The 99,550-nt window shown below is 47.5% G+C and carries 86 protein-coding genes and 2 pseudogenes (1 of these 88 cut by a window edge); 47 read left to right on the top strand and 41 right to left on the bottom strand.

The genetic code is table 11. The features are described from left to right. Window positions 1-383: 383 nt before the first annotated feature. From rpmH to mnmG, 10 genes are all read left to right on the top strand, one after another. Window positions 384-518, top strand: coding sequence for a 50S ribosomal protein L34 (gene rpmH / locus MJO57_RS32630; RefSeq protein WP_081622094.1), 135 nt, complete (start codon window positions 384-386; stop codon window positions 516-518). Between the two features lie 61 nt (window positions 519-579). Beyond that, on the top strand, window positions 580-951 hold the full coding sequence (gene rnpA / locus MJO57_RS32625; RefSeq protein ID WP_252021884.1) for a ribonuclease P protein component: 372 nt from the start codon (window positions 580-582) through the stop codon (window positions 949-951). 240 nt (window positions 952-1,191) lie between these two features. Then, window positions 1,192-1,524, top strand: a complete 333-nt coding sequence (yidD, locus tag MJO57_RS32620; protein WP_371924735.1) for a membrane protein insertion efficiency factor YidD — start codon at window positions 1,192-1,194, stop codon at window positions 1,522-1,524. Beyond that, window positions 1,482-3,164 (top strand): membrane protein insertase YidC, encoded by a 1,683-nt coding sequence (yidC, locus tag MJO57_RS32615; protein ID WP_371924733.1) that lies wholly within the window; start codon window positions 1,482-1,484, stop codon window positions 3,162-3,164. The genes yidD and yidC overlap by 43 nt, the downstream gene beginning before the upstream one ends. 218 nt (window positions 3,165-3,382) lie before the next feature. Further along, the gene (locus tag MJO57_RS32610; RefSeq protein WP_252021880.1) at window positions 3,383-6,172 is read left to right on the top strand and encodes a LysM peptidoglycan-binding domain-containing protein; all 2,790 of its coding nucleotides are present in this window, start codon (window positions 3,383-3,385) and stop codon (window positions 6,170-6,172) included. A 66-nt stretch (window positions 6,173-6,238) separates the two neighbouring features. Continuing rightward, window positions 6,239-7,627 carry a tRNA uridine-5-carboxymethylaminomethyl(34) synthesis GTPase MnmE gene (gene mnmE / locus MJO57_RS32605; RefSeq protein WP_252021878.1) on the top strand — a complete coding sequence of 463 codons (1,389 nt, stop codon included), beginning with the start codon at window positions 6,239-6,241 and terminating at the stop codon, window positions 7,625-7,627. A 98-nt stretch (window positions 7,628-7,725) separates the two neighbouring features. Then, complete coding sequence (locus MJO57_RS32600; protein WP_371924732.1) at window positions 7,726-9,282, top strand: F-box protein; 1,557 nt, start codon at window positions 7,726-7,728, stop codon at window positions 9,280-9,282. A gap of 216 nt (window positions 9,283-9,498) precedes the next feature. Then, window positions 9,499-11,043: an F-box/WD40 repeat-containing protein gene (locus MJO57_RS32595; RefSeq protein ID WP_252021867.1), complete on the top strand. Its 1,545-nt coding sequence runs from the start codon at window positions 9,499-9,501 to the stop codon at window positions 11,041-11,043. 513 nt (window positions 11,044-11,556) lie between these two features. Continuing rightward, the gene (locus MJO57_RS32590) at window positions 11,557-13,134 is read left to right on the top strand and encodes an F-box/WD40 repeat-containing protein (RefSeq protein ID WP_252021865.1); all 1,578 of its coding nucleotides are present in this window, start codon (window positions 11,557-11,559) and stop codon (window positions 13,132-13,134) included. A gap of 724 nt (window positions 13,135-13,858) precedes the next feature. Further along, window positions 13,859-15,739, top strand: a complete 1,881-nt coding sequence (mnmG, locus tag MJO57_RS32585) for a tRNA uridine-5-carboxymethylaminomethyl(34) synthesis enzyme MnmG (RefSeq protein ID WP_252021863.1) — start codon at window positions 13,859-13,861, stop codon at window positions 15,737-15,739. 55 nt (window positions 15,740-15,794) lie between these two features. On the opposite strand, the gene MJO57_RS32580 is transcribed toward mnmG, so the two are convergent. The 4 genes from MJO57_RS32580 to MJO57_RS32565 all read right to left on the bottom strand — a co-directional run bounded on the left by MJO57_RS32580 (window position 15,795) and on the right by MJO57_RS32565 (window position 17,847). Then, the gene (locus tag MJO57_RS32580) at window positions 15,795-16,088 is read right to left on the bottom strand and encodes a helix-turn-helix transcriptional regulator (protein WP_252021861.1); all 294 of its coding nucleotides are present in this window, start codon (window positions 16,086-16,088) and stop codon (window positions 15,795-15,797) included. Between the two features lie 113 nt (window positions 16,089-16,201). Beyond that, the gene (locus tag MJO57_RS32575) at window positions 16,202-16,792 is read right to left on the bottom strand and encodes a YhgN family NAAT transporter (protein WP_252021860.1); all 591 of its coding nucleotides are present in this window, start codon (window positions 16,790-16,792) and stop codon (window positions 16,202-16,204) included. 94 nt (window positions 16,793-16,886) lie between these two features. Further along, complete coding sequence (locus MJO57_RS32570) at window positions 16,887-17,117, bottom strand: hypothetical protein (RefSeq protein WP_252021857.1); 231 nt, start codon at window positions 17,115-17,117, stop codon at window positions 16,887-16,889. Between the two features lie 193 nt (window positions 17,118-17,310). Beyond that, a complete protein-coding gene (locus MJO57_RS32565) occupies window positions 17,311-17,847 on the bottom strand; it encodes a gamma carbonic anhydrase family protein (RefSeq protein WP_252021855.1) in 537 nt (178 codons plus the stop codon). 147 nt (window positions 17,848-17,994) lie between these two features. On the opposite strand from MJO57_RS32565, the gene prlC reads away from it, so the two are divergent. The 3 genes from prlC to MJO57_RS32550 all read left to right on the top strand — a co-directional run bounded on the left by prlC (window position 17,995) and on the right by MJO57_RS32550 (window position 21,362). Beyond that, a complete protein-coding gene (gene prlC / locus MJO57_RS32560) occupies window positions 17,995-20,028 on the top strand; it encodes an oligopeptidase A (protein ID WP_252021853.1) in 2,034 nt (677 codons plus the stop codon). Between the two features lie 104 nt (window positions 20,029-20,132). Beyond that, window positions 20,133-20,387 (top strand): YheV family putative zinc ribbon protein, encoded by a 255-nt coding sequence (locus MJO57_RS32555; RefSeq protein WP_252021851.1) that lies wholly within the window; start codon window positions 20,133-20,135, stop codon window positions 20,385-20,387. A gap of 435 nt (window positions 20,388-20,822) precedes the next feature. Further along, window positions 20,823-21,362 carry a hypothetical protein gene (locus MJO57_RS32550; RefSeq protein WP_252021849.1) on the top strand — a complete coding sequence of 180 codons (540 nt, stop codon included), beginning with the start codon at window positions 20,823-20,825 and terminating at the stop codon, window positions 21,360-21,362. A 30-nt stretch (window positions 21,363-21,392) separates the two neighbouring features. On the opposite strand, the gene MJO57_RS32545 is transcribed toward MJO57_RS32550, so the two are convergent. After that, window positions 21,393-22,040: a hypothetical protein gene (locus tag MJO57_RS32545; protein ID WP_252021848.1), complete on the bottom strand. Its 648-nt coding sequence runs from the start codon at window positions 22,038-22,040 to the stop codon at window positions 21,393-21,395. 587 nt (window positions 22,041-22,627) lie between these two features. On the opposite strand from MJO57_RS32545, the pseudogene MJO57_RS32540 reads away from it, so the two are divergent. Further along, window positions 22,628-23,661: pseudogene (locus MJO57_RS32540) on the top strand (transposase). A 496-nt stretch (window positions 23,662-24,157) separates the two neighbouring features. Here MJO57_RS32540 and MJO57_RS32535 read toward each other — a convergent pair. Both MJO57_RS32535 and MJO57_RS32530 read right to left on the bottom strand, forming a co-directional pair. After that, window positions 24,158-25,156 carry a transposase gene (locus tag MJO57_RS32535; protein ID WP_252021846.1) on the bottom strand — a complete coding sequence of 333 codons (999 nt, stop codon included), beginning with the start codon at window positions 25,154-25,156 and terminating at the stop codon, window positions 24,158-24,160. Window positions 25,157-25,348: 192 nt separating this feature from the next. Further along, window positions 25,349-25,717: a hypothetical protein gene (locus tag MJO57_RS32530; RefSeq protein WP_252021845.1), complete on the bottom strand. Its 369-nt coding sequence runs from the start codon at window positions 25,715-25,717 to the stop codon at window positions 25,349-25,351. A 732-nt stretch (window positions 25,718-26,449) separates the two neighbouring features. Between MJO57_RS32530 and coxB the strand changes: the two genes are divergently transcribed. The 4 genes from coxB to MJO57_RS32510 all read left to right on the top strand — a co-directional run bounded on the left by coxB (window position 26,450) and on the right by MJO57_RS32510 (window position 30,805). Beyond that, a complete protein-coding gene (gene coxB / locus MJO57_RS32525; RefSeq protein WP_371924938.1) occupies window positions 26,450-27,631 on the top strand; it encodes a cytochrome c oxidase subunit II in 1,182 nt (393 codons plus the stop codon). A gap of 11 nt (window positions 27,632-27,642) precedes the next feature. Next, entirely contained in the window at window positions 27,643-29,238 is a 1,596-nt protein-coding gene (ctaD, locus tag MJO57_RS32520; RefSeq protein WP_252021843.1) for a cytochrome c oxidase subunit I, read from the top strand. Window positions 29,239-29,253: 15 nt separating this feature from the next. Continuing rightward, on the top strand, window positions 29,254-29,820 hold the full coding sequence (locus tag MJO57_RS32515; protein WP_252021842.1) for a cytochrome c oxidase assembly protein: 567 nt from the start codon (window positions 29,254-29,256) through the stop codon (window positions 29,818-29,820). Window positions 29,821-29,914: 94 nt separating this feature from the next. Then, a complete protein-coding gene (locus MJO57_RS32510; protein WP_252021841.1) occupies window positions 29,915-30,805 on the top strand; it encodes a cytochrome c oxidase subunit 3 in 891 nt (296 codons plus the stop codon). 10 nt (window positions 30,806-30,815) lie between these two features. Here the strand turns inward: MJO57_RS32510 and MJO57_RS32505 are convergent, their stop codons facing one another. Further along, window positions 30,816-31,031 carry a DUF2909 domain-containing protein gene (locus tag MJO57_RS32505; protein WP_252021840.1) on the bottom strand — a complete coding sequence of 72 codons (216 nt, stop codon included), beginning with the start codon at window positions 31,029-31,031 and terminating at the stop codon, window positions 30,816-30,818. A gap of 123 nt (window positions 31,032-31,154) precedes the next feature. On the opposite strand from MJO57_RS32505, the gene MJO57_RS32500 reads away from it, so the two are divergent. The 5 genes from MJO57_RS32500 (at window position 31,155) to MJO57_RS32480 (ending at window position 35,246) form a co-directional block, all read left to right on the top strand. After that, window positions 31,155-31,838: an SURF1 family protein gene (locus MJO57_RS32500; protein WP_252021839.1), complete on the top strand. Its 684-nt coding sequence runs from the start codon at window positions 31,155-31,157 to the stop codon at window positions 31,836-31,838. Between the two features lie 120 nt (window positions 31,839-31,958). Beyond that, a complete protein-coding gene (locus MJO57_RS32495) occupies window positions 31,959-32,543 on the top strand; it encodes a hypothetical protein (protein ID WP_252021838.1) in 585 nt (194 codons plus the stop codon). A 73-nt stretch (window positions 32,544-32,616) separates the two neighbouring features. Beyond that, entirely contained in the window at window positions 32,617-33,678 is a 1,062-nt protein-coding gene (locus tag MJO57_RS32490; RefSeq protein ID WP_252021837.1) for a heme A synthase, read from the top strand. Beyond that, complete coding sequence (gene cyoE, locus MJO57_RS32485; RefSeq protein ID WP_252021835.1) at window positions 33,675-34,577, top strand: heme o synthase; 903 nt, start codon at window positions 33,675-33,677, stop codon at window positions 34,575-34,577. The genes MJO57_RS32490 and cyoE overlap by 4 nt, the downstream gene beginning before the upstream one ends. Window positions 34,578-34,610: 33 nt before the next feature. After that, window positions 34,611-35,246: an SCO family protein gene (locus tag MJO57_RS32480; protein WP_252021833.1), complete on the top strand. Its 636-nt coding sequence runs from the start codon at window positions 34,611-34,613 to the stop codon at window positions 35,244-35,246. 112 nt (window positions 35,247-35,358) lie between these two features. Here the strand turns inward: MJO57_RS32480 and MJO57_RS32475 are convergent, their stop codons facing one another. From MJO57_RS32475 to MJO57_RS32450, 6 genes are all read right to left on the bottom strand, one after another. Then, window positions 35,359-36,696: a transposase gene (locus MJO57_RS32475; protein WP_252017304.1), complete on the bottom strand. Its 1,338-nt coding sequence runs from the start codon at window positions 36,694-36,696 to the stop codon at window positions 35,359-35,361. Between the two features lie 132 nt (window positions 36,697-36,828). Continuing rightward, window positions 36,829-38,049, bottom strand: coding sequence for a hypothetical protein (locus MJO57_RS32470; protein WP_252021831.1), 1,221 nt, complete (start codon window positions 38,047-38,049; stop codon window positions 36,829-36,831). 162 nt (window positions 38,050-38,211) lie between these two features. Next, a complete protein-coding gene (gene znuB, locus MJO57_RS32465) occupies window positions 38,212-38,994 on the bottom strand; it encodes a zinc ABC transporter permease subunit ZnuB (RefSeq protein ID WP_252027155.1) in 783 nt (260 codons plus the stop codon). Then, window positions 38,994-39,767 carry a zinc ABC transporter ATP-binding protein ZnuC gene (gene znuC, locus MJO57_RS32460; RefSeq protein WP_252021829.1) on the bottom strand — a complete coding sequence of 258 codons (774 nt, stop codon included), beginning with the start codon at window positions 39,765-39,767 and terminating at the stop codon, window positions 38,994-38,996. The genes znuB and znuC overlap by 1 nt, the downstream gene beginning before the upstream one ends. Continuing rightward, window positions 39,764-40,261, bottom strand: a complete 498-nt coding sequence (locus MJO57_RS32455) for a Fur family transcriptional regulator (RefSeq protein WP_252021827.1) — start codon at window positions 40,259-40,261, stop codon at window positions 39,764-39,766. Before MJO57_RS32455 ends, znuC begins: the two co-directional genes overlap by 4 nt. Window positions 40,262-40,605: 344 nt before the next feature. Further along, the gene (locus tag MJO57_RS32450; protein WP_252021825.1) at window positions 40,606-40,791 is read right to left on the bottom strand and encodes a hypothetical protein; all 186 of its coding nucleotides are present in this window, start codon (window positions 40,789-40,791) and stop codon (window positions 40,606-40,608) included. A gap of 164 nt (window positions 40,792-40,955) precedes the next feature. On the opposite strand from MJO57_RS32450, the gene MJO57_RS32445 reads away from it, so the two are divergent. Together MJO57_RS32445 and MJO57_RS32440 are read left to right on the top strand one after the other, a co-directional pair. After that, window positions 40,956-42,227, top strand: coding sequence for a hypothetical protein (locus MJO57_RS32445; RefSeq protein ID WP_252021823.1), 1,272 nt, complete (start codon window positions 40,956-40,958; stop codon window positions 42,225-42,227). A gap of 41 nt (window positions 42,228-42,268) precedes the next feature. Beyond that, entirely contained in the window at window positions 42,269-42,526 is a 258-nt protein-coding gene (locus MJO57_RS32440; RefSeq protein WP_252021821.1) for a hypothetical protein, read from the top strand. Here the strand turns inward: MJO57_RS32440 and MJO57_RS32435 are convergent, their stop codons facing one another. Both MJO57_RS32435 and MJO57_RS32430 read right to left on the bottom strand, forming a co-directional pair. Then, window positions 42,527-43,516 (bottom strand): homoserine kinase, encoded by a 990-nt coding sequence (locus MJO57_RS32435; protein WP_252021820.1) that lies wholly within the window; start codon window positions 43,514-43,516, stop codon window positions 42,527-42,529. Between the two features lie 45 nt (window positions 43,517-43,561). Further along, window positions 43,562-43,987, bottom strand: coding sequence for a DUF2782 domain-containing protein (locus tag MJO57_RS32430; protein ID WP_252021818.1), 426 nt, complete (start codon window positions 43,985-43,987; stop codon window positions 43,562-43,564). A gap of 93 nt (window positions 43,988-44,080) precedes the next feature. Between MJO57_RS32430 and polA the strand changes: the two genes are divergently transcribed. The 4 genes from polA (at window position 44,081) to MJO57_RS32410 (ending at window position 49,811) form a co-directional block, all read left to right on the top strand. After that, window positions 44,081-46,825 carry a DNA polymerase I gene (gene polA / locus MJO57_RS32425; RefSeq protein WP_252021816.1) on the top strand — a complete coding sequence of 915 codons (2,745 nt, stop codon included), beginning with the start codon at window positions 44,081-44,083 and terminating at the stop codon, window positions 46,823-46,825. 71 nt (window positions 46,826-46,896) lie between these two features. Beyond that, entirely contained in the window at window positions 46,897-48,414 is a 1,518-nt protein-coding gene (locus MJO57_RS32420) for an IS1182 family transposase (RefSeq protein WP_252021814.1), read from the top strand. 246 nt (window positions 48,415-48,660) lie between these two features. Beyond that, complete coding sequence (locus MJO57_RS32415; protein WP_252021813.1) at window positions 48,661-49,314, top strand: hypothetical protein; 654 nt, start codon at window positions 48,661-48,663, stop codon at window positions 49,312-49,314. After that, entirely contained in the window at window positions 49,311-49,811 is a 501-nt protein-coding gene (locus tag MJO57_RS32410) for a hypothetical protein (RefSeq protein WP_252021811.1), read from the top strand. The genes MJO57_RS32415 and MJO57_RS32410 overlap by 4 nt, the downstream gene beginning before the upstream one ends. Here MJO57_RS32410 and MJO57_RS32405 read toward each other — a convergent pair. After that, complete coding sequence (locus MJO57_RS32405; RefSeq protein WP_252026893.1) at window positions 49,781-50,263, bottom strand: IS1595 family transposase; 483 nt, start codon at window positions 50,261-50,263, stop codon at window positions 49,781-49,783. The genes MJO57_RS32410 and MJO57_RS32405 overlap by 31 nt on opposite strands. Next, the gene (locus MJO57_RS32400) at window positions 50,232-50,720 is read right to left on the bottom strand and encodes a transposase (protein WP_252018121.1); all 489 of its coding nucleotides are present in this window, start codon (window positions 50,718-50,720) and stop codon (window positions 50,232-50,234) included. Before MJO57_RS32400 ends, MJO57_RS32405 begins: the two co-directional genes overlap by 32 nt. Window positions 50,721-50,791: 71 nt before the next feature. Here MJO57_RS32400 and MJO57_RS32395 point away from each other — a divergent pair, with 71 nt between their 5' ends. Then, entirely contained in the window at window positions 50,792-51,061 is a 270-nt protein-coding gene (locus MJO57_RS32395) for a transposase (RefSeq protein WP_252017717.1), read from the top strand. Between the two features lie 1,067 nt (window positions 51,062-52,128). Here MJO57_RS32395 and MJO57_RS32390 read toward each other — a convergent pair. Together MJO57_RS32390 and MJO57_RS32385 are read right to left on the bottom strand one after the other, a co-directional pair. Then, window positions 52,129-54,402 carry an NAD-glutamate dehydrogenase domain-containing protein gene (locus MJO57_RS32390; RefSeq protein ID WP_252021809.1) on the bottom strand — a complete coding sequence of 758 codons (2,274 nt, stop codon included), beginning with the start codon at window positions 54,400-54,402 and terminating at the stop codon, window positions 52,129-52,131. Next, on the bottom strand, window positions 54,296-56,980 hold the full coding sequence (locus MJO57_RS32385; RefSeq protein WP_252021807.1) for an NAD-glutamate dehydrogenase domain-containing protein: 2,685 nt from the start codon (window positions 56,978-56,980) through the stop codon (window positions 54,296-54,298). The genes MJO57_RS32390 and MJO57_RS32385 overlap by 107 nt, the downstream gene beginning before the upstream one ends. 420 nt (window positions 56,981-57,400) lie before the next feature. Between MJO57_RS32385 and rpmB the strand changes: the two genes are divergently transcribed. Next, window positions 57,401-57,637 carry a 50S ribosomal protein L28 gene (gene rpmB, locus MJO57_RS32380; RefSeq protein WP_252021805.1) on the top strand — a complete coding sequence of 79 codons (237 nt, stop codon included), beginning with the start codon at window positions 57,401-57,403 and terminating at the stop codon, window positions 57,635-57,637. A 57-nt stretch (window positions 57,638-57,694) separates the two neighbouring features. Next, window positions 57,695-57,862 carry a 50S ribosomal protein L33 gene (rpmG, locus tag MJO57_RS32375; RefSeq protein ID WP_034834535.1) on the top strand — a complete coding sequence of 56 codons (168 nt, stop codon included), beginning with the start codon at window positions 57,695-57,697 and terminating at the stop codon, window positions 57,860-57,862. A 241-nt stretch (window positions 57,863-58,103) separates the two neighbouring features. Here the strand turns inward: rpmG and MJO57_RS32370 are convergent, their stop codons facing one another. Beyond that, window positions 58,104-59,042, bottom strand: coding sequence for an ADP-ribosylglycohydrolase family protein (locus MJO57_RS32370; protein WP_252021803.1), 939 nt, complete (start codon window positions 59,040-59,042; stop codon window positions 58,104-58,106). Between the two features lie 1,202 nt (window positions 59,043-60,244). Between MJO57_RS32370 and yegQ the strand changes: the two genes are divergently transcribed. The 3 genes from yegQ to MJO57_RS32355 are packed head-to-tail and all read left to right on the top strand — an operon-like array spanning window position 60,245 to window position 62,461. Further along, window positions 60,245-61,366 (top strand): tRNA 5-hydroxyuridine modification protein YegQ, encoded by a 1,122-nt coding sequence (yegQ, locus tag MJO57_RS32365; RefSeq protein ID WP_371924729.1) that lies wholly within the window; start codon window positions 60,245-60,247, stop codon window positions 61,364-61,366. After that, on the top strand, window positions 61,363-61,764 hold the full coding sequence (locus MJO57_RS32360; RefSeq protein WP_252021801.1) for a U32 family peptidase C-terminal domain-containing protein: 402 nt from the start codon (window positions 61,363-61,365) through the stop codon (window positions 61,762-61,764). Before yegQ ends, MJO57_RS32360 begins: the two co-directional genes overlap by 4 nt. A 31-nt stretch (window positions 61,765-61,795) precedes the next feature. Continuing rightward, the gene (locus tag MJO57_RS32355; protein ID WP_252021799.1) at window positions 61,796-62,461 is read left to right on the top strand and encodes a hypothetical protein; all 666 of its coding nucleotides are present in this window, start codon (window positions 61,796-61,798) and stop codon (window positions 62,459-62,461) included. Between the two features lie 52 nt (window positions 62,462-62,513). On the opposite strand, the gene MJO57_RS32350 is transcribed toward MJO57_RS32355, so the two are convergent. Then, window positions 62,514-62,936 carry an H-NS family nucleoid-associated regulatory protein gene (locus MJO57_RS32350; RefSeq protein ID WP_252021798.1) on the bottom strand — a complete coding sequence of 141 codons (423 nt, stop codon included), beginning with the start codon at window positions 62,934-62,936 and terminating at the stop codon, window positions 62,514-62,516. 522 nt (window positions 62,937-63,458) lie between these two features. Here MJO57_RS32350 and MJO57_RS32345 point away from each other — a divergent pair. Beyond that, window positions 63,459-65,258, top strand: a complete 1,800-nt coding sequence (locus tag MJO57_RS32345; RefSeq protein ID WP_252021796.1) for a Na/Pi cotransporter family protein — start codon at window positions 63,459-63,461, stop codon at window positions 65,256-65,258. A 164-nt stretch (window positions 65,259-65,422) separates the two neighbouring features. Here the strand turns inward: MJO57_RS32345 and MJO57_RS32340 are convergent, their stop codons facing one another. After that, window positions 65,423-66,928 (bottom strand): Ppx/GppA phosphatase family protein, encoded by a 1,506-nt coding sequence (locus MJO57_RS32340; protein WP_252021794.1) that lies wholly within the window; start codon window positions 66,926-66,928, stop codon window positions 65,423-65,425. Between the two features lie 409 nt (window positions 66,929-67,337). Here MJO57_RS32340 and trxA point away from each other — a divergent pair, with 409 nt between their 5' ends. The 5 genes from trxA (at window position 67,338) to MJO57_RS32315 (ending at window position 72,698) form a co-directional block, all read left to right on the top strand. Then, window positions 67,338-67,661 (top strand): thioredoxin TrxA, encoded by a 324-nt coding sequence (gene trxA, locus MJO57_RS32335; protein WP_101745329.1) that lies wholly within the window; start codon window positions 67,338-67,340, stop codon window positions 67,659-67,661. Between the two features lie 329 nt (window positions 67,662-67,990). Continuing rightward, window positions 67,991-69,250 (top strand): transcription termination factor Rho, encoded by a 1,260-nt coding sequence (gene rho / locus MJO57_RS32330; protein ID WP_101745328.1) that lies wholly within the window; start codon window positions 67,991-67,993, stop codon window positions 69,248-69,250. Between the two features lie 377 nt (window positions 69,251-69,627). After that, window positions 69,628-71,097 (top strand): 4-hydroxy-3-polyprenylbenzoate decarboxylase, encoded by a 1,470-nt coding sequence (gene ubiD / locus MJO57_RS32325; protein WP_252021792.1) that lies wholly within the window; start codon window positions 69,628-69,630, stop codon window positions 71,095-71,097. A gap of 64 nt (window positions 71,098-71,161) precedes the next feature. Continuing rightward, window positions 71,162-71,890 (top strand): NAD(P)H-flavin reductase, encoded by a 729-nt coding sequence (locus MJO57_RS32320; protein ID WP_252021790.1) that lies wholly within the window; start codon window positions 71,162-71,164, stop codon window positions 71,888-71,890. A 139-nt stretch (window positions 71,891-72,029) separates the two neighbouring features. Further along, window positions 72,030-72,698 (top strand): TetR/AcrR family transcriptional regulator, encoded by a 669-nt coding sequence (locus tag MJO57_RS32315; protein ID WP_252021788.1) that lies wholly within the window; start codon window positions 72,030-72,032, stop codon window positions 72,696-72,698. An 89-nt stretch (window positions 72,699-72,787) separates the two neighbouring features. On the opposite strand, the gene parC is transcribed toward MJO57_RS32315, so the two are convergent. From parC to MJO57_RS32285, 6 genes are all read right to left on the bottom strand, one after another. Beyond that, a complete protein-coding gene (parC, locus tag MJO57_RS32310; protein WP_252021785.1) occupies window positions 72,788-75,043 on the bottom strand; it encodes a DNA topoisomerase IV subunit A in 2,256 nt (751 codons plus the stop codon). 152 nt (window positions 75,044-75,195) lie between these two features. Beyond that, complete coding sequence (locus MJO57_RS32305; protein ID WP_252021783.1) at window positions 75,196-75,903, bottom strand: endonuclease; 708 nt, start codon at window positions 75,901-75,903, stop codon at window positions 75,196-75,198. A gap of 282 nt (window positions 75,904-76,185) precedes the next feature. Continuing rightward, on the bottom strand, window positions 76,186-76,392 hold the full coding sequence (locus tag MJO57_RS32300; protein ID WP_252021781.1) for a hypothetical protein: 207 nt from the start codon (window positions 76,390-76,392) through the stop codon (window positions 76,186-76,188). A gap of 248 nt (window positions 76,393-76,640) precedes the next feature. Continuing rightward, entirely contained in the window at window positions 76,641-78,017 is a 1,377-nt protein-coding gene (locus MJO57_RS32295; protein WP_252021779.1) for an FAD-dependent monooxygenase, read from the bottom strand. Window positions 78,018-78,248: 231 nt separating this feature from the next. Continuing rightward, on the bottom strand, window positions 78,249-78,590 hold the full coding sequence (locus MJO57_RS32290) for a hypothetical protein (RefSeq protein ID WP_252021778.1): 342 nt from the start codon (window positions 78,588-78,590) through the stop codon (window positions 78,249-78,251). Next, window positions 78,583-78,885, bottom strand: a complete 303-nt coding sequence (locus tag MJO57_RS32285) for a MotA/TolQ/ExbB proton channel family protein (RefSeq protein WP_371924728.1) — start codon at window positions 78,883-78,885, stop codon at window positions 78,583-78,585. Before MJO57_RS32285 ends, MJO57_RS32290 begins: the two co-directional genes overlap by 8 nt. A gap of 18 nt (window positions 78,886-78,903) precedes the next feature. On the opposite strand from MJO57_RS32285, the gene MJO57_RS32280 reads away from it, so the two are divergent. After that, a complete protein-coding gene (locus MJO57_RS32280; protein WP_252021776.1) occupies window positions 78,904-79,086 on the top strand; it encodes a hypothetical protein in 183 nt (60 codons plus the stop codon). A gap of 55 nt (window positions 79,087-79,141) precedes the next feature. Here MJO57_RS32280 and MJO57_RS32275 read toward each other — a convergent pair whose 3' ends face one another. The 3 genes and pseudogenes from MJO57_RS32275 to MJO57_RS32265 all read right to left on the bottom strand — a co-directional run bounded on the left by MJO57_RS32275 (window position 79,142) and on the right by MJO57_RS32265 (window position 82,411). Next, on the bottom strand, window positions 79,142-81,178 hold the full coding sequence (locus MJO57_RS32275) for a hypothetical protein (RefSeq protein WP_252021774.1): 2,037 nt from the start codon (window positions 81,176-81,178) through the stop codon (window positions 79,142-79,144). Between the two features lie 618 nt (window positions 81,179-81,796). Continuing rightward, a pseudogene (locus MJO57_RS32270) lies at window positions 81,797-82,060 on the bottom strand (transposase domain-containing protein); the annotation flags it as partial. Between the two features lie 36 nt (window positions 82,061-82,096). After that, window positions 82,097-82,411: a hypothetical protein gene (locus tag MJO57_RS32265; RefSeq protein WP_252021772.1), complete on the bottom strand. Its 315-nt coding sequence runs from the start codon at window positions 82,409-82,411 to the stop codon at window positions 82,097-82,099. Between MJO57_RS32265 and MJO57_RS32260 the strand changes: the two genes are divergently transcribed. Then, window positions 82,410-83,924: an IS66 family transposase gene (locus tag MJO57_RS32260; protein ID WP_252017330.1), complete on the top strand. Its 1,515-nt coding sequence runs from the start codon at window positions 82,410-82,412 to the stop codon at window positions 83,922-83,924. The genes MJO57_RS32265 and MJO57_RS32260 overlap by 2 nt on opposite strands. Before the next feature lie 268 nt (window positions 83,925-84,192). Here MJO57_RS32260 and MJO57_RS32255 read toward each other — a convergent pair whose 3' ends face one another. Both MJO57_RS32255 and cdd read right to left on the bottom strand, forming a co-directional pair. Next, window positions 84,193-84,456 (bottom strand): hypothetical protein, encoded by a 264-nt coding sequence (locus tag MJO57_RS32255; protein WP_252021770.1) that lies wholly within the window; start codon window positions 84,454-84,456, stop codon window positions 84,193-84,195. Between the two features lie 45 nt (window positions 84,457-84,501). Continuing rightward, window positions 84,502-85,410, bottom strand: coding sequence for a cytidine deaminase (gene cdd / locus MJO57_RS32250; protein WP_252021768.1), 909 nt, complete (start codon window positions 85,408-85,410; stop codon window positions 84,502-84,504). Window positions 85,411-85,609: 199 nt separating this feature from the next. On the opposite strand from cdd, the gene murI reads away from it, so the two are divergent. After that, window positions 85,610-86,449, top strand: coding sequence for a glutamate racemase (gene murI, locus MJO57_RS32245; protein WP_252021766.1), 840 nt, complete (start codon window positions 85,610-85,612; stop codon window positions 86,447-86,449). Window positions 86,450-86,537: 88 nt separating this feature from the next. Here the strand turns inward: murI and uvrD are convergent, their stop codons facing one another. Beyond that, a complete protein-coding gene (gene uvrD, locus MJO57_RS32240; protein ID WP_252021761.1) occupies window positions 86,538-88,727 on the bottom strand; it encodes a DNA helicase II in 2,190 nt (729 codons plus the stop codon). A 148-nt stretch (window positions 88,728-88,875) separates the two neighbouring features. On the opposite strand from uvrD, the gene MJO57_RS32235 reads away from it, so the two are divergent. Continuing rightward, window positions 88,876-89,916 carry an IS1595 family transposase gene (locus tag MJO57_RS32235; protein ID WP_252017335.1) on the top strand — a complete coding sequence of 347 codons (1,041 nt, stop codon included), beginning with the start codon at window positions 88,876-88,878 and terminating at the stop codon, window positions 89,914-89,916. Between the two features lie 135 nt (window positions 89,917-90,051). Here the strand turns inward: MJO57_RS32235 and MJO57_RS32230 are convergent, their stop codons facing one another. Both MJO57_RS32230 and MJO57_RS32225 read right to left on the bottom strand, forming a co-directional pair. Further along, the gene (locus tag MJO57_RS32230) at window positions 90,052-93,204 is read right to left on the bottom strand and encodes a type I restriction endonuclease subunit R (protein WP_371924937.1); all 3,153 of its coding nucleotides are present in this window, start codon (window positions 93,202-93,204) and stop codon (window positions 90,052-90,054) included. Next, window positions 93,204-93,653 (bottom strand): DUF4917 family protein, encoded by a 450-nt coding sequence (locus MJO57_RS32225; protein ID WP_252021759.1) that lies wholly within the window; start codon window positions 93,651-93,653, stop codon window positions 93,204-93,206. Before MJO57_RS32225 ends, MJO57_RS32230 begins: the two co-directional genes overlap by 1 nt. 57 nt (window positions 93,654-93,710) lie before the next feature. Between MJO57_RS32225 and MJO57_RS32220 the strand changes: the two genes are divergently transcribed. Continuing rightward, window positions 93,711-94,769, top strand: coding sequence for a transposase (locus tag MJO57_RS32220; RefSeq protein ID WP_252017920.1), 1,059 nt, complete (start codon window positions 93,711-93,713; stop codon window positions 94,767-94,769). A gap of 2 nt (window positions 94,770-94,771) precedes the next feature. Here MJO57_RS32220 and MJO57_RS32215 read toward each other — a convergent pair whose 3' ends face one another. The 4 genes from MJO57_RS32215 to MJO57_RS32200 form a co-directional block, all read right to left on the bottom strand. Then, on the bottom strand, window positions 94,772-95,338 hold the full coding sequence (locus tag MJO57_RS32215; protein WP_252021758.1) for a DUF4917 family protein: 567 nt from the start codon (window positions 95,336-95,338) through the stop codon (window positions 94,772-94,774). Beyond that, the gene (locus MJO57_RS32210) at window positions 95,331-95,822 is read right to left on the bottom strand and encodes a restriction endonuclease subunit S (protein WP_252021757.1); all 492 of its coding nucleotides are present in this window, start codon (window positions 95,820-95,822) and stop codon (window positions 95,331-95,333) included. Before MJO57_RS32210 ends, MJO57_RS32215 begins: the two co-directional genes overlap by 8 nt. Before the next feature lie 15 nt (window positions 95,823-95,837). Beyond that, window positions 95,838-97,408 (bottom strand): IS3 family transposase gene (locus MJO57_RS32205; RefSeq protein WP_252017319.1). Its coding sequence is split into 2 segments (ribosomal slippage): window positions 95,838-96,934 and window positions 96,934-97,408, totalling 1,572 coding nucleotides; the frame shifts between segments, so codons are not numbered across the junction. A 39-nt stretch (window positions 97,409-97,447) separates the two neighbouring features. Next, window positions 97,448-98,209: a restriction endonuclease subunit S gene (locus MJO57_RS32200; protein ID WP_252021756.1), complete on the bottom strand. Its 762-nt coding sequence runs from the start codon at window positions 98,207-98,209 to the stop codon at window positions 97,448-97,450. Window positions 98,210-98,296: 87 nt separating this feature from the next. Between MJO57_RS32200 and MJO57_RS32195 the strand changes: the two genes are divergently transcribed. Beyond that, on the top strand, window positions 98,297-99,550 hold the 5' portion of the coding sequence (locus MJO57_RS32195; RefSeq protein WP_252021755.1) for a transposase. 405 nt of this gene lie beyond the right edge of the window; the window shows 1,254 of its 1,659 coding nt (coding positions 1-1,254); its start codon is at window positions 98,297-98,299; its stop codon lies off the right edge, out of view.

The raw sequence follows: 99,550 nt of genomic DNA, 5'->3' as shown, positions 1-99,550 counted from the left end.
GATAACAGCAACACTTACCCACAGGAGATCAAGATCAAAGCAACAACATACATGCGGGATGTTGACAAGAAAGTACACAGCCTGTAAGGCATGGTATTACTGGGATAGCATGAGTTATCCACAGCAAACCTCTTCCTTAATAATCATATCAATATCAAAACATCATCGCATAAAAGATAACACTTCTATTTAACTATTTATAAAGCAACGTGATTTCGATGATGTCTAAAATGACCCTTTCTTCTTATATATGGGCAATAAAGGAAAAGTAGGGGAAATAACTGGCAGTAATTCGGTGCCTCTTGACCAATGCAAATTGACGCTAACCCTGCAATTACTTAGAATGCCCGTCTTTTGTAAGTCCATTAAGACGAGTAACCACGATGAAAAGAACTTTCCAGCCAAGCAACCTGAAGCGCAAGCGTAACCACGGCTTCCGTGCGCGCATGGCTACCAAGAATGGCCGTGCGGTAATCAACCGTCGTCGAGCCAAGGGACGCAAGCGTCTGTCAGCCTGATCAACGCCTGTGGCTAAACGCCGTGGCTAATAACGCCGTAGCTAAAATAGAGAGCATCAGTGTGAGCTTATCTTTTAGTCGTGAATCACGGCTACGCTCCTCGGCTGATTTCAAACAGGTATTTGATACAACGGATATCAAGGTATCCAGCAGACCGCTTCTGATACTGGCAAAAGCCAACGAGCTTGGCCGTGCAAGACTGGGGTTGGTGGTTGCCAAAAAAAATATTCGTACTGCCGTTGGCCGAAACCGGGCCAAACGTCATATCCGGGAAACCTTTCGTCTGCAACAGGATGAAGTCGGTAACCTGGATATTGTCGTTTTAGTCCGGAAAGGTTTCAGTGATCTGAATGATCGTGATCTGAACCAGCTACTCAACCAGCAGTGGCAAAAGTTGAAACGAAGGCTGCACGAATGGGAAGCGTCGGCATAATGTTTGGCCGGGCTTGATATCCATCCAACCTGAACGAATATGCCAGAGTAATGCAACAGGAAGCCCAGCGGTTGTTCCTGTTCGGCTCCACCAGGCTCAAAAAGCTTTCTTATGCAAACAGCCACTTTTGAGCATTGACTGCCTGAGGCTGTTGCCCACAGAGGGTATTTTAATAAGCTCAAGGCTTTATAAGGCTGAAGGCTTTTCTAATGGAGCTGACGGCTTCGACAGAATGAAGGCATGTTTATGGCCAGATTAGCAAATATCCCCCGAGCATTATTGATCGGGCTGATCAAGATATATCGCTATGCGTTGAGCCCTCTGATGCCCAGCCGGTGCCGCTTTTACCCCTCTTGCTCTGCCTACGGCCTGGAAGCCTTAAATCGTCATGGTTTTCTGACTGGTAGCAAGCTTATCTTGCTCCGACTACTGAGGTGCCACCCCTGGCATCCAGGAGGATTTGACCCGGTACCGGAAAACGATTCTGGTAATCATCGGACACAATCAGACAATCATATTCACTCACCTGAATGTGTGGCCCGGAACTCATGGATTTCCAAAGAACACTCCTGATCGGCACTATTGCTGTAGTCGGTGTTTTAACACTGCAGCAATGGAATGAAGACTATCCCGGTACGCCGAAGTCGGCATCCGTCGCTCACTCCGTATCCAGCAGCCAAGCTGGCTCTGATATGCCTTCCCTTAAGGATGGCAGTTCAATACCTTCCACGGATGATGGCGCAGCGAAACCCTCTGCCCAGCTCATCAGCGTCAAGACCAATACGATTGATGCGCTGATTGATCCTGCCGGTGGTGATATCATCAGCCTGACTCTGCCTCAATACCCTGCCTGGTTGCCTGAAGATGGAGAACCAACCGTTCCTTTCCAGCTTCTGGTCAACAGCCCGGACTGTCAGGGAGAAATCACCTGTGTCTTCACCGCACAGAGTGCACTGGCCAAAACCGATGGCCCGGACGCGAATAACCTCCGCGGGGTTTACCAGGTAAAGCAGGCCAATTACACACTGGAAGATGGTGAAAACAAGCTGACGGTTGACCTCCATAAGAATATGGATGGTGTCGACATTACCAAAAGCTTTACTTTCTACCGTAACCGTTATGACGTCACGGTTAATTACACCATCGTGAATAACAGTGACAAGGTCTGGCGTGACCAGTTTTATGCGCAGCTGAAACGGGATAACTCAGAAGACCCGAGTCAGCTTAATTCAAAGGCGCCAATGAATACTTATCTGGGAGCGGCCGTTCGCTCCAATGATGAGCCTTACGCCAAGCTGCCCTTTGATGAGATTTCTGATAAGCCATTCGCTGAGCGGGTTCAGGGTGGTTATGCTGCCATGCTCCAGCACTACTTTGTCAGTGCGTGGGTGCCTGATCAGCAGAAAGCCCATCAGTATTACACCAAGCAGAACAAAGATGGCTACAACTTCGTTGGCTTCTATGACGATGCCATGGTTGTCCAGCCAGGTGAAACCATTGAGACCGGGGCAACCTTGTATGTTGGACCCAAAAACCAGGAAAACCTGAAGTCTCTGTCGGATGGCCTGGAGCTGACCGTTGACTACGGCATGCTCTGGTTCCTGGCTCAGCCACTGTTTACCATCCTGAAGTGGATTCACTCTCTGGTGGGCAACTGGGGATGGTCCATCATTCTGCTGACGGTACTGGTCAAGGCGGTATTCTATCCATTGAACGCCACCAGCTTCCGGTCCATGGCGAAAATGCGCAAACTGGGGCCAAAGCTGCAGGAGATGAAAGAGAAGTATGGCGATGATCGCCAGAAAATGTCTCAGGCCATGATGGAGCTGTACAAGAAGGAGAAGGTTAACCCGATGGGGGGCTGCCTGCCGATTCTTGTCCAGATGCCGGTATTCATTGCCCTGTACTGGACACTGCTTGAATCCGTGGAGTTGCGTCAGGCACCATGGCTTGGCTGGATTCACGACCTTTCCCAGATGGATCCGTACTTTATCCTGCCACTGATCATGGGAGCTTCGATGTTCATTCAGCAGATGCTGAATCCGACACCGCCAGATCCTGTGCAGGCTAAAGTTATGAAGATGATGCCGGTGATCTTCACCTTCTTCTTCCTGTTCTTCCCGGCGGGTCTGGTTCTGTACTGGGTGACCAACAACGTTCTGTCGATTATCCAGCAGTACATCATTACCAAAAAAATCGAAAAAGAAGGCTAAGAGCCTTCTGCGAAGCAGCTTTCTTCTTGCAAGGCTGCTTCGTTACCCTCTGCTCAATCTGTCCTCAATACATTCCTCTGCTGAAAAATACCTGCCCATCATTATTCTGATGTCGTAAACAATAGCGCCTGAATTTTCTACAGTTGCTCACGGCTGAACCGATAAACAGTTAGTAACAGAGGCTTCCCACCTTGAGCTAACTGGATAAGATCAGCAGCATGATTAAAAAACTGATAAGCACAGCCATTGTCAGCAGTGTTATCGGGAGCGCATCGGCTAATCCTGAACTGGGGTATATGACGCTTGGTACCGATCAGTACCAATTATTTAATGCAACCATTGCCATTGATGCTCTGCCGTCAGAACTTGCCAATAAGAAGCTTAAAGTAAAGCTCGGATCCATTACCGACTTCTACCGTCACAATATTGAGTATGACAAGCAGGTTGCCAGCCTGCGGTTTAAAGTGGCAAGAGATCGTGATGGGAAGCCGCTGATCACTGTTCGCTCTGTAAAGGAGATTACCTCCGGTCAGTTGAAGGCGGTTGTCAAGTTGACGGTGGGAAATCAGAAAATCTATGGGATCTATGATTTCAAGCTGACGCCCAATAACCAACAACAGGTTACATTAAACCTTCTTAACACGGATCATAAGCCTGCAGAAAAGCTGCACCTCAACCCAAAAGCTCAAGGACCATCAACATCTGTTGCCAGGATACCACCTTCCGAGGTCATGGCATTACCGTCTGAAGCCAGTAACCCCCGGTCAGTTGAAGAATATTCTAATCGTTTTTCAACAAGGTATTACCAGGTAACAACGGGTCAGAGTATCAGTCGAATAGCCATGGATTTGTTACCCTTATATCCAGAGGTTTCCAACTGGCGAACCCTGATGAAAAGGCTGGCATCCCTGAATCCAGACGCATTCATCAATGGCAATATCAATAAGCTGCGGGCTGATGCGCAGCTGAAATTACCCGGGTCTACTCAGCCAGTCACCCAGGCAGCAGCTGAAAAGTCTACTGTAAAAGCATCTGAGGCTACCCGCACAGAGACTTCAGAGAAACCAGTCATTGCACAGAATCAGAACCAGAACCAGAAAACACCTTCGAACATTCCCTACAGCAATTCCCTGAACTCAACAATCATTATCAAGGATCTTCCAAAAGAGCTTGCTGGTAAAGATAATCTGACCGTTCAGTTAGGCTCTATTACGGACTATTACCGCCAAGGCATCGATTATAATCAGCAGGTTGCAGGCCTTCGATTTGACATACTGGCTAATGGCAACCAAAAAACGGTGGTCAGGGCTCATTCGAGTCGTGACATTGATGCAAAACACTTAACAGCGGTGGTTAAGTTTTCGGCAGGAAGAAGAAAGGCCTATGGTATCTATGAAATTCATTCCGATAAAACCGGACGGCAAATTGCTTTTAATCTGTTAGATAGCAACAGTGGGAAAAAGCCACAAGTTGTCATGAATACCACCTCTTCAATGACAACGGATGACATTACCAAAAGGCAGGCTCTGGAAGCATTACGCCAAAAGTTGAAAGAGTATGAACAAGCAAAGAGTCGTGACAATAAGGTTTCTGGCAACCAACCGGCCAATAAAGGGGGCTCATCTTCTCAGATCTCTGCTGAAGTTGCCAAAAAGAAGGCATTGGAAGCATTGCGCCAGAAATTAAAAGGTTATGAGCAGGCAAGGAAAAACTATCCGGCAGAGACAGCCGATAAATCGGTTACTGAACGGATCACCCGTAAAAGTTACAGGCGCTCTTCGATGGCAGGGCAGAAAACCTATCGGGTTGCCAAAGGTGACACGATCAGCACAATAGCCATGGAGCTGAGCAAAGCTTATTCAGTCTCAACGAGCTGGAAGGGGGTAATGAAGCTGCTGGTGAAGAATAACCCTGACGCATTTATCAATGGTGATATTAACAAAATACCGGCAGGCACAGTGTTAAACCTCCCTGAAGCCGATCATTATGATCATCTTTACAGGGTCGTGGCGGGTGATAATGTCAGTTCGATTGCCTGGAGGATGCAGTATAAATACCCACAGCCTGTCGGGTGGAAAGGGATGATGGAACAAATCGTTCATATGAACCCCGAGGCTTTCATTGATGGAAATCCAAACAAGCTTCGGGCTAATGAAATTCTGATCATCCCCGATTCTGATGCATCCGGGATTGGGGCTAAAATTCAGCAAGTGTCTCAGAAGCAACCAGAAAGCAAAAAATACAACACGTATAATCACAGTAAGCCGGAAAAAAACGAGCTGACGTTTACAAAGCCAGTCAGAACGATGCTCTCTCCCACTGAAGAGCGACCAGCAGCACAGGCAGTAACTATTGATCATCACACTAAGCCGCAAAAAATGGGTCAGACGTTAGCAAAGCCTGCCCGGCAGCAGCTTTCCTCCCCGAAAAAGCAGCCTGTCCAACACAGAGCAGAAACCACTTATAAGGTCACGGAAAGTGAAAGTCTTGCGGCTATTGCACATAAACTGATACCTGATTATCCACAGTTTGACAGCTGGTATGATTTACTCCAGGAATTGGCAAAGCTGAACCCCTCACTGTTTGTGAATAATGATATTGGCGCGCTCAGAAAAGGGACGGTGTTGCAGCTGCCAGAGAAAAAAGCCAGTCAGCAGACCAGTGATAGCACCTCGATACCAGCCAAAGCTGCTGAGCGTAATGGAGGTCAACAAATTAGCGAAAGAAGATCAGAGGAAACGACGGGGATGGTAACAGCTCCTTCATACCAGAAAATCAGTAATTCGCTGTTATCCGGAATCAGTAAGACACCCGTATACAAAGTACCTGAAGGTTATACCATCAGCATGGTGGCCATTAAGCTCATCCCCCAGTTTCCGGAATACGACAACTGGACGTCATTGATGAAAGCGATCTATAAACTCAACCCCGATGCTTTTATCAACAGAGATATCAACAAGCTTCGTGATAATAGCCAATTGAAATTGCCCCGCAATATACGTTCGTGACCCTGTACTAAAACAGCCTCGACGCATAGACTATGCCCTCGTTTTAGCAGTTACCGATGGCTTGTTATGTCTGATTTCAGCAACCTTCACCAGGATACCATTGCCGCCCAGGCCACGGCCCCCGGTCGGGGTGGTGTGGGTATTATCCGGGTGTCGGGTCCTGATGCCATTCGTGTGGCAAGAGAAGTACTGAAGTTGGAGCCTAAGCCCCGGTTTGCCCACTATACCCCATTTCATGATGCTGATGGCTCGGTCCTGGATGAAGGCATAGCGCTCTACTTTCCCAATCCCAACTCCTTTACCGGTGAGGATGTGCTTGAGCTTCAGGCACATGGTGGCCCCATTATCCTTGATATGTTGCTGAAACGTATTCTTGCTCTTGGCATCCGTCAGGCAAATCCCGGGGAGTTTTCCGAGCGAGCTTTCCTAAACGATAAACTGGACCTTGCCCAGGCTGAGGCCATTGCCGACCTGATTGACAGTACTTCAGAGCAAGCAGCACGTTCAGCCTTACGCTCACTTCAGGGCGCCTTCTCTCAACGGGTCAATGCACTGGTTGAAGCTTTGATTGAGCTGAGAATCTATGTTGAAGCTGCCATTGATTTCCCGGAAGAGGAAATTGACTTTCTGAACGATGGCAAATTCACCGGTGAGCTGGAAAGCATCTCACAACAGCTTGGTGAAGTTATTCGTGAAGCAGGCCAGGGAGCGATTCTGAGAGATGGCATGACCGTAGTGATTGCCGGTCGGCCCAATGCCGGAAAATCCAGCCTGATGAATGTTTTGGCTGGCAGGGATACCGCCATTGTTACCGATATTGCCGGAACGACACGTGACGTACTGAAAGAGCATATCAATATCGATGGTATGCCTCTTCATGTGATTGATACCGCCGGTCTGCGTGAAACCAATGACCGGGTGGAGCAAATCGGTGTTGAGCGTGCTTTTAAAGCCATTGAAGAGGCTGACCGGGTGTTGCTGATGGTGGATGGATCATCAACCGACGCAACCCATGCTCATGAGATCTGGCCCGAGTTTGCCGACCGTTTGCCAGTACCGGAGAAGCTGACGATCATTCGCAATAAAATCGACCTGACGGGCGAACTGCCCGGAGCTTCAGAGGTTGATGGTGTTCCGGTTATACGTCTGTGTGCCTGTAATGATCAGAAAAATGAGCACGGTATTGATGCTCTCAGGGAGCATCTGAAAGCCTGTATGGGATTTGAAGGGGCTATGGAAAGTAGCTTTTCTGCCAGGCGCCGCCATCTGGAAGCGTTACGACAGGCTGGCGAGTACCTTGAGAATGGTCGACAGCAACTGGAGCACCTTGGCGCAGGCGAGCTGCTGGCAGAGGATCTTCGTCTTGCCCAGAAAGCCCTGGGGGAGATTACCGGCACCTTTTCCAGTGATGATCTGCTTGGTCGCATCTTTTCGTCCTTCTGTATCGGGAAGTGATCGGTAAAGCTTTTTATTATTCTATCCACTGGTCAGTATGTTTCCTGCCACAGGTGAGCAGAGTGATATAACATGAATTCAAGTAAGCTAATAAATTCATGTCCGGCAAAGAATCACACAGCTGTTTACTGGTCAGAGGTCGTATGAATGATAAGATCGCTAACAATACTGCTGCACCCGCTTACCACCGCAGGGTTATCTATCGGCCTGACAACCCGGCAGAAGGAAAAACGGCGCAAGGGATTTCAGTTGTTCCCCCAAACGAGGTGTTACCGTTACTGGCATTATCAAATGAGCTCCTGGTTCATATTGCCAACTGTCTGCCTTTCGCTGATTTAAGAAACCTGGCTTTGACAAGCAAGCGACTAATTACACTTTTAAACACCAAAGAACGACTGAAAATCCTCTGCGCACGATATTATGGTCCTGCCGCTAAAGCATATAGAAAAATAATTGAAAACAGGGATATACCTGCTGTTCCGCACAATGAGATTAATGACCCTTTATTACGGCTTGCTTATCATCGATTCGTAAGCAATAAATACCTGGCTTCTCCCGGAAGTAATGCCTGGCAAATCTGTGAGGCAAGGCTTAGAGGGCATACTGGCCGTGTGAACTTTGTCACGTCATTGGCCGATGGACGGCTGGCTTCTTGCTCTGATGACTGGATCATAAAGGTGTGGGATCTGAGGAATCCCGATGGACAGCGATGTGTGGCAACCCTGAATGGCCATACCGATTGGGTGAATGCTGTCACGATATTAGCCGATGGTCAGCTGGTTTCCTGCTCTTGTGACCGGACCGTGAAGGTATGGGATCTGAGCAGGCCCGATGGGCAGCAATGTGTAGCGACACTGGATCTGGATGTACCCCTCCCTTGGTTCTTGGTTTCATCATTGCCTGATGGGCGGCTGGTTTCCTGCTTTGACGACAGGACTGTAAAGGTGTGGGAACTGAGCAATCCCGGTGGACTGCTATGTGTGGCAACGTTGAGTGGGCATACTGATTGGGTGAATGCCGTCATGGCACTGGCCGATGGGCGGCTGGTTTCCCGTTCTTTTGACAGAAACTTAAAGGTGTGGGATCTGAACAGGCCCGACGGGCAACAATGTGTGGCGACGCTGAGTGGGCATACCGACGAAATACTCTCAGTCAAGGTATCGTCTGATGGCCGGCTGGTTTCCTGTTCCTGTGACCAGACCATAAAGGTGTGGGATCTGAGCAGGCCCGACGGGCAGCAATGCCTGGCTACGCTGTGTGGGCATACCGATTGGGTTAGATCTGCCACGGTATTACCCGATGGTCGGCTGGTTTCCTGTTCCAGTGACCAAACCATAAAGGTGTGGGATCTGAGCAGGCCTGACGGGCAGCAATGCATTGTGACGCTGAGTGGGCATACCTTCTCGGTGGAGTCTGTCACGGTTTTGGCCGATGGTCGGCTGGTTTCCTGCTCTTTTGACATGACCGTAAAATTGTGGGATCTGAACAAACCCGACGGGCAGCAATGCGTGGCGACACTGATTGGGCATAGGGACAGAGTGGAATTGGTCGAGGTATTGGCCGATGGTCGACTGATCTCCTATTCGGATGACAGGATCATAAGGGTTTGGGATTTGAGCAAGCCATGGACGCTGAATGAGATAACGACGGAATGAACTCAGCCACGCCACAAGCAGGTGGGCGGATGGATTTTAGCCCCCTTCTTAACAGTTGGTTTATTGCCATTGGATATTGGAAAGAATGGCTTTTTTGTTCTGTTTGGTCAGTGAGTGTTCTGGCGCAATTCAGATAAGCTAATCATTTCATGCTCAAAGAGGAACTATAGAACCAATTATTGGTCAAAATTGGTATGACAGATAAGATTGCTAATTATGATTGATAAGATTGCTAATAATACTACCGTTTCCACTCACTACCACAGGGTAACTAACCCGTCTGACGACCCACCAGGAAAAAAAACGCCGGTGGGGGTTTCAGTTGTTCCCATGGAAGATGTGTCACCTTTACTCGCATTGCCCAATGAGCTTCTGGTTAACATTGCTAAAAAACTGTCTTTTACTGATTTGGGCAGCCTGGCTCTAACAAGCAAACGACTTAAACTTATTTCACTTTTTATCACCGAAGGACGGCTGAAAACTCTCTCCGCTCGATATTATGGCTCTGCCTCGAAAGAATATAGAAAAATAATTGAAAACAGAGATATACCCGCAGTTCCTGGCAATGAAATTAATGACCCTTTATTACGGCTTGCTTATCATCGATACGTAAGTAATGAATACCTGACGTCTCTGGGTATTACCGTGAAAACCCCTGTGCTGACCCCGAAAGGCTTGGTGAACTCATTAGTGTCATTTTTTGATCCCCGGAAAATCCTTGTGCTGACCCTGAAGAACGGCTTGCTGCAATCATTAACGCCACTGCCCGATGGACGGCTGGTTTGTTGCTATTTTGACAGGATTGAGGTGTGGGACCTGAACAAGCCTGGCGGGCAGCAATGCGTGCTGACGTTGATTGGACATACTGACAGGTTGAACACAGTCAGGTTATTGCCCGATGGGCGTCTGGTTTCCTGCTCTCGTGACCATACCTTAAAAGTATGGGACCTGAGCAAACCCAACGGGCAGCAATGCGTTGCGACGCTGAGCGGGCATACCAACGGGGTCACGTCTGTCACGGTATTGCCTGATGGGCGGCTGGTTTCCTGTTCTTATGACTACACCATAAAGGTGTGGGATCTGAGCAAACCCGATGGAGAACAATGCGTGGCAACGCTCATTGGGCATACCGCGTTTATTAGCGAAGTCAAGGCATTGCCTGATGGGCAGCTGGTTTCCTGCTCTGCGGACCGTACCTTAAAAGTATGGGATCTGAGCAAGCCCAACGGGCAGCAATGCATGATGACGCTGATTGGGCATAAGCACTGGGTCAATTCTGTCACGGTATTGCCTGATGGGCGTCTGATTTCCTGCTCTGCGGACCGTACCTTAAAAGTATGGGATCTGAGCAAGCCCACCGGGCAGCAATGCATGATGACGCTGATTGGGCATACCCACCAGGTCAATTCTGTCACGGTATTGCCTGATGGGCGGCTGGTTTCCAGTTCTTATGACTACACCATAAAGGTGTGGGATCTGAGCAAGCCCGACGGAGAGCAATGCGTGGTGACTCTTGAGGGGCATACTGGCGAGGTGAACTGTGTTTCAATATTGCCCGATGGGCGGCTGGTTTCCTGCTCTTTTGACGGAACCATAAATGTGTGGGACCTGAGCAAGCCCGACGGGCAGGAATGCGTGGTGTCACTGCATGGGCATTCCCGGAACGTGAAGCTTGTCATGCTATTGCCCGATAGCCGGCTGGTCTCCTGCTCTGATGACGGGACCATAAAAGTGTGGGATCTGAGTAAACTTGTCGGGTAACCTCATTAACGACAATGGCCGATAGGCTTCTTGCCCTCCCCTCTTAAAAAAAGTATCTGCACGTCTTCTGTTGTTTAAAGTACCGCATCATCCATCAGATAACGATTAACCAGGACTTATCACTTGCATCTCAAATGCTGGCTGATGACCTTTTTGACATTTTTAGTTTCGACTCTGTTCCCATGAACGGAATGCTGGTTGAATCCGCGTTCAGTACCTTACATGCAGTTTTAAGACATTCACTGCCTTGACAGCATGCACATAATAGACCTCACTTCCCCTCAGTTTAAAAATAACCCAAAGCTCTGTTAAGTGCTCTGTCGTTTATATGTTCGGCTTTATACCCGGCCGGGCAGCATCCCCTGTTCTTATGGAGCATTGCTTTTAGCCGGGTTAGGAGGTCTATATTGCTTTGCTCTTATTCGGGGCAGAGTGATGTAACCGGAATTCAGGCAGACTAATTATTTCATGTTCAGGAAAGAGCCGTAGAGCTATTTACTGGTCAGAGATAGTATGAATGATAAGATCGCTAATAATGTTACTGCGTCCGCTTACCACCATAGGGTAACTAATCCGCCTGACAACCCGACAGGAAAAAAAACGGCAGTGGGTGTTTCGGTTGTTCCCCCGAAAGATCTGTCAACTTTGCTGTCATTGCCCAATGAACTTCTGGTTAAGATTGCTAACGACCTGTCTTTCACTGATTTGAGAAGCCTGGCTCTAACAAGTAAGCGACTTATTACACTTTTCAACACCGAAGAGCGGCTGAAAACGCTCTCCGTTCGATATTATGGCTCTGCCTCGAAAGAATATAGAAAAAAAATTGAACACAGAGATATACCCGCGGTTCCTGGCAATGAAATTAATGACCCTTTATTACGGCTTGCTTATCATCGATACGTAAGCAATAAATACCTGACATCGTTGGGGAGTCATACCGGGCAAACCTGCGTGGAAACGCTAAATGGGCATGTTACCGAGGTGAACTCAATCACCCCATTGCCGGATGGGCGGCTGGTTTCCCGGGCCACTGGTGACTCTTTGTGGGTGTGGGACCTGAGCAAGCCTGCCGGTCAGCGATGTGTGGCAACGCTGAATGGGCATAACGACTGGATTGTCTCAGTCAAGGCATTGGCCAATGGCCGGCTGGTTTCCTGCGGTATAGACAAGACCGTGAGGGTGTGGGATCTGAGCAAGCCCGGTGGGCAGCAATGTGTGATGACGCTGAATGGGCATACTCACTGGGTTCACTCAGTCATAGCATTGGCCGATGGGCGGTTGGTTTCCTTTTCTGCAGACCAGACCGTAAAGGTTTGGGATCTAAGCAAGCCCTGCGGGCAGCGATGCGTGGCGACGCTGAATGGGCATGCCGATTGTGTGAACTTTGTTGTGCCATTGCCCGATGGTCGGCTGGTTTCCTGCTCTGATGACAACACCATAAAAGTGTGGGATTTAAGTAAGCCCGACGGGCTGCAATGCCTGGTGACGTTGAATGGGCATACGGATTCTGTGAACTCACTCACGGTATTGGCTGACGGACAGCTGGCTTCCTGCTCTGCTGACAAGACCTTAAAAGTATGGGATTTGAGCAGGCCCGACGGGGAGCAATGCATGGTGACCCTATATGGGCACACTGGTGAGGTATACGATGTTACACAATTACCCAATGGTCAGCTGGTTTCCTGTTCTGTTGATGAAACCTTAAAAGTGTGGGACTTGAGCAAGCCCGATGGGCAGCAATGCGTAGCCACTCTGAACGGGCATATTTGCTGGGGAAAATTTATCACGGTATTGGCCGATGGTCGGCTGGCTTCATGCTGTGATGACAAGACCATAAAGGTGTGGGATCTGAGCAGGCCCGACGGGCAGCATTGCGTGGCAACACTGAGTGGGCATACCGATTGGGTGAACTTTGTTACGCAATTGCCCGATGGACGGCTGGCTTCCTGCTCTGCTGACAAGACCATAAAGGTGTGGGATCTGGGCAAGCCCGATAAAGTGAACTCAGTCACAACTTCAGTCACGACCATGGTCGATGGGCGGCAGACTTCCTGCTCTCCCCCTCTTAAAAGAAGAAAAATCGTTGCTTAATAATGCAAGGGCTTTTGGTTGAATCAAATCGGCGATTGCTTTTAATAAAGCCAACCACAGTCACTTCGGCCCAAATGTTTCTATGAATTCACTATCGCTTCATTCCATTGTGGATAAGTTCAATTACCATAAAGCCTTTGAATGCGTTGTAGCCCAGATAACAAAAGGCTCTCAGGCAAGTAAACAGAAAATTATGAAAATGTGCACATATACACAGACAAGCTATTAACAAGGCAGGGGATAACCTTTCTATAATATTCTTTTGTGGATAAAGTCTTTTTTTTCCACAGCTTTATGACAGGTTACCTAAACCTTGCCACCAAAAATGCAACAGGGTTATTAAAATTACAATTCATTGAAAATAAAAGGTTTTATCGACTTATTCACACATTTTATCAACACCAATATTAATAAATAAAATAAAAAACACTAAAAAACAGCTATTCGCTGTTATTACTGTTATCTACACGAAAAAACAGCACCACCTTCACAAGAAAGTATGAGTTTCTGAAGGGTACCTACCAACTGTGGGTAAAATTACGTGTCTTGTTGCCGCTCACGCCTATTACGAAGGTTCCGTTATTGGACCAGCATTGTGAAATTTACGAATCACGCTTATACAATTCCGGTAAAATGCGGAGTCACGACTGGGTCACAGCACCATCTAACCGGTGTATAATTCTCAGCCTTATCTTCTCTTGATGACAGGTGACAGACGTTGGCAGTGGATTTCCCAAAACAATTTGATGTGATTGTGATCGGTGGTGGTCATGCCGGTACGGAGGCCGCCCTGGCTTCAGCGCGTATGGGCGTTAAAACGCTGTTGTTGACCCATAACATCGAAACTCTGGGGATGATGTCCTGTAATCCGGCCATTGGCGGGATTGGTAAAAGTCATCTGGTCAAAGAAGTGGACGCCCTTGGCGGAGCCATGGCAAAAGCGACAGACCTTGCCGGTATCCAGTTCCGGATTCTGAATGCCAGAAAAGGCCCTGCGGTAAGGGCGACACGGGCACAGGCCGATCGGGCACTCTATAAAGCAGCCATTCGTTCAATTCTGGAAAACCAAGAGAACCTGTGGATATTCCAGCAGGCGGCGGATGACCTGGTGGTTGATGAGAACTCCAGTCAGGTTCGGGGTGTCGTGACCAGCATGGGTGTTCGTTTTCTTGCCCCGAATGTTGTGTTGACTGCTGGTACATTCCTTGGTGGTCGAATTCATATTGGCCTGGAAAACCACAGCGGTGGCCGGGCCGGTGATCCTCCATCTATTGCTCTGGCGAGCAGACTGAGAGAGCTACCCCTGGATGTTCAGCGTCTGAAAACCGGTACACCTGCCCGTATTGATGCCCGAAGTGTGGATTTTTCTGTGATGGAAGCTCAGCCCGGGGATTCACCGATGCCGGTGATGTCTTACCTTGGAACGGTAGAACAGCATCCCGAGCAGGTGTCCTGTTATATCACCCATACCAATGAGCATACTCACGAGATTATTCGGGGTGGGCTGGATCGTTCACCCATGTTTACCGGGGTTATTGAAGGGATAGGTCCAAGATATTGTCCATCCATTGAGGATAAGATCACCCGGTTTGCCGATAAGACCTCCCATCAGGTCTTTCTGGAGCCGGAAGGGTTATCCACCCATGAGCTGTATCCCAATGGCATCTCGACCAGCTTGCCCTTTGATGTGCAGATCAACCTGATTCACTCGATTCGTGGCCTGGAAAATGCACATATTACCCGTCCCGGTTATGCCATCGAGTACGATTACTTTGATCCAAGAGGGTTGAAGTACTCTCTGGAAACCAAAGCGATCGGTGGCTTGTTCTTTGCCGGCCAAATCAACGGTACCACCGGGTATGAAGAAGCTGCCGCACAGGGACTGCTGGCGGGTATGAATGCGGCGCTCAGAGCGCAGGAGAAAGAGTCCTGGTGTCCACGTCGTGATGAAGCCTATATCGGTGTGCTGGTGGATGACCTGATTACCAATGGCACCAGCGAGCCCTACCGCATGTTTACCAGCCGGGCAGAATACCGGTTAATCCTTAGGGAAGATAACGCCGATCTGCGTTTAACAGAGAAAGGAAGATCGCTCGGTCTGGTGGATGATGAACGCTGGACAGCATTCAGCGACAAGAAAGCACGCATTGAGAAGGAATCTGAACGCCTCAGAGCGACGTTTATCCATCCGGGCAGTCATGCTGCCATGACACTTGAAACCAGGCTCAGAAGGCCGATAAGCCGGGAATACAGCCTCCTGGAACTTCTGCGTCGTCCGGAACTGACCTATCGAGATGTGGCTGGATTGGTGGGAGATGCTGAAACCCATGATCAGGTAGCGGAACAGGTTGAGATTCAGACCAAATATCAGGGATATATTGATCGTCAGACCGACGAGATAGATCGCATGCGGCGCTATGAGAATACCCGTATACCTGAATCGCTTGATTACACCTTGATTGAAGGTTTGTCGAACGAGCTGAAACAAAAGCTGAGTGATGCCCGACCCGGGACTCTTGGCCGTGCTTCCCGTATTCAGGGCATGACGCCTGCTGCCGTGTCTCTGCTGCTGGTTTACATGAAAAAGCGCTCTATGGCTGCCTGATCAGTACGTCACCGGTTCCCGGGATATCAGGAGCCGGTGACCTTAACCTCCCTGATTAAGTTCGCTCATCCACACAACACTCCTCGCTGAGAAATTCCATAACCTTATTGAACGTATCAAACTGGGCAATGCAGTACAGTGTCCTGCCATCCCGCTTCTGTTGAACCAGTCCCACCGAAACCAGTGCTGAAATATGGTGAGAAAGCGTTGAGCCGGGAATTTCCAGCTCCTTTTGCAAGGTTCCGACAGGCAAACCATGATGGCCAGACCTGACAAGACGTTTGTAAATTCCCAGTCGTGAAGGGTGACCCAGCTCTTTCAGAGCCTTGGCACAATTGTCTAGATCCATGGTAGATAACTTATGCGGTAAATAGTTCGATGATAGTGGAAATATGGTGGGTTTGTACAGCAACTGCGCCCGGTTAATTGATTGTTTTCAAGGAGGTTGTCAGTAAGTGTTTACTAAGCTGAATAGTGAGCAATACCATCCATAAACATCTGCACCGAGAGCATCACCAGGATCATCCCCATCAACCGCTCAATGGCAAATATGCCCCGACTACCCAGTAATTTCATAATTTTACCAGACATCATCAAAATGGCGGCGCTCAATGCCCAGGAGATAGAAACGGCCATGGCCAGTGGCCACTGATTGCCCGGATGCTGGCTGGAGACCAGCATCAGGGTTGCCAAAATGGATGGGCCAGCAATTAGAGGAATCGCCAGGGGAACAATAAATGGTTCACCGTCTGGCGTACTGCCCATGATGCCGCCACCCCGGTTGGAAGGGAAAATCATACGAATGGCGATGATAAACAGGATAATCGCACCGGCAATACTCACCGATTCCTGCTTCAAATGCAGCGATAACAGCAGATGTTTACCGGCAAAAAGGAAGATCAGAAGAATAATCAGGGCTATCAGCAGTTCTCTGATAAGAACCTTACTACGCCTCTGTTCAGGAACCCCTTTGAGAACTGAGATAAAGACGGGCATGTTGCCCAGAGGATCCATGATCAAAAATAGCAGGATAACGGTTGAATAAATGTCCATGTTTGCAAATGCCAGCTGTGTTTATCAGGGCGCGTCTGTACCATATTCACCAGAGGCATAGATAGGCCTCCGGTGGGGTATTCAGGGCAATTAATCAGCCTATGACACTCTTACTGGCAAGGATATTAAGCAACCGGGAATCTTTGCTCCTGCCATCACCATTGCCGTCAAGATCAATGGTTTGCTGCAACTGGAGATTGGTGTGGTACTCATCGGCGGCCTTCCTGTTTGCCCTTAAATCATCTCGATCTTTGGCCGCATCGGCTAACTCGGCTTGTCTATAAATAGGGTTGTTTTCCTGGCTTACATTGTAAAGTTGGCTCATATAAAATTCCTTCTGTCAGTGGATGAAAACAGTCATAGGTTGTATTGATAATTTCAGATTAGTTACGGCCAGTCTGTGCGTCATTACTACTTAGGTCACAAGGAGGATTAAAAAATGCAGGAGGGAGGTAATTAATATTTTGCTTTTTAAGCAATATTAAGGATTGGCTAAAGGGCTGGAATGAGCCCTTGGTCTAATTTTCGAGATAGTTATTTTTCAGTTTTACATAGTTTCCAGCTGTGTATTTAAAGAAACTACGTTCTTTCTCTGATATTTCCCGGGTTTTTTGGGCGGGATTACCCTTGTAAACAAAGCCACTCTCAAGACGCTTTCCCGGCGGAACCAGGCAGCCTGCTGCGACAATGACCTCCTCCTCCACTACGGCTCCATCGAGAATAATGGCTCCAATACCAATCAGGCAGCGACTATTAATGGTGCAGCCATGCAGAACCGCTTTATGCCCTACCGTCACATCATCACCAATGGTCAATGGATAGCCACTGGGATTGAAATCACTGGCATGGGTAATGTGTAGAACAGAGCCGTCCTGGATGCTCGTTCTGGCACCAATGCAGATTGAGTGCATATCGCCACGAATAACGGCCATTGGCCATACAGAGCTGTCATCCCCGATAGTGACATCGCCCAGCACAACTGCATTTGTATCGATGTAGACCCTTTCTCCAAGAACTGGCATTTTATTATTGAAGCGTTTGATGGCTTGACTCATTGAGCAGGGCTCCTCTGGTGTTTCTGCCATAGTGGATGCAGATAGTGAGTAGTGTGCTGAGAGAATTCTGCTTGAATTCACACGGTGACGCACCCATCTATTACAAATAATTACCATGAAATTTTGAGAGTATTGGGAGCTTGTCCTATGAATAACCCGCTACTGGAACCCAGTGAACTTCCCCCTTTTTCGAAAATTCGTCCTGAACATATAAAACCGGCCATTGAATCCATTATTGCAGATAACGAAAAGGCGGTAGCGACGTTGCTGTCTTCTGGTAAAGGCTCTGATTGGACTTCTTTGCAGGAACCTCTGGATCAGTTGGATGATCGTTTAGGACAGGCCTGGTCACCCGTTGGTCATATGAACGCTGTAGTGAACAGTGAAGCACTAAGGGAGGCCTACAATGGCTGCTTGCCTCTCTTATCTGAATACGCTACACGTCTCGGACAGAATCGCCAGTTGTTTGTGGCTTACCAGTCTCTGGCAGACTCTGAAGCATTTAACCAGCTGGACAGTGCCCAGCAGAAAGTCATTAACGATAATCTCCGGGATTTCCGCTTAGCCGGGGTTGCCCTGGAAGATGATAAGAAAGCCCGTTATGGTGAGATCAAAAAGCAGTTGTCAGAACTGACCAGCAAGTTCTCTGATAACGTTCTGGATGCCACCATGGCCTGGAGCAAGCTGATTACTGATGAAACTGAGCTGACTGGACTCCCCGAGTCGGCACTGGCAGGCGCCAGGCAGCTGGCAGAATCTAAAGAGAAAGAAGGCTGGTTGTTGAATCTGGACTTTCCAAGTTACTTCCCGGTGATGACCTATTGCGATAACAGGGAACTCAGGAAAGAGGTTTACACCGCTTTCTCTACCCGTGCTTCTGACCAGGGACCTAATGCAGGGGAGTTCGATAATACGGAAAATATCCAACAGATTCTTAAACTTCGTCATGAACTGGCCCGACTACTGGGCTTTGAAAATTATGCAGAGTATTCACTGGCCACCAAGATGGCGGAGTCACCGGATAAAGTCATTGAGTTTCTGGAAGACCTGGCAGCAAAAAGCAAGCCCCAGGCGGAAAAAGAGCTGGCTGAACTGAAAGTGTTTGCCAAAGAAGCGTTCGGGGTTGAAGAACTTGAAGCCTGGGACGTTGGCTATTACGGAGAGAAGCTTCGTCAGCAGCGTTATGCCATTTCACAGGAAGAGTTGCGGCCATGGTTTCCGGCAGAGAAAACCATTTCTGGCATGTTTGCAGTGGTGAACAAACTCTATGGCATTGAGTTTCAAACGGTGGATAACGTGGATACCTGGCATAAGGATGTGCGCTTTTTCAACATCACCCGAAAGGGAGAGGTGATTGGTCGCTTCTATCTTGACCTTTATGTCAGGGAGCATAAGCGCGGTGGTGCCTGGATGGATGTCTGTCGCTCACGTTGGAAACGGGATGACAAGTTACAACTGCCGGTCGCTTATCTGACTTGTAACTTCACCCCGCCGGTTGGCGATAAGCCGGCACTGTTGACCCATGACGAAGTGGTGACCCTATTTCATGAGTTTGGTCATGGACTGCACCATATGCTGACCAAAGTGGATTATGCAGCGATTTCGGGGATTGGTGGAGTTGCCTGGGATGCCGTAGAGCTGCCCAGTCAGTTTATGGAGAACTGGTGCTGGGAGAAGGAAGGACTGGCCATTATCTCCGGTCATTTTGAAACAGGAGAGCCTTTGCCGGAAGCGATGCTGGATAAACTGTTAGCGGCGAAAAACTTTCAGTCCGCCATGATGATGGTCAGACAGCTGGAGTTTTCTCTTTTTGACTTCAAATTGCACAAGGGATATCGGGAAAACATCGATGTGCAGTCACTGCTTGATGATGTGCGAAAGCAGGTAGCTGTTGTGATGCCGCCATCTTTCAACCGTTTTCAGAACAGCTTCAGCCATATCTTTGCCGGTGGCTACGCTGCCGGATATTACAGCTACAAATGGGCCGAGGTGTTATCAGCTGATGCGTTTTCACGCTTTGAAGAAGAAGGGATTTTTAACCGGGAAACCGGTGATTCTTTTCTGCATGAGATTCTCGAGCAAGGCGGTTCTGCGGAGCCTATGGAGCTGTTTGTCAACTTCCGCGGCAGAGAGCCAGAGATCGATGCGTTACTGCGGCACAGTGGTATTAAAATGGCTTAGGCTTCATGCCAGTTTCGTGTAAATCATGAACAAATACCCGGCAGACAGTTTGACGGGCTGTTTGCTGCGTATAAGTGTCAGTTTATCAATCTGGGATAAGAGCCATGAAAACCAAGCGTTTTATTGCCGGAGCGGTATGTCCTTCCTGTGGCACAATGGATTCAGTGCGAATGTTCCGCAGTGAGACTGAACGGGATTACCGTGAATGTGTTGAGTGTGGCTTCAGCGATGAGATGGAATTAAGTCCGAGGCTGGAGGGGAGGTTACCAGATGCACGTATTGCCCGGGAAGAGCGTGTTCTGGAAGATCATACTGATATTATTCGATTTGTTGATGGCTCATCGTCAAAAAATCAGTAACGGTGTATTGATCATGGTCTACCTTGCTAACTGGGATTAGTAAATTTCACCACAAATGAAAGCTGTCTGGCAGCAATCAGGGAAACGCTAAATCTATATGTTGGCATCAATACCGGCATCAGTAAGCCCGGCAGAGGCACTATGTTTATCCGCTACCCGATGGTGTTGCAATCTTGAAAAGAAATGCTGCACTTTCAGGGGGCTTCATGTCACAAGGTTAGATAGTTCTCGTCCAAAAACTCTGCAGCCTATGCGTGCCAAGGCTTAGAGGGAAAAAATCAAGTTTTGTTTTGACGCCTTTTTCAACCAGTTTTCGGGGGCTACAGCGGAGTTGATGTGATTTTCCTGTAAATTCAGAGCACGTCAAATCTCTGTAGGCTACGTGGCCCAAGGGCTATAGTTTTTGGATGGGAACTAGATATTTTCAGAAGTTTGATGCTGATAGTAGAACATACCTCGATGGGGGCGGCTGCAGGAGGTGCTTTTGGTGTCGTTGCCGGTGGTCTTGTCGGCGTCATAACAGGCGGTATGGCAGGAGCCTTAGTCGGTATGGCAGGAGGTGCGGCAAGCGCAGTAGTTCTGAATCCGGGTCATGGGGATGTCAGATTAACGCGGGCCCTGGATGGTTTTCTGGGAGGTGCCATTGGCAGTTTCATTGGAGTTGGAGTGAATCATCTTCTGGGAGATAGCCTGGGAATAGGGGTAACTGCAAAAAGTGCAGTGGAAGGCGTTATTGCCGGAGGTTTAGTGGGTTCAACCTTAGGCATGATTTCAGGCATTGCTACTGTAAAAAATAATTTCTTTATCGGGAATAGAGTCGTACAAAGATCAGATCCGATGGTTCAGCTCTCTGCCATTGAAGAGTCTGATCAAATATCAGCACCTTCCAAGGGCAAAACGCCGATTCGCAGTGAATCAGCCCAATCAACAGTGGTCGTTATTGAAAGCGAAAGGTTTGCTGCAGATAACGTGTAGGCACTGCACCATATCATGAACATTCAAAAATCAAGCTGCTGAAGTGAATTTCAGCTCGATACCCAGGTTATTGGACAGGCAGTTCCAGCGAGACCAGATCCTGATCCATTCCTCCGCACTGCGATCCTGGACAAATTCCCTGAATGTCTTCTCATGATAGATGGCCTGGGAACGCATCATCTTATCCACCGTTTCCTCCACATTTTCATCCAGTTGATTGGCAAACTCTTCCCCCAGGATAGAGTGAACAATCAGGTTGGCCCAGGTCATATTCATCGGGATAAGTGTTGATCCTGTTTTTACAAGATATTGGTCGTTTACTTCTTCAATGAGCCGGTGGGCAAAATAGGCTTTATCCAGCAATAAATCGAGCCCGGACACTGGCTGATCTTTGGTTATGGCCATAAAGTTTTCTTCAGCAATATCAAGGAATGGTGAGATAAATCGGTGTATACCGACTTGCCGGGAGGCTTCATTAACCGCTTCCAGAAAGTCCGGGACATGATCAATATAATCCATCGTAAAGATCAGCAATGCCTCACAGGCATGTTCATCAGGCAGCTCAATCGTACGATGTAATTGTTCAATCTGATCGCTAATAAGCTGTTCGAGGTGTCTGTTTTGTGTTTCCAGATTGTTGACCCGAATGATTAAATTTCGAATTGCCTGCACATCCATATTGATCCCCTGTGTTCATCCGTTTACGTCAGCCTGAATGACTGGCAATAAGTAACTAATCATATGAAATAATATATTTCTGACTCCTTGTCCCGGCACTCTCGGCAACTGCTCCTGCGTTGCTCTAGCTCCTGCATCCATGCAGTCGTGCTTCGTTACAACACTCCGGTCACATCGCTACGGCTATGCTCCCTCCGTTGTGCCTCGCATAGTGCCAGCCCAAGTAGCCAGAAATATTCGATTCCATATGGCCAGCTACTTAGCTGCCCGGTAGATGCTTACAGAAACACAGTGTTGTTGGCAAAACAAGAGAAATTGAATATTCAATTTTTATATATTTCAATATTCTTATATATAAAAATAATATATTAAAAGCCTTATAAAATAAGGGTTTTGCCAGGTTTTGGAATCAATTGTGTAGTCAAAAAAATGGCATACAATATATGCCATGCCATCTTTTTTTTGATGCAGTTTGTAGTGAAAATAATCGATCATTTTTGGGGATTTTATTATTGGTAGGACTTACGCATTGACAACAGGCTCTAAAATTTGATAATGCCAAAAAACAGATGTCTTCAGGGATGAAAGTGAGAACTACCACTCGACCGACCACTGCACGATGCACTCTTGCAAAATACATTGGCTTTTTGATTAGTGAGCCAAAATCATCAACATGCACAAGACTGGCCGAGGTTACCGACTTTTCTCACGATAGCGCAAACCGCTTTCTTAAGCGTGAAAACTATCAGCCCAAAGATATGTACGATGAAGCAGTCAAAAGTTTAAACCCTATTGGCGGCACCCTGAGCGTTGATGACAGCGTGCTCGACAAACCTTATAGCTACTCCGTGGCACTGGTTGGCCACTTTTGGTCGGGTAAACATCACCGAGTGGTTAAGGGAGTTAACCTCATCACCCTTTATTACACCGACGTATCCGGGCGCCATATGCCGGTGAATTACAGGATATACGACAAATCGGAAGACAAGACAAAAAACGACTATTCCGTGAAATGTTGATTGAAGTGCTGGTATGGGGGCTGAAGCCAGCGTTCGTTACCGGTGACTCCTGGTACAGCTGCACGACTAACCTGAAGACGATTAAAAACCATCAGACTGGGTTTATGTTTGCCGTTGAGAAAAACAGGACAGTATCACTGGAAAAAGGTAAATGGCAGCAGGTTCAACACCTCGACATCCCCGACAATGGTCTGGATGTATGGCTCAAAGACTTCGGTAAGATCCGGTTGTTCAGGACGATGCTAAAAGACCAGCGTCGCCACTACGTGGTTTACTTGCCAGAGGAAGTCCCTTTTGAACGCAATGACTTCAAGCAGATCCATGACCAGCACTGGCAGATCGAACAGTTTCACAGGGCGATCAAGCAGGTTTGCCATATTGAGCACTTTCAGGTTCGCAGCGAACGACCCGTCAGAAACCATATATTTGCTGCAATTTTAGCTTTTGTTTATCTCCAGAAAATGCAGATAGAGCAGGAGTTTACGAATATTTATCAGCACCAACGGGGGCTGTTTAAAGAGACAATAGGCGCTTTCATTGAGAGTTTTGCAAAGGGGAAGGATCACCTCCTACCAAAATTTATCGGTGTCATCAATGCGTAAGTCCTAATTGGAAATTGCACAAGAAAGCAGTGAGTGGAAATCATACTCGCATGGCGCATTGAATCAGAACCATGCTTACAGCATCCCCCGTTAACTAGTTCTCGTCCAAAAACTCTGCAGCCTATGCGTGCCAAGGCTTAGAGGGAAAAAATCAAGTTTTGTTTTGACGCCTTTTTCAACCAGTTTTCGGGGGCTACAGCGGAGTTGATGTGATTTTCCTGTAAATTCAGAGCACGTCAAATCTCTGTAGGCTACGTGGCCCAAGGGCTATAGTTTTTGGATGGGAACTAACTAGTTCTCGTCCAAAAACGCATCAGGCAATCATAATTAGATTGTACGTTCGTTTTTATATTTCCTGAAATTCCAGAGAGCCGCAAAAACTCTTCCCTTTTTTTCTCTAATCTGGGACGGATATTGGAGAAAAACGCGAAAAGCAGGCAGAAAACATCCTCCCACCATGCTGGAAAGGTACTTTCATGTAGCGTGGAGGTGGCTATCAGGATGGTGCCGGGTGTCTGGCCAGAATCACCAGGTTGTAACAGACCACCGATAACCAGCAATGAGAATCAAAACGCTCAGAACCCTTGCAGTGGCAACGTGATAGCCCAAAACATCTCTTTAGCCACGAAATTCCCGCTTCAATACCTGCCCGGAAGCGAAAGAGCGTTTTATACACATACTGACTTTTAGTCATCTCTTCGACTTCAAGTCCGCGCTTCTTATTAAAAGCTACATCGCTGATTCCCATGGCCTTGGCTTTTTCCAAATTAGCGCGACACGCGTATCCGCCGTCACCGCTTGTCTGGCGAGGTACACGACCATAAATTTCTTTTTGTCTTTCCATCATCGGAATGAATTGGTCCGAATCCGCTGGGTTACCTTCCTCAATAACCAGGTCCAGGATCAATCGACTTTTTCCCTGAACCAGGTTCAGTTTATGGCCATACTGTACTTGCCGCCTGTCTTTTACGATGATATCCGTATGGGGTTCATACAGGCTAACCACTTTTTCCTGGGCTGGCACCTTTTCACCCTTAAAGACCCTGCGCTCTGTCTGGGAGACTATTGCATCCACCAGGGGTAACAGGTGATCCACATCGGCCTGCCACTTGTCGGCATCATCAGCCAGGAGACACTGCCCCTGCTGACGGGCGTTTGCTAGCGTGACAGTAGCTTCGATAAGTACCTTCCGGGATTTTCGGGTCAACTGCAGCAGGTTTTTATAATGCTGATGCCGCTCTTCTTTGCCAGCGTAGATGCATTTTCTGGCCGCATCTTTTACGGCTCGGTTGTGATGGGTATATTCATAAAGCGGTGTCGCTGTCAGTGTTTGTCCCCGTTCCAGCAGCCGACAAATTTCTTTAACGGAACTGGCTAAAAGATCACTGTCGCAAGGAGGTTTGATATCCGATTCGGTGACTGTGCTGTCAATAGCCACAGTGCGCCCTTTTTCAATACCCTGATCTTTAGCGGTCATTAGCTGGTTCCCATCCAAAAACTATAGCCCTTGGGCCACGTAGCCTACAGAGATTTGACGTGCTCTGAATTTACAGGAAAATCACATCAACTCCGCTGTAGCCCCCGAAAACTGGTTGAAAAAGGCGTCAAAACAAAACTTGATTTTTTCCCTCTAAGCCTTGGCACGCATAGGCTGCAGAGTTTTTGGACGAGAACTAGCTGACAGTTATTAATCCGTTCCCATGTAGATGCAGTAAGAAGGCTGATGAGCCCATGCAAACTGGAGCGACTGTGGGCGCTGGTTTGGTTCGAGGCGACAAAAGTCTCGAAAGAGCATGGAGTCCATCAAAACAAACGACAAGTAGTCATAATCACAATTCAAATACTGTTTCAGGAGTGCCGCACGAAGAACGGATTCTGCTGATAGTCCGTTCCGCCCAGTGTTCTGTTTATCACCAGAACTTAAGTCCTCATAAATCCAGTCATTGAACTGTGGATGGGCGTCAAGCCATTGCGAGATACCGGAAAGCTGGGAGCAGATTTCATGAGGTACGTAATGGAGTTCCATACTACACTGCGGGTTGCGTTTTTTGCGCATTTGGAGTCCTCTGTTTTTGGCAATCCCTTATGTTTCTTGCTCTTGGGAAGTTTAGTCGCCAGATAGCAGTAGGGCTCCACTTAATTTTTCAGGATAAAATCTACAGTTTTCAATTGGTTGTGTTTTTGGACGAGAACTAACTAAGATTGGAATTGATTTCTTAAAGATTCGGTACACAAGTACATATAATACATAAACAGAATATCTCAAGTAAAAATATCTATTAATTACAGGTTGTTATGGTTTATAAGAATAATTAGGTTAACAGTCCAATAAACGACATTTATAGTATTTAAAAATTGGAGATTTCATTTTTTTTCAGCATGTTGTTTAATGGTTCTCTGGAACTATACTCTATGGATGATTATTGTCAGACTCAGAGTGTTCTGCTTGGAATGTTTTACCATAGTACTTCTATGGTGTGAGGTGTTGGATTTGTAGTTATGTGTATATCAGACCAGATTAAAAAGCAATATCACCTCAACCCGGTAAATCCATGTGTGGCTTACCTGCGTAAATAACCATAAATGGGCTTTATCACGGGGTTGGAATGATGAATGTTTGTGAATATACAAGACCATTGGACAGGTCAGTATTGTGACGCATTCAGCCGGGTTTTTAGCCCTGTTGTCAGTCGCACCTCTGAGATGTAAAGCAGTACAACACGTCTGCACAATAATAATAAGAAGTTTCCGCAGCGATCAGCGGATAGTCAGGGGATGTAAGGGAATGATGCAGCAGGTGAAATCTCTTTTTCTTCTTGCGGGACTGGCTCTAACGGGTAGTAGCCGTGCTGCATGGGAAGTCAACATGACCGAGGGTGTGACGGCGGTCAGCCGTAATATCTACGGGCTTCATATGACCATACTGATGATCTGTGTCGTGATCGGCCTGATTGTCTTTGGTGTCATGTTTTATTCTATTTTCAAGCACCGTAAATCAAAAGGTGCTGTCGCCCACCAGTTTCATGAAAGTACACTGGTTGAGATTGTATGGACATCCATTCCGTTTCTGATTCTGGTGTTGATGGCCATACCCGCAACCAAAACACTGGTGGAAATCTACAATACTGACGAGGCTGATATCGACATCAAAATTACTGGCTATCAATGGAAGTGGCAGTATGAGTATGTTGGCGAAGATGTCTCTTTTTTCAGTAACCTCAGCACGCCTCAAGAACAGATCCTCAATGCCAGGGACAAGAACCCCAATTATCTTCTGGAAGTGGATGAACCGTTGGTGGTTCCTGTTGGTAAAAAGGTTCGCTTCCTGGTGACCGCTGCTGACGTTATTCACTCCTGGTGGGTACCTGCCCTGGCGGTAAAGCGCGATGCCATTCCCGGATTTATTAACGAAGCCTGGACCAACATAGACGTACCCGGTACCTACCGTGGGCAATGTGCCGAACTCTGTGGTAAGAATCATGCCTATATGCCCATTGTTGTTGAGGCCAAGTCACAGGAAGACTATGACGCCTGGCTACAGGCAAAAAAAGACGAAGCGGTAAAAGCGCGCGAACTGACCGACAAGTCATGGACCATGGCTGAGTTAATGGTCAGAGGTGAGCAAACCTACAACAAGGTTTGTGCAGTATGCCACCAGCCCAATGGTACTGGCATGCCACCAATCTTCCCGGCACTGAAAGGCAGCCCGATGGCGACAGAGGCGGATCAGATCGGGGCCCATGTTGACATCGTTATGAACGGTAAGAAAGGTTCTGCCATGCAGGCCTTTGCCGGGCAGTTGAGTGAGGTGGACCTTGCTGCAGTGATTACTTTTGAACGCAATGCCTGGGGCAATGACACTGGCGAAATGGTAACCCCTAAAGAGATCGTGGATTACAAGGAAACTGGAAAGTATGTAAAAGACCAGGCCAAGCAGGCCATGCCCGATAACCAACAGGCGAGCCTGTAAGGAGAGTAGCTATGACTTCGGTAACTGATACAGCTTCATCACATGTGAATGATGATCACCATCATGGGCCTGCCAAAGGACTGATGCGCTGGGTTCTGACCACCAACCATAAAGACATTGGGACCATGTACCTGTGGTTCAGCTTCATTATGTTTCTGACCGGTGGTGCCATGGCTATGATCATCCGGGCTGAGCTGTTCCAGCCCGGACTCCAGATTGTTGAGCCGGCTTTTTTCAACCAGATGACCACGATGCATGGTTTGATTATGGTGTTTGGTGCCGTTATGCCGGCTTTTGTCGGATTGGCGAACTGGATGATTCCCATGATGATCGGGGCGCCGGATATGGCCATGCCCCGGATGAACAACTGGAGCTTCTGGATTCTGCCCTTCGCCGCAGTGATGCTGGTGAGCACGTTGTTTATGGAAGGTGGCGGGCCTAACTTCGGCTGGACTTTCTATGCACCACTATCAACAGACTATTCACCGCCTTCAACGACATTTTTCATCTTTGCGATCCACATGCTTGGGATTTCTTCCATCATGGGGGCAATTAATATCATCGCAACCATCCTGAACCTCAGGGCTCCCGGGATGACCATGATGAAAATGCCCATGTTCGTCTGGACCTGGCTGATTACTGCTTATCTGCTGATTGCGGTAATGCCGGTGCTGGCGGGTGCAGTAACCATGATGTTGATGGACATCCATTTTGGTACCAGTTTTTTTAATGCCGGTGGTGGTGGTGATCCGGTACTGTTCCAGCATATTTTCTGGTTCTTCGGGCATCCGGAAGTTTACATCATGATTCTTCCCTCTTTCGGGATTGTCTCAGCCATTATTCCGGCATTCGCCCGCAAGCACCTGTTTGGTTATACCTCTATGGTATACGCCACCGCCAGTATCGCATTTCTGTCGTTTATTGTCTGGGCGCATCATATGTTCACCGTTGGTATCCCCCTGATTGGTGAACTGTTCTTTATGTACGCCACCATGCTGATTGCGGTACCGACCGGAGTGAAGGTCTTTAACTGGGTGACCACCATGTTCCGTGGCTCCATGACCTTTGAAACCCCAATGCTGTTCTCCACTGCGTTTGTGGTGCTCTTTACCATTGGTGGTTTCTCTGGGCTGATGCTGTCTATTGCCCCTGCTGATTTCCAATATCACGATACCTATTTCGTGGTAGCTCATTTCCATTATGTGCTGGTGCCGGGGGCCATCTTTGCGATCTTTGCTGCCTGCTACTACTGGTTGCCCAAGTGGACTGGCCATATGTATGACGAGACGTTGGCTAAAGTGCATTTCTGGATGTCATTTATCGGGATGAACCTGACGTTCTTCCCAATGCACTTTGTCGGACTGGCTGGCATGCCACGAAGAATCCCTGATTACGCGCTGCAGTTTGCCAACTTCAATGAAATTTCCAGTGTGGGTGGTTTCCTGTTTGGTACTACTCAGCTGCTCTTCCTCTTTATCGTGATTAAGTGCATCAGGGGCGGAAAGAAAGCCGAAGCCAAGCCCTGGGAAGGGGCTGAAGGGTTGGAGTGGAGCGTGCCATCTCCTGCGCCCTATCACACCTTCACTACGCCACCGGATGTGAACTGAACAGCAGGAGTCCGTATGAGCGAACAGGAGAGAGAAGATAAACCAGAGGCCATTGAACGTTCGACCCGTCGGACTGTCATTCGCTCAATACTCGTCGCCTGTGGCATGTTCGCTTTTGGTTTTGCCATGGTGCCACTGTACAACGTGTTCTGCCAGGTGACGGGTCTTAACGGTAAGACGGATCCTGACCCCTATTTGTACAAGGCTGCTGAGGCCAAAGTGGATACCAGTCGTGAAATAAAGGTACAGTTTGTGGCCACAAAGAATGCGGGTATGAGCTGGGGCTTCTTTCCCAGCACTCCGCAGGTAACGGTTCATCCCGGTGAGCCGGGATTACTCAACTTCGTTGCAAAAAACCCCACGGATAAAAAAATGGTGGGTCAGGCAATCCCCAGTGTGACACCGTTTGAGGCGACTAACTTTCTTCATAAGGTTGAGTGTTTTTGTTTTACTACCCAGACATTGGAGGCTGGGGAAGAAAAGGTCATGCCACTGCGGATTATCGTCGATCAGGAACTGCCAAAGCATATAAAAAAGCTAACGCTATCTTATACGTTGTTTGATGTAACGCATATGAACTGACTTATTTGAACTGAATTGTTTGAACCATTTTTTTGAGGATTGCTCGGGAGAATAGGTGTACTCCCTGTCAGATCAGGAGAGGTGAAAAAGCATTATGGCTACCGAAGGTACCTACTACGTTCCGGCCCAGAGCAAATGGCCAATTATTGCATCTATTGGGCTTTTTCTGACCCTTCTTGGGGCCGGCATGATGATGAACGACATGTCTGCCGGTGTTAAGGATTCTAGTTCACACTATGTGTTCTACGCCGGTGGATTGATTATGGCCTGGATGCTGTTTGGCTGGTTCGGCAATGTTATCCAGGAGTCCCGTGCCGGGCTTTACAGTGCCCAAATGGATCGGACATTCCGCTGGGGAATGTTCTGGTTTATTTTTTCAGAAGTCATGTTCTTCGCCGCACTGTTTGGAACTCTTTTCTATGTTCGGGTTCTGGCCGTCCCCTGGTTGGCCGGTGAGGGAGAAGGGGCTATGACCCATGAGATGCTCTGGCCCGATTTTATTGCGGACTGGCCACTGATGGTGAATCCGGACAACGCTCTTTTTGTAGGGGCTGCGGATGTAGTTGACCCTTTCCACCTGCCCCTGTTGAACACGCTTTTGCTGGTTGCTTCCAGTATCACACTGACACTGGCACATCATGCACTGCGAGCTAACGATCGCTACAAGATAAAACTGTGGTTGATCATGACGCTGATTCTTGGTACTGCATTCTTGTTTTTCCAGGTTGAAGAGTATATTGAAGCGTATAACGAATTGGGTTTGACCCTCAGCGCTGGCATTTATGGCTCAACCTTCTTCCTGTTAACCGGTTTTCACGGTGCTCATGTAACTCTGGGAGCCATTATGCTGGCCGTGATGCTGGTGCGCGTCTATCAGGGGCATTTTGAAGCGGATAACCATTTTGCCTTTGAAGCAGCTAGCTGGTACTGGCATTTCGTAGACGTGGTCTGGGTCGGACTGTTTATATTCGTTTATCTGATTTAACGATTAATCATTATCGATATAACCAGGGCGCCTGGCTGTGGATATCTCCATGAAGCCAGGCTGCAACAATAATCACCATAATCAAGACGGTCAGTCCGATACGCACTTTCAGGGAATTCAGTAGTTTTGGCGAACTCTTTTTCTCGGTCAGCAAAAAATAAAAGCCGGTACCCAGACTAATAACCACGGCGAAGAAAAGAATAATAACGACGAGTTTTATCCACATATTCCTGGCTCAAGAAAGTTATCCACAAGACAAGCTTCTGAGATGAACTCAGATTTTTCCACACTTTCCGGAACACGATAGCATAGAAAGACGGTTCACTTGATGTTTGGATTCAGATTGAAGTTGACCCTATTAGTGATTGCCATGCTGCCAGTGCTGGTGGCTTTGGGGTTCTGGCAACTATCACGTTACGAGCAGAAGTTGATGTTGGAGCAGGCTTATGAGTCCAGGCATGCTCTTGATCCGTTTTCACTATCTCAAGTACAGCGCCACAACGATCCTTTGTACCTGCCTTTTACGGTGAGCGGTCGGTTTGATAGGGATCGATACTTTCTGCTCGATAATCAGGTTTATCAGGGTGAGGTCGGATATGAGCTGTTCATGCCGTTTCTGACTGATGGGGGAGAGTGGTTGTTGGTCAACAGGGGTTGGATTGTCGCTGGTGATCGGGAAGTTCTGCCAAAGGTGGTGACTGATCCCGGGCATCTGGTACTGATCGGTTTTGCGTATAAGCCCTTGGGTAAACCGTTTATGCTGGCAGAAGATGTCTGGGAGGAGGGCTGGCCCAAACGTATCCAGGCGTTTGACTCGCTGAAAATATCTGAAGCCATCGAGCACGAGACAGCGGATTTTTTCATGGTTCTCAGAGCAGGTCAGCCGGGAGTTGAACAGATACGCCCCATGGTGATTAATCTGAAATCAGAGAAACACCTGGGTTATGCCTTTCAATGGTTTGCCATGGCGCTAGCACTGCTTTTGCTGTACGGGTTCCAGATGATTCGTGCAGGCAGGAATAAACTATCATGAGCCGAAATCAATGTGGCTCAATCAGACAATTAAAATAGCGGCAGCCTGTGAAAGAGCAGCACTTTCATAGCAAAGAGTATTTTCACAGCAAAGCGCACATTCATAACGTGTGAGGTGATCATGACAAAGATAACGAAGAATAAAAACCGGCTTCAGCTTGCCCTTGTCATTCTGATCCCATCCATGGCCATGGGCATGGCCTGGATTATGTATTTTTCCGGGGTATGGATACCTGAAGGTCGGACCAATAAAGGCGAGCTTTTGTTACCACCAGCCCAGTTCTCTGCATTGCATCTCCGGGATGGCAAAAAAAGTGTAGATGCGACAGAGACAGAGGGGCTCTGGCGAGTTGTGGTATTTGGCAGTACCCGTTGTGAAGAGTCAGCATGCGTAGAAAGCCTCTATAAGACACGTCAGGTGCATATTGCGCTTGGGAAAGAGTCTGATCGGGTGACCCGATTTTACATTGCACCAGAAAAACCGGCGCCCTCCTCAGAACTTGAAACAGAGCATCCGGGAATTTACTGGTTGAACGCGGATAAAAGCCATGTGCAAACAGCACTTGGTCTGAAGCATTGGCCTGATAACCGTATTTTTATCATCGATCCGCTGGGTAATCTGATCATGGGGTACCGGGTTGATCAATCTGGTGGTGATTTACTGAATGATCTGAAAAAACTGCTGAAAGCGTCCAATATTGGTTAATGGGTACTAAATGATTATTGGGTAATTGTTTTTCGATTAAATTGGTATTTTTTGGTTAAAAACAGGGTTGGTAATGGGTAGTCAACTAACTGGAGCGGTTATGAAGAAAAAGGGATTTTATCTGGCTGTGATCGCTACGCTGCTGGCAAGCATCGTGGTCGGTCTGGGTGCCTACACACGGTTGGTGCATGCCGGGCTTGGGTGTCCTGACTGGCCAGGTTGTTATGGTTTTCTCACTGTGCCGGATACTCAGCAGGAGATTGCTCACGCCGAGTCGCTCTTTCCGGATGCCCCTGTTGAGGTGGATAAAGGCTGGGCAGAGATGATCCACCGTTATGTAGCCGGTACCTTGATGCTTCTGGTATTGATGATTGTCATTCAGGCATTCAAAAACCGACGTGAGCCCGATCAACCTTTCAAGTTACCCATTCTGATTCTGGTACTGATAACCCTGCAAGCCGCTTTTGGTATGTGGACTGTGACGCTTAAGCTTTGGCCTCAGGTTGTTACTGCGCATTTGCTGGGAGGTTTTGCTACCTTCAGCCTACTGTTTCTCTTAACGTTGAGGTTGTCAGGAGTGCATCGCGCAAAGGTGCCGGACAAACCATTCTTCTTTCTGAAGGGGCTGGCGGTATTGAGTCTGTTGGTGGTTATCGGCCAGATTAGTCTCGGTGGGTGGACCAGCTCTAACTATGCAGCATTGGCCTGTCCTGATTTGCCAATGTGTCAGGGGCAGTGGTTACCCCCCATGAATTTTGCCGAGGGATTCGATGTCGGACAGGATATCGGTCCGAATTATCTGGGAGGACAGCTGCACGCTGAAGCCAGGACGGCCATACATTTTGCTCATAGGATAGGAGCACTGCTGATCATTATGTTACTGGTGTTACAGATGCTTATTGCACTTAGAGTGTCGTTCAAGGTGGGCGGCTCCGTTGGGTCAATGGTTCGACAACTGATGCTGCTGATTATGATTATGTTGACGGTTCAGGTAGGACTTGGCCTGAGCAATATCATCTGGAGTTTGCCCTTGAGTATTGCCGTTGCCCATAACCTGGGTGGCGCATTGTTATTGTTATCCCTGGTGGCCTATAACTACTTCTTATTCGGCGGCAGCAGGAGGGCCGGAGCATGAGTCAAAGTAATGTATTACCGGCAGGAAGTGCTGACTGGCGGGATTATCTTGAACTGACCAAGCCAAAGGTCGTTGCGTTAATGATCTTAACGTCTGTTATTGGTATGTATCTGGCGACGCCTGGCTGGGTGCCACTGGATATTCTGTTCTTCGGTAATCTGGGGATTGCCCTTTGTGCCGGTGCAGCAGCGGTGATTAATCATGTGGTTGACCGCCAGATTGACACCGTTATGGCAAGAACCCACAAGCGGCCTGTGGCTACCGGACGGGTTGAACCACTCCAGGCAGTCATATTTGCCTTTATAATTGGTTCGCTGGGCATGGCCATGCTGTTTGTGCTGGTTAATCCCCTGACGGCCGGGTTAACGTTTGCCTCCCTGATGGGCTATGCCGTGGTTTATACGCTGATTCTTAAACGGGCAACGCCACAGAATATTGTTATCGGTGGACTGGCTGGTGCAGCCCCTCCCCTGCTTGGCTGGACTGCTGTCACCGGACAGTTCGAAGGCCATGGCCTGTTACTGGTACTCATTATTTTTGCCTGGACGCCCCCCCACTTCTGGGCACTGGCAATTCATCGTAAAGAGGAGTATGCCAAAGCAGATGTTCCCATGCTGCCAGTCACCCATGGAGAGGCTTATACCAAACTTCATATTCTGCTCTATACCCTTATTATGTTTGTGGTCACCATGTTGCCGTTCCTGACCGGCATGAGCGGGGTGATCTATCTGATCGGCGCAACCATTCTGGGAGCCCGCTTCTTGTTCTGGTCAGTTGTTTTGCTTCGTGACAGCAGGCCTCATGCCGCCATCAAAACGTTCAAGTTTTCAATTACCTATTTGATGCTGCTATTTGTAGTGTTGCTGGTGGACCACTATTCATTCTATCTCTGGGTGTAAGGAGTAACTGTGGACACACAAAGGAGGAAGGCGGTGAGGAAAACAGTCACTATTTTACTGGCAGCCGTTGCCGTAGTGCTTGGACTGACGGCAAATAAGTTTATGAACAAGCCGGCTTTGTCTAAAGAGCAGCTTCAGCAGATGGGAGCAGTGGTGTTTGAAACACCCAGGGCTTTCACCGTCGAAGGGCTGGTTGACCATAACGGCCAACCATTTGCTGCGGAAAATCTTAAAGGACGCTGGAGTCTGATCTATTTCGGTTTTACCTTCTGCCCTGATATCTGCCCGGCAACACTGAGCCAGTTAAACAAACTGGATTCACTGCTCAAGGAAAAGTCGCCTGAGTTGGCCAAGGAGATGCAGTACTTCATGGTGACGGTAGACCCTCGAAGAGACACACCTGAAAAACTGAAAGGCTATGTGCCCTACTTTAATAAGGACTTTGTTGGACTAACGGGAGATATCACCCATATTTATAATCTGGCAGTCCAAATGAATGTGCCGTTCACACCGGTGATTGATCCTGAGGATGAGTTTTATCTGGTGGATCATGGGGCAAATTTGGTATTGATCAATCCGAAAGGGGATTATCACGGTTTCATACGACCACCATTAAATCCGGCAAACTTAATGAATATAATGAATTCAGTAGGTAGTTCTCGACTTTAGAGTCTGTATAAAACGATAATTCGGTCAGCTTTTTATAGTGAAGCAAGCCGAAATCAGTGAACTGTTTTTCCAAGTTCGTTATTACTTCCGTTTTTTGCCTAAAAGCCTTTAGTTATGCTGCTTCTGAATTATCCGGTATTAACTGGTCGATCAGATCGCGAAAATTGAACTCATATTTTTGCTTATATCTGTTCCAGCCCTTGCGAATAGAGAACCTCGGAATAATTCCTGAAAGAGCAATTTTCATCATGCCTGCAGTGGTTGTATCCGGGCTTCTCCAGGGTATCCGAGAAATATTCAGACATGCCTGATTTTTACAAACGGTTAATAACTGCAATAATGCATAGCCTGCCATTTTCAAATGCATCCATCGAAGCAGTGTTCGCAATTTCTGCTGCCATAAATGGCAACAGCCAAAAGCATGTTTGAGTTGGTGAAACATTGGCTCTACCGGCCATCTCCGGGAATAGGCACGAAGCACCTCCAGTCCCTCAAGTTCCGGATTGGTCGAGATGAATATTCTGCTTTCGGTCAGACCTTTGTCATTTTCAAAGCGACTCCAGACGACGCGTACTTCACGACCTTTAAGGAATCTGGCGCGACAGATCAGGGTACGATAACGTATTTTGCGAAATTTGCCGTACATCCATACTGTTGCTTTTTCTTCCGGCAGTTTCTTAACCTGTTCTGTCGTCATCTTGATGCCGTACTTTTTTGGGCGCCCTCGCTTCTTTACGGTGGGTGCTGGCGGCAAAGCATAGAGGGCCCGATTTGAAGGTATCTGACCAACAACTTCTATGTTCATTTCCAGAGCTGGCTTTATCAGTGTCCAGTTCATATACCAGCAATCGGTTAGCAGGCGTAGCACTCGATCCTTCACTTCATTGCGTACCACCCTGAGCATGGCCACGGCAATTTTCAGTTTGCTGGTGTTACCTGAAGCTGGTGTCGGAAATGAGATCACCGGTATGGCGGTAAATACTTCATCTGCAGCCCGCTCAAATATGATGGCCAGGGAAACCCAACACTGCCCCCAGATGTACGTCGGCCGATTGCGTTTCTTGCTGTGTTGATGATGTGTACGACAAGCAGGGGCTTTGTCGGAAAACCGTTCGATTACCCAGTCATCAAGCCCCAGGACCACAGGTTGATTCTCAGGAGCTTTGGAGCAGACCAGACGGATCAAGTGGCGTGCCAAGTTCTTCCATTGCCACTTGCCCTGAGATAGCCAGTGGTGGTAGCTGCTCCACACACAATGAAAATCAATTGTTAACAACGCCTGTGTAACAAAGCCGTCGGCTGAAAGCATGCAACCGAACAGCAGTTCGCAGAACGTTGGTACTGCAGTTGATGATAGCGCTCCAGCAAGAAAGGTTGTATATGAAGCGAGCTCCCTGAGGATTACTTGATGATCTGAAGTGAGCATGGCAACCATCTCGAATTTCGTCATTGGGGATGGTTGCTTTTAGCAGATTATGCGCCGGAACTATTGTGCTCTTAAAACTCTAAAGTCGAGTAGGTAGTTGACCATTGAATAAAAGAAAGCAGACCGGTTAATCTGCTTTCTTTCAACGGTGAGCACTCAACTTTTTAGTGCATTCTGTACCTGGGTTGCCAAATTATCTTCACCTCTCTTTCTTAATATTTCAACAATCCTTTCCATAGCGGTCTCATCTTTCATTTTTTCAAGGTTTCCCTTAGTTAATGCTCCTTTCATAATGTCAAAATATTTTTGTGGATTGGATACATCGATCTGAAGACGATCTGACTCCGGTATTTCCAACTCTTCAAATGCTCTATCAATCAACAGATCATTTTTTATAATATATTCAGACGCACTCTCTTTGATACCGTAGTCATTCCTTAATTGATTACATAACATCTCTTTGGAAGGTTGTTTTTTTTCGGCAAGTTTTACCCGTACGTTCTCTACTTTCTGTGCAATAAATGCGTCAGCTACATCATCAATTTTGAAGCCTTTAACCTTTTCCTGTTTAAAGTTATTGAACGTCATCCAGCCAGGTGCTCGACCAAGATTATTTTGATATTGTTTTTTTGCAAATTCAAAAAGTTCATCCGAAATTGAGGTTTTACCAGAGAGGGCAATTGTTTTTAATTCATTTCTTAAATAGGATTCTGTACAACCCCAATAGGTTGCCGATAAAAAATCATCAACGGTCATATCGTTGATATCATTTGCTTCCATCCATTGAGTTACGGTATTCAAAGGCTTGCCTGAAGCTATATGCCCGGTTCCATCAGGCTTGCTTCCAGTCGTTTTGCTTTGTTGATTATTAGGGTTATTTTTAGTTGTTAACAAATACTCATTCCTGATAGCTTCTGCCTTTTTTCTACTTATTTCAGCTTCTATTGCCTCTGTGGTGTTTTTGCCCTTTGCTAGGCCAGTTCCACCCTTAAATCGATCCAGTAGTGCGTCGTTTAAATTGACCCCACTGGTACCAGACTTAGGTTTAGGTGGTTGAGTTCCCTGCTTGACAATTGGAGGAGGCGGCGCAGAGGGTACTGGAGGTAATTGCTTTCTTGCTCGAGTTTCACTTTCAGCCTTAACTTCACGTAATGATCCTTTTGGTGCGGTGTTTTGAGTTACCGGGTTTGGAGTCACGGGTATTTCCTTGGCTACAGAAGTACTTTCTGTATTTTTTCCATGAAATTTTGTGTCTGGTCTTTTTAGATCTCTTTTCTTTCTGGATCTTGGTTGATCTGCTGGTGTATTTACTGTTACTGCCGAAGTTGTTTGATTTGCTCCATCCATTGTGCTGCTCCCTTTTTTAAATTTGATCAATATCCCTTGATGATTAATTAGGATTAACAATCAGACTTTAGTGTTTGAAAAAATGTTATATAAACTATAGCCATGAAATCAACTTTATTATTAATATTATATATTTATAAATATCAAATGTTGTTTTTTAATGTTAAAGCCAGCTAATGCTGGCTTTTATTTTTACTGTCTTTTTATCAACCGGGTTATCAGAAAGAGTGAAAAACTGGCTACAACGACAGAAGGGCCTGCTGGCGTGTCCACATACCATGAAGCGGTTAAGCCTCCGGAAACGCCAAGGATTCCAAGCAGTGCTGAAAAAACAACCATTTGTTCCGGGGTACGTGCCAGACGCTGGGCGGTAGCGGCCGGAATAATCATCAGGGAGGTGATCAGCAGGACTCCGACAATTTTCATGGCTACGGCAATCACCAGAGCCATTAACAGCGTTAGCGTCATCCTGAGTTTCCTGACCGGTATACCCTCAACCTGGGCCAGTTCAGCATGGACAGACATGGACAGCAGTGGCTTCCAGAGCCATACCAACATAGCCAGAACCAGGGCACCACCGCCATATATCCAGTAAAGATCAGAAGTGCCGGTAGCAAGCAGATCCCCAAACAGATAAGACATCATATCTACCCGAACATTATCCGCAAAGCTGACAGCGACCAGACCAATGGACAGAGAGCTGTGGGCAAGGATTCCCAACAGAGTGTCGGAAGCCATGCGCTGTTTTTCCTGGAAACTGACCAGAATAGCAGCAACCATGAGCGAACTGATGATAACGGCCAGATTGATATTAATATCCAGCATTAGTCCCAGTGACACGCCAAGCAGAGCTGAGTGAGAGAGGGTATCGCCGAAATAGGCCATTCTTCTCCAGACCACAAAACAGCCCAGTGGTGCTGCCAGAAGAGCCACGCCATAGCCTGCCAGTAAGGCATACAAGAGAATATCTGACATCATTGTTTTCCTTCAGATACCGTGCTTTGTGGCTCAAGAACATGCCCATCGACCCCGTGATGGTGATCGTGATGGTGGGTATAGACCGCCAGTTCATCCGATTCGCCACCAAAAAGGCGGAGATAGGCCGGGTGTTGCTTAACCTGGTGCGGGTGGCCAGAACAGCAGACGTGTTGATTAATACAAATGACTTTGTCGGTTGATGCCATGACCAGGTGAAGGTCGTGGGATACCATCAGCACAGCACAGTGCTCCAGGTTTCTGGACTCATTGCGAATATCTGTGATCAGCTGATAAAGCTCCTTTTGTCCTGTAATATCAACTCCCTGCACGGGTTCATCCAGCACCAGAAGGTGTGGTTTATGCAGTAATGCCCGGGCCAACAGGACCCTTTGCAGCTCACCACCAGACAGAGATTGCAGCGGAGACTGAAGAACATGGGCTACCCCGGTTCGTCCAAGGACATTATGAACTGCTGCCAGCCGACAGCCTGTCAGGCTCAGGAACCGATTGACCGTCAGCGGCATGGAGTCGTCAATATGGACCTTTTGTGGCATGTAGCCAATGCGAAGCCCCTTTCTCATTGACCGATGGCCTGAAGAAGGCTCCTGCAGTCCAATAGCTACACGTACAAGTGTGGTTTTACCGGCACCGTTAGGACCTATCAGCGTAACGATTTCACCGGGATTAACTTGTAGATTGATCCCGGTCAGTACGTCTCTGTTCTGGAACCTCATCCGGATATTACTCAACTCAATTAATGGTTGACTCATAACTTATTGATTCTTCCATTAGTTCTGCAGTTTGTACATAAACCAGCCAACTCTATTGAGGTATCAGCAATGGTAAAGCCGTGGTCATCGGCACAGTCTTTCAGGGCATTTTCAATGGCAGGGTGTTCGATTTCAATGGTCGTCCGGCATTGAGTACAGATGAGAAAGCAGCTGTTATGTGGAGTGTTCGGATGGCTGCAGCCAATGTATGCATTGATGGAGGATAAGCGATGAACCAGCCCTTGCTCCAGGAGAAAATCCAACGCCCTGTAGACGGTGGGGGGCTGAGCCGGTTTTGATTCTCCCTGGGTCAACTCTGCCAGTATTTCATAGGCCCCGACCGGGCAGTGGCTCTGCCAGACCAGCTCTAGCACCCTTTCTCTGAGGGGCGTCAGGCGAATATTACGGCTCCGACAAAGTAAACGGGCTTTATTCAAAGCATCTTTGATACATTGCTGATGGTTATGTTCTCTGTATGGATTATGGCAAGACATGATTAGATCAAATAAACAGGCGTACGTTATAATATAACATTAAAAAAAAATTCAAAGTTACAGAAAATAAATGAATAACCAAGCAAAACTTTTTCCTATTTTTACGGTCAAAACGTTTAGGTTTGATTAGTCAGTCTGAGGGATTTTGATTTCTCAAAGTTGTTGATTTCTCAAAGTTGGCAAAAAATAACATTATTTTTAAGGAGTTTATTGGTATAAATGTTTAAAGTTTGCTGATATAAAACCTACCACATACTCTGACCAGTCCAGAGCTGAGCTTGAAAAAATAAAAGTGTGGCTGAGTGATAGCTATTTCACGTCTCTTGAAGATTGCAAGGCACAACTCAAATCAATTGTCGAAGATAATGATGGTGTTTACAGGTACAAGGAAAATCAAAGTATACTGCTTCATGCAGCAGTTTCCGGCGTTTGCTGGAACCTTTGGTGCTAGTGGCTTTCAGTGTCATTTGTTTTTTCTGCTCCGCACTGTTTTTGACTGCTTTTATAGGGATTTTCACAAGTTCAAGCAATACCTGAGTCGCACCGACGCTGTTAAAATAGGTGTCGTATAAATAACGGGAGATGTTGTTGGTTATTATAATCAAAATATTAGTCACACAGAATGTTTTTTGTGGAATGTATATGAAATGACTATTTATCAACTTAAATTCATATCCGCTATCCAGGAGATATTATGAATATTACAGGTACAAGCCAATCCAACTTGATTGATACGCAATATATATCATCAAATGGAAATCGGAAAATGCTTACATCAACTGATGATGGTTCAGTAAAAGCTATTGCTTTAAAGACGCTTTCTGATTTTGAATGTCAAATATGCTTTGATGTGCATGAAAAGCCTCTGCAAACTAGATGCTGTGAGTCGGTTATATGTGCATCGTGTTATTTGTCTCTTCCTTCACCAAAAAAATGTCCATCTGATAGGAGCGCATTTACCGGCTCTATTAAAGAGGACTTAAAAGTTGCAGGGCGTCTAATAAACAATCAAATAGAGATATTTTTACAACATTTTAATGATGTAGAATCTACCGAAACAGACGCAGAAAAAAGCCGAAAACAGAACGATGCGATAACGCAGATTAAATCTGGATCGCAACAAAATAATGACGCCCCGCAGGGAAGTAATTTTACTCAAGTTAATAGTCGTATCCCCTCTCAGTCTCATAGTCAAAACGAAATGGGTGCTGGTTTTCGAGGAACTGGTCACTTTATTCAGGGATTAGGTAATGTTTTTTCAAGCGGGAATGTAGTAACTATTGGATCTCAAAGAGAGTCAATATCTGATTCTGATTCTGGTGTTGTATACTCCAATATTTCTGGAGGTAGCCATCACATAGGATATAACGGATCTATTTCCGTGGGAAGCGGAGGTATCACTATCAATGGGAGGCGCATACAAGGCGATAATATTGTTGTTCGAAATGGGCAGGTAGTATCTGGTCGGAACGTAACTATTACAGATACCGCTCAAGCTTCTCGAAGTAACCCTGTCAGGACGCATGATTTTAGAACCGGTGATGTCCTTTTTATTGATGTCCATACCAGAATAGGGGATATTACAATTGAAGGTCAAGATTGTGGTGGGCAAGAAAAGGTATCAATCACATCATCTAAACAGCCAAGACTCAGCGGTAATCTACTTTCTCTAGATTGCGACGAAGGAGTAAGCATAAAGGTTCCAGAATCATTTAATAGAAACCTTAAGCTACATACAAATATGGGGGATATTTCTACTAGGAATAGCTATGTTGTTAAGTCTGGAGGTAGTCTTCATTCGAATATGGGAAATATTAATATAAAAATTGACAGTATGCTCGTTAAAGTAAAAGGTAAAAGCAATATGGGGAAGACAAGTGTTCGAGTTGGAAATTCCCGTGTTGACTGGGAGCGACAAGAGCTATTAGCGAAAAGCAATATGGGTAATATTAATGTGTATGATTGATGACGTGAAGCCTCCTCAATCAGGTTACTTGTAGTGGTTACGTGGAACTAAAAAAACCGGGATACAAAAAGCAGGAATTATTGAAAATAGTTGAACTTAGAAATGAGACAACTATCAGTCAAGAAGAAAGAATAGATCTTTTAATGAGAGAAAGGGAATTGGCATTGGATATTAAAGCTGCACCGTTGGGCTTAGAGGGAAATATTATTAAAGCCATCACCGATCTGATAATTTTTGAAGAATCGATTGATGAACTGGCTCTAGAAAACGTAAATAGTGATTCAGCGGATAACGGCTAATTAAAATAATTCTGCTTGGATAACTTCTGTTCGTTTTCTCAGCATATACCTGAATTCATTTGGATCAAGAAAATGACGCAGAAGGTTTTCCTTCTGCTCATTGCCTGCTCGAGTTTCCGGATATACAAAAGTAATCAGCCGGGAAACCCAGAAACGGAATGCGGCCAGTCGCAACATGATTGGCCAGGCTTTTCTTTCTTCTTCAGTAAAAGAACGAACCTGTGCATAGGCCCCCGTTAGTACTTTTACACGCTGATGGTTCAGCTCAAGATTACCCATAATACACCAGTCGTTTACAGTAACCGCCAGGTCATAGATCAACCAGTCATTGCAGGCCTGATAGAAGTCGATGACGGCTGAGATTCTGCCCTGGTCAAAAAGTACATTATTATGAAACAGGTCTCCATGGATAAGCCCTGTTGGCAGTTTATCAAACGCTTTCAGCGCATTTGACAGGCTTTGCCATTGCTCCGTCATGTAGCTGGCATTATCCTGATCGAGTAAAGTGACAAGTCTTTTTTGCTGGTCGTTTAGCCAGTTAAGTCCACGCTGATTTTCCTGATAAAGGGAAGATTTTTGCCCTGCGATGTGAATTTTTGCCAGCATCGTCCCAATCTGTTGACATTGTTCCAGAGAGAGGTTTCTGGCGTCAGGGTGCTGCCCCGCAAAGCAATGCACGATAAGGGTCGGTTTTTCTTTCACTGACTGAAGGGCAACGCCATCCTTATCTCGAATTGGGTTGGGCACAGGCAAGCCGAAAGCGTTAAGTTCATCGGTATAGTTAATGAAAAACGGCAATGTCTCGGCTGGCAGGTACTCAAAGAGCGTTAACACATAACGCTGTAGATGACCCTGATCGTCAATATCCAGGAAGTAATTAGTATTCTCAACTCCGCTTTCGATACCCTGGAACGACGTCAAGTTGCCAATATCATAACGAGTCAGAAGTTGCTCGATATCCTGTTGTGTTAAATGGGTATAAACAGACATGAAGTCCCTTTTTCAGGATGGTTGGATCTATAGTTCTTTAGTTACTCAGTGCCACTCAAAAATGGTCCATGAGGGCACTAGCAAGGTTCGTTTTGTTGGATCAATCGGGTTACCTTCATTATCTGAGGCAATCAGGTAATACGGCTTACCTATTTTAGGAATAACCTGAATGGCATAAAGCTGGCCACCAACCCGGTACTCTTTATAGGTTCTGGAATCACCGGCACGAATCACTACCGATGTGTCATCCCTGCTTTCCAGGGCTTCAGGGCGCAGGTGCTTTGGAATTTTCTTAATGGCTTCATTGGTAAATACAAGGGCTTTCTGGTTGCCGGACGAGTGGGAACTGACCGTTGACGGCTCTGAACCCTCCGGACTATGAGTCGCACAGCCAACGAGCAACAAGGGGAAGAAAGCCAGACCCAACGGCGCTCTTTTTATGGCAACTTTCATCTTCATAAAAAGCTTCATCAGGAGCCTCATGATAATTACGGTGGAAACCATTAAACTGCTGGAAAGCATTTTATACCCAGTTACCCAGAATCGTAAGTGAGTCCATAATCCATGTCAGAACAAGTCAATACGCCTCCGCTCATACTCGTTGATGGCTCATCTTACCTTTACCGCGCTTTTCATGCATCCGAGCGTGCCAATCTGCGAACGGCGGATGGTCGACCGACGGGTGCAATCCGGGTCATGACCAATATGCTGCGCAGTTTGATACGACAGTATCAGGATAGCCATGTTGCAGTTATTTTTGATGCCAAAGGGAAGAACTTCCGCCATGAGATGTACAGTGAGTACAAGGCAACCCGCAAGCCAATGCCCGATGACTTGCGCTCACAAATAGAACCCATACATCAAATTATCCGGGCTCTTGGTCTGCCGCTGTTAATGATTGAAGGCGTTGAGGCGGATGATGTCATTGGTACGCTGGCCAGACAGGCGACCGAGAAAAAAATCGATACCATCATTTCCACAGGCGATAAAGATATTGCCCAGCTGGTGACTGAGCACGTGTCTCTGATTGATACCATGAATAACCTGTTTACTGATCAAAATGGCGTTGAAAGTAAGTTTGGTATTCCTGCTCACTTGATTATTGATTATCTGGCATTGATGGGAGACAGCAGCGACAACATCCCGGGTATGCCTGGTGTTGGTCAGAAAACCGCATTGGCTTTGCTCAATGGTATCGGTGGCATTGATGAGATTGCCGGGCGATTGGACGAGGTGGCTGCGCTTGGGTTCCGGGGAAGCAAGAACTTTGCTGAGAAGTTTACCGAACATCAGGATATTGTGTTGTTATCGAGGCAGCTGGCCACCATCAAGACCGATGTTGAGCTGCCGGTTTCTATTGATAATCTGGCCATGCAGCCTCTTGATAAAGAGCAACTGTTAGCGCTGTTTAAAGAGTACGAATTCAGGACGTTGATTGCAGAGTTGGAGCAAGAGGGCCTTGCTTCAGATCGCCATGAAACTAAGGAAGCATCAATAGCCACCGGAGAGTATTCGGTGGTTACTGAGGAGACAGAGTTTCTTGACTGGATAGCGCAGCTTGAATCGGCGGACCTGTTTGCTTTTGATACAGAAACCACCAGTCTGGATTACATGGTAGCTGAACTGGTGGGCGTTTCATTTGCCGTTGAGCCCGGCAAGGCAGCTTATGTGCCCGTTGCCCATGACTATCTGGGTGCGCCAGCCCAATTGGATAGACGCTGGGTGCTGGAAAAACTTAAGCCTTTGCTGGAAGACCCGATGAAGCAGAAAGTCGGTCAGAACGTTAAGTACGACGAAAGTGTGCTGGCTCGCTATGATATTCAAATAAAGGGTGCTGCTTTTGATACCATGCTTGAGTCCTACTGTCTGAACTCAATAGCCACCCGCCATAATATGGATGCCCTTGCAGAGCATTACCTCGGTTATAAAACCATCAAATATGAAGATATTGCCGGGAAAGGTGCTAAACAACTGACGTTTAACCAGATTGAACTTGAGAAAGCTGGCCCCTATGCGGCCGAAGATGCCGATATTACTTTACGCCTTCACCACGCTATCTGGGAGCAGCTGAAGTCAGAAGCTACTTTGTCACTAGTTTTTCAAGAGATCGAAATGCCGCTGGTGGATATTCTTTCACGTATTGAGCGCCACGGAGCCCTGGTCGACGGTGTATTACTTAAACAGCAGAGTCTGGAGATTGGTCAACGTCTCAGGGAGCTGGAGAAAACGGCACATGACCAGGCAGGACAGGAATTTAACCTATCGTCACCAAAGCAGTTGCAGGAGTTGCTCTTTGAAAAACTGCAGCTTCCGGTAATCAAGAAAACGCCAAAGGGACAGCCATCAACCGCAGAAGAGGTATTACAGGAGCTTGCGCTGGACTATGAACTTCCCAGGCTAATCCTTGAACACCGGGGCTTAAGCAAGCTCAAGTCCACTTATACCGAAAAACTTCCGCTGATGATTAATGCGGTGACCGGACGTATTCATACGTCTTATCATCAGGCCGTAACAGCTACGGGGAGACTCTCTTCTTCTGATCCTAACCTTCAGAATATTCCCATTCGAACACCGGAAGGCCGTCGGGTGCGACAGGCGTTTATTGCTCCGGAGGGATACCAGTTGGTGGCTGCCGATTACTCCCAGATTGAGTTGAGAATCATGGCACATCTCTCTGGCGATAAAGGCTTGCTGGATGCTTTTGCCCATGGGCTGGATATCCATAAGGCAACGGCTGCTGAAGTGTTTGGCGTGGCGCTTGATGATGTAACTAATGATCAGCGACGAAGTGCTAAAGCCATTAACTTTGGCTTGATCTATGGCATGTCCTCGTTTGGGCTCGCGAAACAGCTGGGGGTATCCAGAAAATCTGCCCAAGAGTATATCGACCTTTACTTCGAACGTTATCCTGGCGTTTTAAAGTACATGGAAACGACCAAAAATTTTGCACGGGAAAAGGGGTATGTAGAGACAATATTTGGGCGTCGTCTATATCTGCCAGAAATCAATGCCAGAAATGGTATGCGGCGTCAGGGGGCTGAACGGACAGCGATCAATGCACCTATGCAGGGTACTGCTGCGGATATTATCAAGAAGGCGATGATCAGGGTTGATGAGTGGCTGAAAGCGTCGGGGCTTGATGCTCGTGTCATTATGCAGGTTCACGATGAACTGGTACTTGAAGTTGCCAATGGAGACGTTGAAGCCGTTGTTGAAGGTACGAAAGCACAGATGGCTAATGCAACAGAACTCAGTGTTCCATTATTGGTCGAAGCAGGAGTTGGAGATAATTGGGATGAAGCTCACTAGGAGGCTGTCCGAGAATAGCCTGATTAAGTATAATCAGGCATCTTCTGCCCACTTTATTGTTGCCGAAACGGATGTCATCAATCAAATTCAAAGATAACCCTGCTGATTTTGACCAGCACCTGATGTTCCCATCGAACATCTTCGACCTGCTGCCACCAGATCATGATTGCTTCGTTTTTGAAGATATCTTCAAGCATATCGACACCTCTGAAGTGGAAAAGCAGTATCACCATCTTGGCCAGAATGCCTACCACCCACGACTGATTATATCGATCCTGATCTATGCCTATAGCCATGGTGTGTTCAGCTCCAGGGAGATTGAACGGCGCTGCAATCAGGACTTGGCTTTCATGTATATCGCCAAACAGCACTGCCCAAATTTCCGGGTGCTCAGTGACTTTCGTAAAAACCAGGCCACCTTTTTTAAAAGCAGTTTCAAACAGAGCGTGCTGCTCGCCCGGGAACTACAGATGGCCTCGCTGGGCCACATCGCTCTTGATGGTTCCAAATTCAAAGCCGACTCATCAAAGCATAAGGCCATGAGCTACGCACGACTTAAGGCCAAAGAAGCTGAATTAATGGCTGAAGTTGAGGCCCTGATTAAAAAAGCCGAAACCAGTGACAGTGAAGAGGACGATGCTTATCAGCAGGAGACTGGCTACAGCATTCCTGAAGACTTGCAATTCAAGCAGGAACGGTTAGAGAAAATCCAGGAGGCCAAAAAAGCGCTTGAAGAACGGGAACAGGCCCTGAATCCCGATAAGCCGATAGACGACAAAAAGCAAATCAGCTTTGCTGATCATGATGCCAGGATCATGGGTAAAAAAGGCAGTGGCTATCAGTACAGTTATAACGCCCAGATCAGCGTCGACAGCGATAATGGTATCATTGTTGGCCAGCACATCAGCCAGCATGCCAATGACAAGCAGGAAGTAAAGCCTGCACTTGAAGCCATTGCAGAAGCAACAGATAACGCGTCCATTGGCAAAATGAGTGAGGATAATGGCTATTACTCAGGGCCCAACCTGCAAGCGTTTGATGATGCGAACATTGACGCTTACATGGCTACGGATCGACAGGAGAAGCCTGCAACAGAGGGACTGGAAGACTCTGACAGAAAGTTTGTCAAAGCGGATTTTATTTACCATGAAGCAGACGACAGCTTTACCTGCCCTGCCGGTGAGAAGCTGATTTATAACACGGCTAGCAAAGCAAAACACAAAAGCTACCGCGTCAGTAAAGATATCTGCCGGGATTGCCCGTTACGTAAAAGGTGCAGTGGTGACAACAAAGACCCGGGGAAAGTGATTCGCACAGACCGCCACGAAGCCATACGCCAGGCGATGAACCGCAAAATGGAAACCAAAGAGGCCAAAGCGGTTTATGAGCGTCGCAAGGTGATTGCGGAACCGCCTTTTGGCCAAATCAAGAACTCAGGATTCAGAGGGTTCAGTGTCCGGAGTAAGGAAAAAGTGGCTGGAGAATTTTCACTGGTCTGCAGTGCTTATAATTTCAAAAAAATTGTCAAATCGGTTTCAACGGGATCAATCCGTCTTGAAGAAGCAAAAAGGCTTAAAATGGCAGCATAAAGGCAAGCAAAAGGGTAAAAAACGCAATTTTTACCCCAAAACAGGCTAAATTTAGGTCAATATTTGATCAGCCAAGAAAATGCTGAAGCTTTCGTTTTTTCAATAGCTAGTTCTCGTCCAAAAACACAACCAATTGAAAACTGTAGATTTTATCCTGAAAAATTAAGTGGAGCCCTACTGCTATCTGGCGACTAAACTTCCCAAGAGCAAGAAACATAAGGGATTGCCAAAAACAGAGGACTCCAAATGCGCAAAAAACGCAACCCGCAGTGTAGTATGGAACTCCATTACGTACCTCATGAAATCTGCTCCCAGCTTTCCGGTATCTCGCAATGGCTTGACGCCCATCCACAGTTCAATGACTGGATTTATGAGGACTTAAGTTCTGGTGATAAACAGAACACTGGGCGGAACGGACTATCAGCAGAATCCGTTCTTCGTGCGGCACTCCTGAAACAGTATTTGAATTGTGATTATGACTACTTGTCGTTTGTTTTGATGGACTCCATGCTCTTTCGAGACTTTTGTCGCCTCGAACCAAACCAGCGCCCCAGTCGCTCCAGTTTGCATGGGCTCATCAGCCTTCTTACTGCATCTACATGGGAACGGATTAATAACTGTCAGCTAATGACCGCTAAAGATCAGGGTATTGAAAAAGGGCGCACTGTGGCTATTGACAGCACAGTCACCGAATCGGATATCAAACCTCCTTGCGACAGTGATCTTTTAGCCAGTTCCGTTAAAAAAATTTGTCGGCTGCTGGAACGGGGACAAACACTGACAGCGACACCGCTTTATGAATATACCCATCACAACCGAGCCGTAAAAGATGCGGCCAGAAAATGCATCTACGCTGGCAAAGAAGAGCGGCATCAGCATTATAAAAACTGCTGCAGTTGACCCGAAAATCCCGGAAGGTACTTATCGAAGCTACTGTCACGCTAGCAAACGCCCGTCAGCAGGGGCAGTGTCTCCTGGCTGATGATGCCGACAAGTGGCAGGCCGATGTGGATCACCTGTTACCCCTGGTGGATGCAATAGTCTCCCAGACAGAGCGCAGGGTCTTTAAGGGTGAAAAGGTGCCAGCCCAGGAAAAAGTGGTTAGCCTGTATGAACCCCATACGGATATCATCGTAAAAGACAGGCGGCAAGTACAGTATGGCCATAAACTGAACCTGGTTCAGGGAAAAAGTCGATTGATCCTGGACCTGGTTATTGAGGAAGGTAACCCAGCGGATTCGGACCAATTCATTCCGATGATGGAAAGACAAAAAGAAATTTATGGTCGTGTACCTCGCCAGACAAGCGGTGACGGCGGATACGCGTGTCGCGCTAATTTGGAAGGCTCTTTTCCAATTCCAGACTGCTATGTAACCAGCAAGTTGACTAAGGGCTGAAGAAGACTTTTGCCTCTTCGGCCAATATTATGCAAAAACTCAAAAAAGCCAAGGTAAAGGGGTAAAGCCTCTTGGGATATTCCCCTGTGAGGCCTTAGCCACGAGCGTAGAAGTGACCAAAACCCCTCCATAGTATTAACATGCACCTCGTAAATACCGTCTTTGTCATCATCACGAGCATACTCACCTTTGCCGTGACAGACCGTTTTATGTCTGAAGCCCCAGCTTTCAAGGTCATCATAGATGTTGTATTCATCGGTATAAATCTGGCTCTGTGGGGCTACGTGTTTCTTGATAAATGGTTCGATTGTCGCCTTCTTAACGTTCGACAGCATGTTGATAATGACCTGACCTCCCCTTTGAATCATTCCCAATACCGGCGGTTTGTCTTTTTCAAGAGTCCCACGGCCCGGAGCGCCTTTAAGCCTTCTTTTTCTCGGTGGACGATCCAGATTTTTTTAATGCTTCAGGGTGTCCCTTGTGACCAGCTACAATGTAGACCTCGTCGAATTCAACTTCGCCATCAAGAATCACTTCAGGCTTTCGGTCAACAACACCATTTCGTAAGACTGTGGTCATATGGTGTGCATCACTGACACACAGATCAAGTTCCTGAGCTATCTGGCTGTTGGAGACGTTCAGCCCCATTAAATAGAGACAGGCAATCCAGACTTTGAGTGGTCGGTGGTGTCCTGCGAAAACCGTATTTGTCAGGTCATCGAAGTAGCGCTTACAGGACTTACAGTAATAGTGCTGGCACTCTACCTGCACATTGTCGTGTCCATTCTTTTTGACATTCTCAGAATCACAGTGCGGACAGAGAACAGTGCCATCTGGCCAGCGGTTCTCACGGATCATCTCAAAGCAGGTGTCATTACTGATGAGATCTGAGATTCGGCCTATATTCATGGTCAATGCTGGCGATGGCTAATTATATCCACCAAGGATAGTTCAGCAGTTCGGAATTCGAAAAGAGCCATTTGGAAAAAGCCAAGGCCATGGGAATCAGCGATGTAGCTTTTAATAAGAAGCGCGGACTTGAAGTCGAAGAGATGACTAAAAGTCAGTATGTGTATAAAACGCTCTTTCGCTTCCGGGCAGGTATTGAAGCGGGAATTTCGTGGCTAAAGAGATGTTTTGGGCTATCACGTTGCCACTGCAAGGGTTCTGAGCGTTTTGATTCTCATTGCTGGTTATCGGTGGTCTGTTACAACCTGGTGATTCTGGCCAGACACCCGGCACCATCCTGATAGCCACCTCCACGCTACATGAAAGTACCTTTCCAGCATGGTGGGAGGATGTTTTCTGCCTGCTTTTCGCGTTTTTCTCCAATATCCGTCCCAGATTAGAGAAAAAAAGGGAAGAGTTTTTGCGGCTCTCTGGAATTTCAGGAAATATCAAAACGCACGTACAATCTAATTATGATTGCCTGATGCGTTTTTGGACGAGAACTAGCTAGTTCTCGTCCAAAAACTCTGCAGCCTATGCGTGCCAAGGCTTAGAGGGAAAAAATCAAGTTTTGTTTTGACGCCTTTTTCAACCAGTTTTCGGGGGCTACAGCGGAGTTGATGTGATTTTCCTGTAAATTCAGAGCACGTCAAATCTCTGTAGGCTACGTGGCCCAAGGGCTATAGTTTTTGGATGGGAACTAGCTAGTTCTCGGACAGCCTCCTAGTACATCATTTCAATGCTTTTGACAGGTTCCGTTCATCCTGAAGCGAAGAAAGTTGGAGACACCGTACTTTGACTCCGCTTCAGTGCGAACGGGATTTATCAATTCCATTTTGTAAGCCTTTTGTAAATACCAGGACAATATTCAAAATTCTTTATTTTTTCGGGAACTTTTTAGAATTTTGCTTGTCTGAGTAAGTGAGGATAGGAAAAATCAGGGTTTACGTACTGCTTTCTTATTGCTCATTGTGTGTTTTGTGTTGACAGAAAGTTAAGTTGTAGGCTGCCCCCGTAGCCGAAGCTAAGCAGCCAGTATCCTTCCCCCGGATACTGGTTTTTTTTTGCTGAATTTTTAACAGAACCTAACAAACCGGCTTTATTGGCCGTTAAATAACCTATGGTGGTAGCTTGGGTTGGTTTCTTCCATGGAAGCCAAACTTTTCAGCCATCAGGAATGCCATAACATCCTTATTAGGTGTGTGCTTTGTAGATGTAGTAATAAAATAGAGACAGTATGAAACGGTCATCCTCCCCTGGTGACCGTTTTTTTGTGACTGTATTTTTCTGTCTGATTTCTCTACCTCTGTGCTTTAAGAACTGATTCAACGGGCTGTTCGCAATAGGACAGTCTTAGCCCGACAGGCTCCTAACTTGAGGCAATAAGAGAAAGTTCCTGTATGGCTACTGACAGCATGGCAAGGTTTTGCTCTCTGGCAGACTGTATTTCGCGGACAGTTGCCTTCCATCGATCAATTAAACCGGTATTTTTTTCCAACCATTGTTTGAGGCGTTCTTCCGGCGTTCCCTTTGAGTATGCCAGAACATGAATACAATTATCATTGAGGGTCCGATCCAACTGGTCTTTCAGGGATGATTGTGCTTTGCGTTGCCAGAGGTCGTTAACCGGTAATTGACGAATACGTTCCCGTAACCAGGGGAGGCAAAGATAATCTTCAAGGGCAAAAAAGACAGAGGCCACATCAGTAACGGTAAATTGATACTCATTAGCCACACAGACCATAAAAAGTACGTAATAAAGATACCGAAGGCCTGCGCAGGTTTCTGCCAGTGTTTGCGGCAGCTTGGCTTCCTGTAGCCAGATAACTCTGCCGCCCAGCCATGCACAATCTTCCTCTCCCAGTAGCTCTGCCAGCTGTCCACTGATCACGCTGATGCCCGGTTTGTAGTTACTGATAAGAGACTCAATATCCATAGAGCTGCCATGGTTCTTCAGTAACCAGATGCAGGCTTTTTCGATATGCTGTTGTATCCGTGACAGCTCTACTCTCTGGATATCATCTTTTACCTCAAAACCAAGGCTTTCAAACTGATCCCAGATGGATGGAATGGAAAAGATCTCTTTTATAGCCATAAATGCCCGGACACAATTAAGCTCCGAATGTCGGGTTTCCTGACCAATATACCCAATAAATGTTGCTCCCATTCTATTGCCAACTTCGTTACTGAGATGGGTGGCCAGGATTTCGGTTTTTAATGGATGGTTTCTGATTTGATCAGGGAACTGGTTACGCAGTGGCGATGGGAAATAGTCCAGCAGTTTTTCTGCCAGTACCGGATCGTCGCCAACATTGGCTAAGACAAGGGATTCAAACAGCTCCAGCTTGGTATGAGACAAAAGAATAGCGATTTCTGGCCGGGTGAGACCTTCACCGGCTTTCACTCTGGCTTTAAGTTCGGTATCCGATGGCAGGCAGTCCTGATCCCGGTTAAGGTGTCCCTTCTGTTCGAGCCTCCTGATCAGGAAGCGGTGGTCATTAAATAACAGGAGATTCTGATGCAAGCTCAGGCTGAGTCTCTGGCTCTGTAAAAAGTTATGCCTGAGAACCAGTCTGGCAATCTCATCCGTCATACTGGCCAGTAAACTATTACGCTGCTTTATGGTTATATCACCCTCATCAACCATCTGATTAAGCAGAATCTTTATGTTGACTTCATGGTCTGAGCTGTCGACCCCGCCTGAGTTGTCTATAGCGTCGGTATTGATCAGACCGCCTCGTCTGGAGAACTCAATTCTTGCCAGCTGAGTCAGGCCCAGGTTTCCACCCTCCCCTACTGCGCTGGTATTCAGTTCGCTGGCGCTGATCCTGACACTGTCATTAGACCGGTCCCCCGCATCGGCATTGCTTTCATTGCTGGCTCTTATGTAAGTACCGATACCTCCATTCCATAGGAGATCAACTGGTGCTTTAAGAATCGTTTGAATAAGTTCAGCGGGCGACAGGATGGTTTTATCCGTTGCCAGCAGGGTGCTGGCCTGCTGACTCAAATGAATGCTTTTCTGTTGGCGGCTGAATACCCCACCACCTTCTGATATTTTGTTGCGATCATAATCTGCCCAGGATGACCGGGGTAAATTGAACAGGCGCAGGCGTTCACTGAAGCTGACTGAAATGTCCGGGTCAGGATCGATAAAGATGTGCTGATGGTTAAAAGCGGCAATCAGTCGAATATGTTTGGAAAGCAGCATGCCATTGCCAAATACATCACCCGACATATCGCCAATACCGATGACGGTAAAATCCTGAGTCTGGGTATCGATTTCACGCTCTTTGAAAATCCTTTTTACCGACTCCCAGGCACCTCGGGCAGTGATACCCATTTTTTTATGGTCATAGCCCTGACTGCCTCCAGAGGCAAAAGCATCTCCCAGCCAGAACCCATAGGATGCTGCTACCTCGTTGGCGATATCGGAAAAGCTGGCGGTGCCTTTGTCCGCTGCAACCACAAGGTAAGGGTCATCATCATCGTAGCGTATGACGTCTTCAGGAGGGATTATGTTTCCGCCCTGAAGGTTATCGGTAAGGTCCAGAAGCCCGGAGATAAAAGCGCGATAGCATGAAATACCTTCCGCCAGGATTTCCTCCCTGGAGCCATTGACCGGGAGATTTTTTGGTGACAAAGCCGCCTTTTGCCCCGTGAGGAACGATGATGGCATTTTTTATCCTCTGGGCCTTGACCAGTCCCAGAATTTCGGTACGGAAATCTTCCATCCGGTCTGACCACCTTAACCCTCCCCTGGCAATCTTCCCACAGCGCATATGAATGCCTTCAAAACGTGGAGAGTAGACAAATATCTCAAACATTGGCCTTGGTTGCGGTGATGCTGGAATCTTTTCGGGTTGCAGCTTGAACGACAAATAGCCTTTTGGCTCACCCTGGCTCTGTTTCTGATAGGCATTGGTTCTCACCATGGCCTCAACGACGCTGAGGAAGTGACGCAGGATCCGATCTTCATCAAGGTTGTCAACGCTATCCAGCAGTTGGTAAATCCTTTCAGAGCAGGCGTTGGCTATTGCACGACGATCGCCACGAAAATCGGGGTAAAAATGCGTGCTGAACAGGTCAACGATTTCACCAACCACAGGCGGGTTGTTGTTCAGTACTTTCTGCATATAGCTTTGGCTGAAAGGTACTTGAAGTTGCATCAGGTATTTGGACAGAGCCCTGATGAGCACAACCTGCTCCCAGTTCAAGCCTGCTGAAACCACCAGTCCGTTGAACCCGTCATTTTCCATTTCTCCCTTCCAGGTACGAATGAACACTTCCTGGAACTGATCTCGCAGATGAGTATCTTCAAGGTTGGAGTAACTTTCAACTGCCGGTGAGTTGATATTGGTCGTCAGGGCGTTATCAGGGCGATCAGGTTCAATTCTGAAATCAAGCACCCAGGCACTTTCCTGACGGTAGGGACTGATAGCGTAAGGTCTGGCACTGCCGACCCTGACGCCCATTTTCTCAAGAATGGGAAGCACATCCGAGAGTGCAAGAAGAGGTCCTTTACCAATAGTACGAAAATGCCATTGGTAATGGTCGGTAACCGGACGGTACAGACTGGTTCTTATCTGATGGCTGTTTTTTAAAGATTCCAGGCGTTGAATGTCTGCCACTGCCTGGCGCGGGGTAACATCTTCCCGGTATGCGGCGGGAAATGCCTGCAGGTAACACTGTGCCATCTTGTTACCTGAAGCCTCCCCAAACGCCTCTTTTAACGCTTGTTGCAAGTGATCTGTCCAGCTCAGCATCGCTTCCTGAATCATGGCTTCCAACCGCTCAACATCGATAGTCTGCTGATTGGCATGACGACAATGCACAGTAAATTGCAATTGTGCCATTGGGTTTTCAGATAGCTGGACATTGACGTCGATACTGTTACCACTCAATTCACTGAGCAGGATTTGTTGCATCTGCAAGCGAAGTTCCGTATTAAAATTATCTCTGGGTACATAAACCAGCACAGTAATAAAGCGGTCATAGGTATCGGGACGGAGGAATGCTTTCAATTGCCGTAATTCATGGCAGTCAAGTATCCCGTTAATAACGGCCTTAAGTTGTTCAAAACTTGCTTGCAGGAGTTCGTCCCTTGGGTAGTTATGAATGATATGGCGCAGGGCGTTACCCCGATGACTGTTTACCGGGCAGCTGTTGTTTTTTAGAAGTTTTGCCACTTTTTTTCGTATGAGCGGAATTTCATCCAGTGGAACGTTGTAGGCTGTCGATGAAAACAGTCCGAAAAAACGCCATTCCCCAGTCACGACACCTGAATCGCTGAATTGCTTTATCCCGATATAGTCCAGATGAGCCGGTCGATGTACCGTTGAACGGCTGATGGATTTGGTAATAACCAGTAACTGTGGTGTCTGAATTTGTGAGGCAATATAGGGTGAAAGTTCTTGCTCTACCGGATGATCACGGGGACCTTCCCGAAAAGTCCCCAGACCGCTTTTGCTGTTGGCGCGCAGTCTTAATTTATTTGGCTCCTGGATGATCTCATAATAGCGAAAGCCGATGAAAAGAAAATTGTCTTTTCTCAGCCAGTTTAGAAAAGCAAGTGCTTCTTGCCATTCGACATCCGGTAATGGCGCAGGGTGAGCTTGACACCATTGAATAGCGTCACCCAGCCTGGCTTGCATTGCCTCCCAGTCAGAAACAACTTTGTGAACATCCTCAATGATATTCCGGATACCTGCAGCGAGTTTCTCTAAATCGAGATGTTCCGGTTGCTGGTCTATTTCAATCCGAATGACCGCTTCGGTAATCTCTGCCCGGTGAGTGCTGATTGATTGCAGGTGGCCAGCACTGTCCCTTTCTGATCGCAGGGTAGGGTGATTAAGGGTGTAAACTTTTATTTTCTGGCGATCAAGTTCCATCAACACCGAAGACACCAGAAATGGCATATCATCCGTGATGATTTCAATAATGCTGTGTGTGGAGTGCCAGTGGTGAGTTTCGGGATCAGGGTTATAAACGCGGATCTTGATTTCTTCCGGTTGCCTTGTCTGTAGAAACTGCCACAGACAGAGTAATGCGCCATAGCCATCGTCTGTACTGATACGAGTAAGGTCCTTGCTGGCAATTCCACGAAAATAGGCATCAGCAAGCGACTGTATTTGTTCACATTCTTTGTTTGACATGCGCTTTGCCAGAAGCGCTTGAACCTGATTAACGATGACAGCCCGAAAATCTTTAAAGCGGTTCATGGTATTCCTCGGTAAGACAGCTTTTGGGTGACACCAATCAAAACCTCTGTATAAAATCAATTTTGCTCTTTTTGGCTAAGAGCCCTTTATAAAGAGCCTGTTAAAAAGTGTCTGGTTGCATTAACAATGGGTTAATAACCTTCTCGTCAAGATAGCCGAGAAACCACTCAAATGCCTTGCGATTGCTGATTTTGTCAGGGGCTAAGCATAATCCGTAGCCCTCACGGAATTTGCAAGAGAGGTCTGATTCTGGTATAAAGCCCGATCTTTGTATGAGGGTAGCTGCTGATGAGTCTTGAAGGTCTCTTGACTCTGTAACCATGGGCAGATCTGCCCGAAGCAGACACTGGAATTCAGTTAAGTTTTCCGGCCTCATGGCTGGTGATTTTGGTTTAACAGACGGTTTGAGAGGCCATCCACATGTCCAAGGTTTGTCAGGTTACCGGCAAGCGCCCGGTTACCGGGAATAATGTTTCCCACGCTCAGAACAAAACCCGTCGTCGCTTCGTGCCTAACCTGCACCACAAGCGTTTCTGGGTTGAAAGTGAAAAGCGCTTTGTGCGCCTGCGTGTTTCTGCAAAAGGCATGCGTATCATCGACAAGAAAGGCATCGATGCTGTTCTGGCCGATCTGCGTGCCAGTGGTCAAACTTTTTAAGTCGAATGAATTAAGTCGAATTAAGTCGAGACAGCCAAGTTAGCAGGAGCATAAATCATGGCTAAAGGTATTCGTGAGAAAATCAAGCTGGTTTCCAGCGCAGGTACTGGTCACTACTACACCACCACCAAGAACAAGCGTAATACGCCTGACAAGCTGGTGTTCAAGAAGTATGATCCAGTGGTTCGCAAGCACGTTGAGTATAAAGAATACAAGATCAAGTAAGTCTTGTTTGCTTTGCTCTGGTCCGTATCAACAGTTTTTTGAAACGATGATACGGACAATCTTTCCCTCCTCATACTTGCTAAAGTCTGCATGACGGCCGGGGCTTTCAATATCCCGAGTATCCAACCTTCCTTTTTTTACTGCTTTGCACCGTTTGACTTCAAAAAAGTACCAGACTCTGGAAACCATTGATCAATGCAACAAATTATTTTTCTTATGAAAAATGATGTTCAAATAGTCCTCAATATCCGCTGTTCAGCATGGTATCCGGAAACACCGTTCTTGCAATCCACTGACCGGGTATTGCGTTGTCACTGCCAAAAAAACAGGCAGCCAGAATAGCACCCAGAGGCACAGCCCGCCCACAGCTGTCACCACCGCATTGAATATTTTCCCTGATGGCCTGTTGATAGCTTTTCATGGTGAGCAGCAGATGGGTAACCACCACAAAAGAGGCATCAAGCCCGCAATGCATGCCCACCTCGGCTGCTACGGATCTTGATGACTGGTCCTGCATGGATTCCGCTTTTTCAATGGCATGGTTAATAGTCGAATCCCCGCCTTTGGCATGCTCCACGCATACGCGGGGAGAATGTCCGGCAATGGCACTTTTCAGCATCAGGGCGATGGCCCTGGCGTATGCTACTGCCGTATCGTTATTGTTAGTAATCCGCACTGCTGACTCGACCTTCTCCATAAAATCAGCCTCTTCACTGTGCCTGGCTACCAGTGGCGGCAGTTTTGACAGTGCCGGATTCTGGGTATCATCTGCGCCACAGGCGGTCAGTGGTTCTTCGTGTTGCTTGCGGTAATGAAGGTTAAGCAGGGTTTGTCGAGTGGGATGGTCGGTGTATCCCTGCCAGCAGCCACCAAAATCAAACCAGCGCTGGAAAGACTCAATGTAAGCCAATTCTTCATAGCCGTCGCTAATCCTGATGGCCTCTTCCATGGCGAGCATTTGTGCGCCGTAATGGGAATACTCTCCCACTCTTTTGCCAGTGTGGGCAAAATAACCTTTGTCCTGGTACTCTTCGCGATTCGGAGTATGAAACTCTGGTCGTTCACCACCGAACTGCTGAATTAACTCTTGATCATATAGCCAGTGAAATCCGAGGGCTGCTGCATCTCCCACTAAAGCACCCATTACCGCTTCAAAAGCCCTTTGTTTTGGTTCGTGCATTTGTTGATCCTCTTCGTTGTGGTCTCTTTAGGCCAGACCACCAGAAGTTGTAGCACAATCCTCTATTAATACGCCTGATTTTCATGGTTCTTATTAATACCTATTCCATCTGCTAAACATGAGCTGGCTGGCAAGATCCGGGTAAGGAGCTTTCTTGGCTGATCTGACCCTTGAATGACCATTGGAGGAGTTTGGCCTGAACAGTATGGAAATTTACTATGAGGGTTGTCCGAAAATCCAGGTTACCACTGCTCATGACCCCGATCCCCTACCAGTTATGAGAATTTGTAAGGAACTCTTTTAAAATTACCTGGTCGAATAGATACAAATTAAAAAATGAAGAATATTAAGAAGGGAGAAATATAATGAATTCATTAACAAATTGTGCGGCTTCTACTCGGCAACTTTTTAATCCAACGGCTGACTGCGTTACCGTGGTTTGTTGTTCGTCGCTTACTGGAGGCGCTGCTCCAGCATGTGTTAGTGTTAATTCCGGTTCCACACCTAGTTTATGGTCAATCGGTGCAGGGGCTGGGGCCGGTTGTCTGATCAGTTTAGGCATTATAGGCCTTGTTTCTTGTTGCGATTTAGTCGATCGTAGAATAACTCTTGCCCCTGACTCAGATTCGGCTCCTGGTACTGTCAGTCAGAATAATGCTCCCGTGACGTCTCAACCTGGTGAAAAGTCTTTTTATCAAACTGTGGATAGCGATCTTGAGAGCGAATTTTTTCTCAGTGACAGTGGATTACAATCTCTTGAACGAGTCCTTCCAGAGTTTGAGGGGGTATTCCCCGATGTACCACCGCCATCCTATTCGGAGGCTACAGAGGCTCCTCCTGCGTATAATCAGATTGGCTCTTGTAGGATTTCAGACTGCTACTGGGTTGAACATTGCTGAAGCCCTTTATCTACAAAGGTTGTCAGCATATTGTCCGGTAATGTTGCTCAATCCTTGTTTTTCGTGACCTACAGTCAGTTTTCACTGTAGAGCAGTTCGTAATCAAAATAGAGCCATCAGATTTATACGTTGGATAATTAAAAGTGTTCATCAGACATATTCCATCCAGGGAGCTTTGAATTTGGACAATTCAATACGAGCACTCCCACTATTCACAGCAATATAATATGTCTTTACCTATATTTCTTGCTTGTTGCCTGCATTGTTATAATGCGGGCCATTCAAGAATATTAGCTGTAGGTCATGATGAAACCGGAACTCCTTTCGCCAGCGGGAACACTGAAAAATATGCACTTTGCTTTTGCCTATGGTGCAGACGCTGTTTACGCTGGCCAGCCCCGCTACAGTCTGAGAGTTCGCAATAACGACTTTAAACTGGACAATCTGCAAAAAGGGATTGATGAGGCTCATGCTCTGGGCAAAAAGCTTTATCTGGCCAGTAATATTGCGCCTCATAACAGTAAAGTGAAAACCTATCTCCGTGATATGGAGCCGGTTATTGCCATGAGACCTGATGCTCTGATCATGTCCGATCCCGGACTGATCATGATGGTGCGCGAAACCTGGCCGGATATGCCAGTCCACCTCTCTGTTCAGGCCAACGCTGTTAACTTTGCAACGGTTAAATTCTGGGCCAGGCAGGGTGTTGAGCGGATTATTCTGTCCCGCGAGCTGTCTCTGGAGGAGATTCAGGAGATCAGGGAAGAGTGCCCTGATACGGAGATTGAGGTCTTTGTTCACGGTTCTCTCTGTATTGCTTACTCGGGGCGCTGTCTGCTCTCGGGTTATATCAACAAAAGAGATCCAAATCAGGGAACCTGCACCAATGCCTGCCGCTGGCAGTATCAGGCCCATGAGGCTAAAGAGACCGACAGTGGTGATGTTATCCCACTGAGAGGTGGATCAGGTATTGGCAGTCCTGAGGCTGTTTCTGGGGTGGTTACACCAACCCTGGGTGCTGGTGAAACATCCGACACTATTTTCCTGCTACAGGAAAAGGGGCGTCCGGATCAATATATGCCGGCTTTTGAAGATGAGCATGGTACTTATATCATGAATTCCAAGGATCTCAGGGCAGTCCAGCATGTTCGTCGTTTTACTGAGATGGGTATCCACTCCCTCAAGATCGAAGGACGTACCAAGTCTTTTTATTATGTTGGCAGAACCGCTCAGGTATATCGCCAGGCCATTGATGATGCTGTAGCGGGTATGCCTTTTGATATGGGCATGATGGACGCTCTGGAGAACCTGGCAAACAGAGGTTATACCGAAGGCTTTTATCGTCGCCATGTTCATGATGAATACCAGAATGGCTCTTTTCGGGTTACAGACTGCTCTGCAATGAAAATTGGCCAAAGGCCTTGATATACAATGCCTTCAGGAAACTGCTGGCTAAATATTGCCAAGCCCTGCCACAGGAGGATTCCAGCCTGATTTATGAAATCAGCAGTCTGCAATACGAAAAGAGCCACCAGAATTATGAAACCGGTAACTCCCGTGAAAGTAAGCAGCAGTTTGTTGGTGAAATCGTTGAATTTGACGATCAACAGCTAACGGTTGAGGTCAAAAACCGCTTTGAGCTGGGAGATACCATGGAGCTGATGACCCCAAAAGGCAACTATGTTTTCACTCTGGAGCATTTGGAAAATCGCCGTGGTGAGCGTATTGATGTGGCACCCGGGTCGGGCCATTTTGTCAAAATACCAAAACCTGAAGGTGTTTTACCAAATACGCATTCATTGCTGGTTCGTAATTTGCCCTAATCAGGTGATATTCTGAGTCGATAAGATCGATATGGATCTTACGACGTTTACCAGCCTTTTTTCCGGCTCTGTTTATAAGCCTTTAAGCCAGCATCGACAGGTGGTTTTAGATGCCCTGGTTTTATTAAGCAGACAGTTGCAGAGCCGTTTAACCACCGATCAACAATGGCATAAAAGGGCGAAGTGGCTTGTTGATTTCCCACCGGCCGTTGAAAAACTGGGGCAGGAAATTCTGGCCAGATTAAACCAGCCAACGTTGACTGCCCAGCCCAGAGGGCTGGTACTTTCTCTCTTACAGACTCAGAATAACCTGGCGCACCTGATCTGCCGACTGGCTGAGCGATTAACTTATAGAACGCCTAAACTTACCGGAGATTTGCAGTGTTCTGAAGAGCGACTTAATCAGCACTTTGCCAGCGTTGTGAATAGTCTGCGGTATGGCGTTTCAAAACAGGATGGTTTGGGCATGGTGGTTTTCAGAAAACAACGGTCCCAGGCTTTGCTGGAGGTAAATCAGGAAGTAACGATTGCTGTGGATGAGCTACAAGAGATTATTTCAGCCTTCAAAGGTGAAGTTTTTCAATCTGAAGGAGAATTGGACCCTCTCGATATGGCTCTCTTACTACTGTCTCTTGAAGATATGGATGACCTGACGCTCTGGATTCGCTCAATGGTCATCCACATGCACCAGCTATAACTCACATAAGCCAGTATATGAGCAGAGGATTTTCGATAAATCCTGTGTGTATCTATTTAATAATACATTCAACCCGCTTTTTCTGTGTTCTTTCCAGGTACTCCTGGAAGTCTTTTGGAAGTCTTCCAGTCGTTGAACCCTCCCAGTGCACGGTTTTTCCAGCTGAATTCTCATATTGGAAGGTATGCTTTATGGCCGTTCGACGACGTTTTCCCGTTTTCCCTGAGTCGTTAATGTTGTCCAGATCCGAGAGCGTAATACCCAGTTCAGCCATTTCTTTGTGAATAGCGGCAATATCGTTCATTTTTTTCTGTCTTTTTGCATCCTCTTTTACTCTGGACTGCAATTTTTCCTTATGCACCTCTTTCAGGCGACCCAGAATCTTTTCAAGCTCCTGAACACTGACATCTTTGAACAGTGAGCGAATCCGGGATTTGCTACCCAGCCGATGATGTAACTCATCCAGTAGTTTCATTGTTTACCCTCAATCTAACGGAGCCTTTGACCGCATGAGACTGGCTATAGTGTATCAACACGGTGCATGACATTAAGAAAGTCGACAAATATCTGTTATGTAAGACTGGAACGGTTACCTGTTATTTGTGCAGGTATGGGGTAACTCACAGAAGGCTTTCTGCTTATTACTCGTTCAATATGAATAAAAGTAATGTATTTTGTTTGATTGGCAAGAAAATGGAGAGTTTGACCATTCTAAAATACGGTTTTCGTTTTTATACATTTTTGCAATCGTTGACTGAGCCATTGTTTTCACCCAGTCGTTTTTCAGCCAGAACGGTGCAGTTTTATTTTTTCAATGATTATTAAGATCAGCTGCGTTGGAGGGAAACTGTTTACCCGTCGATAACAAAAGCTATAACCCAGTGTTCTCCTCTCATGGTTGTTTGGCATGGTTGTTTGGAAGGGGGGGTATCGGTTGGCCATCAAGATAATTTAGTGACTGATTATGCTTGGACGCGTTTTTCTACCAACAGCACTGTTGCTGTTGACTTATGGCTTTTGGATTAGCTCAGAGTTTCAGGTGATCACGGCTGGTGTGGTTATTTTTCTTCTGGGTATGGTTTATCTTGAAAAGGGGTTTAAGGTCTTTACGGGTGGGTTGCTTGAGGCGTTCCTTAAAAAAACAACCGACAGTCTTTGGAAAAGCCTGACATTTGGTATCACGACTACAGCTGTCCTGCAGTCCAGCTCACTGGTTTCAGTCATTGTTATTTCATTTCTCAGTGCCGGCTTGATTGGCCTGACAGCAGGTGTTGGCATTATTTTTGGTGCCAATCTTGGCAGCACTGTTGGTGCATGGTTAGTTGCCTTGTATGGTATGAAGATAAAGTTGATCTCTTATGCAATGCCATTACTTGTGTTTGGTTTGATTTTGAGGGCTCAGCAGGAGAAAAAACGCAATGGCTTAGGGTATATATTACTGGGTATTGGCTTTCTCTTTCTTGGTATTCATTACATGAAGGAAGGCTTTGAAGCATTTCAGAATGTTATTGACTTCAGCAGCTTTTCCATAGATGGAATAAAGGGAGTACTTGTATATACCCTCTTTGGTATTCTGGCGACCATCATCATGCAGTCAACCAATGCTACCATGGTGCTTACCTTCTCGGCATTGGCAACAGGACAGCTGACTTATGATAATGCACTGGCACTGGCTGTTGGTTCAAACATAGGCACAACCATCACGGCGGTACTGGGAGCGATGGGGGCCAATGCTGCAGGGAAACGGCTGGCTGTGGCTCATATTACGTTTAACGTAGTCACAGCAACTCTGGCTATTCTTTTATTACCCCAATTAAAGATGTTAGTCGATTTGACGGCCAAATTTTTACTGATCGGGGCTGGCGACTACACGCTTAAGCTTGCCCTGTTCCATAGTATTTTTAACTTTATTGGAATAATCGTACAGCTTCCTTTTATTAAGTTGCTTATTCGCTGGTTGGAAACGCTTTTTGTTGATCCTTCCGGACAGTCTCATCTGAACCTTGCTACTGAAGAGAATCCTGCGATTCACCGGGCTCGTTACTTAACGCCTGCAACGTTAAGTTATCCGGACGCGGCACTAAGAGCTCTGACCCGAGAGTGTGACCACTTATACAGGAATACCCTCGAACTGATCTGCTATGGGATATACCTTACCGGTGACAAGCTGAGGGAGTCGGATAATCTGACAGATCTGGTTAACAGCTGGCTCCGTGATGATCAGCCCTGGACGATAAAAGAGCTGTATATCCGGCATATTAAAGGTATATATGCAGACATTATTCACTACTCAGGAGCAATAGAAGGGAATCTTCCAAGACAACAGGTTCAGGAGTTATTTGCACTGAAAGTGGCCTGCCGTGATTTTGTCCAGGCCATCAAACATGTAAAGAATATTTATAAGAATATGGGGCTCTACCTTCATTCGGACAATGAGCAGATACGCCATCAATACAATCAGCTTAGACTTTGCCTTGCTTCAGTTTTGAAGCTTATCGATGTATTGGGAGTACGACGAAATTATGATCATATTCGTCAGCATGCGGAACAGTTAAAACAGGAGCTTCGCGAGCAGGATGAGCAGATGCACCAAAAACTGAATGAACTCATTCGTTCCAGTCAAGTTGACTCATTTATGGCCAGTTCTTTGATGAATGACAGTGCACATGTACATGATGCCTGTACCAATCTGATCGATGGAGCAGTGATTATGTTGACCAGAGATCGTGAGGAATATCGAGAGATCGACCTTAATTTTGAAACTCATTCACCCCCCCCGAAAAACTCCGGAACCTGAAAGTAGGTCAGACTGAAAATCCACAACGGAAAAAGCCTTACTGTACGCTGTCAAGGGGGAGATTGTTAGCGTATGTATTTAGCAAGGCGTGAACCGGGGAAGAAAGCTTATGCCAACGGAGCCTTACAGAGAACCCCGGATCACAGCAGCCTGCAGTTTAAGTATTATGCAACCATTAACTTGAAACCTATTTTAGCAAGATAACTTCGTTCTGAGTCAAAGTTTGCCACGGTCAAAGGGTGTTGTTCTATCCATTCTTCCGGGAAAAACAGGGATATCGTGGAGCCGGATACGCTGATGGAATACTCCGGTAATGTATCGTCGCGACCATGGCTGAGTACATTGGCAATTCTCAGCATTATAATCAGCTGTATCAGCTTGCGTGATACCGCCTTTGGCCAACCGGAAAGCAGAGATTTGGATAGTGAGCGTCTGTGGCCCCTGACGAGGAGAGCGAGTTGCTGCTGTTCCCTTTTGCTGAATCCCATGAGGTCAGAGTTATCGATGAGGTAAGCACCGTGACGATGGTACTGTGTATGGGATATATCAAGCCCTATTTGGCATACTCGTGCAGCCCAGGACAGCAGCTCAAGATCACCTTCACCCAGCCCCCAGATATCGGCAATCATCGCAAAACAGTTCCTGGCATGATTCATAACCCTGAAGGCCTGTTGCTTATCAACATGATAGCGGCTCATCAAGGCATTTATTGTTCGCTCCCTTACGTCTTCATGGCGGTCCCGGCCGAGCATATCATGTAGGACACCTTCCCGGAGGGCTCCGTCAGAGTAGTGCATATGCTCTATGCCAAGCGCATCGAAACCGGCCATGAGAATGGCCAGGCCTGCCGGGAAAATCGCCTGACGATCAGGCTTCAGTCCCGGAAAACGAACACGACCGATCTGGTTAAACTTCAGGACTTTTTGCTTAAGCATCTCAAGGCTCTCTCGTGTGATGGTATCACTCTCACCCATGGCCTGAAGAATGCTGCTGACTGCACGAATTGAACCCGATGACCCTACGGCATCAACCCAGCCCAACCGGGTAAATGATTGCTCAATATTCAATAATTCAAGTCGTGCCGCATAATAAGCAGACTGGAATCGTTGCGGTGTTAACTCCCCGGTGCCAAAAAAACGGTCGGTAAAAACCACACAGCCCATGTGAAGGCTTTCCATTAACTTTGGCTCAAAACGTTCGCCAATGACGAACTCAGTACTCCCTCCACCGATGTCCATCACCAGACGTCGCTCATTATCATCAGACTGGGTTTGGGCTACACCAAGATAAATGAGCCGGGCCTCTTCCCTTCCCGCAATAATTTCGATGGGATAACCCAGAATAGACTGGGCTTTCTCAACAAAAATATCACTGTTACGGGCTTTACGCAGGGCATTGGTACCCACGACCCTGACCGCTTGAAAGGTGTTGCCAGAGAGATATTGTGCAAACTGCTCCAGGCAGCTGAAGCCCCGCTTCATTGCTGCGACGGTAAGCTCGTCGTTCTGGTTAAGCCCTGCTGCTAACTGAACTTTCTTACCCAGCCTTTCTACGGGTCGGATTTCACCCTGATCCACCCTGGCGACGATCATGTGAAAGCTGTTTGAGCCAAGGTCTATGGCAGCTACCAGTGGTAGGCTGCTGGACTGTTCACGCCCTTGTAGTGTCATGGTATTTCATAGTTAATAGGTTGAAAACGTTATGTTTTTCAGTGTTATCAATTGGGGTTTATCAAAATGGCAATACAGAATTGCAAACCGGAGCATAACCGATGTCAGAAGGTTAACTTTAATAGAGTTGTGCGCACAAATCTTATTGATTGTTCTGTCTTGGGCAAAGCTCCATTGACGGCTGAAAAACGGGCCTGTAACAAACGGCAACTTTATAAGCCTACTTGATATTTATGGCATTTTTATAGAAAAAAAAGCCACAAAATTCCATGAATCAGGCATAATGAGTCAGTTCTGGGCCGGCGATACCTTTTGGCAGTCAGTTTGGCATGCCCTCGGTCAAGGCTCCTGAGTTTACTTTAAACACGTTTAAGTACTAGTTAAGTACCATGATTGGGAGATCCATTCCATGAGCGAGATTGTCAAAGTGACAGATGACTCCTTCGAAGAAGTGGTTCTGAAGGCAGAAGGTCCGGTGCTGGTTGACTATTGGGCTGAATGGTGTGGTCCTTGTAAAATGATTGCCCCCGTTCTTGATGAAATTGCCCAGGACTACGATGGTAAACTGACTGTTTGTAAGCTGAACATTGATGAGAATGAGGCAACTCCGCCAAAGTACGGCGTCCGTGGCATCCCAACGCTGATGCTATTCAAGGGTGGCAACGTCGAAGCGACTAAAGTGGGTGCCCTGTCTAAATCTCAGCTGACAGCATTCCTTGACAGCAATCTGTAATTGCTATTGTATGCCCGGTGGTGGTTGTGACAGAATGTTGTAGCCACTTGTCTGGCCTCTATTTTCATATCCCATTGGTTGAATTTTTAAATCAATTTGGTTGACGAAGCCTTTATTCTTGATTATTTTCCAGAAATGGATATAGACTGTAATTTCACAGGGTTGTCAGGAATCTTCTGACTTCAGGGATATGGCCCAGACAGGGCAGCCGTTATAAACACTCGCAGGCATCAAGCTGTCCTTTATCATAATAAGCCAAATACTTTCTGATCTTCCTGCATAGACAACGGCCACTTACCTTTCAATTTAACATTCGCAAACTACTGGTTATGCATCTTACCGAACTGAAGAAAAAGTCTGTTCCTGAACTTCTGGCGATAGCGAATGAAATGGGTCTCGAAAACCTTGCCCGTTCCAGGAAGCAGGATGTAATTTTCACCATACTCAAACGCCACGCACGCAGTGGTGAAGATATTTATGGTGACGGTGTTCTGGAGATCCTCCAGGATGGTTTTGGTTTTCTGCGTTCCGCAGACAGTTCTTATCTGGCGGGACCTGACGACATTTATGTTTCCCCCAGTCAGATCCGCCGGTTTAATCTGAGAACGGGGGATACGATTTCCGGGAAAATTCGTCCACCCAAGGAGGGAGAACGATATTTTGCCCTTCTTAAGGTCAATGAAATCAATTTTGATCAACCGGAAAACGCCCGCAACAAAATCCTTTTTGAAAACCTGACACCATTATTTCCTCAGGACCGCCTCACGATGGAGATGGGGAACGGTGCAACAGAGGATTTAACGGCCCGAATTATCGACCTGGTCGCCCCCATTGGTAAAGGTCAGCGCGGTTTGATTGTCTCTCCTCCTAAAGCGGGTAAAACACTGATGCTGCAGAATATTGCGGCAAACATTACCCGTAATAATCCGGAGTGCTATCTGATTGTCCTGCTGATTGATGAGCGTCCGGAAGAGGTAACGGAAATGTCCCGGTCTGTCCGTGGCGAAGTGGTAGCCTCAACATTTGACGAGCCTCCTTCCCGACATGTTCAGGTTGCCGAAATGGTGCTGGAAAAAGCCAAACGTCTGGTAGAACACAAGAAAGATGTTGTTATTCTGCTGGACTCCATTACTCGACTTGCCCGTGCTTACAACACCGTGATTCCTTCCTCTGGAAAGGTGCTTACCGGTGGTGTTGATGCTCACGCTCTTGAGCGGCCGAAGCGTTTCTTTGGTGCTGCCCGTAATATCGAAGAGGGTGGCAGTCTGACCATTCTGGCAACAGCTCTGGTTGATACGGGTTCCAAGATGGATGAGGTAATCTTTGAGGAATTCAAGGGAACCGGTAACATGGAGCTTCACCTTGATCGTCGGGCAGCTGAAAAGCGGGTATTCCCCGCGATAGGCATTAATAAATCAGGTACTCGTCGGGAAGACCTTCTGACCACTGAAGAAGAGCTTCAACGGATGTGGATTCTTCGTAAAATCCTTCACCCAATGGATGAAATCCAGGCCATTGAATTCCTGTTGGATCGGATGAAGCACACCAAGACGAACGAAGAGTTCTTCCAGTCCATGAAACGGAAGTAACTTTCATTCCTGCAGGAAGGACTGTGAGAAGGATGTTGTTTTGTCACAATCACAGCCTCTGCGCAGGGGTAAAGCCAGAGGCTCCCTGCAAATCTGTTTCTATCATGTGACGCATTCGCCATCCTATAGTCGGACTTTGACCATGATCTTTCGGTACACTGATTTGGCCATAAGTGCCGTGAAAGAAAAGCTAATGGTATTTGATCCTCATCACTAAACAGCCCCTTTATCAGCTGCTGCAACTGAAGTAGTTTTCACTATTCAGGGGAATACTGCCAGAGCCTGAAAAAGCCAGAGCCTGAAAAAGCCAGAGCCTGAAAAAGCCAGAGCCTGAAAAAGCCAGAGCCCGAAAAGCCAGAGTCAAAGAAGACATACTCATGAAATACAAGGATCTCAGGGATTTCATTGACCAGCTGGAAAAACAGGGTGAACTCAAGCGCATCAAGTTTGAAGTCGACCCCGTTCTGGAAATGACTGAAATCTGTGATCGAACCCTGAAAAAAGGTGGCCCCGCCCTATTGTTTGAGAACCCCAAAGGCTTTGACATGCCAGTGCTGGGAAATTTGTTTGGCACACAAAAGCGGGTTGCTCTGGGGATGGGGCAGGCGGATATCAGTGCTTTGAGGGAAGTTGGTGAGCTGCTGGCATACCTTAAAGAGCCAGATCCCCCGAAAGGGCTGAGAGATGCCATCGAAAAGCTTCCTCTGTTCAGGCAGGTACTGAACATGGGGCCAAAGATGGTTAAATCGGCGCCTTGTCAGGAAGTCGTACTGGAAGGTGATGATATTGATTTGACCCGACTGCCCATTCAGACCTGCTGGCCAGGTGATGCTGCACCATTAATTACCTGGCCCCTGGTGATTACCCGTGGCCCGGAAAAAGAGCGTCAGAACCTGGGTATTTATCGGCAGCAGCTGCTCGGTAAGAATAAAGTAATCATGCGCTGGCTGTCTCATCGAGGAGGAGCCCTTGATTTCAGAGACTGGCAAAAAAAATACCCGGATACCCCTTTTCCGGTATCCGTGGCTTTAGGGGCCGATCCTGCGACCATTCTTGGGGCAGTTACGCCGATACCTGACTCATTATCAGAATATGCTTTTGCCGGTTTGTTAAGGGGCAGTAAAACCAGATTAACCAAGAGCCGAATTAATGATCTGCAGGTTCCTGCCAGTGCTGAGATGGTTCTTGAAGGTTTTATCTATCCCGGTGAGATGGCAGATGAGGGCCCATACGGTGATCATACCGGTTATTACAACGAGGTTGAGTCATTCCCTGTTTTTACCGTGGAGTGTGTGACCCACCGACGTAATCCCATTTATCACAGCACCTATACAGGTCGCCCGCCGGATGAGCCGGCAATACTGGGGCTGGCTTTTAACGAAATTTTTGTACCCATTCTTAAGAAGCAGTTTCCTGAAATTGTTGATTTTTATTTGCCGCCAGAGGGTTGCTCTTATCGACTGGCTGTCGTTACCATGCGCAAAGAGTATCCGGGGCACGCCAAGCGGGTAATGCTCGGTGTCTGGTCGTTTCTTCGACAGTTTATGTACACCAAGTTTGTGATTGTCACTGATGAAGATGTCAATGCCAGAGACTGGAATGATGTGATATGGGCGATGACTACCCGTATGGACCCGAAAAGAGACTCAGTCTTCATCGACAACACCCCCATTGATTACCTGGATTTTGCCTCCCCCGTTGCCGGGCTCGGATCAAAGGTCGGCTTTGATGCTACCAACAAGTGGGAAGGCGAAACCAGCCGGGAGTGGGGGACAGCCATTTCGATGACAGACGCCATTAAGCACCGGGTTGATGATATTTGGGATCAGCTTGGCATTGATGAGTAACACTTATGTAGCTTCAGGATGCCTTAAACGCCTGAAGCCTTGAGCTTTAGAGGTAGCGGTATTCGTGCAGATCAACCAAGTATCCATTCAGTCTTGCCAGGTTTCTGATCTTCAGTTGCTATCAGAAGGTATTTACCGTGTTATCCTCAAGCCTCATCAGGGCTATATTCCGGACTATCGAGCGGGTCAGTACCTTGAGATTCTTCTGGCAGGTGGCGAAGCCTGCGCGTTCTCAATAGCCAGTCCCCCGGTTCCCATGCAAAAGGAGTTGGAGTTACATATCCAAAAGTTACCTTCCAGTGCTAATTCCATTCAGTTGTTCAATGAGCTTGAGCAGGGTAGCGTCTCAATCAGAATGCCAAAAGGTCGGTGTTGTCTTGCAGGCATTCCTGATAAACCTCTGGTGTTTATCGCTGCGGGTACCGGGTTTGCCCAGATGAAAAGTATGATTGAGTTCTCACTGGAGCAGCCCGGGCACAAAGATATCTATCTTTACTGGGGAGCTCGTTCACCAGAAGGCTTCTATATGCCAAACCTTCCCATTCACTGGGCTTCTTCTTACTTTCACTATCACCCTGTGGTCAGTGATGCGCTCGGAGAAGATGGCTGGAAAGGGCGCCAGGGACTTTTGTTTGAGGCCGTTATAGACGACAAAAACCTTTTCCCTGGCAGTGAAATCTTTATCAGCGGATCACCGCAGATGGTTTATGCAACGTTTGATGCACTGGTAGCGGTAAATTTTACGCCTGAGAATATTCACTCTGATGTCTTTGAATATGCTCCGAGATCCTGATATCGCTTAAATACATCAAAAGTAGCTAATTCACATAGCTTAATAAAAAACGACAGTATTTTTTATTTGATTACTGTCGTTTTTTATTAAGCCGTGGAAAAAGCCCGTCCCTTGTCTATATTCAAATCGAGTATAATCAATGCAAGGTACGGTATTCAGTATGCAACCATCACCCTCAAAAACAGATCAGGCAGGATTAAAAAATAGTCGGGTCCGGCAGAAAAACATTCAAATTATTCTTCAAGCCGCAGAAGATGAGTTTGTAGCCAGCGGATTTAAGGGCGCATCCATTCGGGATATTGCCCATCGAGCAGGCTTGCCAAAAGCAAATGTACACTACTATTTCAACAGTAAGGTTGAGCTGTACGGAGCGGTACTGAATCATATTATGGAGCTATGGCAATCTGTTTTCAGTGGCCTTAATCCAGATGATGATCCTGCTACGGCATTAAGGCAATTTATCAGAGCCAAAATGAAATATGTGCTGGCCCACTCAAATGCATCCCGCATATTCAGTAGTGAAATACTGCATGGGGGCCAGCATATCAAAGATCATTTGCAACCCTTTAATGACTGGATTCAGGAAAAATCCGAGGTTATCAGAGGTTGGATTGCACAGGGCAAGATGAAGCCGGTTGATCCGGTTCATCTGCTATTTACCATCTGGGCAACGACTCAATACTACGTCGACTACGGTCCTCAGGTTGCGTCTGTTTTGGGTAAAGAGGATCTTGATGCCGAGGATGTGGAGGCTTACACAGAAAGCGTCTGCCAGATGATACTGGGTGGCTGTGGAATTAATAATTAGAAATTTTCATTATCATATTCTGTTATGGGGGATTTCATCGAATAAGCCGTGAAGAGCTTATTCGAAAGTGTACTCTCAAGCTCTGCAGGTTACCCTGCAGAAACAACTTCAACCCTATCCACCTTCTGTAAGCCTCTGGGAAGCTTGTTTCCACGTCTTCCCCGCTCACCCCGGTAATGCTCAAGGTCTGTGGCTTTAAGAGTGACATGCCGTTTGCCAGCAAAGAGTGTCAGCGCATCACCGTGATTGATAATGGCAAGTTGCGTCATGAGCTCGCTTCTCTCTGCTGCACGAGCAGAAGCAATATTAATAATTTTATTGCCTTTCCCTCTGCCAAGCTTTGGCAGGTCCTGTAACGGGAACACTAACATTCTTCCTTCATTAGTGATTGCTGCCAGCATGGGATTGTTACCGCTTACGGGTATTGGTGTCAGTACATGGGCGTTTTTAGGCAGTGTCAGCAGGGTTTTTCCGGCCTTGTTTTTACTGACCATATCGGAAAATTGAGCTATGAAGCCATAACCGGCATCGCTTGCGAGCAGATAACAGTCGCTGGCGTCACCAACACACAATCCTTCAAAGGTTGCGCCTGAAGGCGGACTGACTCGTCCGGTTAGCGGCTCGCCCTGGCCTCTTGCAGAAGGAAGTGTATGGGTCAGAACGGAGTAGGTACGGCCGGTGGAATCAAGAAAAACTGAAGTCTGATTACTTCGTCCTTTTGCAGATAAACGAAAACCGTCGCCAGATTTATAGTTGAGCGTCAATGGATCAACATCATGACCTTTGGCGCAACGTACCCAGCCTTTATTTGAAAGTACTACGGTAATAGGCTCAGAGATCATCAGATCTGTTTGTGATAATGCCTGAGCTTCGGATCTTACAACGATAGGGGAACGACGATGATCGCCAAAGCTTTCAGCATCTGCTTTGATCTCTCTTTTTATAAGCGTCTTGAGACGCCTTTCTGATCCAAGGGTCAGCTCAAGTGAATTGCGCTCCTGCTCCAGATCATCCTGCTCTGCACGAATCTTTACCTCTTCGAGTTTGGCCAGATGTCGCAATTTGAGATCAAGGATGGCTTCAGCCTGAATGTCAGAAAGGCCAAATCGCTCCATAAGAATAGCTTTTGGCTTATCTTCTGTACGGATAATTTCGATAATTTCATCAATATTCAAAAAGGCAATCATCAAACCTTCAAGAATATGAAGTCTACTGAGCACTTTATCCAGTCGGTGTTGTAAACGACGACGTACTGTCTCACTCCGCCAGGTCAGCCACTCGCCCAGCATTTTGTCGAGAGACTTAACCTGTGGGCGTCCATCAACACCGATCATGTTCATATTAACCCGGTAGGTTTTTTCCAGATCAGTCGTGGCAAACAGATGATTCATCAGGCTGTCAATATCGACCCGGTTTGACTTGGGAACGATAACCAGCCGGGTCGGATTCTCATGGTCGGATTCATCGCGCAAGTCAGCGACCATGGGTAGCTTTTTGGCCTGCATCTGTGCGGCAATTTGCTCCAGTACCTTCGCCCCGGATGCCTGGTGTGGCAGCGCCGTCACGACAATATCACCGCTTTCCTGCTGGTAAACTGCTCGCATTCTTAACGATCCCTTGCCCGATTCATACATTTTGATCAGGTCGGATCGAGGGGTAATCAGCTCAGCTTCTGTTGGAAAATCAGGCCCCTGAATATGCTCACAAAGCTCGACAACGCCTGCTGTTGGGTTTTCCAACAGGTGAATACAGGCGTTAGCCACTTCACGAAGATTGTGAGGTGGAATATCGGTTGCCATACCGACGGCAATACCCGTGGTTCCATTCAGCAAAAGGTTGGGTAAGCGAGCTGGAAGTATCGATGGCTCTTCCAGCGTTCCGTCAAAATTGGGCGCCCAGTCCACCGTTCCCTGGCCAAGCTCTCCCAATAATGAGTCAGCATATTGAGTCAGACGAGACTCGGTATAACGCATGGCAGCAAACGATTTAGGGTCATCGGGCGACCCCCAGTTTCCCTGACCATCGACCAGCGGGTAACGATAGGAAAAAGGTTGCGCCATCAATACCATGGCTTCGTAACAGGCGCTGTCACCATGTGGGTGAAACTTGCCGAGCACATCGCCCACGGTACGGGCAGACTTCTTGAACTTGGCGGTATTTTTCAAGCCAAGCTCACTCATTGCATAGATAATGCGTCTTTGAACCGGTTTGAGGCCATCCCCGATATGAGGCAGCGCACGATCCAGGATGACGTACATGGAGTAATTCAGGTACGCGTTCTCTGTATACGCTCTCAGGGACTGACGCTCAACTCCATCGTCGCCAATAATGATCTGCTCCGCCATGCTTAAACCTGTTTCAGGACTGACAATAAATCCGTCATGATAGCAAGTATCTTTCTTGTTCTAAAAGTTATGGTGCTATCACTGTAAGATTTCCCGGACTTAAGTCAGTAATTTGCAGTGGTTGATGGCATCATTGTTCCTGCAGTCAGGGTTCAGATTGCTGAAGGGGTATTGATGTATGGATTTCCCCAACCCTGTATCTCACTGATTTTCTGGTTACGTTCTGACTCCCAGGAGGTAACCGGGTACATCCTGTTCCATGCATCAAAGAGCTTTCTTTCCTTGTCACTGAGTTTGAATTTATATTTGTCCGCCATATAGAGGTAGATCCGGGCAATACTGCCACGTTGACTTTCAGGCGGTTGGGCTACGCGGGCTTTAAAATCCACATGGAAGTCGCAATGGCCATAGTAATCTGGAGGGTTGGTCAATATACCGAATCGATAGTTAGAACGGTCTCCATTGACTTCCCCAATAGCCGGAACCAGGTTATGCAGGTCTGCTTCCATTGCCCGAAACTCCGGGCTGTTACGACTGCAGTTTTTCCTGCCCCCCTGCTGCCAGCATTGCAGCTGATGCCCAAATGCCCAGGCCGGCACGACATGCTCCCACTCAATCCGGTTTGCTCTGGTTTCCTGTTTACGGATGGAGTAGCCGCAGGCCTGAAGGTCCGGAACCAGTTTGTTTCCTTCTTTTTTAATCGGACAACCACAGTAAAAACTAATAAGATTTTTGTCGTATATTTTGGCGGCCTCTCGCTTGGCACTGGAAAAATTCTTGGGCGGTATGGCATAAAGACAGGAGGAGAAAATGGCGACGGTCAGGCCGATAAGCCAGTTGTACGAAGGAATGAAAGACATGCCAGTTTGCCAGAAAAATAGTGAAACAGAGGTGCTCAGGTACGTGAAAAGATGTTTTACAGAGAGCTGGGAATGGAATTATAAGCAACTTGTAGACAACTTATTAGACAAGCCTATTAGACAACTCTATTAGACAACAAAAGGTTCTGTATCTGTTCAAGGAATATCAAACTATTTTAGTCGTATAATTGATTAGTAATGTTGTAACAGGCAAAAGCCCGGCAATAATCAATACAAAACAGCAGCTGGGCTATTTACTGACTGGGATGTGTGACTGATCAATCAATGAAGTGAGTCTGAGATGATTGCGCTGAAAACACCGCAAACCATGACCACCAGGGCAATACCTGCACCGGAAGTAAATGAGGGCCACAATGAAGCCTGTTCAATCGTATAGTAGTAGGCGACACCAGCGATCAACCAGGCCCACCAGAATCCCAGAGAGGCCATGGCTGTGAGTCTGAAACCGGTTGAAATCATTGTTCTCATCGTTTGCTCCCCAAGCTGCGTTGTCATCGGTTGTCATCGGTTGTCATCGATAGTGCGGACTATCTTATGCCACCCATACCAAGAGGTGCATCAGGGTTTTACGAAGTGCAATCCGTGTATATATCTTTTGGCTCTTGTAGGATTTCAGACTGCTACTGGGTTGAACATTGCTGAAGCCCTTTATCTACAAAGGTTGTCAGCATATTGTCCGGTAATGTTGCCCAATCCTTGTTTTTCGTGACCTACAGTCAGTTTTCACTGTAGAGCAGTTCGTAATCAAAATAGAGCCTATCTTTTTTCAGGTGTTTTTCACTCCCTGCAGTGCTGTTGAATGGATATTTTTTACCGGCGGCCAATCTGGGCTGTTTACCAGAAAGCCCCATGGCATATTTCATCACTTGATTGACTGCGGGTGACAGCTTACCAGCGACCCTCAGACCGAGATTTCGCAGCAGCTGCAGCGGTTTACTCTGATTACTGAAAGCATGGTAAAAAGCATCCATCGTGTTCATCATCAATGCATTATCTCTGCGCCTTGCCTTCTCATACCGGATAAGAACCTCCGGGCTTCCCGGGTTTTCACCTGCCCTGCGGGCATCAACCAGAATTTCAACCAGCCAGGCTGCATCCTGTAAACCAAGGTTTACACCCTGGCCTGCCAGGGGATTTATCGTGTGGGCTGCATCACCGGCCAGAACGACACCCGGTCGGAAATACTCCGTCACATGTCGCCGGGCAATGGGGAATGCTCCTCGCTCGTGCAGCTGAATAATTTCAGGCAACGCAGAAGGGAATGTGGTGACCAGTTCCTTAATGAATGCCTCATTGGAGAGTGTCAGTAGCTGTCGAACCTTTTCCGGATGGTTATACCAGACAATAGAGCCGTAACTTCTGCCATTAATATCCGGCAATGGCAAAAAGGCCTCGGGGCCTGTTGGGGTAAAGGCCTGCCAGGTAATGTCCTGACAACCGCCGGCAATTTCAACCGTTGCCACCAGGCATTGTTGCTCATAGTCCCGTTGCTCCATGGCCAGGCCCGCAGCCTGACGAACCCGTGAATTAGCACCGTCTGCTCCCACTAAAAGATCACCAGAAAAGCGACGACCATCGGATAACTCAATCATGGGGGACACCGAAGACGTGTGAATTTTCTCGATATTGACCGGACAGAAAAAAGAGACGGAGGGGTAGGATTTGATGGCTTCCAGCAGGCCCGCTTGAGTCACCCGGTTTTCAACGATAAAACCCAGTTGTGAATGATCAATCTGTTGGGCATCAAACACAACGCGATTTGCTCTTGAATCTATCTCTTTGCCAAAGGGGGAGTGCAGCTTTTCCCATACCGCCATACGACGATAGGGCGTCATACGTATGGACTGCATATGTGACCAGGCCCCCAGTTGGCGAAGAATCCTTTCAGAGGCAGTGCTGAGAGCAGATACTCGTAACCCGGGCAGGGCATCAACTGATAACGGGGATGGCTCAGTGTGGTCGAATACCGCAACCCTTATGCCTTGCTGACCGAGGCCACAGGCGATCGTGGCACCCACCATACCGCCACCGACAATAAGTACATCGTAGTGTTGCTGATCATCACTATGCCCGCATGCGTCTGTTCTTTTCATAAGTAAGCGTCATAAGCCAGTGCAGCAATGCACACCATGAATCCGATTTGTCCCGATCGGGATCTTTCCATCGAGAGTGGAATTAGTCAAATGCAGTATCCGGGGTTAATAGGGGGAAGCTGTTGGAATAAGAGGAATGTTGCGCCAGATATTCAACCTGAGCCATCTTGCTCTTTCGCCCAGCTGCTATGTGTGGTGCCCGGGAATAAATGAGAAGCTTGATTATCTGGATTAAGTGTCACAGGTTTTAGATGGTGTTGTCCTGACGCTCACCTGATACATGATTCCGGGCATAAATAGATTGTTTTGCATCTGGCAGGCTCCGGTATGCATTCCCACGCAGAGCATGGGAACGAGGGGTATGTCTGTATGGGTAATAGCGCTTTTCTGCACTGGGAGGCTGACCGAAATAGGGGGCATCATTCTTGGTATTTCGTCCAGTTCATTAAGGTTGAAGGTGGTGATTGCCGCGACCAGTACCTCGGTATCAAAGCTCAATACGCTGGCCAGGGGAGCCTTGCTAATGGCAATGGGGGAGGTTAACTCTGGCAGGGACACTTCCAGTTCAGTCACCTGCAGTTTTACCTCGGCGACGGCGATTGATATAGGCATGTATCAGCAGGACCGGCACCGCCACCACCAGGCCCAGTTCGTTGGTTACCAGCGCCTCGGAGATTCCCCCCGCCAACATAGTCTGATCCTGGTTACCAAACAGGTTCATCATCTCAAACGTGTGAATCATGCCACTGACCGTACCCAACAGTCCCAGCAGCGGCGCAACCGCTGCCGTAGCCGTCAGTATCACCATTTTACTGTCCAGCTGTGCCTTCCACTGCAGCAATTGGTGGTGCAACTTATCAGCCAGCACATCCTGTAGCCAGTGACAATGGCTTTACGCCAACTCAAACAGCAGAGGATAAAGGGCCTCAACGTTCAGTTCTGCCAGAGCATCATAAAACGCTTTGTTCCAATTGTTCAGCCAGACGGTAATGTACAGCTCGTTAAAATTGAATGCCGATTTCAGCTTGGTGCTGTTCTGGGTTTGATCCAGATTGCCGAAGGAACGTAAGCGGTTGGCCAACCGCATATTGTAATACTTAGGCTGAGTTTGATAGAGAACAAGGTTATCCTGAGGATAACCTGGCTAAAAACGCTTTCTCTGCTTTCCTCCAATCTTCATTTTTGATCCGGTCCTGCCTGTTAGGGTTCAGGCTTTGAGCTTCTGAAAAAAATATAGTAACAAGGTTGTTGATCTCATCCTTTGAAAAGTCATCCCGTACTTTCCCGGCAGGTAGTGTTGCGGCGATACGAACGCAGTGTCCTAGCTGGCTAAGAGATGAGGCATCGAGATACTGACTTTTTTCTATTGCCTCACATGCATGATGAATGGCTGTGGCTAAACGCATTAGAATGTCCTTATCTTGACAAGAATAAATGCACTCTTTGAAGTAACGGATACTGATACACAAGTCCACTTCTGAGCCTTCAAAACCCCTTTTACCAAGCTGCATTTGGTCGAACTGATCCCAGTTGTTTAAGTCAACATGAATATCGCCAAGGGCCAGTTCGATCTCTTTGTCGTCGCAGGGGGTGTCCGCCGGACCATCGGCGGCCCCGGTGCGCAGCCGGGTAAAGATGTCCAGCGCCCGTTCCAGGTTGTCCCTGCCGCCCATGATCTGGTAATGCCGGCCAAGGGCCAGTTCGATCTCTTTGTCGTCGCAGGGGGTGTCCGCCTGACCATCGGCGGCCCGGGTGCGCAGCCGGGTAAAGATGACCAGCGCCCGTTCCAGGTTGTCCCTGCCGCCCATGATCTGGTAATGCCGGCCAAGGGTTAACTCAATGTCCTTGTCATCGCAGGGGGTGTCCGCCTGACCATTGGCGGCCCAGGTGCGCAGCCGGGTAAAGATGTCCAGCCCCCGTCCCAGGTTGTCCCTGCCGCCCATGATCTGGTATAGCCGGCTAAGGGCCAGTTCGATCTCTTTGTCGTCGCAGGGGGTGTCCGCTTGACCATTGGCGGCCCGGGTGCGCAGCCGGGTAAAGATGTCCAGTGCCCGTTCCAGGTTGTCCCTGCCGCCCATGATCTGGTTTAGCCGGCCAAGGGCCAGTTCGATCTCTTTATCGTCGCAGGGGGTGTCCGCCTGACCATTGGCGGCCCGGGTGCGCAGCCGGGTTAAGATGTCCAGCGCCCGTTCCAGGTTGTCCCTGCCGCCCATGTTCTGGTAATGTCGGCCAAGGGTTAACTCAATGTCCTTGTCGTCGCAGGGGGTGTCCGCCTGACCATTGGCGGCCCGGGTGCGCAGCCGGGTAAAGATGTCCAGCGCCCGTTCCAGGTTGTCCCTGCCGCCCATGATCTGGTAATGCCGGCCAAGGGTTAACTCAATGTCCTTGTCGTCGCAGGGGGTGTCCGCCTGACCATTGGCGGCCCGGGTGCGCAGCCGGGTAAAGATGTCCAGCGCCCGTTCCAGGTTGTCCCTGCCGCCCATGATCTGGTAATGCCGGCCAAGGGTTAACTCAATGTCCTTGTCGTTGCAGGGGGTGTCCGCCTGACCATTGGCGGCCCGGGTGCGCAGCCGGGTAAAGATATCCAGCGCCCGTTCCAGGTTGTCCCTGCTGCCCATGATCTGGTAATGCCGGCCAAGGGCCAGTTCGATCTCTTTGTCGTCGCAGGGGGTGTCCGCCTGACCATTGGCGGCCCGGGTGCGCAGCCGGGTAAAGATATCCAGCGCCCGTTCCAGGTTGTCCCTGCTGCCCATGATCTGGTAATGCCGGCCAAGGGCCAGTTCGATCTCTTTGTCGTCGCAGGGGGTGTCCGCCTGACCATTGGCGGCCCGGGTGCGCAGCCGGGTAAAGATGTCCAGCGCCCGTTCCAGGTTGTCCCTGCCGCCTATGATCTGGTTTAGCCGGCCAAGGGCCAGTTCGATCTCTTTGTCGTCGCAGGGGGTGTCCGCCTGACCATTGGCGGCCCGGGTGCGCAGCCGGGTAAAGATGTCCAGCGCCCGTTCCAGGTTGTCCCTGCCGCCCATTATCTGGTTTAGCCGGCCAAGGGCCAGTCCATTAACTTTTACTTCTTTTTCATTTTTTGAGCGATTATAAAGCGTTTGAAAAATAGGCAGTGCTTCCGTGAGTCTGAACTTGGCCTGAAGCGCTCTGCCTTTTGCCATCAGAAATCCGTTATTTAATGGAATCTCGCTCTGCTCCAATGTTTCAAATATATGCAGACAATCATCAAAACGCCCTAACTGAAAGAGTGCTCTCACTTTTAACAGGTATGCACTTTGAGTGTCAGGCGGAGAAAGATTGGCACCCTGAGCCAATATCCTTTCTGTGATGTTGAGAGCTCGTTGTGGATTCTGTTTTAAGGATTGAAACCCCTCACGGAAACGCTGTTCATTACCCTGCTGTAGATAACATCCTCCTGGCTGAACATTGGATGGGTTTCGAAGGGACAATGCTTGAAGCCGCTGATGCAATCCGTGGCCCGCACGGTCATGGTTTGCCATCGACAAATCGGGCCGAGGGGCTGGTTGTCCTTGTGAGTGTTGTATGAATCCCACCTGTCTATGACCTGCCTGAGCATAATGTGACCTAAGTCCTTCTACGTACTGATGATCAAAGGAGGATATTTGAGGTTGATGGGGAGGCCAGCAAGGGAAATGGGAATCCATATAAGTAAATACCGATGATAGGTCGTAGTGGTTATTCACTGACTATCTCTGGCTCTATTGGTTCAATACAGTGGTATCGAAGATGGGGGGGCAAAGTTAGAGCCTTCCTATATATCAGGCTTGGCGAATATCTGCTGGAGATAAATTCATCGGGAGCAAATATTCAACACTGTCATTCGGCCCCGGTTCTGGCAGTTGCTTAAGGACATACGTCAGCCAGGCGTAAGGCTCCAGCCCATTCGCCTTGGCAGTTTCTACCAGGCTGTAGAGAATGGCACTTGCACGCACACCTTTGACACTATGGGCAAATAGCCAGTTCTTGCGGCCAAGCACAAAGGGTTTGATCACTCGCTCGGCAGCGTTGTTATCAATATCCAGCAAACAGATACACCTTCAGTTGAGATGTATGGGTTATCATGCTGTTTCCACAATCCTGAGCACTTTATGCAACAAATCAGCATCAAATCCCGGCTCAAGTTCAATGCGATACCCTTTGGGTGTTGATAGAGTCAAGCAGACTCCAGGATTGGCTCGAACGGGTTGGTCTTCTATCACTTGCACCTGAACCAGCCCCGCAGGCCTGGAATCGTTTGCCACCTGTACGGCTTCAGGGAAATGGACGCAAACTTTCATTAAACGTAACTGTTCAGCACCCCCACATAAATCTGGAATTTTCTGATTTTTATACCATCCTCTTAAGCACCATTTTTCCACAATATTCGCCAGCATGATTCCAGAACTACCCGCAACTATGTCGGCTGAGATTCTCTTGAAAGAGAATGCAGAGCTGCGGATGAGAGTTGCCTGTCTGGAAGAGCGATGTCGAGAATTGGAAGAAAAGGTTGGCAAGAACAGTCAAAACAGCAGCAAGCCGCCATCGTCTGATGGTTATCAAAAACCTTGTAAAAACAGTAATTCTCCAGATCATTCTGACGACCTTTCCGCAGATAAAGGTACCGATCCATCGGATGAAAAACCCAATCCTAAAAGTCTGAGACAGTCTTCTGGTAATAAAGCCGGTGGAAAGAAAGGGCATCAGGGCACTTGTCTTAAACAGGTCGATATCCCTGACTATATTGAGTACCTTCCGGTTAAAGAATGCAATAAATGTCAGGCGTCTCTTCTTGATAGTGAGCCGGTCAAATATATTGAACGACAGGTGTTTGAACCAGGGAGACCGGGTGAATTTGAAGTAACGGCCCATAGAGCTGAAGTAAAAATCTGCACTTGTGGTTGTCGGAATCAGGCTGAATTCCCGGAAGGTGTTACCGCTGCCGCACAATATGGCTCAGCCACACAGGCTATGGCCGTCTATCTTAACCAATACCATTTCCTGCCTTTTAAGCGCGTGTCAGAGTATTTTAATACTCTCTATAAAATGAGTGTAAGTGCAGGCACTGTCGCCAATTTTGTGGCCAGAACCTATGAAAATCTGGCTTCTACTGAAGAGGTTATTCGTGACGCCTTGCGGGAATCGTCTGTTGCCGGAGCCGATGAAACGGGTATGCGGGCCGAGGGCTCTTTGCACTGGCTACACGTTATGCGGGATGAACAATGGACGCTCTACTACTTGTCTGAAAAGCGAGGTCGTGAGGCCATGGACACGATGGGCATACTGCTAACATTTGCAGGCGTTCTGGTTCATGATCATTGGAAATCCTATTTTGCATATGCGGCAACTCACGTACTTTGCAATGCCCATCACCTGAGGGAGCTTTTGGGTGTTGTTGATAGGGACAGCAATCAACTGGCGTTGCGATTGATGAAGCTACTGAGGCTTTCCTGGCATTACTGCAAGGGCTTTAAGACCATAGGTATGCTACAGATGCCAAGTGTTGTCTGTGAACGAATCGAGAAGATTTATGACCGGTTGCTTCAGCGGGCTCTAATGAAAGAAGTCGTCTATATGGAGAAGCAACGAGAGGAGCTTAAGCGCAAGAAAGTCAAGAATACTAAAGCTTACAATCTCTTCAAACGACTCACTGAGTTCAAGGCTGAGACACTGCGCTTCATGTCAGATTTTACCATTCCCTTCGATAACAATGGCAGTGAGCGGGATGTTCGAATGGCCAAGTTAAAGCAGAAAATCTCAGGCTGCTTCAGGAGTGCAGACGGTGGTTCTATGTTTGCACGGATTCGCAGCTATTTGTCGTCTGCCAGAAAACAGGGAATGGACATATATCAATCACTTCATAGAGCTGTTCGGAATTACTGTAATATGCCTTTGCTCAGTGCTGAATAGTTACCATTAAACAAAGAGAAAAGATCAAGTGATAATGATTCTCATTTATACTTATTTTTTGTCTCTCTGTTGGAGCAAAAAGGCAATCTAATAAGGCTCTATTTTGATTACGAACTGCTCTACAGTGAAAACTGACTGTAGGTCACGAAAAACAAGGATTGAGCAACATTACCGGACAATATGCTGACAACCTTTGTAGATAAAGGGCTTCAGCAATGTTCAACCCAGTAGCAGTCTGAAATCCTACAAGAGCCTCTAATAATTACCTTCAGCCATTGGTTTGATTGTCATCAAACTCCCTGGTATTTCTCTCAGAGATTTTTTTCTTTTTGCGTTTGTTTTTTTTACGAGCTTTACGCATATCCAGCGATTTATCTTCACCTTTTCTTGAGTTTGATCGGTCAATGTAAGACTTATGGTTTGTTGAAGCAGCGCTGGCACTGCCATCATTTTTACCGGGACTGTCATCATTGCCTTGACCGTAGTCAAGATGGGGAGAGGATGATGGGTCAACTCTGTAACCTGAACTCACGATCTGGCCTCCTTGCTCAATCATGTTTAATGAGTTCCTTAAAGTTTACACAACGAAATAGCGTAATTCTGCCCCTATATGACTTATGATTGAAGCGGTCACGCCCTGATGAGAGATGGGAGCCTGTCTTTCAACCAGGACGGCATCAATAACCTTGCCTTGATTCTCGGCAAGGCTGGATAGACGGAGATTAACCAAAGCGGCCTCTACGGCCGTCATTCCCGGGTTGAATGCTGCATTCTCAGCATATCTACCAGAAACTATATCTCCATTATCTATAAGAAGAGCTATGCCTGAGTGACAACCGGAATAAGGCGCATAACTCCTCCGGGCTGCTTCAGTTGCTGCGTTGACCAGCTTGTCGACAGGATTCGGACTTTCAAATGAGAGCTGTGATGGGCTCATCAGTCGAGTGCTTTGTTTCAGATCTCCGGGACCAAAAGCATCGGGAAGCAGGTTTGAGATTCTGTATTGCCGCTGTTGGCCACTATCGAGTGGACTGACCAGGATATCCATCTGGTTGATCCCATGGAGTTCGTTCATAAACTGTCGGCAGTGACCACAGGGGGCTTCATTGACTATCAGACGGCACAGTCGGGTTTCACCCTGATGCCAGGCATTACAGATGGCTGCCTGTTCGGCATGAATGGTCATTTTTAATGGTTGCCCTGCTGTTTCCAGGTTTGCACCCAGATAGACAGGACCTTGTCCTTCTGAGCGAAAGCCTTCCACAATCGCACCAACGGAAAAGTGTGAAATCGGGCAGGTACTCATGGATGCCGCAAGCGGAAACAGTGCCTTCAGAAGATTCTCAGATGTCAACTCCATCAGGCCCTTAAGCTCATTTACTTGTTCTGGCTCAAGTCGGCCCTGCTGGTGGACCAATTGTTGCAGAATATCAGCAGCATTAACCGGGAATTGAGCCAGTTGATCCTGAAAAGCCTTGTGATTCATAGTGTTACTCCCATGGCAGGGTTCAATGCTGTTTATGTCTCTTTATGTACTATGGAAACGGAGAAATTGCCATCGCTCTTTGTTCAATGCTGTCGATCTGCGATATCTTCATTAATAGGAATAACGCTTATTGCGTCTGAAATGGAGATTGAAAACACTATGTCGCCATTTTGTCTGGAAGTTTCTTGTGAAAACAGCCGTGAATAAAAGGGCAAAACCCATCGTTATTTTTGATTCCGGTGTTGGCGGCCTCAGTATCTATCAGGAAATAAAGCAGGTTTTACCCCATGCTCCGGTGGTTTACTGTTCTGATATTCATGGTTTTCCTTATGGTCCCAAGCCTGAGGTGGAGGTGATTGAGCGGACCAGCCTCTGTCTAAATGCTGTGGCCGAACAGTTTGATCCTTCGCTGGCCGTCATTGCCTGTAATACGGCCAGTACGATCTCTCTGCCCAGAGTACGTGAAGAACTGGATTTTCCCGTTGTTGGCGTGGTTCCGGCCATCAAGACGGCCAGTGAGTACTCTGAAAAACGATGCATCGGCCTTCTGGCGACACCGGGCACCATTGCCCGCCGCTATACGGATCAGCTGATTGATGATTTTGCCGGGGACTGTCATGTGATTCGAGTCGGCTCCAGCGAGCTGGTGCAGATGGCTGAACAGTACCTTCGGGGTGAGCCGGTTTCAGAGCGTGATTTGCGAAAGATTCTTGCCCCCTTTCTTGAGGGAGAGTTGGTGCCGGATGCGGTAGTGCTTGGCTGTACACATTTCCCTCTGCTGAGAGAGGCTTTGCAACAGCTGTCTGCAGATATTCATTGGATCGACTCAGGCGCTGCCATTGCCCGCAGGGTTGTCAGCCTGTTGGGGCCGAATGCTTTTCCAGCAGATTCAGCACCGCAAGATTACTTTATGCACACCGGGCAGGCTGAGCAGGTCAGCGCCCTGGTTCCGGCTTTGGAGAACATGGGGTTTGCTATTGTGAGGTATTTGCTGGTGGAGCCAAAAGGCGTGACGCCACACTCACATGATGAAACATGATGAATGTGGCGACAATACTCTCAATCATTCAAGTGATCGTACTTCATAAAAGTGACTGCTTTCAGTTCAGCAAGCCCTCTGGCGCTGACTAAATCGGAGAAAGATTGGCATAGGCCATCATCAGCCATTTAGCGCCTTCAGAGTCAAAATTGACCTGAACCCGGGCCTGATTGCCATCACCTTCATAATTAATAACAACACCTTCGCCAAATACGTTGTGATGGACGCGCTGGCCGAGTGACAGTCCATGATCAGGCGATGCGGGTGCCATGCGGGTTACGACCGGTCGGGTAATGGTGCCCCCAAGGCGAACCTCCTGAAGCAACTCACCGGGGATCTCCCGAATAAATCGGGAAGGACGGTTCATGGTTTCACTGCCATACAGGCGTCGGCTTTCCGCATACGTCAGATACAGGGTTTCCATGGCACGGGTTATGCCCACATAACAAAGCCGACGCTCTTCCTCCAGGTTGCCTTCATCCAGTGACATTTTGTGGGGGAATAACCCCTCTTCCATACCGGCCAGAAAGACCAGGGGAAACTCAAGACCTTTTGCCGAGTGCAGTGTCATCATTTGCACGCTGTCCTGGAATTGATCTGCCTGATTGGTGCCCGATTCCAGCGCCGCATGGGCCAGGAACGCATCCAGAGGGGTTATGGCTTCGGTTTTTTCAGCCTGATCTGCATTCGGATCTCCATCAAGAAATAGCTCATCCATATCAAACTGACGACAGGCGTTAACCAGTTCCTCGAGGTTTTCTACCCGAGCCTGACCTTTCTCCCCCTTCTCTTTACTGTGGTGGTCAATCAGCCCACTCATGGTGACAACGTGATCAGAAAGTTCGCCAAGATCCAGTGTTTCACCGGCACGGTTCATTGACTCGATCAGCTCGACAAAGGCCGCCATGGATTTACCCGCCTTGCCACCAACTGCAGACGATGCCACGAGGTTTTTCAGGGCCTGCCAGAGTGAAATCCCCTGGCTTCGAGCAGCCTCTCTGAGCTTTTCTACCGTTTTTTCCCCAATGCCCCGGGTCGGAATATTGATAACCCGCTCCACAGAGGTGTCGTCATTGGGAGAACTGACCAGACGGAGATAGGCCAGGGCATTTTTGATTTCTGCTCGCTCAAAGAAACGCTGTCCACCGTAGATTCGATAGGGGATCGCAGCCCTGAGCATCGCTTCTTCAAGAATACGGGATTGAGCGTTGGATCGATAAAGGATGGCGATATCACTGCGGGCCATGCCGTTGGAAATGGCATCTTTAATCCGGTCTGTGATAAATCGGGCTTCGTCCATTTCGTTAAAACCAGCGTACAGGTGCACTGGCTCACCTTTATCGCCGTCGGTGCGCAGCTCTTTTCCTAAACGATCCGGGTTGTTGGCAATAACGGCATTGGCTGCCTGGAGGATATTGCCGGTAGAGCGGTAATTCTGTTCCAGTTTGATGGTCTGGGCATTGGGGAAGTCATGTGTAAACTGACGTATATTCTCAATTCTGGCCCCGCGCCAGCCGTAAATCGATTGGTCATCATCGCCAACCACCATCAGTTTATCCTGGTCTCCGGCCAGAAGTCGTAGCCAGGCGTACTGCACGGCGTTGGTATCCTGAAACTCATCCACCAGAATATAGCGAAAACGCTCACGGTAATGCTGGAGAATATCTGCTCGCTTCAGTAATAGCTCATGCGCGCGCAGCAGCAGTTCTCCGAAGTCGACCACTCCGGCTTGCTCGCAGTAGTCATGGTAGCGGCGATAAACATCCACCATGGTTCGTTCAAATGGGTCATAGCCAGGATCAATGTAATCAGGACGGAGCCCTTCATCTTTCTTGCTGTTAATAAACCATTGGGCCTGTCGTGGAGGCCATTTTTGTTCATCCAGCTGCATGGCTTTCATGATCCGTTTGAGTACGCGCAGCTGATCATCACTGTCCAGAATCTGAAAGTTTTCCGGTAGCCCTGTTTCCTTCCAGTGTGCCCGGAGAAGGCGATGGGAAAGGCCGTGAAAAGTGCCGACCCACATTCCCCTTGGGGCGATGCCCAGCAGTTCCTCAATACGAGAACGCATCTCAGCTGCCGCCTTGTTGGTGAAGGTGACGGCCATCACTGAATAGGCTGACATGGCTTCAGCCTGAACCAGCCAGGCGATCCGATGAACCAAAACGCGGGTTTTACCACTACCGGCACCTGCCAGTACCAGCATAGAGCTGACGGGAGCTGCAACAGCACTGCGCTGCGCATCATTCAGTGAGTCAAGTATTGAGGTTACGTCCATAGATGTCTTTCAGTCAGAGTTCGGTTACCCCTTGTGATGGGGAAGTATATACAAGAACAGTGAGAGTTTAACGGAACTGCGCGGCTAAGTTACCGTTAATGGTTGAATCAGCTAAACTCCCATAAAATCTACGTTGTAGGGGAGTGATATGCAATCTGAACTCTTCCAGAATTTTATTGATTCCATTTCAACATTAACCAGTGAACAGCGAGACATTCTTAACAACTCGCTCCTTAGTACTCAAATAGAGGTTACCGAGGTAGTAGAAACCACTGACTCTGAACCTGTTTACAGTGAATCTATACCCAATAACGATAATGCAACACCTGACGTAGAAAAGAGCATACTTGCCCAATTTGCCGAAAACCCCAGGTGCCCCAAATGCAAAAGCCATAGCGTTGGTCGCTGGGGCATACGAAATGGCCGACAGCGCTACCACTGCAAGACTTGCGACTCAACGTTTAACGCCTTTAGTGGAACGCCTTTGGCAAGGCTCAGGCACCCTGAAAAATGGAACAAGTACCTCGCAGGTATGACTCACTCTATGGTCTTGCGACCAGCTGCTGCTGAGAATGCCATTGACTTGAAAACTGCGTTCCGCTGGCGTCACCGCTTTCTTGAAGTGATTAATAATGATCAAGCAGAAGAGCTTTGTGGCATTACTGAGCTTGATGAAACATTTTTCCGTGAATCCTTCAAAGGGCAAAGAGAAGGCCTTCCACGGCCAACCCGAAAGCGGGGTAATGATCCCAACAAAGCCCGAAAAGTCCCGGTAATGGTGGCTCGGGACCGTAATCGAAATACCGTTGACGGTGTATTAGAAAACGAAAGTGCTAATGAATTGTGCAGGCATTTAAATGGCCGCATATCGATACAGGCCACGGTCTGTGCGGATGCACACCTCGCTCACGAAAAACTTGCTGACAAGCTTGGATTTGTCTTCAAGGAGCTGGTGACATCAGCAGGTCAACATGTTGTTGAAGGCATCTACCACATCCAGACTGTAAATTCTTATCACAGTCATTTAAAACGCTGGATTGGCGGCGTATTCCAAGGGGTTGCAACTCGTTACCTTCCCCATTATCTGGCCTGGAGGCGAGAACTGACGGCAGCAAAAAAATTAACTGTTGGCCGGTTGATCAGCAGAATTACTGAACATTGGTGCTTCCAACCATTAACGGTAACTTAGCCTCTAAAGCTGATTTAATGCTTGTACCCATAAGGCAAAGCAATCTTATAGGTATGCAGAATGGCGAAGCTCTTTTAATGAAGATTCTGGTCGATAGTTAAATCTTTTCTTTCAGAATCAGTCCTGATTTCTAATTCACCCACTCCACTCACAAGCCAAAGTCTCCGCCTGCTTCAAAACCAGTTCAACCGCCGCCGCCGCTCCATCCGGTGGATACTTGTACTTCTGCAAAGTCCGCCGAACCAGAATCTTCAACCGTGCCCGCACACTATCCCGCACCTGCCAGTCAATGGTGGTGGATTTGCGCAGCTTGTCGGTGATCTCAACGGCAATCTTTTTGAGAATCTCATCACCCAGTTCCCGAACGGCGCTTTCGTTATTGGCCAGGGCATCATAAAACGCCACTTCATCCGGGTTCAGGCCAAGCTCCGCTTCCCGGCTCATTTCTGCCTGAAAGTCTTTGGCCATCTGGATCAGTTCTTCAATCACCTGCGCGGTTTCAATGGCCCGGTTATTGTATTTGCGTAGAGTGGCCTGCAACCGTTCAGAGAATTTTTTCTCCTGCACCACATTATTACGAGTCTTGGCGCGGATATCGTCTTTCAGCAGCTTTTCCAGTAACTCTACGGCCAGATTCCTGTGAGGCATCCGCCTTACATCATCCAGAAACTCATCGGACAACAACCCGATATTGGGTTTCTCCAGTCCACACAGCGCAAACACATCGGCTACGCCTTCCGCCACAATGGCATTATCCAAAATCTGCTTCAGGGCAGATTGCTGTTCCTCCCGGCTGCGTTTTTTATCCACCGTGGTGAATTTATTAATGGCCGCCTTCACCGCCGAGAAAAACGCCAGTTCAAGCCGCAGCTCTTTGGCTTCATCCAGAGTGCTGCACAGGGAGTATGCCTTGTTAGCCGCCAGAACCAAATCCATCAGTCGCTTCTTGCCATCTTTCAAACTCAGCACATAGTTGGCCGCAGGCACTAACAGCTCTCGGGCTCTGGTTTCAAAGCCGCTGATATCCAGCCCTTCACCCTGTGGAGTTTTGGCAAACAGGCCACGCAGCGCATCCATTTTTTCTGCCAACACGGCATAGGCTTCTTCGGATCTTAAGGTCGGCTCACCCTTGCCACGGGCATCGGTGTAATCTTTCAGCGCCGCCTTCAGCTCATTGGCAATGCCGATGTAATCCACCACCAGCCCACCGGGCTTGTTTTTAAACACCCGGTTCACCCGGGCAATGGCCTGCATCAGGTTATGGCCCTTCATGGGCTTGTCCACATACATGGTGTGGCAGCAGGGCGCATCAAAACCGGTCAGCCACATATCCCGCACAATCACCAGCTTCATCGGATCGTTTACATCCTTAAAGCGTTTCTCCAGCCGTTTCTTGGTCTTCTTGCTGTAAATATGGGGCTGCAACAGAGGCTTATCGGAGGCGGAACCGGTCATCACAATCTTGATCACGCCTTTTTCCGGATCAGGGTCGTGCCATTCGGGGCGCAGCTCCACAATCTCGTTATAAAGGTGGGCACAGATATCCCGGCTCATGCCGACAATCATCCCCTTGCCATCCATGCTCTCATTGCGGGATTCAAAATGCGCCACCAAATCCGCCGCCACCTGTTTCAGCCGGGGCGTAGCACCCACCAGCTTTTCTAACCGGCTCCACTCGCCCTTGGTCTTTTCCCGGAGGTTGATATCTTCCTCATCTTCCACCACCTCATCCACCTGCTCAGAGAGCTGCTGGATTTCAGCGTGGTTCAAATCCAGCTTGGCCAGGCGGGATTCATAATAGATGGGCACCGTCGCACCATCCTCAACGGCATCCTGAATATCATAAATGGAGACATACTCCCCAAACACCGAGCGGGTATCCTTGTCCTCCTGGGAGATGGGCGTGCCGGTAAAGCCAATAAACGACGCATTCTTCAAAGCGTCCCGCATATGCTTGGCATAGCCAAACTTGTACTGGCCTTCTTTGGTTAATACCGCCTTCAGCCCATACTGACTGCGGTGGGCCTCATCGGAAATCACCACAATATTATGGCGACCATTTAACAGCGGATGGTGGCTTTCACCGTCCTGCAGGGCAAACTTCTGCACCGTGGTAAAGATAATGCCGCCGGACTCCCTTTCCGCCAGTAACTGACGCAACGCTTCCCGGTCATTGGCCTGCACCGGTGTCTGCTTTAACAGTTCCTGGGCACTGCTGAAGGTGTTAAAAAGCTGACCATCCAGATCATTCCGATCCGTCACCACCACCAGCGTCGGGTTATTCATGGCCGGTTGTTGCAGCAACATACCGGCATAGCAGCACATGGAGATACTCTTGCCGGAACCCTGGGTATGCCAGACCACACCGGCCTTTTTACTGCCGGGCAAAATACGACCACCCCGACACGTCTCCGAGGCTGGTTCCCCCAGCTGTTCCTGTGCTGCCAGCACTGTTGCCCGAACCGCTTCCCGCACCGCATGGAACTGGTGATAACCGGCAATCTTCTTGATGGTGCGTTCGCCATCACTCTCAAACAGCACAAAGTAGCGAATGTAATCCAGAAACAGAGTCCGGTCGAAAAAGCCCCGTACCAGCGTTTCCAACTGCCATTCCAACACTGGCCGGTCTTCTTCATTTTGGATGGTACGCCAGGGCATAAAGCGTTCCTGGTCCGCAGTTAGGGAACCCACCCGGGCGGTATAACCATCACTGATCACCAGCGCCTCATTAAAAATAAACAGGTCGCTGATTTCATCCTTATACGTTTGCAGCTGGTTAAAGGCATCCCAGATATCCACATTCTCATCACCGGGGCTTTTCAGCTCCAGCACCGCAAAGGGGATGCCATTAATAAAGCAGACAATATCCGGGCGTCGAGGGCTCTTGGTGCCGGTCAGTGTGAACTGGTTCACCGCCACAAACCGGTTATTGGCGACCGATTCAAAATCTACCAGAAAGGCATGGTCGTTTACCCACTGCTCATCATCGCCTTTGTAGTACACCGGCACACCATCCAGCAGCAGCTTGTGAAAGTGGCGGTTATTGGTGATCAGGTCAAGACTTTCGGGTTTGGTCAGCGTTGCCCAAACCTGCTCAAAGCAACCTGAAGGGAGATGAGGGTTTAATTGGGTAAAGGCTTTTTCCAGGTCTGGCTTGAGCAATACGTCCTGATAATTGCTGCGCATGGGGGTTGAGCCATCAGGTGCAATATCAGGGCCGTGCAGGACTTCCCAGCCAGCCGTGCGGAACCACTCTAAACAGAGTTGTTCCAATTGGTCTTCCGTGATCATGCTACGTCCTCATGTTCAACCGTTTCTACAACCGGGTTATTCCAACAACCATCACTTGTTGAATCAAAGAAAACCAGCTTATCTAAATTAAGGGCTTTTAACTTTTGTTCAATTTTTCCACACAGCACATCGTCATCACCGTATATTGCAACAGCTATTTTTTTTACGGTTGATTTTCCTATTTGATTGATGATGTGTTGATCTTGGTCACCAAAACCCCAGCCGTACACAACTAGTGTATCTTCCAATGATGGTAATACTTCAAAGAAAACACGCTCAAAATAATTACAACTAGAAATAGCCTCACGCTTGTTCTCTTCTGTACCTTCACAGATAAAAGCAGGAGAAATATTATCAGCTTCCCACTCGCTCAAAATAGCTTCTAATAAACTATCGTTCCTTCCTGTGTGTATTTTACGCTCGCCAGAAAACCCCTCTCTGCGCAACACTATATTACCATCTCAAGTTACGCACCTTGCTGAAAATCAGCCATTATTGGTGGCATGAAAAATGATCTCATAGAACTTTATTCTGACTACCTGTTGTCGTCGTCTGGGAAGACCACTGCAACGGGAGTGTCAGAGCTTTTGGATAATGTCTACAGTCATGACCAATTCACCCGATTGCTTTCAAACAATGAGTTTACCAGTCGTGACTTATGGCTTTACGTTAAACCCGTCGTGCGACAGGTTGAGTGCAGTGATGGGGTTTTGATCTTTGACGATACGATTCAGGAAAAGCAGTTCAGCAAAGAGAATGCCCTGAACACCTGGCATTTTGATCATACAAAAAATCGCACCGTGAAAGGTATAAATCTGCTCAATGCACACTACCATGCCGGAGATGCGTCGATTCCTGTCGCCTATAAATTGATCGAGAAAACCATCCTGTACACCGACTTGAAGACAAAAAAGGTAAGACGATATGCAGAGCAAACCAAAAATGAAATGATGCGGGAGATGCTGATGATTTGCTGCCATAACCAGCTTATGTTCCGCTATGTCCTTGCAGATAGCTGGTTTTGCTCAAACGACAATATGATGTTTATTCGACACGACTGTAATAAACATTTCCTGATGGCGATGAAGTCAAACCGCAAGGTATCCCTCAGTCTGGACGACAAATTACAAGGCCGTTCACAGCGTATAGATACTGTTGATTTTTCAGAAGATAAGCCTGTACAAGGGTGGATAGCAGGTGTCGATTTCCCTGTTCTGCTATACCGTCAGGTCTTTAAAAACAAAGACGGAAGCACAGGCATTCTCTATCTGGTTTGCAGCGATCTTGACTGTGATGCCGAGACTCTCAAGGCAATCTACGAGAAACGGTGGAAAGTCGAGGTCTTCCATAAAACGCTGAAATCGAATGCGTCAATGGCCAAGTCACCGGCGCATACTGTGAGAACACAGAGTAATCATATCTTTCTTTCAATTTACTCAGCCTTCAGGTTGGAAGTATTGTCATTGAAAGTAAATCTGAATCACTTTCAGCTCAGAGCCAAAATCTATATGGCAGGGCTGAAAGCTTCGTTGGGGCAGCTGAGAGAGCTGTTAGCTGCGTAACTTCAGTTACCATGAGGATAAAAATATAATGTTGCTCTTTTGGCTTTATAAGGGATTCGAAGATTTCTCCAATCATTTCTAAATTCTGACCGATGGAAACAATCTTTAAACCAAGTGCCTAACTCTCTATTTCCGTATTGAGCAGCCCAATAAACGATAAGGTCATAGTTTAGTGATATAACCGTCTCGAAGCTCTGCATAAACTTGTAGATGCTTTGCAAGTGCAGACGGGCATCATCATATTTAACGTGTGTTTCTCGTACCGTGGAAATAAGTGCATTTCTGACCTTTTCATATGCTATTTCCACTTCACCTCTTGGTAGATCAAGAGCTTCATTGACAAGTTTGGCTTGCCATAATCGACGCAGAACCAGTTCAAAGTCATTGACACCGAACTTTTCAAATACCGCTTGAACGTTCTCGGTTAAATATCCAAGTTCAACAGACTTCTCATATAGAGATTCATATTTAAAACACTCGTGAACGGCAATACTGGAGCCATTTCCAAGCAGAAGTGAACCTTGATGAAACTCTTCTTTGATTTCATTCCAATTAAGTATTTCAGCCATATACGGCTTCCTTCACTTCATCTTTAACTGAGATTTCGCCGGAGAGGAGCTTGGGGAGAAGGGTGTCTCTTGTGTATTCAAGCGCCCTGCTTTCTTCGATATTCTTTTCCCACTTAGAAATTAAACTAGAAATATTCTTTTCAAAATTTTTCAGTATATTTTCTGCTGGATTAATTACCCTGTGCTCAGAAACAAGTGATTTATTTAGATTTTGTTGAGCAGAGCCTGATGCCTTGCTGGCCAAATCCTCAATAGACCTTCTTGCAGATAAGAAAATGTATGTACTGTAATTCTGTTTAGGTATTAGCGCGCAGCATGCCTGATTAGCCGCCATTTCTTGTGAAATAAGGCAAACTTGGCCAGCAGTAGCACCGTACATTGCAACAATAGTTGAATGCTTTGGCCACAACTTTGCAGTACTTTTCTGAAGCCCTAATTCTGTTATTTTTTCTTTAGTATCTAAAACAACGGTGTTTGTCAACATAGTTGTCGCCTCAACTTAAGCGGCTTTGCTTAGTTGATCATCAGCAGGTCTGTCGGGATTCAACCAGACTTCATCAGCCAGATCCCAGTTCCTTGTTGACCTCTTTCCCCAGCGCTCTGGGTGACGTTCTTTGGCTTGTTCATAAACCTTTCTGCGGTTAGCCATAAGCACCTTGGTTTCACCACGATGCCTTTGCCCGGGTGTCAGAAATTTCAGCCCACTGTGCTTGTGCTCTTCGTTGTACCATTGGGCAAAACCATGCACCCAGCTACGTGCTGCTTCAAGATCAGCAAATGGCGTGCGCGGATAACCAGGGCGGTATTTCAGGGTTCTGAATATGGCCTCGGAAAAGGGGTTATCATCACTGACCCGGGGACGACTGAATGAGCTCACGACCCCAAGACGCTGCAGTGTTGACAGCATAGTGCCACCCTTCATGGGACTACCATTATCTGAGTGCAGAACCAGTGGCCACTCCAAGGCTGCAATTCCCTGTTTGATACAGGCTTTAGTGATCATTTCTGATGCATGCTCAGCTGATTCGGTTTCATGAATTTCCCATGTAACAATCATACGACTAAAGATGTCTATCACCAGGTACAGGTAATAAAACTGCCCCCGTATCGGAGAGCGCAGATAGGTAATATCCCAGGACCAGACCTGGTTGGGTCCGGTAGCACACCAGGACGTTGGCTTATACCTGTTTGGCTTGGCAGCACTGCCCCGATGATGCTGTTGCCCTGTTTCCTCCAACACCCGGTAAAATGTCCTTTCAGACCCCATATAGAGACCTTCATCTAACAATGTGGGCACAATCTGGCTGGGCGGAAGGCTTTTGAACCGCTCGCTGTTACAGACGTCAACAATCGCCTGTCGCTCAGCTTCAGAAAACTTGTTAACCGGTTCTGGCCTGTCAGCATTTTTGCGATTATCTGCGCGCACGTCATCACCCTGCATCCAGCGTTGTACAGTTCTTTCTGTAAGACCAAGGGCTTTGCAGGCTTTTGACTGACGAGCCCCATCTTTAACTGCCTGTTTAATCAGGCTAACAGCATTTTGTCGATCCGGGAGAGAGACTAATCGTCCTCTGGCGCCCCCCAGATCTCTTGGGCCTTTTTTGTGAGTACCAGCAAGGCAGCAGTTTCTGCTAACGCCTTGTCCTTGCGATTGAGTTCACGCTCAAGCTTTTTGATGGTTTTCTTATCTTTTTTGTGTTCGTCAGACAGCGCCTTACGCTGTTTTGACTGACTTTCAGGCTGGACAGAAACACTGTTAATAAAGGCAGCCTTCCACTGCTGAATTTGTTCAGCAAACAGACCTTTTTTACGACAGTATTCAGCCATTTCTGCTTCATTTAACGCAGCCGTTTCAATGATTACGGCTAACTTGTTTTCAGTTGTCCATTGATCTGGATTCTTTCCGTCGCCCGGCACAGGCACTCCTTTAGATACTGCTTTCTTTCGCCAAGTGTACAGGGTCACATCAGAGATACCAGTCTCACGTACCAACTGCGAAACTGGCACATTATTGGGTGGCATCATCTTCTGAATGATGGACTCTTTGAACTCTTCTGAATAGCGGGCCATTGATTACTCATAGACCGCCCCCTGTTGAGATTTCTAATTTCAGGAGAGGCGACAACTATGCTGACACAGGGGGACAATTGGATTGCGAACTTCGCCAGACGAAAGCCACTTTATATTACCACCCCAATATAAAGCTTCACTTCGCTTTGGCGTTCCTCCAGCTTCTACACGAATACAGCAGTCCTGAAGCCTTGAAATATTCCACCCCACCGGAATCTCACCCAACTCTGAATCCTGCATAGCAGAAGGAAACAGTGCAGCCGTTCGAGCAAGCTCGGCGTAGGCTTCAGGCTGTTCGGTTTGCAGGGTGTTCAGGCTTGCCTCGTCTCGGGCGGAGATGGCGCACATGGCTGCCCGTTCGGCTTCTTCGGCACTGCCGCCTGCTGCCAATACCGATAGTTTGGCTTTTACCGGATCGAAATCGACAAACCAGCTTTTGAAGAGGGCTTGGGCGATGGTTTCTAGGGTTTGGTTGGCCTTATTGTTGACTTCGATTTTATGCGTAAATGAATTCAGGACTTTGTTAATAACCAATCTTTCCTCTTTTGGAGGGATTGGTAACCCAATGGAGTCCAGATTAGCTTTGTTTAGCTTTGGCTGAACAGCCCCAGTAATGTAAGGATTGATATCCAGTTTTGAAAAATAATATTCTAAATAATCAAGGATGCCTTCTTCTTTTTCAGCAAGTATGTGAGCATGATTATTTACCCAGAACTTCCCCTTAGCCTTAAAAGCAATTGGAGTATTCCGTGTTCGTAAGTTTTCACCATCCTCTGAAATAAGTAGATAGTTCTCGTCCAAAAACGCATCAGGCAATCATAATTAGATGTAATTTCTCAAAAAGTGCTGGAAGCAGGATAATTTCGGTCAGTCGTCTATCCTCTCACCATGGCTTTTCTAGAACACCAGCAGTTACAACCTGAAGATCTACTGAGATTCATCACTCAGCAGCAAGAGCAGATCATTCAGCTCAATGAGCAGATAGAATTGCTTGAAGCAGAGATTCGTCGTCTAAAAAAACTGCCCGCAAAGCCTGACATCAAACCAAACACCAAACCTCCCGATGATGACACCGGCAGCCCTGATGGAGATCCATCCGCTCCTGAGGGTAACGATGGAGCCAGCCCAGACACCTCGTCAAAGCAGAAGGTTAAGAAGCCCAACGAGAAAACCAGAAAGCAGCGTAAACAGCCCCGAAAGCCATCGGCGGAAAAATCCATACCCATTGCTGCCACTGATGTTCCGGAGGGATCAATCAGGAATGGAACCACCCCTTTTCATGTTCAGGAACTGACAATACAAACATCCAGTATTGAATATCTTTTAGAGCAATGGGTGACACCCGATGGACAAACCATTACGGCCAAACCGCCAGCCAGCCTTCATGGACATCATTACGGGCCAATGCTGCAGGCCTACGTTCTGCACCAGTATCATGGTTGCTCCGTTACCCAGCCAGAACTGCTGGACTGGCTATGGGACATTGGAATCTCTATTTCCAGCGGGGAACTCAGCCAGCTTCTGACGAAAGGACACGAGCAGTTCCATGCTGAGAAAGATGAGCTGTTGACTACAGGTATTCGCTGTTCAAGTTATATCCAGACAGACGACACGGGAACAAGGCATAAGGGGAAGAACGGTTACTGCACCATCATCAATAACGAGTCCTTTGCCTGGTTCGAGAGCACAGACAGCAAAAGCCGGGAAAATTTCGTAAGCCTACTGCACCGCCCATGGTCAACTTACACGTTCACCGACGATGCCTTGATCTATCTGGAAAAACTGGATTACCCCAAAAAGTGGCTACGCGTTCTTAATCCATACAGAGGCGTCACCTTCCTGAGCCATGAAGCCTGGGAAGAATGTATGAAAGACCTGAGACTAACTGGTAGACGGCGCCAGCAGGCCAGTGAAGCCATGATTTATGGCAGCCTGATACAGCATGGAGCAGGACATCTTACCACCTTCAGTGATGGGGCAAGGCAGTTCGACGTTTTCAAACACAGCCAGTGCTGGATACATGCAGAGCGAGGGCTGGCAAAAGTTCATCCGGTCAATGATCAGCAGGCCATGGCTCAGAAATGGCTTCGGACATGGTTCTGGGCCATTTACGATGACCTTAAAGACTTCAAGACAGAGCCA

Source organism: Endozoicomonas sp. SCSIO W0465 (genome assembly GCF_023716865.1).
Classification (GTDB): Bacteria; Pseudomonadota; Gammaproteobacteria; order Pseudomonadales; family Endozoicomonadaceae; genus Endozoicomonas.
This window is presented reverse-complemented; position numbering and strand designations above follow the sequence as displayed.

What these genes read in the sequence shown, in the direction of transcription:
- MJO57_RS32495 (WP_252021838.1), top strand. Translation starts at nt 31,959, where the DNA reads ATGACAAAGATAACGAAGAATAAAAACCGGCTTCAGCTTGCCCTTGTC.
- MJO57_RS32385 (WP_252021807.1), bottom strand. Translation starts at nt 56,980, where the DNA reads ATGAACCGCTTTAAAGATTTTCGGGCTGTCATCGTTAATCAGGTTCAA.
- MJO57_RS32590 (WP_252021865.1), top strand. Translation starts at nt 11,557, where the DNA reads ATGAATGATAAGATCGCTAATAATGTTACTGCGTCCGCTTACCACCAT.
- MJO57_RS32510 (WP_252021841.1), top strand. Translation starts at nt 29,915, where the DNA reads ATGGCTACCGAAGGTACCTACTACGTTCCGGCCCAGAGCAAATGGCCA.
- MJO57_RS32475 (WP_252017304.1), bottom strand. Translation starts at nt 36,696, where the DNA reads ATGACGAAATTCGAGATGGTTGCCATGCTCACTTCAGATCATCAAGTA.
- yidD (WP_371924735.1), top strand. Translation starts at nt 1,192, where the DNA reads ATGTTTATGGCCAGATTAGCAAATATCCCCCGAGCATTATTGATCGGG.
- yidC (WP_371924733.1), top strand. Translation starts at nt 1,482, where the DNA reads ATGTGTGGCCCGGAACTCATGGATTTCCAAAGAACACTCCTGATCGGC.
- uvrD (WP_252021761.1), bottom strand. Translation starts at nt 88,727, where the DNA reads ATGGACGTAACCTCAATACTTGACTCACTGAATGATGCGCAGCGCAGT.
- MJO57_RS32445 (WP_252021823.1), top strand. Translation starts at nt 40,956, where the DNA reads ATGAATATTACAGGTACAAGCCAATCCAACTTGATTGATACGCAATAT.
- MJO57_RS32570 (WP_252021857.1), bottom strand. Translation starts at nt 17,117, where the DNA reads ATGAGCCAACTTTACAATGTAAGCCAGGAAAACAACCCTATTTATAGA.
- MJO57_RS32260 (WP_252017330.1), top strand. Translation starts at nt 82,410, where the DNA reads ATGATTCCAGAACTACCCGCAACTATGTCGGCTGAGATTCTCTTGAAA.
- rpmB (WP_252021805.1), top strand. Translation starts at nt 57,401, where the DNA reads ATGTCCAAGGTTTGTCAGGTTACCGGCAAGCGCCCGGTTACCGGGAAT.
- rpmG (WP_034834535.1), top strand. Translation starts at nt 57,695, where the DNA reads ATGGCTAAAGGTATTCGTGAGAAAATCAAGCTGGTTTCCAGCGCAGGT.
- MJO57_RS32600 (WP_371924732.1), top strand. Translation starts at nt 7,726, where the DNA reads ATGTCCGGCAAAGAATCACACAGCTGTTTACTGGTCAGAGGTCGTATG.
- MJO57_RS32610 (WP_252021880.1), top strand. Translation starts at nt 3,383, where the DNA reads ATGATTAAAAAACTGATAAGCACAGCCATTGTCAGCAGTGTTATCGGG.
- MJO57_RS32555 (WP_252021851.1), top strand. Translation starts at nt 20,133, where the DNA reads ATGAAAACCAAGCGTTTTATTGCCGGAGCGGTATGTCCTTCCTGTGGC.
- MJO57_RS32490 (WP_252021837.1), top strand. Translation starts at nt 32,617, where the DNA reads ATGGGTAGTCAACTAACTGGAGCGGTTATGAAGAAAAAGGGATTTTAT.
- yegQ (WP_371924729.1), top strand. Translation starts at nt 60,245, where the DNA reads ATGATGAAACCGGAACTCCTTTCGCCAGCGGGAACACTGAAAAATATG.
- MJO57_RS32210 (WP_252021757.1), bottom strand. Translation starts at nt 95,822, where the DNA reads ATGTTGACAAACACCGTTGTTTTAGATACTAAAGAAAAAATAACAGAA.
- MJO57_RS32300 (WP_252021781.1), bottom strand. Translation starts at nt 76,392, where the DNA reads ATGAGAACAATGATTTCAACCGGTTTCAGACTCACAGCCATGGCCTCT.
- polA (WP_252021816.1), top strand. Translation starts at nt 44,081, where the DNA reads ATGTCAGAACAAGTCAATACGCCTCCGCTCATACTCGTTGATGGCTCA.
- MJO57_RS32305 (WP_252021783.1), bottom strand. Translation starts at nt 75,903, where the DNA reads ATGTCTTTCATTCCTTCGTACAACTGGCTTATCGGCCTGACCGTCGCC.
- MJO57_RS32215 (WP_252021758.1), bottom strand. Translation starts at nt 95,338, where the DNA reads ATGGCTGAAATACTTAATTGGAATGAAATCAAAGAAGAGTTTCATCAA.
- MJO57_RS32565 (WP_252021855.1), bottom strand. Translation starts at nt 17,847, where the DNA reads ATGAGTCAAGCCATCAAACGCTTCAATAATAAAATGCCAGTTCTTGGA.
- MJO57_RS32220 (WP_252017920.1), top strand. Translation starts at nt 93,711, where the DNA reads ATGAAAAATGATCTCATAGAACTTTATTCTGACTACCTGTTGTCGTCG.
- MJO57_RS32505 (WP_252021840.1), bottom strand. Translation starts at nt 31,031, where the DNA reads ATGTGGATAAAACTCGTCGTTATTATTCTTTTCTTCGCCGTGGTTATT.
- MJO57_RS32315 (WP_252021788.1), top strand. Translation starts at nt 72,030, where the DNA reads ATGCAAGGTACGGTATTCAGTATGCAACCATCACCCTCAAAAACAGAT.
- mnmE (WP_252021878.1), top strand. Translation starts at nt 6,239, where the DNA reads ATGTCTGATTTCAGCAACCTTCACCAGGATACCATTGCCGCCCAGGCC.
- MJO57_RS32400 (WP_252018121.1), bottom strand. Translation starts at nt 50,720, where the DNA reads ATGAATATAGGCCGAATCTCAGATCTCATCAGTAATGACACCTGCTTT.
- MJO57_RS32420 (WP_252021814.1), top strand. Translation starts at nt 46,897, where the DNA reads ATGTCATCAATCAAATTCAAAGATAACCCTGCTGATTTTGACCAGCAC.
- MJO57_RS32355 (WP_252021799.1), top strand. Translation starts at nt 61,796, where the DNA reads ATGGATCTTACGACGTTTACCAGCCTTTTTTCCGGCTCTGTTTATAAG.
- MJO57_RS32595 (WP_252021867.1), top strand. Translation starts at nt 9,499, where the DNA reads ATGATTGATAAGATTGCTAATAATACTACCGTTTCCACTCACTACCAC.
- MJO57_RS32435 (WP_252021820.1), bottom strand. Translation starts at nt 43,516, where the DNA reads ATGTCTGTTTATACCCATTTAACACAACAGGATATCGAGCAACTTCTG.
- MJO57_RS32275 (WP_252021774.1), bottom strand. Translation starts at nt 81,178, where the DNA reads ATGGCAAAAGGCAGAGCGCTTCAGGCCAAGTTCAGACTCACGGAAGCA.
- prlC (WP_252021853.1), top strand. Translation starts at nt 17,995, where the DNA reads ATGAATAACCCGCTACTGGAACCCAGTGAACTTCCCCCTTTTTCGAAA.
- ctaD (WP_252021843.1), top strand. Translation starts at nt 27,643, where the DNA reads ATGACTTCGGTAACTGATACAGCTTCATCACATGTGAATGATGATCAC.
- MJO57_RS32575 (WP_252021860.1), bottom strand. Translation starts at nt 16,792, where the DNA reads ATGGACATTTATTCAACCGTTATCCTGCTATTTTTGATCATGGATCCT.
- MJO57_RS32545 (WP_252021848.1), bottom strand. Translation starts at nt 22,040, where the DNA reads ATGGATGTGCAGGCAATTCGAAATTTAATCATTCGGGTCAACAATCTG.
- MJO57_RS32340 (WP_252021794.1), bottom strand. Translation starts at nt 66,928, where the DNA reads ATGACACTACAAGGGCGTGAACAGTCCAGCAGCCTACCACTGGTAGCT.
- znuC (WP_252021829.1), bottom strand. Translation starts at nt 39,767, where the DNA reads ATGAGTCAACCATTAATTGAGTTGAGTAATATCCGGATGAGGTTCCAG.
- MJO57_RS32370 (WP_252021803.1), bottom strand. Translation starts at nt 59,042, where the DNA reads ATGCACGAACCAAAACAAAGGGCTTTTGAAGCGGTAATGGGTGCTTTA.
- MJO57_RS32530 (WP_252021845.1), bottom strand. Translation starts at nt 25,717, where the DNA reads ATGCGCAAAAAACGCAACCCGCAGTGTAGTATGGAACTCCATTACGTA.
- rho (WP_101745328.1), top strand. Translation starts at nt 67,991, where the DNA reads ATGCATCTTACCGAACTGAAGAAAAAGTCTGTTCCTGAACTTCTGGCG.
- coxB (WP_371924938.1), top strand. Translation starts at nt 26,450, where the DNA reads ATGCAGCAGGTGAAATCTCTTTTTCTTCTTGCGGGACTGGCTCTAACG.
- parC (WP_252021785.1), bottom strand. Translation starts at nt 75,043, where the DNA reads ATGGCGGAGCAGATCATTATTGGCGACGATGGAGTTGAGCGTCAGTCC.
- MJO57_RS32580 (WP_252021861.1), bottom strand. Translation starts at nt 16,088, where the DNA reads ATGGATCTAGACAATTGTGCCAAGGCTCTGAAAGAGCTGGGTCACCCT.
- trxA (WP_101745329.1), top strand. Translation starts at nt 67,338, where the DNA reads ATGAGCGAGATTGTCAAAGTGACAGATGACTCCTTCGAAGAAGTGGTT.
- MJO57_RS32455 (WP_252021827.1), bottom strand. Translation starts at nt 40,261, where the DNA reads ATGTCTTGCCATAATCCATACAGAGAACATAACCATCAGCAATGTATC.
- MJO57_RS32550 (WP_252021849.1), top strand. Translation starts at nt 20,823, where the DNA reads ATGCTGATAGTAGAACATACCTCGATGGGGGCGGCTGCAGGAGGTGCT.
- rpmH (WP_081622094.1), top strand. Translation starts at nt 384, where the DNA reads ATGAAAAGAACTTTCCAGCCAAGCAACCTGAAGCGCAAGCGTAACCAC.
- cdd (WP_252021768.1), bottom strand. Translation starts at nt 85,410, where the DNA reads ATGAATCACAAGGCTTTTCAGGATCAACTGGCTCAATTCCCGGTTAAT.
- znuB (WP_252027155.1), bottom strand. Translation starts at nt 38,994, where the DNA reads ATGTCAGATATTCTCTTGTATGCCTTACTGGCAGGCTATGGCGTGGCT.
- MJO57_RS32265 (WP_252021772.1), bottom strand. Translation starts at nt 82,411, where the DNA reads ATGCTGGCGAATATTGTGGAAAAATGGTGCTTAAGAGGATGGTATAAA.
- MJO57_RS32350 (WP_252021798.1), bottom strand. Translation starts at nt 62,936, where the DNA reads ATGAAACTACTGGATGAGTTACATCATCGGCTGGGTAGCAAATCCCGG.
- cyoE (WP_252021835.1), top strand. Translation starts at nt 33,675, where the DNA reads ATGAGTCAAAGTAATGTATTACCGGCAGGAAGTGCTGACTGGCGGGAT.
- MJO57_RS32295 (WP_252021779.1), bottom strand. Translation starts at nt 78,017, where the DNA reads ATGAAAAGAACAGACGCATGCGGGCATAGTGATGATCAGCAACACTAC.
- MJO57_RS32515 (WP_252021842.1), top strand. Translation starts at nt 29,254, where the DNA reads ATGAGCGAACAGGAGAGAGAAGATAAACCAGAGGCCATTGAACGTTCG.
- MJO57_RS32430 (WP_252021818.1), bottom strand. Translation starts at nt 43,987, where the DNA reads ATGAAGCTTTTTATGAAGATGAAAGTTGCCATAAAAAGAGCGCCGTTG.
- MJO57_RS32235 (WP_252017335.1), top strand. Translation starts at nt 88,876, where the DNA reads ATGCAATCTGAACTCTTCCAGAATTTTATTGATTCCATTTCAACATTA.
- ubiD (WP_252021792.1), top strand. Translation starts at nt 69,628, where the DNA reads ATGAAATACAAGGATCTCAGGGATTTCATTGACCAGCTGGAAAAACAG.
- MJO57_RS32415 (WP_252021813.1), top strand. Translation starts at nt 48,661, where the DNA reads ATGCGCAAAAAACGCAACCCGCAGTGTAGTATGGAACTCCATTACGTA.
- MJO57_RS32280 (WP_252021776.1), top strand. Translation starts at nt 78,904, where the DNA reads ATGGCTTTACGCCAACTCAAACAGCAGAGGATAAAGGGCCTCAACGTT.